The 115343-nt window shown below is 67.7% G+C and carries 97 protein-coding genes, 2 tRNA genes and 3 pseudogenes (1 of these 102 running past the window's edge); 43 read left to right on the forward strand and 59 right to left on the reverse strand.

All coding sequences use genetic code 11. The features are described 5' to 3' along the window. The 11 genes from ACZ6O0_RS38270 to ACZ6O0_RS38320 form a co-directional block, all read right to left on the reverse strand. On the reverse strand, window positions 1-567 hold the 5' end (the start) of the coding sequence (locus ACZ6O0_RS38270; protein WP_465769967.1) for a GMC family oxidoreductase. The gene continues 987 nt to the left of window position 1, outside the view; only the first 567 of its 1554 coding nucleotides appear in the window; it begins with the start codon at window positions 565-567; its stop codon lies beyond the left edge, outside the window. Window positions 568-577: 10 nt separating this feature from the next. After that, the gene (locus ACZ6O0_RS38275; RefSeq protein ID WP_465769968.1) at window positions 578-1912 is read right to left on the reverse strand and encodes an NAD(P)/FAD-dependent oxidoreductase; all 1335 of its coding nucleotides are present in this window, start codon (window positions 1910-1912) and stop codon (window positions 578-580) included. Continuing rightward, a complete protein-coding gene (locus ACZ6O0_RS38280) occupies window positions 1909-3768 on the reverse strand; it encodes a glycoside hydrolase family 15 protein (protein WP_465769969.1) in 1860 nt (619 codons plus the stop codon). The genes ACZ6O0_RS38275 and ACZ6O0_RS38280 overlap by 4 nt, the downstream gene beginning before the upstream one ends. Before the next feature lie 62 nt (window positions 3769-3830). Continuing rightward, window positions 3831-4871, reverse strand: a complete 1041-nt coding sequence (locus ACZ6O0_RS38285) for a cytochrome d ubiquinol oxidase subunit II (protein ID WP_465769970.1) — start codon at window positions 4869-4871, stop codon at window positions 3831-3833. Next, window positions 4868-6334 (reverse strand): cytochrome ubiquinol oxidase subunit I, encoded by a 1467-nt coding sequence (locus ACZ6O0_RS38290; protein WP_465769971.1) that lies wholly within the window; start codon window positions 6332-6334, stop codon window positions 4868-4870. The genes ACZ6O0_RS38285 and ACZ6O0_RS38290 overlap by 4 nt, the downstream gene beginning before the upstream one ends. Window positions 6335-6368: 34 nt before the next feature. After that, complete coding sequence (locus tag ACZ6O0_RS38295; RefSeq protein ID WP_465769972.1) at window positions 6369-8714, reverse strand: winged helix-turn-helix domain-containing protein; 2346 nt, start codon at window positions 8712-8714, stop codon at window positions 6369-6371. A 193-nt stretch (window positions 8715-8907) separates the two neighbouring features. After that, entirely contained in the window at window positions 8908-9441 is a 534-nt protein-coding gene (locus ACZ6O0_RS38300) for a hypothetical protein (RefSeq protein WP_465769973.1), read from the reverse strand. Window position 9442: 1 nt separating this feature from the next. Then, a complete protein-coding gene (locus ACZ6O0_RS38305) occupies window positions 9443-10942 on the reverse strand; it encodes an Nramp family divalent metal transporter (protein ID WP_465769974.1) in 1500 nt (499 codons plus the stop codon). A 96-nt stretch (window positions 10943-11038) separates the two neighbouring features. Next, window positions 11039-13180, reverse strand: a complete 2142-nt coding sequence (locus ACZ6O0_RS38310; protein WP_465769975.1) for an acetate--CoA ligase family protein — start codon at window positions 13178-13180, stop codon at window positions 11039-11041. A gap of 21 nt (window positions 13181-13201) precedes the next feature. After that, a complete protein-coding gene (frc, locus tag ACZ6O0_RS38315) occupies window positions 13202-14428 on the reverse strand; it encodes a formyl-CoA transferase (RefSeq protein WP_465769976.1) in 1227 nt (408 codons plus the stop codon). Between the two features lie 13 nt (window positions 14429-14441). Then, window positions 14442-16157 carry a thiamine pyrophosphate-binding protein gene (locus ACZ6O0_RS38320; protein ID WP_465769977.1) on the reverse strand — a complete coding sequence of 572 codons (1716 nt, stop codon included), beginning with the start codon at window positions 16155-16157 and terminating at the stop codon, window positions 14442-14444. A gap of 122 nt (window positions 16158-16279) precedes the next feature. On the opposite strand from ACZ6O0_RS38320, the gene ACZ6O0_RS38325 reads away from it, so the two are divergent. Then, window positions 16280-16555: a hypothetical protein gene (locus tag ACZ6O0_RS38325; RefSeq protein WP_465769978.1), complete on the forward strand. Its 276-nt coding sequence runs from the start codon at window positions 16280-16282 to the stop codon at window positions 16553-16555. Window positions 16556-16604: 49 nt separating this feature from the next. On the opposite strand, the gene ACZ6O0_RS38330 is transcribed toward ACZ6O0_RS38325, so the two are convergent. The 5 genes from ACZ6O0_RS38330 to ACZ6O0_RS38350 are packed head-to-tail and all read right to left on the reverse strand — an operon-like array spanning window position 16605 to window position 21457. Continuing rightward, entirely contained in the window at window positions 16605-17444 is an 840-nt protein-coding gene (locus ACZ6O0_RS38330) for a Gfo/Idh/MocA family oxidoreductase (RefSeq protein ID WP_465769979.1), read from the reverse strand. 1 nt (window position 17445) lies between these two features. Continuing rightward, window positions 17446-18483, reverse strand: a complete 1038-nt coding sequence (locus tag ACZ6O0_RS38335; protein WP_465769980.1) for a Gfo/Idh/MocA family protein — start codon at window positions 18481-18483, stop codon at window positions 17446-17448. After that, on the reverse strand, window positions 18480-19478 hold the full coding sequence (locus ACZ6O0_RS38340) for a Gfo/Idh/MocA family protein (RefSeq protein ID WP_465769981.1): 999 nt from the start codon (window positions 19476-19478) through the stop codon (window positions 18480-18482). Before ACZ6O0_RS38340 ends, ACZ6O0_RS38335 begins: the two co-directional genes overlap by 4 nt. A gap of 9 nt (window positions 19479-19487) precedes the next feature. After that, window positions 19488-20054 carry a hypothetical protein gene (locus ACZ6O0_RS38345; RefSeq protein WP_465769982.1) on the reverse strand — a complete coding sequence of 189 codons (567 nt, stop codon included), beginning with the start codon at window positions 20052-20054 and terminating at the stop codon, window positions 19488-19490. Beyond that, window positions 20051-21457 carry an OFA family MFS transporter gene (locus tag ACZ6O0_RS38350; RefSeq protein ID WP_465769983.1) on the reverse strand — a complete coding sequence of 469 codons (1407 nt, stop codon included), beginning with the start codon at window positions 21455-21457 and terminating at the stop codon, window positions 20051-20053. Before ACZ6O0_RS38350 ends, ACZ6O0_RS38345 begins: the two co-directional genes overlap by 4 nt. 132 nt (window positions 21458-21589) lie before the next feature. Here ACZ6O0_RS38350 and sucC point away from each other — a divergent pair, with 132 nt between their 5' ends. Both sucC and sucD read left to right on the forward strand, forming a co-directional pair. Next, complete coding sequence (gene sucC, locus ACZ6O0_RS38355) at window positions 21590-22741, forward strand: ADP-forming succinate--CoA ligase subunit beta (protein WP_465769984.1); 1152 nt, start codon at window positions 21590-21592, stop codon at window positions 22739-22741. Between the two features lie 10 nt (window positions 22742-22751). Next, window positions 22752-23645, forward strand: coding sequence for a succinate--CoA ligase subunit alpha (gene sucD, locus ACZ6O0_RS38360; protein ID WP_465769985.1), 894 nt, complete (start codon window positions 22752-22754; stop codon window positions 23643-23645). 10 nt (window positions 23646-23655) lie between these two features. On the opposite strand, the gene ACZ6O0_RS38365 is transcribed toward sucD, so the two are convergent. After that, window positions 23656-24681, reverse strand: a complete 1026-nt coding sequence (locus ACZ6O0_RS38365; RefSeq protein WP_465769986.1) for a LacI family DNA-binding transcriptional regulator — start codon at window positions 24679-24681, stop codon at window positions 23656-23658. Window positions 24682-24822: 141 nt separating this feature from the next. Here ACZ6O0_RS38365 and ACZ6O0_RS38370 point away from each other — a divergent pair, with 141 nt between their 5' ends. The 4 genes from ACZ6O0_RS38370 to ACZ6O0_RS38385 are packed head-to-tail and all read left to right on the forward strand — an operon-like array spanning window position 24823 to window position 29769. Continuing rightward, window positions 24823-25758 (forward strand): carbohydrate ABC transporter permease, encoded by a 936-nt coding sequence (locus tag ACZ6O0_RS38370; protein ID WP_465769987.1) that lies wholly within the window; start codon window positions 24823-24825, stop codon window positions 25756-25758. Further along, a complete protein-coding gene (locus ACZ6O0_RS38375; protein ID WP_465769988.1) occupies window positions 25755-26669 on the forward strand; it encodes a carbohydrate ABC transporter permease in 915 nt (304 codons plus the stop codon). The genes ACZ6O0_RS38370 and ACZ6O0_RS38375 overlap by 4 nt, the downstream gene beginning before the upstream one ends. A gap of 11 nt (window positions 26670-26680) precedes the next feature. Next, a complete protein-coding gene (locus tag ACZ6O0_RS38380) occupies window positions 26681-28033 on the forward strand; it encodes an ABC transporter substrate-binding protein (protein ID WP_465769989.1) in 1353 nt (450 codons plus the stop codon). A 2-nt stretch (window positions 28034-28035) separates the two neighbouring features. Beyond that, entirely contained in the window at window positions 28036-29769 is a 1734-nt protein-coding gene (locus ACZ6O0_RS38385; RefSeq protein ID WP_465769990.1) for a glycoside hydrolase family 35 protein, read from the forward strand. A gap of 45 nt (window positions 29770-29814) precedes the next feature. On the opposite strand, the gene ACZ6O0_RS38390 is transcribed toward ACZ6O0_RS38385, so the two are convergent. Next, window positions 29815-30900 carry a 2-dehydropantoate 2-reductase gene (locus ACZ6O0_RS38390; RefSeq protein WP_465769991.1) on the reverse strand — a complete coding sequence of 362 codons (1086 nt, stop codon included), beginning with the start codon at window positions 30898-30900 and terminating at the stop codon, window positions 29815-29817. 179 nt (window positions 30901-31079) lie between these two features. On the opposite strand from ACZ6O0_RS38390, the gene ACZ6O0_RS38395 reads away from it, so the two are divergent. Further along, window positions 31080-31652: a dihydrofolate reductase family protein gene (locus ACZ6O0_RS38395; protein WP_465769992.1), complete on the forward strand. Its 573-nt coding sequence runs from the start codon at window positions 31080-31082 to the stop codon at window positions 31650-31652. Here the strand turns inward: ACZ6O0_RS38395 and ACZ6O0_RS38400 are convergent. Next, window positions 31635-32561, reverse strand: coding sequence for a sigma-70 family RNA polymerase sigma factor (locus ACZ6O0_RS38400; protein ID WP_465769993.1), 927 nt, complete (start codon window positions 32559-32561; stop codon window positions 31635-31637). The genes ACZ6O0_RS38395 and ACZ6O0_RS38400 overlap by 18 nt on opposite strands. Before the next feature lie 467 nt (window positions 32562-33028). On the opposite strand from ACZ6O0_RS38400, the gene ACZ6O0_RS38405 reads away from it, so the two are divergent. Then, the gene (locus ACZ6O0_RS38405) at window positions 33029-33232 is read left to right on the forward strand and encodes a cold-shock protein (protein WP_132152442.1); all 204 of its coding nucleotides are present in this window, start codon (window positions 33029-33031) and stop codon (window positions 33230-33232) included. A gap of 46 nt (window positions 33233-33278) precedes the next feature. Here the strand turns inward: ACZ6O0_RS38405 and ACZ6O0_RS38410 are convergent, their stop codons facing one another. From ACZ6O0_RS38410 to ACZ6O0_RS38420, 3 genes are read right to left on the reverse strand one after another with little or no spacing between them, the layout of a single operon-like run. Further along, entirely contained in the window at window positions 33279-33755 is a 477-nt protein-coding gene (locus ACZ6O0_RS38410; RefSeq protein WP_465769994.1) for a GNAT family N-acetyltransferase, read from the reverse strand. A gap of 3 nt (window positions 33756-33758) precedes the next feature. Further along, window positions 33759-34106, reverse strand: a complete 348-nt coding sequence (locus ACZ6O0_RS38415; protein ID WP_465769995.1) for a M23 family metallopeptidase — start codon at window positions 34104-34106, stop codon at window positions 33759-33761. A 33-nt stretch (window positions 34107-34139) separates the two neighbouring features. After that, a complete protein-coding gene (locus tag ACZ6O0_RS38420; protein WP_465769996.1) occupies window positions 34140-37343 on the reverse strand; it encodes a tetratricopeptide repeat protein in 3204 nt (1067 codons plus the stop codon). A gap of 281 nt (window positions 37344-37624) precedes the next feature. On the opposite strand from ACZ6O0_RS38420, the gene ACZ6O0_RS38425 reads away from it, so the two are divergent. From ACZ6O0_RS38425 to ACZ6O0_RS38445, 5 genes are all read left to right on the forward strand, one after another. Continuing rightward, window positions 37625-38527, forward strand: coding sequence for a class I SAM-dependent methyltransferase (locus ACZ6O0_RS38425; protein WP_465769997.1), 903 nt, complete (start codon window positions 37625-37627; stop codon window positions 38525-38527). Between the two features lie 94 nt (window positions 38528-38621). Next, the gene (gene orn, locus ACZ6O0_RS38430) at window positions 38622-39233 is read left to right on the forward strand and encodes an oligoribonuclease (RefSeq protein ID WP_465769998.1); all 612 of its coding nucleotides are present in this window, start codon (window positions 38622-38624) and stop codon (window positions 39231-39233) included. 417 nt (window positions 39234-39650) lie between these two features. Beyond that, window positions 39651-39726, forward strand: a tRNA-His gene (locus ACZ6O0_RS38435). Between the two features lie 282 nt (window positions 39727-40008). Next, on the forward strand, window positions 40009-40497 hold the full coding sequence (locus tag ACZ6O0_RS38440; RefSeq protein WP_465769999.1) for a SigE family RNA polymerase sigma factor: 489 nt from the start codon (window positions 40009-40011) through the stop codon (window positions 40495-40497). Window positions 40498-40511: 14 nt separating this feature from the next. Beyond that, window positions 40512-41294, forward strand: coding sequence for a hypothetical protein (locus ACZ6O0_RS38445; protein WP_465770000.1), 783 nt, complete (start codon window positions 40512-40514; stop codon window positions 41292-41294). A 45-nt stretch (window positions 41295-41339) separates the two neighbouring features. Here ACZ6O0_RS38445 and ACZ6O0_RS38450 read toward each other — a convergent pair whose 3' ends face one another. From ACZ6O0_RS38450 to ACZ6O0_RS38490, 9 genes and pseudogenes are all read right to left on the reverse strand, one after another. Then, entirely contained in the window at window positions 41340-41960 is a 621-nt protein-coding gene (locus ACZ6O0_RS38450; RefSeq protein ID WP_465770001.1) for a golvesin C-terminal-like domain-containing protein, read from the reverse strand. 190 nt (window positions 41961-42150) lie between these two features. Further along, window positions 42151-42900: pseudogene (locus ACZ6O0_RS38455) on the reverse strand (sialidase family protein); the annotation flags it as partial. Continuing rightward, on the reverse strand, window positions 42806-43084 hold the full coding sequence (locus tag ACZ6O0_RS38460; RefSeq protein WP_465770002.1) for a sialidase family protein: 279 nt from the start codon (window positions 43082-43084) through the stop codon (window positions 42806-42808). The gene ACZ6O0_RS38460 and the pseudogene ACZ6O0_RS38455, both read right to left, overlap by 95 nt. Beyond that, complete coding sequence (locus ACZ6O0_RS38465; RefSeq protein ID WP_465770003.1) at window positions 43081-43980, reverse strand: dihydrodipicolinate synthase family protein; 900 nt, start codon at window positions 43978-43980, stop codon at window positions 43081-43083. The genes ACZ6O0_RS38460 and ACZ6O0_RS38465 overlap by 4 nt, the downstream gene beginning before the upstream one ends. After that, a complete protein-coding gene (locus ACZ6O0_RS38470) occupies window positions 43977-45755 on the reverse strand; it encodes an MGH1-like glycoside hydrolase domain-containing protein (RefSeq protein ID WP_465770004.1) in 1779 nt (592 codons plus the stop codon). Before ACZ6O0_RS38470 ends, ACZ6O0_RS38465 begins: the two co-directional genes overlap by 4 nt. Window positions 45756-45992: 237 nt before the next feature. Further along, entirely contained in the window at window positions 45993-46313 is a 321-nt protein-coding gene (locus ACZ6O0_RS38475) for a hypothetical protein (RefSeq protein ID WP_465770005.1), read from the reverse strand. Between the two features lie 638 nt (window positions 46314-46951). After that, entirely contained in the window at window positions 46952-47935 is a 984-nt protein-coding gene (locus ACZ6O0_RS38480; protein ID WP_465770006.1) for a cation diffusion facilitator family transporter, read from the reverse strand. A 48-nt stretch (window positions 47936-47983) separates the two neighbouring features. Next, window positions 47984-48604 (reverse strand): response regulator, encoded by a 621-nt coding sequence (locus ACZ6O0_RS38485; protein ID WP_465770007.1) that lies wholly within the window; start codon window positions 48602-48604, stop codon window positions 47984-47986. After that, the gene (locus ACZ6O0_RS38490; RefSeq protein WP_465770008.1) at window positions 48601-49764 is read right to left on the reverse strand and encodes a sensor histidine kinase; all 1164 of its coding nucleotides are present in this window, start codon (window positions 49762-49764) and stop codon (window positions 48601-48603) included. The genes ACZ6O0_RS38485 and ACZ6O0_RS38490 overlap by 4 nt, the downstream gene beginning before the upstream one ends. Before the next feature lie 141 nt (window positions 49765-49905). On the opposite strand from ACZ6O0_RS38490, the gene ACZ6O0_RS38495 reads away from it, so the two are divergent. Next, complete coding sequence (locus ACZ6O0_RS38495) at window positions 49906-50859, forward strand: SMP-30/gluconolactonase/LRE family protein (protein ID WP_465770009.1); 954 nt, start codon at window positions 49906-49908, stop codon at window positions 50857-50859. An 86-nt stretch (window positions 50860-50945) separates the two neighbouring features. Next, window positions 50946-52049: an ankyrin repeat domain-containing protein gene (locus tag ACZ6O0_RS38500; protein ID WP_465770010.1), complete on the forward strand. Its 1104-nt coding sequence runs from the start codon at window positions 50946-50948 to the stop codon at window positions 52047-52049. Window positions 52050-52098: 49 nt separating this feature from the next. Here the strand turns inward: ACZ6O0_RS38500 and ACZ6O0_RS38505 are convergent, their stop codons facing one another. Next, on the reverse strand, window positions 52099-52794 hold the full coding sequence (locus tag ACZ6O0_RS38505) for a DUF429 domain-containing protein (protein ID WP_465770011.1): 696 nt from the start codon (window positions 52792-52794) through the stop codon (window positions 52099-52101). Between the two features lie 35 nt (window positions 52795-52829). Between ACZ6O0_RS38505 and ACZ6O0_RS38510 the strand changes: the two genes are divergently transcribed. Further along, window positions 52830-53567, forward strand: coding sequence for a lipoate--protein ligase family protein (locus ACZ6O0_RS38510; protein ID WP_465770012.1), 738 nt, complete (start codon window positions 52830-52832; stop codon window positions 53565-53567). Here the strand turns inward: ACZ6O0_RS38510 and ACZ6O0_RS38515 are convergent. Next, complete coding sequence (locus tag ACZ6O0_RS38515; protein WP_465770013.1) at window positions 53552-55273, reverse strand: aminotransferase class V-fold PLP-dependent enzyme; 1722 nt, start codon at window positions 55271-55273, stop codon at window positions 53552-53554. The genes ACZ6O0_RS38510 and ACZ6O0_RS38515 overlap by 16 nt on opposite strands. A gap of 91 nt (window positions 55274-55364) precedes the next feature. On the opposite strand from ACZ6O0_RS38515, the gene tenA reads away from it, so the two are divergent. From tenA to ACZ6O0_RS38535, 4 genes are all read left to right on the forward strand, one after another. Then, window positions 55365-56027, forward strand: a complete 663-nt coding sequence (gene tenA / locus ACZ6O0_RS38520; RefSeq protein ID WP_465770014.1) for a thiaminase II — start codon at window positions 55365-55367, stop codon at window positions 56025-56027. After that, on the forward strand, window positions 56024-57571 hold the full coding sequence (locus tag ACZ6O0_RS38525) for a phytoene desaturase family protein (protein WP_465770098.1): 1548 nt from the start codon (window positions 56024-56026) through the stop codon (window positions 57569-57571). The genes tenA and ACZ6O0_RS38525 overlap by 4 nt, the downstream gene beginning before the upstream one ends. Window positions 57572-57630: 59 nt before the next feature. Beyond that, window positions 57631-57703: transfer RNA gene (locus tag ACZ6O0_RS38530), tRNA-Lys, on the forward strand. 168 nt (window positions 57704-57871) lie between these two features. After that, entirely contained in the window at window positions 57872-60388 is a 2517-nt protein-coding gene (locus tag ACZ6O0_RS38535) for a DEAD/DEAH box helicase (protein WP_465770015.1), read from the forward strand. Window positions 60389-60435: 47 nt separating this feature from the next. Here the strand turns inward: ACZ6O0_RS38535 and ACZ6O0_RS38540 are convergent, their stop codons facing one another. The 11 genes from ACZ6O0_RS38540 to ACZ6O0_RS38590 form a co-directional block, all read right to left on the reverse strand. Then, window positions 60436-61872 (reverse strand): helix-turn-helix domain-containing protein, encoded by a 1437-nt coding sequence (locus tag ACZ6O0_RS38540; protein WP_465770016.1) that lies wholly within the window; start codon window positions 61870-61872, stop codon window positions 60436-60438. A gap of 13 nt (window positions 61873-61885) precedes the next feature. Beyond that, window positions 61886-62161 carry a helix-turn-helix domain-containing protein gene (locus tag ACZ6O0_RS38545; protein ID WP_465770017.1) on the reverse strand — a complete coding sequence of 92 codons (276 nt, stop codon included), beginning with the start codon at window positions 62159-62161 and terminating at the stop codon, window positions 61886-61888. Between the two features lie 84 nt (window positions 62162-62245). Next, on the reverse strand, window positions 62246-63880 hold the full coding sequence (locus tag ACZ6O0_RS38550) for a YfjI family protein (protein WP_465770018.1): 1635 nt from the start codon (window positions 63878-63880) through the stop codon (window positions 62246-62248). Continuing rightward, window positions 63877-64743, reverse strand: coding sequence for a bifunctional DNA primase/polymerase (locus ACZ6O0_RS38555; RefSeq protein WP_465770019.1), 867 nt, complete (start codon window positions 64741-64743; stop codon window positions 63877-63879). The genes ACZ6O0_RS38550 and ACZ6O0_RS38555 overlap by 4 nt, the downstream gene beginning before the upstream one ends. 34 nt (window positions 64744-64777) lie before the next feature. Beyond that, a complete protein-coding gene (locus tag ACZ6O0_RS38560) occupies window positions 64778-65200 on the reverse strand; it encodes an RRQRL motif-containing zinc-binding protein (RefSeq protein WP_465770020.1) in 423 nt (140 codons plus the stop codon). Continuing rightward, the gene (locus ACZ6O0_RS38565) at window positions 65197-66198 is read right to left on the reverse strand and encodes a DNA cytosine methyltransferase (RefSeq protein WP_465770021.1); all 1002 of its coding nucleotides are present in this window, start codon (window positions 66196-66198) and stop codon (window positions 65197-65199) included. The genes ACZ6O0_RS38560 and ACZ6O0_RS38565 overlap by 4 nt, the downstream gene beginning before the upstream one ends. A gap of 15 nt (window positions 66199-66213) precedes the next feature. Beyond that, window positions 66214-66543, reverse strand: coding sequence for a hypothetical protein (locus ACZ6O0_RS38570; protein WP_465770022.1), 330 nt, complete (start codon window positions 66541-66543; stop codon window positions 66214-66216). 246 nt (window positions 66544-66789) lie between these two features. Continuing rightward, window positions 66790-69069: a cell division protein FtsK gene (locus ACZ6O0_RS38575; RefSeq protein ID WP_465770023.1), complete on the reverse strand. Its 2280-nt coding sequence runs from the start codon at window positions 69067-69069 to the stop codon at window positions 66790-66792. Window positions 69070-69089: 20 nt separating this feature from the next. Then, entirely contained in the window at window positions 69090-70046 is a 957-nt protein-coding gene (locus tag ACZ6O0_RS38580; RefSeq protein ID WP_465770024.1) for a hypothetical protein, read from the reverse strand. Further along, on the reverse strand, window positions 70043-70264 hold the full coding sequence (locus ACZ6O0_RS38585) for a hypothetical protein (RefSeq protein ID WP_465770025.1): 222 nt from the start codon (window positions 70262-70264) through the stop codon (window positions 70043-70045). Before ACZ6O0_RS38585 ends, ACZ6O0_RS38580 begins: the two co-directional genes overlap by 4 nt. Then, a complete protein-coding gene (locus ACZ6O0_RS38590) occupies window positions 70261-70509 on the reverse strand; it encodes a DUF6284 family protein (protein WP_465770026.1) in 249 nt (82 codons plus the stop codon). Before ACZ6O0_RS38590 ends, ACZ6O0_RS38585 begins: the two co-directional genes overlap by 4 nt. A 172-nt stretch (window positions 70510-70681) precedes the next feature. Here ACZ6O0_RS38590 and ACZ6O0_RS38595 point away from each other — a divergent pair, with 172 nt between their 5' ends. The 3 genes from ACZ6O0_RS38595 to ACZ6O0_RS38605 all read left to right on the forward strand — a co-directional run bounded on the left by ACZ6O0_RS38595 (window position 70682) and on the right by ACZ6O0_RS38605 (window position 72786). Beyond that, window positions 70682-70918 carry a hypothetical protein gene (locus tag ACZ6O0_RS38595; RefSeq protein WP_360537129.1) on the forward strand — a complete coding sequence of 79 codons (237 nt, stop codon included), beginning with the start codon at window positions 70682-70684 and terminating at the stop codon, window positions 70916-70918. A gap of 141 nt (window positions 70919-71059) precedes the next feature. Then, a complete protein-coding gene (locus tag ACZ6O0_RS38600) occupies window positions 71060-72253 on the forward strand; it encodes a helix-turn-helix domain-containing protein (RefSeq protein WP_465770027.1) in 1194 nt (397 codons plus the stop codon). Then, the gene (locus tag ACZ6O0_RS38605; protein ID WP_465770028.1) at window positions 72250-72786 is read left to right on the forward strand and encodes a flavoprotein; all 537 of its coding nucleotides are present in this window, start codon (window positions 72250-72252) and stop codon (window positions 72784-72786) included. The genes ACZ6O0_RS38600 and ACZ6O0_RS38605 overlap by 4 nt, the downstream gene beginning before the upstream one ends. Window positions 72787-72882: 96 nt before the next feature. Here the strand turns inward: ACZ6O0_RS38605 and ACZ6O0_RS38610 are convergent, their stop codons facing one another. The 3 genes from ACZ6O0_RS38610 to ACZ6O0_RS38620 form a co-directional block, all read right to left on the reverse strand. Then, the gene (locus ACZ6O0_RS38610; RefSeq protein WP_465770029.1) at window positions 72883-73107 is read right to left on the reverse strand and encodes a hypothetical protein; all 225 of its coding nucleotides are present in this window, start codon (window positions 73105-73107) and stop codon (window positions 72883-72885) included. A gap of 78 nt (window positions 73108-73185) precedes the next feature. Further along, window positions 73186-74922, reverse strand: a complete 1737-nt coding sequence (locus tag ACZ6O0_RS38615; protein ID WP_465770030.1) for a hypothetical protein — start codon at window positions 74920-74922, stop codon at window positions 73186-73188. 123 nt (window positions 74923-75045) lie between these two features. After that, entirely contained in the window at window positions 75046-75684 is a 639-nt protein-coding gene (locus tag ACZ6O0_RS38620; RefSeq protein WP_465770031.1) for a restriction endonuclease, read from the reverse strand. Between the two features lie 138 nt (window positions 75685-75822). On the opposite strand from ACZ6O0_RS38620, the gene ACZ6O0_RS38625 reads away from it, so the two are divergent. From ACZ6O0_RS38625 to ACZ6O0_RS38655, 7 genes are all read left to right on the forward strand, one after another. Then, the gene (locus tag ACZ6O0_RS38625; RefSeq protein ID WP_465770032.1) at window positions 75823-76260 is read left to right on the forward strand and encodes a hypothetical protein; all 438 of its coding nucleotides are present in this window, start codon (window positions 75823-75825) and stop codon (window positions 76258-76260) included. A gap of 290 nt (window positions 76261-76550) precedes the next feature. Then, window positions 76551-77507: an HNH endonuclease gene (locus tag ACZ6O0_RS38630; protein ID WP_465770033.1), complete on the forward strand. Its 957-nt coding sequence runs from the start codon at window positions 76551-76553 to the stop codon at window positions 77505-77507. Window positions 77508-77978: 471 nt separating this feature from the next. Then, window positions 77979-79979, forward strand: coding sequence for a hypothetical protein (locus tag ACZ6O0_RS38635; protein ID WP_465770034.1), 2001 nt, complete (start codon window positions 77979-77981; stop codon window positions 79977-79979). Then, window positions 79976-80353, forward strand: a complete 378-nt coding sequence (locus tag ACZ6O0_RS38640) for a hypothetical protein (RefSeq protein WP_465770035.1) — start codon at window positions 79976-79978, stop codon at window positions 80351-80353. The genes ACZ6O0_RS38635 and ACZ6O0_RS38640 overlap by 4 nt, the downstream gene beginning before the upstream one ends. A 700-nt stretch (window positions 80354-81053) precedes the next feature. Beyond that, complete coding sequence (locus ACZ6O0_RS38645; protein WP_465770036.1) at window positions 81054-81479, forward strand: tyrosine-type recombinase/integrase; 426 nt, start codon at window positions 81054-81056, stop codon at window positions 81477-81479. Between the two features lie 857 nt (window positions 81480-82336). Continuing rightward, on the forward strand, window positions 82337-84193 hold the full coding sequence (locus tag ACZ6O0_RS38650) for a sialidase family protein (protein ID WP_465770037.1): 1857 nt from the start codon (window positions 82337-82339) through the stop codon (window positions 84191-84193). Window positions 84194-84318: 125 nt separating this feature from the next. Further along, window positions 84319-84699 carry a helix-turn-helix domain-containing protein gene (locus ACZ6O0_RS38655; RefSeq protein ID WP_465770038.1) on the forward strand — a complete coding sequence of 127 codons (381 nt, stop codon included), beginning with the start codon at window positions 84319-84321 and terminating at the stop codon, window positions 84697-84699. Window positions 84700-84716: 17 nt separating this feature from the next. On the opposite strand, the gene ACZ6O0_RS38660 is transcribed toward ACZ6O0_RS38655, so the two are convergent. Continuing rightward, window positions 84717-85868, reverse strand: a complete 1152-nt coding sequence (locus tag ACZ6O0_RS38660; RefSeq protein WP_465770099.1) for an aldehyde dehydrogenase family protein — start codon at window positions 85866-85868, stop codon at window positions 84717-84719. A 112-nt stretch (window positions 85869-85980) separates the two neighbouring features. Between ACZ6O0_RS38660 and ACZ6O0_RS38665 the strand changes: the two genes are divergently transcribed. Continuing rightward, window positions 85981-86538: a COG4315 family predicted lipoprotein gene (locus ACZ6O0_RS38665; protein WP_465770039.1), complete on the forward strand. Its 558-nt coding sequence runs from the start codon at window positions 85981-85983 to the stop codon at window positions 86536-86538. Between the two features lie 17 nt (window positions 86539-86555). Here ACZ6O0_RS38665 and ACZ6O0_RS38670 read toward each other — a convergent pair whose 3' ends face one another. Further along, window positions 86556-86951 (reverse strand): hypothetical protein, encoded by a 396-nt coding sequence (locus tag ACZ6O0_RS38670; RefSeq protein ID WP_465770040.1) that lies wholly within the window; start codon window positions 86949-86951, stop codon window positions 86556-86558. A gap of 140 nt (window positions 86952-87091) precedes the next feature. Here ACZ6O0_RS38670 and ACZ6O0_RS38675 point away from each other — a divergent pair, with 140 nt between their 5' ends. After that, window positions 87092-87298: a hypothetical protein gene (locus ACZ6O0_RS38675; protein WP_465770041.1), complete on the forward strand. Its 207-nt coding sequence runs from the start codon at window positions 87092-87094 to the stop codon at window positions 87296-87298. A gap of 167 nt (window positions 87299-87465) precedes the next feature. On the opposite strand, the gene ACZ6O0_RS38680 is transcribed toward ACZ6O0_RS38675, so the two are convergent. Then, on the reverse strand, window positions 87466-88362 hold the full coding sequence (locus ACZ6O0_RS38680) for a winged helix-turn-helix domain-containing protein (protein WP_465770042.1): 897 nt from the start codon (window positions 88360-88362) through the stop codon (window positions 87466-87468). Window positions 88363-88473: 111 nt separating this feature from the next. On the opposite strand from ACZ6O0_RS38680, the pseudogene ACZ6O0_RS38685 reads away from it, so the two are divergent. From ACZ6O0_RS38685 to ACZ6O0_RS38695, 3 genes and pseudogenes are all read left to right on the forward strand, one after another. After that, window positions 88474-89278: pseudogene (locus ACZ6O0_RS38685) on the forward strand (transposase family protein). Window positions 89279-89386: 108 nt separating this feature from the next. Next, window positions 89387-89914, forward strand: coding sequence for a GNAT family N-acetyltransferase (locus ACZ6O0_RS38690; RefSeq protein WP_465770043.1), 528 nt, complete (start codon window positions 89387-89389; stop codon window positions 89912-89914). Between the two features lie 33 nt (window positions 89915-89947). Beyond that, window positions 89948-90085: a hypothetical protein gene (locus tag ACZ6O0_RS38695; RefSeq protein ID WP_465770044.1), complete on the forward strand. Its 138-nt coding sequence runs from the start codon at window positions 89948-89950 to the stop codon at window positions 90083-90085. A gap of 1662 nt (window positions 90086-91747) precedes the next feature. Here the strand turns inward: ACZ6O0_RS38695 and ACZ6O0_RS38700 are convergent. After that, complete coding sequence (locus ACZ6O0_RS38700) at window positions 91748-92797, reverse strand: aldo/keto reductase (RefSeq protein ID WP_465770045.1); 1050 nt, start codon at window positions 92795-92797, stop codon at window positions 91748-91750. Between the two features lie 77 nt (window positions 92798-92874). Here ACZ6O0_RS38700 and ACZ6O0_RS38705 point away from each other — a divergent pair, with 77 nt between their 5' ends. The 6 genes from ACZ6O0_RS38705 to ACZ6O0_RS38730 all read left to right on the forward strand — a co-directional run bounded on the left by ACZ6O0_RS38705 (window position 92875) and on the right by ACZ6O0_RS38730 (window position 101886). Then, window positions 92875-93417, forward strand: coding sequence for a TetR/AcrR family transcriptional regulator (locus tag ACZ6O0_RS38705; RefSeq protein WP_465770046.1), 543 nt, complete (start codon window positions 92875-92877; stop codon window positions 93415-93417). 874 nt (window positions 93418-94291) lie between these two features. Then, window positions 94292-95488, forward strand: a complete 1197-nt coding sequence (locus ACZ6O0_RS38710) for a tyrosine-type recombinase/integrase (RefSeq protein ID WP_465770047.1) — start codon at window positions 94292-94294, stop codon at window positions 95486-95488. A gap of 205 nt (window positions 95489-95693) precedes the next feature. After that, the gene (locus ACZ6O0_RS38715; protein WP_465770048.1) at window positions 95694-97301 is read left to right on the forward strand and encodes a hypothetical protein; all 1608 of its coding nucleotides are present in this window, start codon (window positions 95694-95696) and stop codon (window positions 97299-97301) included. Continuing rightward, complete coding sequence (locus ACZ6O0_RS38720; protein ID WP_465770049.1) at window positions 97274-98002, forward strand: site-specific integrase; 729 nt, start codon at window positions 97274-97276, stop codon at window positions 98000-98002. The genes ACZ6O0_RS38715 and ACZ6O0_RS38720 overlap by 28 nt, the downstream gene beginning before the upstream one ends. A 253-nt stretch (window positions 98003-98255) precedes the next feature. Further along, window positions 98256-100064, forward strand: coding sequence for an ATP-binding cassette domain-containing protein (locus ACZ6O0_RS38725; RefSeq protein WP_465770050.1), 1809 nt, complete (start codon window positions 98256-98258; stop codon window positions 100062-100064). Continuing rightward, window positions 100057-101886: an ABC transporter ATP-binding protein gene (locus tag ACZ6O0_RS38730; RefSeq protein WP_465770051.1), complete on the forward strand. Its 1830-nt coding sequence runs from the start codon at window positions 100057-100059 to the stop codon at window positions 101884-101886. The genes ACZ6O0_RS38725 and ACZ6O0_RS38730 overlap by 8 nt, the downstream gene beginning before the upstream one ends. A gap of 346 nt (window positions 101887-102232) precedes the next feature. Here the strand turns inward: ACZ6O0_RS38730 and ACZ6O0_RS38735 are convergent, their stop codons facing one another. From ACZ6O0_RS38735 to ACZ6O0_RS38770, 8 genes and pseudogenes are all read right to left on the reverse strand, one after another. Beyond that, window positions 102233-103138 (reverse strand): formylglycine-generating enzyme family protein, encoded by a 906-nt coding sequence (locus ACZ6O0_RS38735; protein WP_465770052.1) that lies wholly within the window; start codon window positions 103136-103138, stop codon window positions 102233-102235. A gap of 114 nt (window positions 103139-103252) precedes the next feature. Further along, window positions 103253-104767 carry an arylsulfatase gene (locus ACZ6O0_RS38740; protein WP_465770053.1) on the reverse strand — a complete coding sequence of 505 codons (1515 nt, stop codon included), beginning with the start codon at window positions 104765-104767 and terminating at the stop codon, window positions 103253-103255. Between the two features lie 400 nt (window positions 104768-105167). Continuing rightward, window positions 105168-105728 carry a cation:proton antiporter domain-containing protein gene (locus ACZ6O0_RS38745; RefSeq protein ID WP_465770100.1) on the reverse strand — a complete coding sequence of 187 codons (561 nt, stop codon included), beginning with the start codon at window positions 105726-105728 and terminating at the stop codon, window positions 105168-105170. Beyond that, window positions 105662-106150, reverse strand: a pseudogene (locus tag ACZ6O0_RS38750) (cation:proton antiporter domain-containing protein); the annotation flags it as partial. The pseudogene ACZ6O0_RS38750 and the gene ACZ6O0_RS38745, both read right to left, overlap by 67 nt. Before the next feature lie 34 nt (window positions 106151-106184). Continuing rightward, entirely contained in the window at window positions 106185-106364 is a 180-nt protein-coding gene (locus tag ACZ6O0_RS38755) for a hypothetical protein (RefSeq protein WP_465770054.1), read from the reverse strand. Between the two features lie 204 nt (window positions 106365-106568). After that, the gene (locus ACZ6O0_RS38760; protein WP_465770055.1) at window positions 106569-108863 is read right to left on the reverse strand and encodes an arylsulfatase; all 2295 of its coding nucleotides are present in this window, start codon (window positions 108861-108863) and stop codon (window positions 106569-106571) included. 349 nt (window positions 108864-109212) lie between these two features. Then, window positions 109213-109884: a DedA family protein gene (locus tag ACZ6O0_RS38765; protein ID WP_465770056.1), complete on the reverse strand. Its 672-nt coding sequence runs from the start codon at window positions 109882-109884 to the stop codon at window positions 109213-109215. A gap of 1711 nt (window positions 109885-111595) precedes the next feature. Next, window positions 111596-114058, reverse strand: coding sequence for a winged helix-turn-helix domain-containing protein (locus tag ACZ6O0_RS38770; RefSeq protein WP_465770057.1), 2463 nt, complete (start codon window positions 114056-114058; stop codon window positions 111596-111598). Window positions 114059-114460: 402 nt separating this feature from the next. Between ACZ6O0_RS38770 and ACZ6O0_RS38775 the strand changes: the two genes are divergently transcribed. Then, entirely contained in the window at window positions 114461-114760 is a 300-nt protein-coding gene (locus ACZ6O0_RS38775; protein ID WP_465770058.1) for a hypothetical protein, read from the forward strand. Window positions 114761-115343: the final 583 nt, after the last annotated feature.

Genomic DNA, 115343 nt, shown 5'->3' on the forward strand with positions numbered 1-115343 from the left:
GAACGCGGGCCGGCTCTCGTCGAGCATCACCCCGCACGGCGCGTGGAAGGGGTGCAGCCCGACCGCGGCCATGTCGTCGAACAGCTTCTGGATCCGCGGCTCGTGCGAGACCGGCGGATACGGGTACGGCGCCGACGCGGGCGGGTCGGTCGGATCCTCGCCACGGGCGCCGTGGACCTGGTAGAGCTGTTCGGCCTGGGTGTAGTAAGGCTCCATCACGTCGTACGCGATCGGCCAGGCCGGCGAGATTCCGCCGTGGTGCTTGAGCTCGGCGAAGTCGCGCTCGCGCAGCCGGTACAGCGCCGCGCCGTAGAACTTGGTCGCGCCGCCGACGAAGTAGTGCACCTGCGGCTGGAACGGCTTGCCGTCGCCGTCGTACCACTGCTCCGGCGAGACGTAACGGTTGTCGACGAACACGGCCTCGGCGTCCCAGTTCTCGGCCTCGCGCGGGAGCCAGTCGCCCCGCTCCAGCATCAGGATCCGCCGTCCCGACGGCGCGAGCCGGTGGGCGAGCGTGCCGCCACCTGCTCCCGATCCCACGATGATGACGTCGTACTGCTCGGCCATGGCTGTCTCCTCAGTTGCCGCCGGCCGATGTGGTCGAGTCGCCTCGGTCGACGATGATGTGCGGGACGTCGGCGGAGTCGTCACCCCAGGCGATCCGCTGCGGCGTGGCGGACCACTCGACGGTCGCGGCGTGGTCGCGGTCGAAGTAGTCCCAGGCCCAGGACATGAACGCGTCGGTCTTGCTGTGCGCACCGCTGAGCAGCATCGCGTGCACGCCGAGCCAGGCCGCGAAGGCGAGCGGGCCCTCCATCTGGTGCCGGTGCCGGCCGACCTCGGCGACGGCCGCGTTCCGGCCGATCATCGCCATGATGCCCTTGTCCTTGTAGTGGAACGGCTTGGCCTTGTCGCCGTGCAGCTCACGCAGGATGTTCTTTGCGGCCCACGCACCCGACTGCTGCGCGACCGAGCCGAGCTGCGGCAGGATCGTGCCGTCCTTGGCGGGGATGTTCGCGACGTCGCCGATCGCGTAGACATGCGGATGACCGTCCACAGTGAGGTCAGGCTGTACGTCGATCCGCCCGCCACGACCCGTGGTCAGGCTCGTCGCAGTCCCCACCACCGCAGCGGCCGACTCGCCGCCACCCCAGATGACCGTCCGGGTCCGGATCGCCGACCCGTCGTCGAACTCGACCCGGTCCGCGTGCACAGCGGCTACTCCCGTCCCCAGTCGCGGATCCGCGCCTTGTTCGGTGAGCCGCTTGTGCGCGTACTTGTGCGACTTGCGGGAGAACGCTGCGAGCAGGTTGTCGCCCCGGTCGACGACGGTGATCGTCCCTGACTTCGAGATCCGTTCCGTGGCCACCAGCGCGGCCATGAGTTCGGTCAGCGCTCCGGCGATCTCCACCCCGGTCGGACCGCCTCCGACCACGACGACATCGAGCGCGCCCTCGTCCGGCTCCTTGGCGCGGATCGTGGACTGCAGGTGCCGCCGCAGTCGCTCCGCGTCGGCGACGGAGTACAGCGGGAACGCGTGCTCGGCCGCACCCGGAACCCCGAAGAACGCCGGCCGCGCGCCCGCCGCGATGACCAGGTGCGAGCCCGTGATCCGATCGCCGCCGGACAGTGTCAGAGCGAGGTTCCCGGCGTCGATCCCGGCGACATCGGCGGTGCGGATCTCGACCGTCGGGTAGTCGCGGAAGATGGTCCGGTGCGGCCGGGCGATGTCCTCGGCCGGCAGCTGCGACGTGGCGACCTGGTAGAGCAACGGCTGGAACTGGTGGTAGTCGTTGCGGTCGACCAGCGTGACCCGGACCCCTTCGTCCCCGAGCGTGTGTGCGCACGCGACCCCGGCCAGCCCGCCGCCGAGGACGACGACATGCGGGCCGTCCTCCTGCTGCCCGGTCACAGCGACAGCTCCTCCCGGAAGTCGGCCAGGATGATCCGGCCGGCCGCTCCGATCAGGGCCAGGTGCGAGAACGCCTGCGGGAAGTTGCCCAGGTGCCTGGCCTTGTCCACCTCGAACTCCTCGGCGTACAGGCCGAGCTTGGACTCGATCCGCAGTAGCCGCTCCAGCTGGCTCCGGGCCCGGTCGATCTCACCGACCATCGCGAGCGCCGAGACCAGCCAGAACGAGCAGATCAGGAACGTGCCCTCCTTACCGGACAGGCCGTCGTCGGTCTCGTCGGTCTTGTAGCGCAGCACGAACCCGTTCTCGGTCAGATCCTTGTCGATCGCCTCGACCGTCGCCCGCATCCGCTCGTCGGTGGCCGGCAGGAATCCGAACAGCGGGGCCAGCAGGGTCGACGCGTCCAGGGCGTCGGTGTCGTAGTGCTGCCGCAGGACGCCGCGGTCGCTCACCCCGTGCTCGAGGATGTCGTCGCGGATCTCCTCGGCCGTCTTCGCCCACAGCTCGGCGAGGTCCTCCTCGTTGCGGATCCGGGCCAGCCTGGCCGCGCGGTCCAGGGCCACCCAGCCCATCAGCTTCGAGGAGACGTAGTGCTGAGGATTGCCGCGGGCCTCCCAGATGCCCTGGTCGGGATCGCGCCAGTGCGAGATCGCGCACTGTGCCTGCGACTGGACCAGCGGCCAGAGCCGGCGCGGCAGCCGCTTGCTCCGGACGGTGTGCAGCAGCACCGAGTCCAGCACCGCGCCGAACACGTCGTTCTGCCGTTGGTTGTAGGCGCCGTTGCCGATCCGCACCGGACTGGCGCCCTCGTAGCCGGTGAGGTCGTCGCGGGTCGACTCGGCCAGGTCCCGGCGGCCGTCGATGCCGTACATGATCTGCAGCGCGCCGTCCGAGTTCGGCTCCAGGTCGGCGACGAACTGCATGAACTCGTTGGCCTCCCAGTCCAGGTTCAGGTAGTGCAGCGCCTGCAGCGTGAACGTGCTGTCCCGGATCCAGGTGTAGCGGTAGTCCCAGTTGCGTTCGCCGCCCGGTGTCTCCGGCAGCGAGGTGGTGAGCGCGGCGATCGTCGCTCCGGTCGGCATGTACGTCAGACCCTTGATGGTCAGCGCCGAGCGTTCCAGCGGATGCCGGTACCGGTGGTCGGGGATCCGGGCCCTGGCCAGCCAGTTGCGCCAGAACCGGATCGTCGCCGCGATACGTGCCTCCGCGTCGGCCAGGTCCACCGGTGACGCCAGTCCGTCGGCCCACGAGAGCGCGCAGTACGCCTTCTCCCCCTTGGAGACGACGTGCCGGGCCCGGGCGGAGCCACCCTCGATCCCGATCAGCATGTCGGTGCTCAGCCGGAAGGTCTGGCCGGCGCCGGTCGCGTCCGCGGCGTGCGCGTCCTCGCCCACCATCGTCCACTCGGCCGGGACCCGGCCGTAGTCGAAGGCGGGCTCACAGACGAGTTCGACCTCGACCGAGCCCTCGAGGCACTCGATGGTCCGGATCAGCAGGTGGTCGGCGTCGTCGTCGGCCGGCGGGCGGGTGTGCGGAGTGACGATGTCGGGACCTTTCGACGGACCCATCGTCAGCGCGTCGTGGACGAGCAGCCAGCCGGCCGGGGTGTGCCAGGTGGTCGTCATGACGTTGGTGCCCGGCACGTACATCCGGGCGGTCGGCTGGTTGATCCCGTACGGCCCGAACCGGAACGATCCGGCACCGCGGTCCAGGAGGTTGCCGAACGCGCTCGGCGCGTCGAACGCGGGCAGACAGAGCCAGTCGACCGATCCGTCCGGGGCCACCAGCGCGCCGGTGTGGCAGTTCGACAGGAACGCGTAGTCGGCGATCGGCGGGAACGGTGAGGTCGAGGTCATGGCGGGGCTCCTTCACACTCGCGGGCCTACCTCCACCATCGGCCGGTCGAACAGAACGGCAATCACCCGCCAGTGATGATTGTGCGGTCACCCGCGTCCTCGGTCCCCTCCTCGGAGAGCAGCGCACGCTGCTCGAGCACGTAGAGCAGGACGAAACCAGGCACCACGATCACCAGTGCCAGCCCGACCGCCACGAGCAACGTCACCAAGGTGCCCTCGGCGGCGGCGGCCGCCGAGACGGTCAAGGTCTCCGGCAGGATGTACGGCCACTGGGCGATGCCCCAGCTGACGATGATCAGGGCCACCGCCAGAACGGCGAGAACCCGCGCGCCGCGAGCGGCGTACCGCATCAACAGCACCAGGGCGCCGAATCCGCAGACCACACTGAGGATCGCGGTCGGAAGTGCTCTCGACGTCAGGCCGTCGAAGACGTACGGTGCCTCGGCGTTCAGGACGAACAGGCCGACCACCGCGACCACTGCCGCGGCGACAGCGCTCGCCACCGCCCGGCGGCGGAAGTACTCGGCCATCGAGAACTGGCGGAAATGCCTCGCGTCCCAGACGAGGTACACCGCCGCCAGGTACGCCGCCGCCACGACCCCGAGCACCCCGGCCACCACCGACGTCGGGTTCAGCCAGCTGTCCACCGGGTCGCCGGCCTGGCCACCCGACGGCACGTGCCCCGACGCGATGCCACCCGCGATCGCACCCATGCAGAACGGCACGAGCACCGACGACAACGCGAACGCTCCGCCGAAGACCCGCCGGAACCGCAGCGTCACCACCGCCTTACGGAAGGCGAAACTCGCGCCGCGCAGGACGATCCCGACCGCGGCCAGGGTGAGCGGGACGAACAACGTCAGCACGATCGACTCGTAGGCCGCCGGGAAGGCGGTCCAGGTGACGACGAAGACGAAGATCAGCCAGACGTGGTTCGCCTCCCAGACCGGACCGATCGACCGCTCGATCACCGCCCGCGGTTCCGCGCCGCGCTCTGGTCCGCCCGCGGTCAGGTCCCAGAACCCGGCGCCGAAGTCCGCGCCACCGAACACGGCGTACGCCGCCAGGGCGAGCAGCAGCACGACCGCGATCGTCGTACTCACGGTGCCCGCTCCTCGACCGCCTCCTGGGCCTCCTCGACCTCGACGGCCGCAGCGTCCTCCGTGGGTCCGTACGGCGTGTCACCCTCGACGAGACCGCCCGCCCGGCGGAAGCGCCGGCTCATCCCCCGCAGCACCAGGATCGTCGTGACGCCGAGCGCGGCGTAGAGCACGAAGACGGCGATGAACGTGATCCAGACGCCGGTGTTGGCGGTGGCCGCCTCCTCCACCTTCATCCGGTTGTAGACGATCCACGGTTGCCGGCCGACCTCGGTGACGATCCAGCCCGCCTCCATCGTGATCACCGCGAGCACGCCGGAACACGCGGCGGCGCGCAGGAACCACCTGCTCCTGGGCATCCGCCGGCGGAAGAGCCACGTCGCGCCGTACCAGACCGACAGCAGGAACAGCGCGGTCCCGAGCCCGACCATCACGTCCCACGCCAGGTGGACGATGTTCGTCTCCGAGATGGTCGGCCGGTCCCCGACCGGAACGCTGTCCAGGCCCTGGACGACCGTCGCCCGGCCGGTGCTCGGATCGGACAGCCAGGAGGCCAGTCCCGGGATCGGGATCCCACCGGAGATCGTTCCGTTCGAGTTCAGCTTGCCCAGCAAGGTCTCGGGCACGTCGGCACCCGTCGCCGGCACCAGCTCGATCGCGGCGAACTTCTCCGGCTGGTTGTTGTACACCCACCGGGCCAGCGCGTCGCCGACGCCCATCTGGATCGGCGTCATGATCGCGGCGACCGTGAAGGCGATGGTGAACCCGATCCGGTGGTACCGGTCGGTCCGGCCGCGCAGCATCCCGGTCGCGTAGACCGACGCGACCAGGAACCCGCCGACCAGGTAGGCCGCGATCACCATGTGCGCGGCCTGCAACGGCATCGCGTCGTTGAAGATCACCTCGAGCGGGTCGACGTCGGTGATCTCGCCGTTCGCGTTCATCGTGAAGCCGGCCGGCGCGTTCATCCACGCGTTCGCCGCGACCACCGAGATCGAGCCGAAGATGCCGGCGATCACGATCGGGACGCCGGTCCAGAAGTGCGTCCACGGTTTCAGCCGCCGCCAGCCGAAGAGGTAGATCGCGACGAAGATCGCCTCGGTGAAGAAGAACAGTCCCTCGAACGCGAACGGGATGCCGAACGCTTCGCCGTAGACGCCCATGAACCGCGGCCAGAGCAGGCCGAACTCGAAGCTCAGCACGGTCCCGGTCACCGCACCGACGGCGAACGTCACGGCCATGTACTTCGACCACCGTTGCGCCAGCACCAGCGCGTCGCGGTCGGCGCGCTTGATCCCGCGGTAGTTGGCGATCAGCGTCATGAACGCCCACGACACCCCGAGCGGCACCAGGATGATGTGGAAGGCGAGCGTGAACGCCATCTGCGCCCGCGCCCACGGGACCGGGTTCACGGCGGCCGCGACGGCCAGGCCGGCCAGGCCGGTGACGGTCTCCCCCACGATCATCCGAGTCTCCTGCTCACCCGACGAGAGTTGTTCGTCAGACCAGGTTGAGGTCCCATGCCCGGCGGACGGCCCCGTTGCGGCTCGCCACCGAGAGTTTCCGCAAGATGTTCCGCACGTGCGTCTTCACGGTGTTGGCCGAGATGAACAGCTCGGCGGCGATCTCGCTCGTGGTGCGCAGCTGCGCGAGCAATCGCAGTACGTCGAGCTCCCGCTCCGACAGGTCCTCGACGATCGGTGCCGGGTCGTCCGCCGGGCCCGCTGCCGTGGTCTGCTCCGGGCGCAGCCAGCCGGCCAGCGAGCGCAGCGCCGCATCGTCGCGGATGATCGCCCGGAGCCGCGCGGGGGTGTGGGTGAACGGACGGCGGATCCGCTCGCCGCGAGCGAGCAACAGCGCCTTCGCGATCCCGGACCGGCCACCGCCGGCCTTCCCGTCGAGCCATTCCGCCCACGCGAGGTCCAGGAGATCCTGCACCCCCTGCGCTGCCGTCATCGGCGGGCGGTGGATCACGTCGTTCGGCCTGGCCCCGTCCAGACCGACGCCCGCCGCCTCGGCCTCGACGTACCCGCGCAGCCAGCTGTCCGGCGGTTCCAGGTTCCTCAGCGCACACCGGGCACCGACCAGATCGCCGCGGTCCCGCATCAGCCGTACGCGCAACAGCGCGAACACCGAGCTCAGCAGGCTGTCGTCCACGGTCTCGTGGAGCCGGCGAGCGCGGTCGAGGGAATGCTGGGCCCGGGCGAGCTCCTGGCGTTCAAGCGCCACCCAGGCCTGCGCCAGATGGGTTGCGGCGGGACGCTCCGCCCCGGCGCCGGACTCCTCGGCGAGTCGCTCGGCCGTGTCCGCCAGCCCTTGTCCGCGGGACAGATGCCCACGGCAGGCCTCGGCGAGTGCCAGCGTGGCAAGGCATCGCAACCGGAGATCCTCGCAGTCACCAGCGGCGGCCGCCCGGACCGCGTCGGCGAGCACAGCACACGCGACGTCGAGGCCGCCGCTGCGGAGGTACGCCGTACCCTCCGCGCTCAGCACCAGCGCCTGCAGCACCGCGGTCCCGTGCGTGGCCAGATCCTCCCGCTCCGCGCGGGCGGCGAGCAAGGTCTCGTCGATATCGCCTGACTTGGCGTGCAGCAAGGTGGTCACGACCGCGGCCGACACGGCCCAACTCCTGCTGCCAGGCGGATCTATCACGCAGTGCGCAAGGCTTTCGCCGGCCACGGCGACGTCGTCGTCGGCGACGGCGATCGCGGCCCGAACCAGCTGGACCTCAGCGGAGTCCACGTCTGGCATGGCCGACAGGTAGCGGGCCAGCTCCGAGCCCGCCCGGGTCGGCAGCAGCAGGTCGCCGATGCCCAGCCCGTTCACGACGAAGCCGGCGGCGCGTTCCCAGTCACCCCGCTCGGCGGCATGCCTGACGGCCTCCACCATTCGGCCGTTCGCGCCGTACCAGTCCGCGGCCCGCCGCTGCAGGTCGCCGATCGCATACGGCAGCGTGCGGTTCAGCTTGGCCCGGAGGAACTCACGGAAGAGCGGGTGGATCCGGTAGTGATCGGCCCGGCCGCGCACCGGCTGGACGAAGGTGTTGCCGATCGCCATCCGTTGCAGCACCTCGTCGGCGTCCGGGCGATCCGCGAGAGCGGCACCGAGCTTCGGAGTGACGTCGTCGACCAGGCTGATCCTGAGCAGGAAGTCTCGATCGTCCCCGGCGAGATCGCCGAACACCTCCGCGGCCAGGTAGTCGGTCGCGAACCCCGCCGGCAGGGTCCGGTGATCGCCGGCGCGGAGTGCGAGCGCTGCCAGCCGGACGCCGGCCGCCCAGCCGTCGGTCCGGCCGAGCACGTCCCGGGTCGCGGCCTCCGGCTCCGCGATGTCATGGGCGACGAGCAACGCCCCGACTTCCGCGCCGGTGAAGGCGAGGTCGTCGTACCGGATCTCTGCGAGCGTCCCGTCCAGTCTGTAACGGTGCAACGGCAGCGGCGGATCGGCCCGGGTCGTCATCACCACCCGGAACCTGTCCCCGGTCGTGTCGAGCAGCCGGCCCAACTGTTCCAGGACCGGCTGGCGCCGCACGCATTCGATGCCATCGAGAACGAGGACGATCGGACCGGCGTCCACGGTCGCGGCGGCGAGCGCGCAGTGCACATCCGGGATCAACGTGTCCTCGCAGCCGGCCAGTGAGAGCCAGGCCACCGGTGTCTGTCGGTGACTCCTCGCCCACGCTGCGGTGAGCACCGTCTTGCCGGACCCGGCCGGTGCACTGACCAGCGTCAGTGGAACTTCCCGGACGGCCCGCGAGATCCGGTCGAGCAACCGTGGCCGCTGGACCACGCGCAAGGGCGGCGCCGGCGGCTGGATGCGGCCGGGCGCGATGGCCGGTTCGATCACGGATCTCGGCGTGGGCGTCACCGGAGTGTGCTGTCCGATGCGCTCCGCCCGCGAATCCACCCTCATGCCCCGGCCCCCTCCGCACAGCCTGCTTCGCACCGTCCGGCCAGGCCGGACGGTGCGAACGGTCCTTCCTTCGACTGTGAGGTTCCGGTCCGGCACCCGGCATCGCCCCGATGGGGTGAAACGGGGGTCAGGCGACGCGTTTCTTGCGGCCCCGGCCGGTGGCGGCCTTGCGGGCCTCCAGGGCGGCTGCGAGGTGGGCGTACTGCTCCACCGTGCGGCGGGCGTAGATGTTGCGGTCCAGGATGCGGGGCCACCAGTGCCGGCCGAGTTGCTCATGCATCCAGAGGAAGCCGATCGCGAAGCCCATGCTGACCAGGGCCCGGAACGCGAGGAACTTCCACGGTTCCGGTGGGAGTCCCGGCGTACCGGTCACCACCCATTCGGTCACGACCGCGTGCACCAGCAGGGCGAGCGGGAAGCCGATCACCCAATAGACCGCCGCCGGCGCGAACACTCCGGCGGGGACCTTGCCCAGCGCCACCAGTGCGGCGTACCCGGCGCCGAACAGGATCAGCGGGACACCCAGGCCGAGCCCGGTGGCGACGGCCCATCCGGCGGGCTGGCCGATGAACGCGGCCAGACCACCGGCGATGACCCCGGCCGCGGCGCCGACACCGGCCGCCGGGACCGAGAACTCCGCGAGCTGCTTCAGATCGGTCATGTCAGCCCACAGCCACGCCGAAGCGGAACAGGCAGTAGAACAACATGCCCAGGTAGAACACCGCGCCGAACCCGATGATCACGTTGCGCACCGGCCCGGGGCGGATCGGTTTGGGCAGCAGCTTGTTGTTCACCAGGAGCAACACGATGCAGTACGCGCCCATCGCGAACGTGGACAGGAAGGCGAGGGTGTCCAGGATCCCGGCCGGACCGTCGGCCGGGCCGAACAGCAGGATCAGGATGCCGAAGACGATCACACCCCACAGGAACCCGGCGTACAGCCTCGACATCGAGAACCGCTTGGCTCCCGGGACGAAGTAGTAGGTCATGTCCGCCTGGCCGCGGGAGAACGAGTCGAACAGACCGAGGGTCGCGTTCAGCCCGATCAGTGCGATGAAGCCGAAGAACAGCGTGCCGAGGACCGGCGAACCGGCCGACGCGAACGCGTCCGACATCGCCTTCAGCGCGGCTTCGCGGTCACCACCCTCGATCAGCGAGGCCACGTTCGGGTTCTCCCGGGCCGCCGACATGGCCAGCACGGTGAACGAGATCGTGACCAGCATGGTGATGCCCCAGAAGAGCAGGATCGCGTCGAAGGTGACCCACTTGCGCCAGCCCTTCCACTTGGCCAGCTCGGCGGGGTCCTCGGTGTCGAACATGAAGCCCCGCGACGGCATCGACTCGGCCTCGCCGGCCGACCGCAGACCGCGGATCTTCGGGATGTGCGATCCCATCGCGGCGCCGCTGTCACGCAGTTGCAGCGTGTACCACATCTGCTGCATCCCGGACGGTCCGGCGAACGCGATCGAGCCCACCACGACCGGGAACCAGGCCGACGTCATCGCCTCGTGCGGGAAGTACCCGAACGCGAACATCCCGGACAGCGTCCGGCCCAGGTCGTCCCAGCTGCCGACGATCGCCGCGATCACCGACGTACCGACGACCAGCAGGCCGATCAGCAGCCCGAGGAGTTTCTCGAGGAAGTTGTAGATCACCGACAACAAGCTGAACAGCACACCGACGAACACCAGAGCCACGCACGCGGTGACCTGCCAGGGTATGCCGGTGATCTCCTCGAACGCGGCCGCACCGGCGGACAGATGGCCCGGCCACATGTAGATCAGGATCGCCGCGACGTAGAAGAACCACATCATCGGTTTGAAGATCCGCGCCGCCCCGAAGAAGATGCTCTCCCCGGTCGCCATCGCGTACCGGGCCATCTCCAGCAGGACGAACGCCTGCAGGGTGACGCCGACCATGAACAGCCAGCGGATGTCCGGCCCGAACACCAGGACGAGCCGGGGCCACATGTAGGACTCGCCCATGCCGACGCCCAGTGCGACCAGGAAGACGGTCGGACCGAGGATGTGCATCGAGGGCGGCGCGTCCGGAAGCTTCCGGATCGGCATCGGTTCCAGCCTGCCCGCGCGCCAGACCTTCTCGGTCACTGCCGCGGCGGCGGGCTCTTCAGGTAGTTCTGAGGTCTTGCTTGTGACGTCCAAGGCGGACTCCTTAGATCGACGCCAGCTCGCTGACTAACAACGCTCCCCGTGCATTTCCCCCCGGACCAAACGCATCACCGGCTTCCTCCAACAGGGCTATCCCAAAGGCCCGGCGTTGCGGGCCCAGCGGTATTTGGCACCGAGCACCTGGACAGGGGTCTCGGTGGTATACGGATACGCGACCACACCGTGGTCGAACAGGTACTGACTGGCTTCCTCGACCTCGACGTCACCGGACAGCGAGGCCACCACCGGCTTGTCGATGCCCTTGGCCCGGTACTCCTCGACGACCTCGGACACCAGCTTCGCGAACACCATCGGCGGCGTCACGATCGTGTGCCAGTAGCCCAGGATCAAGGCATGGATCCGCTCGTCCTCGAGCCCGAGCGCGATCGTGTTGCGGTACGTCGCCGGCGGCTCCCCGCCGGTGATGTCGACCGGGTTGCCGGCGGCACCGAACGGCGGGATGAACTTGCGGAACGCGGCGTCCAGGTCGGCCGGGATGTCCATCAGCGTCAGCCCGGCGTCCACACAGGCGTCCGAGAGCAGTACGCCGGAACCGCCCGCGCCGGTGATGATGACGACGTTCTCGCCCTTGGGCGTGGGCAGCAGCGGGATGCCGCGGGCGTACTGGAGCATCTCGTTCAGCCCCGGCGCCCGGACCACACCGCTCTGCTTCAGGATGTCGTCGTACACCTTGTCGTTGCCGGCCAGGGCGCCGGTGTGCGAGCTGGCGGCCCGCGCGCCCAGGTCGGTGCGGCCGGCCTTCAGCACGACGACCGGCTTCCGTTTCGACACCCGGGCCGCCGTCTCGGCGAACGCCCGGCCGTCCTTCAGGTCCTCCAGGTGCATCGCGATCAGGTTGGTGTTGTCGTCATTCTCGAAGAACGTCAGGAGGTCATCCTCGTCGATGTCGGCCTTGTTGCCTACCCCAACAATCGCCGACACACCCATCCGGCTGGACCGGCTGAACCCGAGGATCGCCATCCCGATCCCGCCGCTCTGCGACGAGAGCGCGACACTGCCGCGGACGTCGTACGGCGTGCAGAAGGTCGCGCAGAGGCTCTCCGGCAGGTAGTAGTAGCCGTAGATGTTCGGTCCCAGGATGCGGACGTTGTGTTTGCGGGCGATGGCAACGACCTCGTCCTGCAGTTCCTGCTCACCGGTCTCGGCGAACCCGGACGGGATCAGGATCGCGCCCGCGACCCCCTTCTGCCCGCACTGCTCGAGCGCCCCGCCGACGAACTTGGCCGGTACGGCGAACACCGCGACGTCGACGTCCCCCGGCACGTCGGTGATGCTGGGGAACGCCTTCAGCCCGAGGATCTCGTCGGCCTTCGGGTTGATCGGGTAGATGTCGCCGGCGTACCCGCCGTTGACCAGGTTCTTCATCACCGAGTTGCCGATCTTGCCGGTCTCGTTCGAGGCCCCGATCACGGCCACCGCGCGCGGCTTCATGATCCGGGTCATCGCGGTCAGGATCTCCTCCTGGCTGTACCGCTCGACCGGCTTGCCGGCCTCGGCGTCGACGATGATCCGGAAGTCCACCGCGGTGGCGCCGTCCGGGCCGGCCAGCACCGGGTTCAGGTCGACCTCGGCGAACTGCGGGAAGTCGGTGACCAGGTCCGAGAGCCGCTTGATCAGGTCACCGACCGCGTCCTTGTCGACCGGCTTCGCGCCGCGGACGCCCTCCAGCATCTCGTGCGCGCCGATCCCGTCGACCATCGCGCGCGCCTCGTCCGCGGTCAGCGGGGCGAGGCGGAAGGTGACGTCCTTGAGGACCTCCACAAGGACGCCACCCAGTCCGAAGGCGACCACCTTGCCGAACGTCGGGTCGGTGACCGCCCCGACGATGACCTCCTGCACGTCACCGCCGGTCACGAGCATCTTCTGCACCTGGACGCCGACGATCTCCGCGTCCGCCTTGTAGGCCTTCGCATTGTCGACAATCGTCGCGAACGCCTGCCGCGCGGCCTCTTCGGAGTCCACACCGACGACGACACCGCCGGCGTCGGTCTTGTGCAGGATGTCCGGCGAGACGATCTTCAGCACGACGGGGAATCCGATCCCGGAGGCGAGACCGGCGGCTCCCTCGGCAGTCGTGGCCAGTCCCTCGCCCGGTGTCGGGATGCCGTACGCGTCCGCGACCTGCTTGGCCTCGGGCGCGCTCAGCGAGGTGCGGCCGTCCGCCAGAGCCTGGTCGAGGATGGTCCGGACTGCTGCCTTGTCATAGGTCATGCCATAGCTCCTCATCAGATTTCAGATCACGCCGGCTGCTTTGAGTTCCTCGAGCTCGGCGGTGTCGATGCCGAGCGCGCCGTAGATGGCGGGGTTGTGCTCACCGAGACCGGGCGAGGTCTCGACCTGCACCGGGGAGTCGGACAGCTTGATCGGGCAGCCGACGGTCTTGAAGCTGCCGCGCTGGGGGTGCTTGACCTCGACCACCGCGCCGAGCTCGGCCAGCGTCTCGTCCTCGATCAGCTCCCGGGTGGACATGATCGGCCCGCACGGCACGTTCAGGGCGTTGAGCTTGTCCATCACCTCGAACTTGGTGTGCTGCTCGGTCCACTGCTCGATCAGCGCGAACATCTTGTCGAGCTTGTCGAGCCGCGCGAGCGGGGTGGACCAGTCCGGGTCGTCGGCCAGCTCCGGCTTGCCGATCAGGTTGGCGATCGGGGCCCAGCCCGGCGGCTGGACGATCACGTAGATGTAGTCGTTCGGTCCGCCCGGCGCGCACTTCAGCGCCCAGCCGGGCTGACCGCCGCCGGAGGCGTTGCCGGACCGCGGCACCTCGTCGCCGAAGTGCTCGTTCGGGTACTCCGGCAGTGGGCCGTGGGTCAACCGCTGCTGGTCGCGCAGCTTCACCCGGGTCAGGTTCAGCACCGCCTCCTGCATCGCCACGGTGACCCGCTGGCCCTGGCCGGAGTTCGTCCGCTGGTACAGGGCGGCGAGGATGCCGGCGACCAGGTGGATCCCGGTGCCGGAGTCGCCGATCTGCGCTCCGGTCGCGGTCGGCGGACCGTCCTCGAAACCGGTGGTGCTCATCGCGCCACCCATCGCCTGGGCGACCACCTCGTACGCCTTGAAGTCCTCGTACCGGCCGGGGCCGAAGCCCTTGATCGAGGCGAAGATCAGCCGCGGGTTCAGGGTCCGCAGCCGCTCCCAGGTGAAGCCCATCCGGTCGATCGCGCCGGGGGCGAAGTTCTCCACCAGGACGTCGACGCTCTGCACCAGGTCGGTGAAGATCTCCTTGCCCCGCTCGGACTTCATGTTCAGCGTGATGCTGCGCTTGTTGCAGTTCAGCATCGTGAAGTAGAGGCTGTCGACGTCCGGGAGGTCGCGCAGCTGCTGGCGGGTGATGTCTCCGGTCGGCGCTTCGAGCTTGATCACATCGGCGCCGAGCCAGGCAAGGATCTGTGTGCACGAGGGTCCGGACTGGACATGGGTCATGTCGAGAACACGGACTCCGTCGAGGGCCTTTGACATGGCGGGGTCCTCTCTACTTGTACATCGTCTGGTTCATGGTTCCGGGCGCGTACGCGTCCGGGTCGACCCACACGTTGATCAGCGACGGCAGCCCCGACTCGCGGGCCCGCTGCATGGCCGGCCCGATGTCCTTGGGGTCACGGACCTCCTCGCCGTACCCGCCGAGCATCTTGGCGAACTCGTCGTACTTGACGTCGCCGAGCGTGTTGCCGATCCGGCCGCGGGCGGCGCCGTACTTGGCCTCCTGGCCGTAGCGGATCTGGTTCATCGAGGAGTTGTTGCCGACGACACCGACGAACGGGAGGTTGAAGCGGACCAGCGTCTCGAAGTCCCAGCCGGTCAGCGAGAACGCGCCGTCGCCGAAGAGCGCGACCACTTCCTGGTCCGGTCGCGCGTACTTGGCCGCCATCACGAACGGGATGCCGACGCCGATGGTGCCGAGCGGGCCCGGGTCCATCCAGTGGCCGGGCGACTTCGGCTGGACCACGCCGCCGGAGAAGGTGACGATGTCGCCGCCGTCGCCGATGTAGATCGAGTCCTCGGTGAGGAACTCGTTGATCTCGTGCGCGAGCCGCAGCGGGTGGATCGGGTTCGCGTCGGACAGTTGCTTGGGCAGCCGCTTCTGGTACGACGCGTCCTCCTCGGCCCGCAGCTCCGCGAACCAGGCCTTGCGATCGGTCTTCTTGCTCCGGCCCGAGGCCGCCTGGGTGACCGCGGCCAGGATCGCGCCCGGGTCGCCGACCAGGCCGAGGTCGATGTCGCGGTTCTTGCCGACGGTGCGGTAGTCCATGTCGATCTGCACCACGGTCGCGCTCTTCGGCAGCCGCCGGCCGTAGCCCATCCGGAAGTCGAACGGCGTCCCGACGATCAGGATCAGGTCGGCGTTGTTGAACCCGTACCGCCGGGACAGGTGGAAGTGGTGCGGGTCGCCGGGCGGCAGCGTGCCGCGCGCGGACCCGTTCATGAACGCCGGTACGTCGTTCTGCCGGACGAACTCGATCGCCGCATCGGTGCCGCGCGAGGTCCACACCTGGGTGCCGAGCAGCACCACCGGCTTCTCGGCCCGGACCAGCAGGTCGGCCAGCGCCTCGATGCTCGCCGGGTCACCGATGCTCTTGGTGGACGCCCGGTAGCGGCCGGCCTCCGGGATGCTCGCCGACTCGACCGGCACCGAGTTGTCCAGGATGTCGCGGGGGATCTCCAGGAACGACGGGCCGGGCGCGCCGTTGTAGCACTCGCGGAACGCCATCGACACCATGTCGGCGACCCGCGCGGTGTGCGGCACGGTCGCGGCGAACTTGGTGATCGGCGTCATCATGTCGACGTGCGGCAGGTCCTGCAGGGACCCCATCTTGTGCTGGTTCAGCGCACCCTGGCCGCCGATCAGCAGCATCGGGCTCTCCGCCCGGAACGCGTTCGCGACACCGGTGACGGCGTCCGTCGTGCCCGGACCGGCGGTGACGACCGCGCAGCCGGGCTTGCCGGTCATCCGCGCGTACCCGTCGGCGGCGTGGGCGGCGACCTGCTCGTGCCGGACGTCGACCACGGCGATGCCCTCGTCGACGCAGCCGTCGTAGATGTCGATGATGTGACCGCCACAGAGCGTGAAGATCACGTCGATCCCTTCGGCCTTCAAGGCCTTCGCGACCAGATGGCCACCGGAGATCGTCGCCGGTTGCGGCTCGTGGACGTCCGCGGCTGATTGGGATTCCGACACTGTCTGCGCCATCTGCAGTCATCTCCTTGGAAGGCCGGAGGCCGACTTGAATGTAGATTGCATACCGTATGGTGTAGTCGTAGTCTTATCCCACGCCATGGTGCTTGTCCAGAGCTCGGCGCCCGGAGGGTGAGATGACGATCCACGACGAACTCGGCCGGACCCGCCAGGCGGTGCTGGCACTGGAGAAATCCCTTGTGGCGTTGAGGAATCAGCTCGGTCCGCACCTCGACGTCCTGCGGTTGCTGGACGATCTCGAGCGCTGTTCGACCGACCTGCGGCGGCTCGAGGAGCAGGTGCGCGCCCCGCGCCGGCAGGAGCTGGTGGTGATCCCTGACGACGACCGCGACCACGGACTGTGGGGCGCCGGCGACGTCGATCACGAAGGAGTCCGCGCCCCCGGCCGGTAACGAAAGCGGCCCCGCAGATTGTGTCTGCGGGGCCCGTTGACAGCTGAGGTCAGCGGATGGCCTCGACGATCCGGTCGAGGAACTGCATCGGACGGACCAGATCGTCGTACCCGATCGGCGGCCGGCGGGTCTCGGCCATCTCGAGGAAGGCGCGCAGGCCCGGTTCGACGTACGACTTGCCGAGGGTGAGCTCGCGGGCGGCGAGGCCGTGCCGGCCGACGACCATGCCGTGGAACGGAACCCGGCCGTCAGGTCCCGGCAGCACGAGCTGAACGACGACCCGGACCCCGCCGACGTCGGTCGTGGCGATGACGGTGTCGGCGACCCGGTCGACCTGCACGGGACCGATGGCGCCGGGCGCGAGTCTGAGGGCGACGTCGACCGGGTGGATGCCGTAGAAGTAGATGCCGCCGTACTCACTGTCCGGATCCGCCGGACCCGTGGTGATCACCGTCTGTGGAGCGCCGAGCGATGCGGCCTGCTCGGCGAGTATGTCCGTGTCCGGGACCCAGCGGACGGCCGAGGACGACGTCAACGGTGCGTCATGTTCGCGCGCCGCGGCAACGATCGCGCGAGCGTCCGCCTCGGTGCACGCGAGCGGCTTGTCCACGAACACCGGCAGACCTTCGGCCAGGAACGGTACGGCGTGCTCCCGGTGCAGACCGCCGTGCCGGTCGGTGATGATCACCGCGTCGACCAGGCCCAGCAGGTCCGTGGGTTCGTCGACGATCCGCTCGCGCTGGCCGGTGGCACGGAGCTTCTCGTTCCGTTCGCTCGCGCCGCCGCTGAGCGCGACGACGCGGGTCTCGCCTGCGCGGCGTTCGACGTTCAGGTACTCGATGATGTGGTCGACGTGGGAGTTCTCCGTACCGATGATGCCGATGCGCACGTCACTGTCTCCCGGTGAGCCGGACCGGGCCACCGGTCCGGGCGGACTCGTAGACGCCGAGCACGACCTCCAGCGCACGCCGTGCGTCGCGGGTGCCGATCGCCGGCGGGCGGCCGTCACGGACCGCCGCGATGAAGTCGAGGTACTGGTCGCGATGAGCGTCGGCGACCGACCGGGTCACGCCTGCCTCCCCGCCTCCGACGGACAGGGCGGCCTCCCTCGGCTGGTCCGCGGACTCACCGTCGGCGGTGTCGAAGGCGATGAGGTCGTCCTGCTCGATCACGGCACTGCCGCGATCGCCGTACACGGAGAGCCGCACCGGCCGGCCCGGGTACGCCGAGGTCGTGGCGACGATGGACCCGATCGCCCCGCTGCGGAACCGGACGGTCGCCGCCACCGTGTCCTCGACGTCGATCCGCTCGTGTGCGAGCCGATCGCTGTACGCCTGCACCTCCACCGGCTCGCCGAGCATCCACAGCAGCAGGTCGACCACGTGGATGCCCTGGTTCATCAGGGCTCCGCCGCCATCGAGCTCGACCGTGCCACGCCAGCCGCCGGAGTCGTAGTACTCCTGCGAACGCCAGAAGGGCGACTCGGCAATGCCCATGGTGATCCGGCCCAGCCGTCCATCGGTGACGGCCCGGTGCACGAAGGCGGGCGCTTCCTGGAACCGGCGCTGACTGATCACCGACACGGTCAGTCCGGTCTGCTGCTCCGCGTCGATGAGCCGGTCTGCCGCGGCCAGCGTCACATCGATCGGTTTCTCCACGATGACGTGCTTTCCGGCCTTGAGAGCAGTGATGGCCGCGTCGGCGTGCAGGCCGCTGGGGAGGCAGATGCTGACCGCGTCGATATCCGGCCGGGCACACGCCTTCTCCAGCTCGGTCATCGGCTCGCCGCCGTACTTGCCGCTCAGCGCGGTCGCCCGCTCGGCCTCCACATCGACGACCGCGACCAGCTCCGCCTCGCCGGACAGGGACGTGATCAGACGGGCGTGGGTCTCACCGATGACTCCGGCACCCACCACTGCGAACTTCATTCGGACAGTCCTCTCAGTTGCCACGGCACCACGACACCGCCTGCGTCGGCGCTCTCCTGGGCGAGTAGCGCGACTCGGGTCGCAGCGAACCCCGCCGCCGTACTGGTCTCGGGCTCGACGCCCGCCGCAAGCGCGTCGAGCGCGTCGGCCGCCGGTCGCGGGCCGGGCGGCAGCTCCACCTCCCAGGGCGGACGATCAGTCGTTGCTGCGAGCAACCTGTTCTGAGCCCAGAACAACTCTGCCGTCCCCTCGGTGCCGGTCAACCGCATCCGGTAGTCACCGTGGTACGGCGAGGCCGCGGGCGTCAGCCAGTTGACCTCGATCGTCGCGGCGACCGAACCGGCTCTGAGCAGCAGGGACCCGTAGAGCGCGAACTCGCTGCTGTCCACCAGCCCGGTGACCGTGCCTTCGGTCGCTCCCGACAGTAGCAGGACGAGGTCGATGTCGTGGACGGCGAGATCGCCGAGGATCCCGCCGTACCCCTTCCTGGTGAGGAACCAGTCCGGGCGCGTGGGGCGGTTGAGTTTGTGCGGCCCGGTGGACGCGACCTGGACCAACTCGCCGAGCGAGCCATCGACGAGCAGCGCGCGAGCGGCGAGGGTCTCGGGATAGGTCCGCTTCTCGAGCAGTAAGGACACGATGCGCCCGGTCTCCCGCTGGGCGGCCTCGATCGCGTCGAGCTCGGCGAGCGTCGTGCACAGCGGTTTGTCCGCGAGCACCTGGGCTCCGGCGCGGAGTGCGTCGACGATCGCCTCGGCCCGGTCCGCGTAGATGCCCGCGATCATCACGATGTCCGGTCGCAGCTCGTCGAGCAGCCGCCGGTGGTCGTCGTACGCCGGTACGCCGAACTCCTCGGCGTACCGCCCAGCGGTCGCCGGATCCGGATCCGCGACCGCGACTAGCTCGAGGTCCGCACGCAAGGGCACCTCGTCCAGCGCGTACCTGACATGGGAATGCGCGGCGCCGATCACGGCCAGCCGGAGGGGTGCGGGCATGGATCGAGTCTAGGGGGCACCCCCCGCGATCGAGGAGAAACCAGTGACGGCCGAGCCGGCCACGGCCAGGCACTGCTTCAGCAGGCCGCGCAGCCGGATGTCGTCCGCCGCTCGGGCGGCGACGGCCACAGCCTCGGCGGCGTGTTCGGTGGCGACGAAGGTCCGATAGAACGGTTCGCCCCAGCCGAACCGCCCGAGCGCCGGAAGCCACCAGCGCGCCGCTCCCCCGGGTTCGTCGGCCGACCCGAGGAGATGCAGCGCCGTCCGATGGGCGCGCGCCAGCCTGACCCGCTCGTCCGCGCGGATCTCGCCGCTGACCAAGGCCGTCGAGACAGACAACGCGACCAGCCGTGCCGAGCGCTCGAAGCCGACGCGCGCGGTGTCGAGGAAGTGCGGCGCCATGGGCAGCAACTCGCGGCGGCCGGCCGAACTGCTGTGGTCGTGAACCGCTCTGGCCACCGCGCCCAGGACCGGGTGTACACAGGCCGGGCGATCGGTCCACGGCTCCCGAGCCAGCTTCGACACCAGCTCCATCACGCACGGATCGGGCCGCGCCACCTTCGCGTAGCCGCTCACTCGCCCGACCCCGCGACCGGCGTACCCAGCTGTGGCCGGACCGGTAGCGCAGGTCGCCCTGGTTGTTTCAGCAGCCGCACACTCAGTGCGGTGAGTACGCCGAGCAGCCCGGCGCCGAGGAACAACGGCCGGTAGCCGATCACCGCGATCAGCGATGCGGCGACGCCGATGCCGACCAGTCCGCCGACGGCCTTGGCGGAGTACAGGATCGCCTGGTTCTGCAGCAGGCTGTTCTCGCCGAAGAACTCCAGCACGAGGTTGGCCATGATCGCGTAGAACGCACCGCCACCGAGCCCGGCGAACATCGCGCACACCACGAATGCCCACCCCGCGCCGGCCTCACCCGCGACAACCAGGCCGACGTGGGTGAACCCCTCGACCATGAGTACGGCGGCCAGCACCCGGCGCCGGCCGAACCGGTCCGACACGTGCCCGGCGAACGAGCGGCCGAGACCGTTGACTGCGGCAAGCATTCCGGCGGCGAACCCGCCCACCGCGACTCCGAGGCCCGCGCTCACCGCGTAGTTGACCACGAACGCAATGCCGAACAGGGAGAGCGCCGTACTGATCGCGAGCATCAGCCACATCAGGGGCAGCGCGCCGGTGCGCACCGCCTCCCCCGGACGGTAGTGACGAACCGCGGGGAGGTTGTGCGGGATGCTCCGGTTCAGCCTGCGGTCGATCGCCCAGGCCTGCGCGTCGATGTCCGCGGGCCACCAATGCCGCGGCGGATCCTTCAGCAGACCACCAGCCACCAGCACGATGAGGAGTGCGACCAGCGCGGTCAGATCGAAGACAATCCGCTGGCTGGATTGAAGGATTGTCAACAAAGCGATGCTCGGTACGGCGCCGACCGCGAACCCGCCCGTGACGAAACCGATCGTGGCGGTCCGCCGATCCGGGAACCACCGGGCCGACGTCGTAATGCACGCGGCATACACGAGACCGGCTCCGATCCCGCCGAGCAGCGCGTAGCCGACCACGACGGCGAGATAGCTGTCCGCGTGGGCCAGCGTCGCGAGCCCGATCGTCGCGAGCATGCCGCCCGCGACCACGAGCTGCGTCGGGGTGGCGCGCCGGACCCGTTGAGCCCAGGCGGCGGGGATCGCGACGAGTGCCTGACAGGCGACGAAGACGGCGAGCAGCCACAGGGTCTGCGTCGCACCCCAGCCGCGATCGGACTCCAGGCCGAGGGCGGCGGTGCCGAACGAGTACTGCAGCGGGCTGATCGCCAGCATGCAGGCCCAAGCGGCCCACAGTTGCCAGCGCCGCGCATGGCCGGTCAACTCCCGGGCGTCCTCGCCGATCCGGTACCGCCGGCCGTAGACGTCACGGACGTCCCGGGGCTGCGTCTGTGCCGGCTCCGGCGCACTGCCCCGGCCTGGGGGCATCACGTGATTCATGTCGCCTCCTGACTACTGCATACCGTATGAGATCTGTGGTACTCCACCGCGTCTCCGCTGTCCAGACCTCAGCCACTTCTTGTCACCACATTGCATACCGCATACAGTCGTCTGCAGACCGAGGAGGCTCATGTGGACCTGATGGAGTACCAAGCCAAAGAACTCTTCGCCCGGCACGGCGTCCCGGTGACGCTCGGCCGGGTGATCGACGCCCCGGCCGATGCCGCCGCCGCGGCCGAGCAACTCGGCGGGCGCGTGGTGGTGAAGGCGCAGGTGAAGACCGGTGGCCGCGGCAAGGCCGGCGGGGTGAAGCTGGCGGCCTCCCCCGCCGAGGCGGTGGCCCGCGCGGGCGACATCCTCGGGATGGACATCAAGGGCCACACCGTGCAGCGGGTGCTGCTCGCGCCGGCCGCGGACATCGCCGATGAGTACTACCTCTCCTTCCTGGTCGACCGGGCCAACCGCGAGTACCTGTGCATCGCGAGCACCGAGGGCGGCGTGGAGATCGAGGAGGTCGCGCACACGAATCCGGACGCGATCGCCAAGGTCGCCATCGATCCGGCCGTGGGCGTCGACGAGGCCAAGGCCGCCGAGATCGTCGCGGCCGCGGGGTTCCCGGCCGGCGCGGAAGACGTCGTTCGCAAGCTGTGGGACGTGTTCGTCGCCGAGGACGCGTCGCTGGTCGAGGTGAACCCGCTGGTGAAACTGGCCGACGGGACGCTGGAGGCCCTGGACGGCAAGGTGACGCTCGACGACAACGCGGCGTACCGGCACTCGGACCACGGGGGCTTCGACGACAAGGCCGCCGCCGACCCGCTCGAGGCGGCGGCGCACGAGAAGGGTCTGAACTACGTCAAGCTCGACGGCTCGGTCGGCATCATCGGGAACGGCGCCGGCCTGGTCATGTCGACACTCGACGTGGTCGCGTACGCGGGGACGCCGTACGGCGTGAAACCGGCCAACTTCCTGGACATCGGGGGCGGTGCGAGTGCCGAGGTGATGGCGAACGGGCTCGGCATCATCCTGTCCGACACGCAGGTGCGCAGTGTGTTCGTGAACGTGTTCGGCGGGATCACCGCCTGCGACGCGGTCTCGAACGGCATCGTCCAGGCGCTCGAACTGCTCGGCGACCAGGCCGGCAAGCCGCTGGTGGTCCGGCTGGACGGCAACAACGTCGACGAGGGCCGCCGGATCCTTGCCCGGGCCAACCATCCGCTGGTGACCGTGGTGGACACGATGGACGGCGCCGCCGCCCGTGCCGCCGAGCTCGCCGCGCAGAACTGAGAGGCGTGAGATGGCGATCTTCCTGACCGAGCACAGCCGGGTCATCGTGCAGGGCATGACCGGGTCCGAGGGACAGAAGCACACCAGCCGGATGCTTGCCGCCGGCACCAATGTGGTCGGCGGCGTGACCCCCGGCAAGGGCGGCCGGTCGGTCGACTTCGCGAAGCGCTCGATCCCGGTCTACGGCTCGTGCGCGGACGCGGTCCGGGCGACCGCTGCGGACGTGTCGGTGGTCTTCGTGCCGCCCCGCTTCGCGCTGGGTGCCGTGACCGAGGCCGTCGACGCCGGCGTACCGCTGGTCGTGGTGATCACCGAGGGCGTGCCGGTGCACGACACCGCCGCGTTCTTCGCGCACGCCCGGGCCGCGGGCACGCGCATCATCGGGCCGAACTGCCCGGGCATCATCAGCCCCGGGCGCGCCAACGCCGGGATCATTCCCGCCGACATCGCCGGTCCGGGTCGGATCGGGCTGGTGTCGAAGTCGGGCACGCTGACGTACCAGATGATGTACGAGCTGCGGGACTTCGGCTTCTCGACCGCGATCGGCATCGGCGGCGACCCGATCATCGGGACGACGCACATCGACGCGCTGGCCGCGTTCCAGAACGACCCCGACACCGACGCGATCGTGATGATCGGTGAGATCGGCGGCGACGCCGAGGAGCGGGCGGCCGCGTTCATCAAGGACAACGTGACCAAGCCCGTCGTCGGCTACGTGGCCGGCTTCACCGCTCCCGAGGGCAAGACCATGGGCCACGCCGGCGCCATCGTCTCCGGCTCGTCCGGTACGGCGGCCGCCAAGCAGGAGGCCCTCGAAGCCGCCGGCGTCCGCGTCGGCAAAACCCCGACCGAGACCGCCGGCCTGATGCGCGCGGTCCTGTCCGTCACCGAGGTCGCTGTGTGACAACTCCACCTCAGTGGCGTGGGGGCGCGGTGCTGCTGCGGATGATGAGTTCGGTGGGGACGGCGACGGGGGCGTGGTGGTGTTCGCCGGCTTGGATCTCGGCGATGAGGGCGTCGACGCTGCGGCGGCCGACCTCGGCGAAGGTTTGGCGGACGGTGGTGAGGGGCGGCCAGAAATGGGCCGCCTCTTCCATGTCGTCGAAGCCGACCACACTCACGTCGTCCGGCACCGCGCGACCGCGTTCGTACAGGGCGCGGAGGAGGCCGAGCGCCATCTGGTCGTTGGCGACGAAGACTGCGGTGACCTTGTCGTTGACCGCCAGACGGCGGCCGGCCTCGTAGCCCGAACTGGAGGTCCAGTCGCCGTCGAGGACCGGCGGCACGTCCCGGCCGTGCTCGATCAGGGTCTGCTCCCAGGACCGACGGCGCCGATCCGCCGCGAACGAGGTCGGCGGGCCCCCGAGGTGCCACACGGTCTCGTGGCCCAGCTCGAGCAGATGCTCCGTCGCCAGCCGCGCACCCTGCGCCTGGTCGGTGTCGACGATCGGGTAGTCGTAGTGCGCACTCGAGTCGACGACGACCACCGGCAGGCCGTCCGGAAGCAGTACGCCGGCCTCGTCGAGGGTGTGCGCCTCGATCAGGATGATCACGCCGTCCACGGCCTGCTCGCCGAGCCGGCTGAACGCGTTCGTGACCGCGCTCTGGGTGACGTCGAGCACCGGCAGCAGGTTGATCGCGTACCCGCTGATGGTGGCCGCGGTGGCGATCGCGTCGAGGGTGCGCGTCGTCCCGAAGCTGGACAGCTCGAAGACGATCACGCCGATACTGCGGAACTCGCCGTTGCGCAGCGCGCGGGCGGCACTGTTCGGCCGGTAGCCGAGTTGCTGCATGGCGGCCCGGACCCGGTCCCGGGTGGTCGCGTCGACGTTGTGCCGGTCGTTGGCGACCCGGGACACCGTCTGGCCGGACACGCCGGCGAGTCTGGCCACGTCGGCCATCGACGGCCGGCGCCGTACCGATGATTCGTCCGTTGACATCCGGTGCCCTCCCTCAGTTGTGCCCGCAGTGTAGACATGTTGACGTAAACACGTTACCTTCTCGGCATCGATGTTGACGTCAACATTGCGCGCGTCGCGGTGATCCTCACCGGCGCGGGATCCGAGAGGAGGTCGACGGACATGGCGGAGTCCGTGGCCCAGAACCACGTCACACCGGTGCGCGCGGCCGGCCGGCGGCGCCGGCGAGCGGCGGCCCAGGACGGCAAGGGGTGGCTGTTCGTCGGCCCGTTCCTGGCCGTCTTCGCGCTCACCTTCCTGGCCCCGATCGGGTATGCGATCTATCTCAGCCTGTTCCGCGACCAGGCGTTCTTCGGCGGCACGGTGTTCGTCGGACTGGACAACTACACCGAGGCCCTGCAGGACCCGAAGTTCTGGGAGGCGTTCGGCCGGGTCGCGGTGTTCCTGGTCGTCCAGGTGCCGGTGATGCTGGTCCTGGCCCTGCTCGCCGCGCTCGCGATCGACAGCGCCCGGCTGCACGCGTCCGGCTTCTTCCGGATCGTGATCTTCCTGCCGTACGCGGTGCCCGGCGTGGTCGCGGTGCTGATGTGGGGCTACATCTACGGCGACAACTTCGGCCTGGCCGCGAACCTCAACGACCTGTTCGGCACGACCGCGATCCAGCCGCTCAGCACCAGCTGGATGCTGCCGTCGATCGCCAACATCGTCACCTGGGAGTTCGTCGGCTACAACATGCTGATCTTCTACTCCGCGCTGCGCACAGTCCCTGGTGAGCTGTACGAGGCGGCCGCGATCGACGGGGCCGGGACGTTCCGGACCATCCGGGCGGTCAAGCTGCCGGCGCTGCGCGGCGCGATCGTGATCGCGACGATCTTCTCGATCATCGGCAGCTTCCAGCTGTTCAACGAGCCGAACATCCTGCGCACGCTCGCGCCGAACGTGATCACCACCTACTACACGCCCAACATGTACGCCTACAACCTGTCCTTCGCCGGGCAGCAGTTCAACTACTCCGCCACGATCGCGATCGTGATGGGCGTCATCACCGCGATCATCGCGTACGTCGTTCAGCTCCGCGGCTCCCGGGAGGCATTGTGACGACCACCGTGGACACACCGCGCGTCGCCCGTGCGACGCGGACCGAGAAGAAGACCAGGACGTCGCCACTGCGGCCGAAGCGGTCCCCGCTCCTCACCGGTGTGATGGTGCTGTACCTGATCTACACGCTCGTCCCGCTGGCCTGGTTGTTGATCAGCGCAACCAAGACGCAGGACGACCTGCTGTCCACGCCGGGGCTGTGGTTCGGGAAGAGCTTCGCGTTCTTCACCAACATCAAGGACACGCTGACCTACAACGACGGCATCTTCCTGCGCTGGCTCGGCAACACCCTGCTGTACGTGGTGGTCGGCGCGGGTGGCGCGACGTTGCTCGCGACCGCGGCCGGCTACGGGCTGGCGAAGTACAAGTTCGCCGGCCGGCGCGCGGTCTTCGCGATCCTGCTCGGTGCGGTCGCCGTGCCGGGGACGGCGCTCGCGGTGCCGACGTTCCTGATGTTCTCGAACCTCGGGCTGACCAACACCGTGTGGGCGATCATCATCCCGTCGCTGGTGAGTCCGTTCGGGCTGTACCTGATGTGGGTCTACGCGACCGACGCCGTGCCACCGGAGCTGCTGGAGGCGGCCCGGATCGACGGCGCCGGCGAGGTCCGGACGTTCTTCACCGTGGCGTTGCGGCTGCTGGCCCCCGGCATCGTCACGACGCTGCTGTTCGCGGTGGTGTCCACCTGGAACAACTACTTCCTCCCGCTGATCATGCTCAGCAAACCCAACCTCTACCCGCTCACGGTCGGGCTCACCCAGTGGAGCAACCAAGCGACCGGCGTCGGGGCCCGCCCCATCTACAACCTGGTGATCACGGGGTCCTTGCTGACCATCGTGCCCCTCGTGGTCGCCTTCCTCCTTCTCCAGCGGTTCTGGCAGTCGGGCCTGAGCGCAGGGAGCGTGAAGTGAAAGGAACACCGATGAAGTCACATTGGCGTCGCGTCCGGCAACTGGTGGTTGCCGGAGCCGCTCTCACGGCCCTCGCGGCCGTGGCCGCGTGCGGAGGCGGTTCGGACAACTCCGGCAGCAGTGGCAGCCAGACGACGGGGTCGCCCGACGCCGTCGACGCCGCGCTCAAGGCGGGCGGCACGATCACCTACTGGAGCTGGACGCCGTCGGCGGAGGCCCAGGTGAAGGCGTTCACGGCGCAGTACCCGAACGTCAAGGTGAACTACGTCAACGCCGGGACCGGCAACGACCACTACACCAAGCTGCAGAACGCGATCAAGGCCGGCTCCGGTGCGCCGGACGTGGCCCAGATCGAGTACCAGGCGCTCCCCCAGTTCGCGCTCCCCGGCTCCCTCGTCGACCTGAACCAGTACGGCTTCAGCCAGTACGAATCGGCGTACACGGCCTCGACCTGGGCCGCCGTCCACGCCGGCAGCGGCCTCTACGGGCTGCCGCAGGACTCCGGGCCGATGGCGCTGTTCTACAACAAGGAGGTCTTCGACAAGTACGGCATCGCCGTGCCGAAGACCTGGGACGAGTACGTCGCGGCCGGCAAGAAGCTGCACGCCGCCAACCCGAAGGCCTGGATCACCAACGACTCTGGTGACGCCGGCTTCACCACCAGCATGATCTGGCAGGCCGGCGGCCAGCCGTTCAAGACCGACGGCAAGAACGTCACCATCAACCTGCAGGACGACGGCTCCAAGAAGTGGACGGACACCTGGAACCAGCTCGTCACGGGCGGTCTGGTGTCGAACATCCCGGGCTGGACCGACGAGTGGTTCAAGGCGCTCGGCGACGGCACCATCGCCACGCTGCCGACCGGTGCGTGGATGCCCGGCGTGATGGAGGCGTCGGTCAAGGCCGGCGCCGGCAAGTGGGCGGTCGCCCCGATGCCGACGTACGACGGCCAGCCGGCGACCGCGGAGAACGGCGGCAGCACCGAGTCCGTCCTGAAGCAGAGCGCCAACCCGGCACTGGCGGCGGCGTTCGTGCGGTGGCTGAACCACGACGAGGGTGTGAAGCCGTTCCTCGCCAGCGGTGGCTTCCCGGCGACCACGGCCGACCTGAAGGACCCGGCGTTCGTCGACAAGGCGAGCGCGTACTTCGGCGGCCAGAAGATCAACCAGGTCCTGACCGGCGCGGCCGGCTCGGTCGTGAAGGGCTGGAGCTACCTGCCGTACGAGCTGTACGCGAACAGCATCTACGGCGACACGGTCGGCAAGTCGTACCAGTCGAAGTCCGACCTGAACACCGGCCTGAAGGCCTGGCAGGACGCGCTTGTTGCTTACGGCAACCAGCAGGGCTTCCAGGTGAACGGCTGACCGTGACCCACTTCGCGATCGGTGAGTCCGACTTCCTGCTCGACGGCCGGCCCTTCCGGATCCTGTCCGGGGCGCTGCACTACTTCCGGGTGCACCCGGACAGCTGGGCCGACCGGATCGAGAAGGCCCGCCTGATGGGACTCAACACCATCGAGACGTACGTACCGTGGAACGCGCACAGCCCGCGCCCGGGCACCTTCGACACCTCCGGGATGCTCGACCTCGAGCGCTTCCTGCGAGAGGTGGCCGCGGCCGGCCTGTACGCGATCGTCCGCCCCGGCCCGTACATCTGCGCGGAGTGGGACAACGGCGGGCTCCCGGCCTGGCTCTTCCGGGAGCCGGACATGGGAGTCCGCCGGTACGAACCGAAGTTCATGGCAGCGGTGCAGGAGTATCTGTTCGACGTCCTGCGAATCGTGGCGCCGCTGCAGGTCGACCAGGGCGGGCCGGTGCTGCTCGTCCAGGTCGAGAACGAGTACGGCGCGTTCGGCGACGACCAGACCTACCTGAAGTCGGTCGCCGAGATCATCCGGAACGCCGGGATCACGGTGCCGCTGGTGACCGTGGACCAACCCGTCGACGCGATGCTCGCGGCCGGCGGCCTGGACGGCGTACTGCGGACCGGGTCGTTCGGGTCACGTGCTCCGGAGCGGTTGGCGACCTTGCGCAAGCATCAGCCGACCGGGCCGTTGATGTGTATGGAGTTCTGGGACGGGTGGTTCGACCACTGGGGTGGACCGCACCACACGACCAGCGTCGCCGACGCGGCGGCCGAGTTGGACGCGCTGCTGGCGGCCGGTGCCTCGGTCAACATCTACATGCTCCACGGCGGCACGAACTTCGGGCTGACGAGTGGGGCCAACGACAAGGGTGTGTACCGGCCGACGATCACGTCGTACGACTACGACGCCCCGCTGGACGAGGCGGGGAATCCGACGGAGAAGTTCCACGCCTTCCGGAAGGTGATCTCCCGGTACGCGCCCGTCCCCGATGTTGTCCCGGCGTCGGGGGCTGGTGCGCCGGAGACCTCTGCGGCACTGGTGTCGCCGCTGCGGTTGCTGGCTGGTCCTTGGGGTGCGTGGAGCGAGCACTCGACTCTGCCGACGCTCGACGAGCTGGACGCTCGGCTGGCGCTGTTTCGGACGGACGTGCCGGGTGGGGAGCCGGTGCTGCTGAGTGTGGGCGAGGTGCGGGATCGCGCGTACGTGTTCCTGGATGGTGCGCCGGTCGGGGTGCTTGATCGGGAGCGGCATGACCGGGCGTTGATGCTGCCGCGGGGTGGGCGGCTGGAGATCGTGGTCGAGGACCAGGGACGGGTGAACTACGGGCGCCGGATCGGCGAGCCGAAGGGGTTGATCGGACCAGTCCGGATCGGTCCCGTCGAGCTCACGGACTGGTCGGCGTGTGTGATCGACCTGGACGACGTGCCCCGGCTGTGGGATTCCATGGGACCGACAGTTCCCGGCGTCGGGCCGACCGCGTGGCGGGCGTCGTTCGAGGTCGACGAGCCGGTGGACCACTTCTTGTCGACCGTTGCTTGGGGCAAGGGATTTGCCTGGGTGAACGGGTTCAGCCTCGGGCGGTACTGGCGGCGGGGGCCGCAGGAGACGCTGTACGTGCCGGGTCCGGTGCTGCGGCCGGGGCGCAACGAGCTCGCCGTCCTGGAGCTCGAGGTGCTGCTCGATCCGGTCGCCCACTTCGTCGCCGGCCCGTCGCTGGGCCCGCTCGAACTGTAGGTGGAACAGGTGGGTCCGGCGTCGCTGTAGCCGGACCCACCTGGCTCAAGACCCCGCTGCGGCCGAGCTACCGGCAGGCGCTGTGGCCGAGCTCCCAGCAGGTGCTGTGGCCGGGTTGCCGGCAGACGCTGCGGCAGAGCTGCCGGCAGGCGCTGCGGCGGGGGCGCCGACTTTGGTGGCGAGGAGGTCGGCGACGGCGTGGACGGCGCGCAAGGTCGGGGCCTTGGTGCCGGTGAGATCGGCGAGTTCGACGACCGCGGCGAGGATGACGTCGAGCTCCAGCGGCTTGTCCTTCTCGAGGTCCTGGAGCATCGAGGTCTTGTGCTCACCGACCCGTTCGGCACCGTTGATCCGCTTGTCGACCGAGATCTCCGGATGACAGCCGACCGCGGCCGCGATCTCCAGCGACTCCTCCATCATCAGCCGCACCATCGCGCGCGTGCCCTGATGCGTGGCGATCTCCACCATCGTCGCCCGCGCCAGCGCACTGATCGGGTTGAACGCAGCGTTGCCGAGCAACTTGATCCAGATGTCATTGCGGATGTCCGCCTCGACCGGGCACTTCAACCCACCCGCGATCATCGCCGCGCTGAACGCGTCACACCGCTCCGACTGCCCGCCCACAGGTTCACCGATCGAGAACCGAGTGCCCTCCAGGTGTCGTACGACGCCCGGCCCCTCGAGTTCGGTCGAGCAGTAGACGACACACCCCACGGCGCGCTCGAGCGACAGCACCTCGGTCACCGACCCACCGGGGTCGACGGACTCGATCCGGCGGCCCTCGTACGGGCCTTTCAGTCCGTGGAAGTACCACCACGGAATGCCGTTCTGCGCCGCCACGACGACGGTGCGGTCGTGCAGGAGCGGCTCGATCAACGGGCCGGCGCTCGCGTACGAGTTCGCCTTGAGCCCGAGGAAGACATAGTCGACGGGTCCGACCGCGGCCGGGTCGTCGGTGGCGGGAGTCCGGGCGTCGAAGTCGCCGCGAGGGCTGAGGACCTTCACACCGTTCGACCGGATCGCGTCCAGATGGGCGCCGCGGGCGATCAGATGCACCTCGGTCCCACCGCGGTGCAGCGCGGCGCCGACGTACGCGCCGATCGCCCCGGCGCCGAGAACAGCAACCTTCATGAATGTACCGCCTTCCAAGGAGGCTTGGTATACGGGATACAGTAGGCGGGAGCCCAAATGCGGTCAAGATCACACTCCTCGGTAAGCGCTCGCCGAAAAACTTCGCCGTCCGCCGATGAATCCGGACCGGCCCGTCGGTATGTACCGGCATGAATCACTTGACCGAAGGAGCAGGAGCAATGGGCCGCGTCATCGTCGTCTCGTTCGTCAGCCTCGACGGCGTCGTCACCGACCCGGACGGATCGGCCGGAACCCCGGCCGGCGGCTGGGCGTGGCGGTTCGGACCGGAACTCGTCGGCGGGGACAAGTTCCGGCTGGGGTCGATCCTCGACACCGGGACGATCGTCCTCGGCCGCTCGACCTGGGAGCTGCTCGGGCAGCGGATGCCGAGCCGTACGGACGATTTCTCGGTGCGGATGACCAAGATCCGCAAGCTGGTCGCCTCCCATTCGCTGACCGATGTGTCGGCGTGGGAGAACTCGACCCTGATCGAAGGTGAGGTCGCCGACGCGGTCCGCACCGAGCGCGAGTCCCGCGACGTGGTCGTGGTCGGCAGCCTGAGCGTCGTCCGGGCGCTGCAGGAGGCCGGTCTGGTCGACGAGTACCGCCTGATGACGTTCCCGTCGATCCTCGGCGCGGGCGAGCGGTTGTTCCCGGCTTCCGGTACGCCGGTCCACCTGGAGCTGATCTCGATGGACCAGGTCGGGCCGGCCGTGCTGGCGACGTACCGGGGGTCAGAGGGTCAGGGCTAAGCCGAACGCCGCGAAGATCGCGTCGTCCTGGAAGACGCGGTTGTGGCTGATGCCGGCCGCGGTGATGGTGAACACGTGCAGGGTGTGCATCCGGTACACCGCACCATCACCGCGGTAGACCGCGATCCCGGCCTGCCCGTTCGCCGCGATCGGGAACACCCGCCAGTCGGTCCCCCGGCGCGCGAACACGCCCTCCACGAACCGCAGGTGGTCCTCGCGACCGGAGTACCAGTTGTAGAACGGCGGCATCTCCAGCGTGACGTCGGCCGTGAGCAACTCGGCGAACGCGGCGACGTCCGCCTTCTCGAAGGCGACGATGTACTTGTCGACAATCGCCAGGCTGCGGGGATCATCGGGCTCGAGTACGTCGTCCTCGGCGAGGCCGGTCTCGGCCAGCTTGGCGCGAGCCCGTTGCAGCGCGCTGTTGACCGCGGCCGGAGTCATCTCGAGCTCGGCCGCGATCTCGGCGGCGGACCAGTCCAGCACCTCGCGCAGGATCAGCACGGCACGCTGTTTGGCCGGGAGGAACTGGAGTGCCGCGATCAGGGCGAGCCGGAGGCTGCCGCGCTCGCCGACGACCGCCGCGGGGTCGCTGGGGAACGGCTGCAACCACAGGACTTCCTCACCCCGGACGAGTGGCGCCAGCGGATCCTCACCGCGGGCGACCAGTCCGGACGGCAGTGGGCGGCGGCTACGGCTCTCCAGCTCGTTGAGGCAGGTGTTCGTGGCGATCCGGTAGAGCCAAGTGCGCAGGGACGCGCGGGTCTCGTCGTACCGGTCGAAAGCGCGCCACGCGCGTACCAGCGTCTCCTGGAGCAGGTCCTCGGCGTCCTGGATCGATCCGGACATCCGGTAGCAGTGCTGGAGCAACTCCTGGCGGTACGGCGCGGTCCGCGTCTCGAAGGTCACGCCCCATTGTGTTAGCACCATGGGACAAATGAGCTGGCCGGCGATGGTGTGGACCGGTGGAGCGCCCGGTCCGGGCAAGTCGACGATCGCGCGCGGCCGGCGTATGCGGCGGTGCCGGCGGCGGTGTGGTTGGTGCCGGACGCGGAGCAGACCCGGCTTGGCCGAGCTCCCGCCGGACGCGTTCGCGTGTGAATGCGGTCACTCGGGCTGCTCCGCCACCTGGCCGGGGACGCCGGACGGGTACGACGCGCGGCGTGGCGATGGGTGGTTGGCAGTTGGCTGAGCGTGCTAGGGTCGTCGGCGGTTGCAGTTTTGCAGTTCCACGTTCGTTTCGAAGCGCCCGCGGATTTGTGATCCGCCGGGCGTTTTTCTCATATCAGGACCGTTGGTCCGATCTGGGAGGGCTCGTTGCGGCAACCCGGGACCGGCGTCCGCCGGTCTCGTAGGCCCCACAGAAGGAGCAGATCATGGCCAGCGGAACAGTGAAGTGGTTCAACGGCGAAAAGGGCTTCGGCTTCATCACCCAGGACGGCGGCGGCGCCGACGTGTTCGTGCACTACTCGGCGATCGCGACGGACGGCTTCCGCTCCCTGGACGAGAACCAGAAGGTCGAGTTCGACGTCGCCCAGGGCCCGAAGGGCCTGCAGGCGGAGAACGTTCGCCCGGTCTGAACCCGTTAGACCTGACAGGCCCGGCCGTTTCGGCCGGGCCTGCTTGTCATGTGGTCCAGAGGTACTCGCCGTCGTCCACCTCGTCGGTGCGGGTGAGTCCGGCCGCCGCGGTGACCGCGGCCGAGGCGGCGTGCTCCGGATGGACGTGGGCGATGATCCGCTCGATGCCCTGGGCACCCAGCCACGTGACGAGACCCTGCGCGGCCTCTTTCGCGTAGCCGTGGCCCTGCCAGTCCGTGCCGATCACCCAGGCGATCTCCGCCGTACTGCCGGTAACGGTCGCTTGCACGTAGCCGATCAGCTCGTTGTCGTACCGGATCACCCAGTTGAGCCACTGCTCATCCGGCCGGCCCGGTCCGGCGAGCTGACGTCGGTAGCGGGCTTCCAGTGCGTCCACGGTCGGTGGCTCCCCACCGGTGAAGGTGTAGAGGTCCGGGTCGGACAGTACCTTCGCCATCTCCCCGGCGTACTCGAGCTGCAGCGGCAGCATGCTCAGCCGGTCGGTGTGGAAGGGCGTGATCACAGCTCAACGGTAGTACCGGGCATTGGTGTGCAGGTCGAACTGCGGACTGCGCTGGGCACCGGACTCGTACGGCGCCACCCGCTCCTCGTAGTGCAGATGTGCACCAGTAGCGACGCCGAGCCGGTCCCCTGTCTCCACGGTCTCCCCCTGGCTGACCGCGAGCTCGGACAGACCGCGGTACAGGTGCCAGATCGCGTTCGACTCGACGACGACCTGACCGGCCTCGATCCGAATCACGACACCGGCCAGAGTCGCCCTGACTGGTGTGCCGGGATCAGTGCGATAGTCGCGACCGGTATGCCCCGTGCCGAACTCGCGAACTACCTCTGGGTTGTGCACCGGCGCTGCCATGTTCAGATGCTGGAGCGGCGCCTTCAGACAGTCTTAAAGCCGAGCCGGGACGGCCGGATAGGGCGCCGGCTCGACCTCCAGCTCGGCCATCCGCTGCACGTACGTGCGGTACGCCCGACGGGCCTCGCCATGCGCGCCACTCGCCTGGAACGCCGTCACCAGGCCCAGATGCGCGCGTTCGTCGTACTGATCCCGCTGCAGGATCCGCAGCAGGTATCCGGCCGCCGCGTCCGGGTCACGCCGGCCGCGCTCGGCCAGTACGCGCGCCACCCGGACGTAGAGCGCCCGTGCCTCCTCGCGCATCCCGGCGGCCCAGTCGGCGTACACGTCCTCTTCCAGGAAGTCGCCGGAGTACGCCGCTTCGGCTGTGCGGAGCAAGCGGAGATCGCTGGTGTTGAGCCCCTCTCGCGCGTCGTGCAGGAACAGCTCAACGTCCACGGCGGTCTGCTCGCCGTCGAGCCAGATGGTGGCGCGGTCCGCTCCGACGAAGTGGTCCGCCGGGTACTTCTTCGTTGGATCGAGCACCGAGCGTACGGTCGACAGGGCGACCGAGAGACGTGGTGACGCGACGGACTCGTCCTGGTCCGGCCAGAGCAGGTCGAGGAGTTGCACACGGGCGACCGGCCGGCAGCGGCGGGCGACCAGGATCTTCAGCAGGTCACGGGCCTTCTTGGACGGCCACTCCCCTAGCTGGACCGCCTTGCCGTTGCGTAGTGCGCGGAAGCCGCCCAGGCATTCGATGCGGACCGGTGCAGGGCCGGTCTCGTCGGTGGCTGCGAGTGCTGCGGCGGCGTACCGGGTCGCACCGGCGGCCAGGAACTGCAGGTGTGCACGCTGGGCCAGGTCACGGCCTTCCGCACCTTCAGTGCGGCGGGCAAGCATCAGCTGGGCGCGTGCCTCGCCGAGTTGATCGCCCAGCTCTCTGCGGATGTTCAAGACCTCGTGGAGAACCTCACCACCCCCTGCGGCGGCGTACAGCTCCAGTGCATCGGCCAGGCCCGCGCGGTCGCGGCGCTTGCGGCAGAGCGCGGCGGCTTCCTCCGCTGTCGCGGCGGCTTCGGTCTTGTTGCCGGCGTGCAAGGTGACCCAGCCAAGCGCGACCAGCGCGCCTGACAGACCGAGTACGGGGCCATAGGCAACGGCTTGGCGAGCCAGCGCGGCGAGCTCGGCGGCTCGCTCCGGCTCCTCGATCGCGAGCACTCGCGCCAGTCCGGCCAGCGACGGCACCAGGGACTGCATGTCCTTGGTCTCCTCGGCCATCGCGATCGCCTCTTCGAAGCAGGCGCGCGCCATCGCACGATCACCTCGCTGCCGGTAGACCTCGCCCAGGACAGACAGCGGCTGTGCGACCCGCTTGGACTCCAGCTTCTGGTAGAGCGCTCGCGACGCTTCCAGCTCGCCGATCGCCTCGTCGAGGCGACCCAATCTGAGCAGGGCTTCGCCTCGGTTGTTCAGAGCCAGCGCCCGGAACACTGCGAAGCCGGCGCGGTCGGCCAGCTCCAGTGCAACGTCCAGCTCCTTCAGGCCGGGTGCGTAGTCGCCTTCGGCGATGTGGTGGGACGAGCGGTTCACCCGGATACGAATGGACTGCAGGAGATCGCCGCCTCGCTCGGCATGCTCCAGAGCACGCAGATAGTGCGACGAGTTGCCGGCCGGGTCGCTGTCCACCGCGGCCAGCATGGCGAGGACTGTGTGCACGATCGCCAGTGCTCTGTCGTCGCCGGAGACTTTGGCCGACTCCTCGGCTGAGGTGATCAGCGCGCGGCATTCTTCGAACTCACCGCGCAGCCAGTGCGCACCGGCCCACCACGCCTGCAACAGTGCCTCGTCCGTCGGGTGTTGGCCGTCGATCCGACCGCGCTGGTACATGGCGATCGCAATGTCCGTCTGGCCACGCAGGTGGTGGATGAGACCTAGGCGCCACGCGATCGCGACCGGTATCTCACCGTCAGGCTCGATGATCCGGTCGAAACAGTCCACCGCACCTTGCCAGTCCCCGAGCACCTGACGCGCTTCGCCTTCCAACTGATCCATGGTCGCGTCACGCAGCTCGGTGGGGAGTGCAGCGACGGCAGCGACCACGATCTCGGCCATGCCGCCGCTGACCATCGCATGTCCGCGCTCGGCGAGCATCTGGGCCGCTCTGGCCGGTTCGACGGCTTGGTAGCAGGCCAGGGCGTCTCTGTGCTCCCCGACCGACTCGAACCATTGGCCGGCTTGGACCGAGAGCTCAGCCATCTCTTGCGGGTCCACGGCCAGTCTGTCGTTGGCGAAGTTCTTCACCAGCGGGTTGAGCTCGTAGCCGTCCGCCTCGCCGGCTGAGACGACCAGTCCCCTGATCCGCAACTGCTGCAGGGTGTCTGCGCTGTCGGTGAGACCCATCGCCTGACAGATGTCGGACCCGAACCGTGGGAGGACGGCAACGGCTGCGAGCAAGCGGCGTACCGCTGGTGGCTCGGCGGCGAAGACCTCCTCGGCCAGGTAGTCGTACAGCGGGCCGTCCGATCTCAGGGCGCGCCGCAACCGGGTACCGCGCCCTTCCGGCGGTGCGGTGCGCAGTGCTTCCACCGCCAGGCGTACGGCGGCGGGCCAGCCTTGGACCGCTGACTGCAGCGGCTCGGCCAGCTCCTCGGTGCCGTCGCCCAACACCTTCTCCAGTACGGCGAGGGTCTCGGGGACGGTGAACGCCAGAGCGGTGGCGTCGATCTCCAGTACCTGACCACGGCCGCGGAGCCGGTCGATGCCGAACGGCATGGGGCTGCGGGACGCGACGACCAGGTGCAGGCTCGGCGGCGCCGTACGTACCAGGCCTTCGATCAGTCTGGTGGCGGGGGCGGCCGGGTCGAGCTCGTGCAGGTCGTCGAGGACGAGGACGAGGTCGTCGTCGAGATTGTCTGCGAGGGCGTCGGCCAGGAGAGCGGCGTACGCGAGGGCACGGGTCTGTTGCTCGGCGTCGGCATCCGGGCCGCGCGGGCTCTGCAGTTCGGCCGGGATCGTGTCGAGGGCGGGAACCTGTCTGCGCAGGGCTGTTACCAGTGCTGAGACCATGGCGGCCAGCGAGCCGTCCTCGGCCCGCACGGTGTGCCACGCGCACGGCTTCTCGGTGGCCCACGAACTGAGCAGCGTGGACTTCCCGAAGCCGGCGTCCGCCACCACCGTCAGCAGCCGCCGCTGCACACCCTCGTCCAGCAACGCCGCCAGCCGGGGCCGCCCCACCGTCCCCGCCACGGATTCCACGGCCCCCACCTCCTCCCCCAGATCCCCGAACAGAACAGCATCCGCGGCAGCCCGCCCGCAACCGTGCCGGCCCTGATCTCCCGGTTGATCTGGCAAATCTCCCGGCTCACCCGGGACTGCGTACCCAACAACGGGAGGTGGTGGGGTTTCCGGGCCGGATTTCACGGGAGCTCAGGCGGGACCGCGGCGACTACCTCCCGTTCTTCGGTACGCCGGAGTCCGGATTGCTGGTTCGGCAACAGGATGTGGGAGTTGGGTGTGGGCGGGCGGAGACTGGCGGCATGGTGGAGATCGAGTGGGCGGAAGAGGCTGGGCGGCTCCGGGCATCGGCGGAGGGCGAGGCGGACTGGAACAGGCGGGTTGCCACCAGTCTGGTCCGGGAGGACGACCGGCTGGCTGTGGATGTGGGCTGCGGTGGTGGCGGGATGGCGAAGGCGCTGTCTGAGGCGCTGACCCCCGGGGCGACCGTGGTGGCGATCGATGCGGATCCCGACGTACTGGAGCAGGCTCGGCAACACACGGGTGGTGCGGTGCGGTGTGAGCTGGCCTCCATGGACGACGGTGTGGAGCCGTTGCGCAAGGCAATCGACGGACCGGCCGATCTGATCTGGGCGTCGGCCTCGGTGCATCACGCCGGCGACCAGCAGGCCGCCGTGGACGCGTTGGCCTCGCTGCTCGCGCCGGGTGGGCGGTTGGCGTTGGCCGAGGGTGGTCTGCCGGCGCGGAGTCTGCCGTGGGATGTCGGGGTCGGCGAGCCTGGGCTGGAGCTGCGGCTGGATCTCGCGCAGGACCGGTGGTTCAAGGTGATGCGTGAGTCGCTGCCCGGTTCGGTGCCGATGGCCTACGGGTGGACTGAGGCGCTCACTCGTGCCGGTCTGACTGATGTGACGACGCGGAGCATCCTGACTGAGGTCTCACCTCCGCTTCCGGCTGAGCGCTTGGAGCACCTCATCTCGGCGTTCCGCTTCCGGGTCGAGCGTCTTACTGGCACTTCGTCCGAGGAGACGGGCCACGGACACGGGCACGGGCATCTTGTTCCGGCGGACGCTGATTGGTTGGGTGCCGATGATCTGGCTGCCTGGCAGCAGCTCCTGGACCCGGACGGTCCGGAGTACCTCGGGCGGCGTACCGATCTCGCCGTGCTGTCCGTCCGCAGCATCCACGTCGGCCACGCACCGCGCTGAACACGGTCCCGTGCGCGTGCTGAGATGAGCGCCACGCCCGGCTTGGGGCCGGTGAGCGCCCCGGTGTCGGTGCGTCGCCGTAAGGTGGGTGCCCATGAACGACCGGCTGGTGTGGATCGACTGCGAGATGACCGGCCTCGACCTGGCGGCGGACGCCTTGATCGAGGTTGCGGTTCTGGTCACCGACTATGAGCTGAACGTGCTCGGTGACGGGATCGACCTGGTGATCGCGCCACCACCGGGTGCGCTCGAGCAGATGGGCGACTTCGTCCGCGACATGCACACCGGCTCCGGTCTGCTCGCCGAGCTCGAACACGGGATCCCGCTCGCCGATGCCGAGCAGCAGGTGCTCGACTTCATCTCCGGGTATGTGAAGGAGCCGCGGAAGGCCGCGCTCGCGGGGAACTCGGTCGGCACCGACCGCACCTTCCTGGTCCGCGACATGCCGCGGGTCGAGGCGCACCTGCACTACCGCAACGTCGACGTCAGCTCGATCAAGGAGCTCGTCCGGCGGTGGTATCCGCGGGTCTACTACGCCACCCCGGCCAAGACCGGCAACCACCGGGCCCTGGCCGACATCACCGAGAGCATCGAAGAGCTCCGCTACTACCGCCAGACTGTCTTCGTCCCCCAACCCGGCCCCGACTCCGACACCGCCCGCGCCGCCGCCACCCTCATCACCACCCCCAGCCCGAACACCCCCTGACTCGGGATTTCGAGCCTCACAGACGCACCCGGCAGGCCCGATTTCTGGTCCCACCCCCATCCCTCCCAACGCCCCAACCCGGCTCCGCTCGGTGTCCACGGACGCGTGCGCGAGGCCCGATTTCTGGTCCCACCCCGACCACCCCCAACGCCCCAACCCGGCTCCGCTCGGTGTCCACGGACGCGTGCGCGAGGCCCGATTTCTGGTCCGACCCCAACCACCCCCAACGCCCCAACCCGGCTCCGCTCGGTGTCCACGGAGGCGTGCGGCAGGCCCGATTTCTGGTCCGACCCCAACCACCCCCAACGCCCCAACCCGGCTCTGCTCGGTGTCCACGGAGGCGTGTGGGAGGGCCGATTTCTGGTCCGGGAGGTTCGTCGCTATGATTGCTCAGCCGTCGCAGTCGGGGCGGCCATGGTGGGTGTAGCTCAGCTGGTAGAGCACCTGGTTGTGGTCCAGGTGGTCGCGGGTTCGAGTCCCGTCACTCACCCCACAGCGAAGGCGACCTGCGCCCGCGGAAACCCGCGGACCAGGTCGCCTTCGCCGTTCCGTGCCCCCACGGTCACCGTCCGCGTGGCCCCCCGATGGCAGGATGTGCGGGTGAGATCTTCCGGGAGCATGTGGTTCGGGTACGGCGTGGTGCTCGCCGTCACGTTCGTCGTGGGGTTTCTGGCGTTCGCCGTCTGGGTGCTCTCGAAGGTTTTCTGAGCCCGGTGTGATCTGACGCCGCGGTCAGTGCGTCTCTTGGGGCAGAGGCATCGACCGAAAGGCTGCGATGAGATCCACTGAGGACTTCGAGGAGTTTGCGCGGGCGCGGATACCGCATCTGTACCGGACCGCGTGGCTGCTGGCGGGTGATCGGCATCACGCCGAGGACCTGGTCCAGGAGACGCTGGCGAACCTGCTGCGGACCTGGCACCGGATCGACAACCCGACGGCGTACGCGCGGACCGCGCTGGTGCGGACGTTCGTCTCCCAGCGCCGGCGCAAGAGCTGGTCCGAGCGGCCGACGGCGGACCTGCCGGAGCGGGCCGAACGGGCCGGCGACCCCGAGCTACGGCTGGCTCTGCAGAGCGCTCTGGCCGAGTTGGCGCCACTGGATCGTGCCGTGCTGGTGCTGCGGTTCTTCGAAGATCGCAGCGTCGAGCAGGTCGCGCTCGATCTCGGCAAGAACGCCAGCGCGATCACCACCCGCACCGCCCGAGCCCTCGACCGCCTCCGCGCGGTCCTCGGCGACGGCGCCGCCCAGCTGATCGTGCACTGACACCGAGGAGCATCATGAACACCCAACTCACCGACCTCATGCAGCGCGCCACCGAGAACCTCGAGCCGGTCACCCCGGACCTGCTCGAGCGCAGTGTCCAGCAGGGCCTCCGGCTGCGCCGCCGCCGTACGACGGTGCTCAGCCTCACCGGAGCCGGCGCCGTACTCGCCACCGTCGGCCTGATCGCCGGTGGCGTCCAACTGCTCGGCAGCCCGTCCAACACAGCGGTCGCCGGGATGCCGGCCCCGTTGACCACACCGCCTCCGGCCAAGCCGAGCCAAGTGACGCCGCGGCAGACGCTGGAGATCCTCAAGTCCATCGTCACGGCGCCCGGTCGCACGCTGTCCAAGCCCGAGTCGTGGGGCGGGTCCGAGGACGGCTTCGCGGCAGCGGCGTACGTCGTCAACGACGGCAAGGGCGCCTCCCGGGTCGACGTACTGGTCGCCGGCGGCGGCCAACAGAGCCCGTGTGAAGAGTCGAACTGCATCACCAACCCGGACGGGTCGAAGCTGTTCACCCTGACCGAGCAGCCGGAGTACCCGGGCAACCGGAACAAGGACGGCGTCACCAGCAACTATGTCGCCCTGTACTACCCCGACGGCCGCTTCATCAGCATGACCAGCTACAACGCCCCCGCCGAGAAGGGCCAGCGCCACACCCGCCAGAAGCCCCTCTTCACCGTCGCCGAACTCACCACCATGGCCAAGAGCAAGGCCTGGAAGTTCCCCCCGTCCACCACCGCCAAGTACTCCGGCAAGGCCGTTTCCCCGTCGGCCAAGCTCAAGCCCACCAAGTGAGCCCCGGAGGCCCGGCTACCCCCACAGGTAGCCGGGCCTCTTTGATTAGCGGCGGAGGAAGCGGACCGCGTCTGCTACTACATAGCCGGTGGGGGTGTCGGTCAGTTCGACGGTGGCGGTGAGGCCGGCGGGGAAGGGGTAGGTACCGAGGGTTGTCCACTCGCCGCCGCGGACGTCGGGGGTGCTGTGGAGCGCTTGGTCGACGGGGACTGTGGTGGTGCCGTTGGCGTGGGTCACGACGTACGGCGCGGTCTTGGAGCGGTTGGAGGCGGCGGTGTAGGAGACCTGCACCTCGTAGTTGCCGGCTGCGGGGAGGCATGGTTGCCAGCGGACTCGGGAGGTCCCGTCGCCTGGTGCGTGCGAGGCGTAGTTGCCGCTGTAGTACCCGGCCACACCGGTGCCGGACGGCCAACTGCCGGAGACAACCGTGTAACCGAGCGCACCGTTGTCTACAGGGATGTCCTCGGACACATCTGGTGCGGCCGGTGCCTGCGTCAGCGTCAATTGGTCCAGCGAGATGCTTTCGCCGCCACCACGGCCCGGACCGGCCAGTGCGAATCTCACCACGTGCTTCCCGGCCCTGAGGCGCACAGTGCCCAGCAGGAGTACGTCGTACCCGTTGGCGGTCTCCGAGGTCGTGTCGATCAGGTGGTTCCGTGGTTTCACACCGTCGACCGTCACCGAGACCAGCCCGCCGTCGGAGGACCTCCCGGGTGAGCCACTCGAGGTTGAACCGGCAGACGTTGACCCGCAGCGGGAAGCTCGGGATGTCCCCGTCGCAGCCGTAGATCAAAACGATCGTCCCGTCGGACAGCCGCGCCAGGTCGGAGTAGTACGACCGGTTCGGGTTGATCACTCGGCGGTAGCGGAAGGTCTGGGCGTCGTCGTAGCTGACCGACACGGTCATGTTGTAGCGGACCGGTGCGTCCGGCCGGCTGAACAGGATGCGGCCGCGTGTGTACCCGAGCATGCCCGCGTCGACGGCGTTGAACGTCCCCGTGCCACCGTCCATCGTCGGCGCGGACCAGGTGAGCCCACTGTCCTTGCTGACCGAGGTGATCCGTTGCCTGTTCCCACCGGCGGCGTACCGTCCGTTGATCAGCACAGTGCCGTCGTCGAGCTGCACCAGCCGGGCCTCGTTGATCGGATAGTCCACCGACACCGGTACGGCGCCAGTGGTCTGCCACGTCCGTCCGTGGTCGTCGCTGCAGACGGATGCGACGCCGTACATCCGTTCTGCCACGCTGTTGCCGACGATGACCCGTCGGTGCGCGACGTTCATCAGCAGCCGTCCGTTGTCGAGCTGGATGCCGTGGCCGGGTCCGGGCGAGTGCAGCGCCCAGTCGTAGCCGAAGTGGTCGAACAGGTCGAGGACCCGCGGCTCACCCCAGGTCACACCGCCATCCGTGCTGGAGACGACGTACAGTACGCCGGTGTCGCCGGAGCAGCTCGTGTTCTCGGGCAAACGGCCGGACAGGTTGTAGAACAGGAACACCTCGCCCGTGTGCCGATCAAACACCAGCGCCGGGTTGCCGCAGCAGCAGGTCACGTGGTCCCGCATCGCACACCTCGTGACGGCCCTCGGTGAACGCCAGGATGGTGTCATCAGGCAGCACGGTCAGCCCGTGCACGTGGTAGTTGGCCAGCGATCCCGATGACGCGTCCCACAAGGTCGTCTCGTCGTACGGCGGTTGCCCGGGGCCACGACCCGCGAAGGCCGGCGTGATGCCGGTGACTGCGGCTCCTGCCGCCACACCCAGTCCAACGGTGAACGCCCGCCGGCCGATCATGAGGCACTCCCAGAGATGAGGTGATCCTCCAGCGGCGCCACGACGTCAGCGAGCTGTCGCAGCTCGTCCGGCGTACAGGGCGCGAGCGGTGGTGCGCAGTGCGGCGGGCACAGACCACGTGCGTTCAGCAGCGCCTTGACGGTCGGTACTCCGGGACGCACGGCGTGGATCCTGGTCAGGGCGGTCGAAAGCTCCTGGAGCCGGTCGAGATCGGCGCCGGGGGCAACCATCTCTAGTGCGAGTCCGGGAGCCAGGTTGGCGATGCCGGGGGTGATGCCGTGAGCTCCAGCACGCAATGCGTCGGCGAGCTGCTTCTCGTCGCCCTGGCTAACCTCGAAGCCGGGCCGTGCGATCGAGAGCAGGTAGCGCAGCATGTCCGGGTCGCCCGAGGAGTCCTTGACACCCGTCAGGTGTGGCATCGCGACGAGTGCGCCGGCAGACGCCTTGGTCAGCAGTGTGGAGCGAGGCGTGTTGTAGGCGACCGCGGGCAGCCCGTGGCGACCCAGTGCGGCGAAGTGCGCGACCACCTCGTCGTCACGGTGCTTGAAGAAGGTCGGCGGACTCGCCACGATCGCATCTGCTCCGGCCGAAGCCGCGTCGTCGGCCCGCCGTTCCGCTTCCGCCGTGCCCGGTGCGGTGACGTTGACCAGGATCGTCCCGGCCGGCACCAGCTCACGCCACCGCTTCACCACGCCGGCCACGAACTCGCCGGACACCTCGGCCGGGATCAGCGGTCCTTCCCCGTTGCTGCCGAGCAACATCAACCGCCGTACACCAACCGAAGCCATCGCCGCCAGCAACGGCTCACCGGCCTCCGCCGACGGCACACCAGGCGCCGACATCGGAGTCACCAACGGCACGACCACACCACTCAACAGATCGCCACCACCGGTCATGGGCGCCACCTCTTGTCGTCGAACAGGGTCACTTCGCCGTGCTCCATCAGGACGATCAGACTCAGCAACGCACCCCAGGTCTGGAACGGCTCGCTGTTCGGCTTGTCGCAGGCGCCGCCGTGCACACTCGAGTAGTTCTCGTGGACGTGCCGGTGCTGGTTCCACTCCTTCAGCACCAGCCGCGAACTCCCCTCCGCCAGCCACGCCGCCGTCTCCTTCTCACCGGCGCGCAGCAACCCCAGGTAGACCAGGAAGTTCACCGGCGGCCAGGCCCGGCCCTCCCAGTAGCTGGTCTCCTTCAACTCGATCGGCTCGTGCCTCGGCGACGTCGGCAGGATCCACTCACCGCCGAACCCGTCGTCGCTGACCAGGTGCTCGGCCACCATCCGCGCCGTACGCTCGCCGTCCCCCACGCCGGCCAGCAACGGGTAGAAGCTCATTGTCGACAATCGTTCTGTCGGCAATCCGGTGTCGGTCCGCCGGCTGCGATAGATCCCGCTCGGCTCGTCCCACAACGTCTCCAGCGCGCGGACGACGGTCTGGTGCCGGTCGCGCAGTTCCGTCACCGCATCCGCGTGGCCGAGGATCTCGGCGATCTCGGCCAGCGCCTCGCAATCGGCGGCGTACAGGCTGTTCAGGCCGACGTCGTGCGCGGCGAGCAGACTCTTCGTTTGGTCGAACGGCACATCGTCGAACACCGGATGCCCGTCCCAGCCGCTCTCACAGGTCGCACCGAAGTGCTGATGGATCCGCGGGATGTCCTGCGGCGACGGGAACTCCGGATCGAAGTACGTCGACCCCGCGCAGAGCAGCTCGCCGTCCCGGCGGACGCGCCACCACCAGCGGTTCCAGGACAGTAGGGCGTCGAAGGTCTCCTCGAGGAACCAGTGCTCACCGAACCGGCGGTACAACTCGAGGATTGTCAACGATCCGATCGGCGGCTGCGATCCGTCGTACGTCTTCCGGCCGGTGCCCTGCTCGACGTTCGGTACGAAGCCGTCGGGGGTGATCGCGCGGAGCATCTCGACCGCGTTGAGGTACGCGACCTCCTTGCTCTTCGGGGCGGCGATCAGGGCGTTGAAGAACGCGTCCCAGCAGAACAGCGCGTATCCGCCGCGCTTGCCGACATTCCACAATCGGCTGACGCCGGTGATCACGCGTGACTTGGACGGTTCGTAGATGGTGTTCCAGGAGATCGCGTCCCGGACGATCTCGTGGTGCTGCGCGATGGGATCGGATCCGGCCACGCCGATGTCGGTCGATGCGGCGGCGACGATCTCCGCGATCTCGGTCAGAGTGCGCGCTTGTCCGGTGCTGAGCCCCACGGCACCGATGAGCTCGAGGGCGAGGTACGGCCCGTCGATGTCGACGTACGGATCGTCGATGTGTGGGGCGGTGGCGAAGATGTCGACCGTTGTCCCGCCGGGATGTGTGGCGCGGAGGTGGTCGCGCTCGCGGCTGACGATCCCCGGGCGGTTCCACAGGTAGCTGACGGCGATTGTCAACAATCCGCTCTTCTGCTGGTTGGCCGATGGCGTCACCAGCGCCACCAGGTCGTCACCGGCGTGGGCGGTCTGCACCCGGATCGTGATGCCGGCCCAGCTGACCGTGGTCTCCGTGTAGCTGCCGTCGTACGCGTGCCGCCCGAGCGTCACGCTCTCCGCGCCCTCGATCCGCCGGCCGATCTGCGCCGTCCGCAACGACGTACCGCGGTAGTACTCCTTCAGTCCGAAGGACAACCCCAGCCCTTCCGGCAACAACACCTGCGTCAGCACACTGCGCGTGTCCCACGTATTCCACCCGCGCCCCACCCGCTCCTGAATCTGTCCGTAAGCCGCTTCACTCTCGTCAGTCATCGTTCCCTCGAAGACTCGGGTCCGTTCCGGTGAACAAAGCCTCGCATCAGATTCCTCGGTAATACGAATTATCCGGGTGTCGCAGCACCACGTCGTCGGCACCACTCGCTCGAGCCACGGCCGGGGCCGGGGTCGCCGGGCTTGTTGCGCTGTTGTTTACCGGTTGGCGTGGCGGGGGTGGTTAGGCGGGTGGTGCTTGCGGAGGCGGGTGTAGGCGATCCAGCTGAGGCCGACGAAGATCGTGGTGGTGCCGCCGACGGACACCATGGCGGCGACGACGGACGGGGTCCCGGAGTCGAAGGCGAACTCCTCGGCGTCCACCAGGGCGATGACCTCGGACGGGTCGTCGGGCTTGTAGAGGATGCGGAGCGGGGCGGCGTACCGCGTTCCGGCCGCCAGTGGGTGGCGGCCGTCGGCGTTGCCCTCGGGGTCGCCCAGGATGTTCGACAGCATCGCCTGACGGCGTTCGGCCGCCACGGGTACGTCACGTCGACCTCGTCGATGTAGCTGCCGCCGCGCCCGAACCGGACCCGGACCTCGACCTGATCGGCCACAGCCTGGACCCCGGTATCGAGATAGTCCTGCCCGACGGCTCGCTGATGCCGGATGTCCAGCAACGCCACGAGACCGAGCAACGCGGCGACCAGCGCGAACGCACCGAGCACTGAGGACCAGCGTTGGAAGGAGAGCATGGGCGGCCTTTCGGGCGTGCGGAATCTGCTGCCGACCAGGCTTCCCGGCGCACCAGGCCAGTCCTGCCGGAGCAGGACGGGCTCACTCGTTGTATCCGCGAACCCGGCCTCTGTGTTACGTGGACTCGCCGGGTGCAGAGTGGTGGTGAGTCAGGGGGTCGGGATGGGTGAAGGGGGTTGGGATGGGTGAGACGGCGGGTTCGACTGCCCCGGATGCGCCTGGCCGGACGCCAACGACGGGCTCAGGCTGGACCTCTGTGAGAACGGCATCAAACACGTCGTCTGGGAGATGACCCCGAAACGGGCCGGCCGCCAGCTCTTCGCCGAGCACACCGTCACCGAGCTGGAGGGCTGGACCGATTTCGCGCTGGAGAACGCCGGCCGGCTGACCGAGCCGATGGCGTACGACGCCGACGCCGACCGCTACGTGCCGACGTACCAGGCAGGAAGTTCGGCGGGGTGCAGGCTGGTGGTGTCGCCGGGGCGGCTGAGGGTCAGCACCGCTTGGACGATCTCGGGGCGGGCGTTGAGGGCGTCTTCCAGGCCGTTGAGGCGGGCGGCGACCTCGGACTCCGGGGCGTTGCCGGCGAGGTCGACGGCGGCGACCAGGAAGATCTTGTCGGCGCCGACCCACTCCATGTGCAGGAAGCTGACCCGTTCGATGTCCCGGTGATCGAGCAGCGCCCGGAGCGCGCGGTTGCGGGCCAGCGGGGTGACCGCCTCACCGGTCAGGAAGTCCATGTTCCGGCTGATCAGGAACAGCGCGACGCAGCCGAGCAGCACACCGACCACGATCGACCCGATCGCGTCCCAGACCGCGTTGCCGGTCAGCTGATGCAGCAGGATCGCCAGCGCCGCGATCACGATCCCGATCAACGCCGACAGGTCCTCGACGAACACCGCCCGCAGGACCGGGTTCGACGTGAGCCGCACGTAACGCCACGGCCGCAGCATCCGTTCCAGCGCGCCGGCCTTCGTCTGCCGCAACGCCTGCGCGAACGAGATCCCCTCGAGGACGAACGAGATCCCGAGTACGGCGTACGCCCAGGAGTAGGACGCGGTCTCGGCCTCCCCGCGCTGCAGCGACTGGATCCCGTGCCAGACCGACACCGCCGCGCCGACCGTGAACAGGCCGAACGCGGCGAACATCGACCAGATGTAGCCGACCCGCCCGTACCCGAGCGGGTGGGTCTGGTCGGCCGGCTTCCGGGCCCGGCGCTCGCCGACGAGCAGGAAGATCTCGTTGCCGGTGTCGGCCCAGGAGTGCGCGGACTCCGCCGCCATCGAGGCCGAGCCGGTGATCACCGCGACCACCGTCTTCGCCACCGCGATCAACAGGTTGGCGGTGAGCGCGACGAGCACGGTGAAAAAGCTCTCGCCTCCCGCCGGTTCGTCCGAGGTGCTCACAAGCCGACCCTAAGCCCCGGCCCCCGCCGCTCCCGGCAACCCGAGCGTTCAGCCGGGTGGGCGGATGATCCGTTGCTCGATGGCCCGGGCGACCGCCGCGGCACGGGTGTCGACTTCGAGCTTGGTGTAGATGTGTGAGAGATGCGACTTGACCGTCGCCTCGCTGACGAACAGTCGGCGCGCCATCTCCCGGTTCGACTGACCGGTCGCGAGCAGGCCGAGGATCTCGACCTCGCGCTCGGTCAGCAGCGGACCGGATCGCCGTACCAGCCGGGCCGCGACGGCCGGCGCCAGGACGGTCTCACCGCGCGCGGTGCCCCGGATCGCCCGGAACAGATCCTCCGGCGGCGCGTCCTTCAGCAAGTACCCGGAGGCGCCGGCGTCGATCGCGCTCATGATGTCCGCCTCGGTGTCGTACGTCGTCAGCACCAAGACCTGAGGTGGTTCCGGCAACGCCCGCAGCCGCGCGGTCACCTCGGCGCCGCCCGGGCCCGCGCCGAGGTTGAGATCCATCAGCACGACATCAGGCCGGACCGCGGCGACGAGCTGCTCGGCGCTGTGGGCGGCGGACGCCTCGCCCACCACGGACAGGTCGTCCTGCCCCTCGACCAGGGCACGCATCCCGGCCCGCACCACCGGATGGTCGTCGACCAGGGCGACCCGGATCATGAGCGTTCCAACGGGATTGATGCGGCCAACGCCGTCCCCTCCCCTGGTTCACTTTCGAGCACCAGAGTCCCGCCGAGCTGCGCCAGGCGATCGCGAATACCGGCCAATCCCCGGCCACGGTCCGGGTCAGTGGGTTGCTGGAGCAGGCCGCGGCCGTCGTCGCGGACGTCGAGGACGACTGCGTCCGGCTGGTAGGTCAACGTGACCACAGCGGTGGTGGCATCGGCGTGTTCGAGCACATTGGCCAGTGCACCACGGGCAGTGCGCAGCAAAGCGGTCTCCACCTCGGTGCCGAGCGACACCGGCGTACCCTCCACCTGGACCCGGACCTCCACGCTGCTGTGCGCGGCAAGTCGCTCACAGGCTTGCCGGAGCGCGTCCGGCAGTGCACCGGAGACCGCCAGCTCCGCGGGTGCCAGGTCGCGGACCACCCGCCGTACCTCATCCAGCCCGTCCCGGGCGGTCGCCGCCGCCTGGGCCGCGTGCTCGCGTGCCGCGGCCGGGCGGTCGTCCCACTCCCGTTCGGCCGCTTGGAGCAGCAGATTGATGCTGGAGAGTCCCTGGGCCACGCTGTCGTGGATCTCGCGCGACAACCGCGCCCGCTCGGCCAGTGCGCCGGCCTGGTGCTGCGCGTCGGCCAGATCACCCTGAGCCGCGTGCAGGTCGTCCAGCAGCGCCTGCCGCGCCAGGGCGTCCCGCTCCAACGCCCGATAGGCCCCAACCGCGAGTACGGCGATGCACACCGGCCCCAGCACGATCGTGGGGTCCAGTCGGTCAGCCATCCGGGTCCACTGCACCACTGTGACGACCACCATGCCCGCAACGACCACACAGGCCGGCCAGAACGCCAGCACCCGCAGGGCCACGAACGACAGCGGTACGGCGCACCATGCGAACGAAGGCGCCACCAGAACCAGTCCGAACCACACCACCACCAGCAACGCGAGCCACACGCGACTGGGCAGGGCTTTGTGCGCGGCGTACGTCGCCAGCAGCACCGCAGCGCCTGCCAGCACCCAGGGCGCCCGGCCATCGAACCCGTGCCCGGTCAGGTACCGGACCGCGGAGGCGAGCACCAGCACGACGAACGCCGCGTGCAGCGCCGTCACGAGCCCGTTGGCATGGCCGAGGACGGCGGCCGGTGTGCGTGAAGTGGTCATGTCCTGCCGATGGTAGGCCCCGCGGACCGCCTTCCGAATCATCCGTTCGGCTATCGCAAGGTGGCCGAACACCCGTCGTGCGAGCGGCCGCGGCGGACCAGTCTGGAGGCAGTCCACCCGTTCGAGTGATGAGAGGTCCTCATGTCCGTCCGCTCCCTGTCCGCGACTCTGGCGCTGTCCGCCGCCCTGGTGGGCGTCGGCGTACCCACGGCGTCCGCCCGGCCCAGTTCTTACGAGCTTCCCGGTGACACCGGTGGGTCGAAGTTCGAGGGCATCGGGTACGACGCTCGCACGCAGCGGTACTACGTCTCGGAGACCACCGGCGGCGAGATCCATCGCGGGCAGCTGCGCTCCTCGGCCGCGACCGAGTGGCTGCCGGGCGACGGGACCGACGGGCGCTGGACCGCGCGCGGCGTCACCGTCGACGCGCGGGGCCGGGTGTACGTCGCAGGTGGTCCGAACGGCATCGATCACTCCGGTGCGCCGGACCTGTGGGTCTACGACCGTGACGGGCGGCTGCTCGCGGCGCTGCGGACCGGCGTACCGAACGCGTTCCTGAACGACCTGGTGATCGGGCCGGACGGAGCGGCGTACGTGACCAACTCGAACGCGCCGCAGGTGTTCCGGGTCGCCGAGCAGCACGGCCGGTGGACCATCCGGACATGGGCGGACGCCACTGCGACGATCCCGACGCAGAGTGGCTTCAACCTTGGCGGCATCGTGCTGTCCCCGGACCGGCGTTCGCTGGTCGTGGCCCAGGGCAACGTCGGCAAGCTCTGGCGGTTCTCGCTGCGCACCGGCGCGGTTTCGGCGATCGACACCGGTACGGCGGACCTGGTCAACGCTGACGGTCTCGTTCAGGAGGGGCGGCTGCTCTGGGTGGTGCGGAACTTCTCGCGGGTGCTGACCACGCTGGAGCTGTCGGGCGACGCTCGTACGGCGCGACTCGTGTCGGCGACGCCCACGGACCCGGACCGGGTGCTCACCACGGCGAAGCTCGCGCAGGGCAGACTGCTGCTGGTCGACAGCAAGTTCGACGAGCCGACCGCGCTGCCGCCGTACCAGGTCATCACGCTGACCCCGCCGCGCGGATGAACAGGCTGCTGACCGCGGCTGCCGTCGTACTGCTGACGGCAGCCTGCACGACCGCTGAGAGCACACCACCGCAGAGGACTACCACCGTGTCGACAGTCAGCACGCTCGATCAGCAACTGATCGCCGCTGCCTGGAAGAACGACGTCGCCGAGGCCCGCCGGCTGATCACCGCCGGCGCGGACGTCAACGCAACCGACGACACCGTGCAGAGCGCGTTCCTGATCGCCGCCAGCGAGGGCTACCTCGACCTGCTCGACCTCACGTTGCAGCACGGCGCCGACATCCGAAGCCTCGACAGCTACCACGGTACGGCGCTGATCCGGGCTGCTGAGCGTGGTCACGCGGCCGTGGTCGGCCGACTCCTCCAGGCCGGTGTGGCTGTCGACCACGTCAACAACCTGGGCTGGACTGCTCTGCACGAGGCGGTTCTGCTCGGCAAGGGCACACCGCAGTACGTCGACACCGTCCGGCTGCTGATCGCCGCCGGAGCCGACCGCGACAAGCCCGCGGAGCGCGACGGCACCACGCCGGTGCAGGGTGCTCAGAAGCTCGGCCAGACTGCGGTGAGCGCCGTACTCGCCACCAAACGCCCGAGCTCCCCTGCCGCCGCACTGCTCGCGGCCGCCAGCTCCGGCGACGCGAACCAGGCTGCCGCCGCGCTGGCCGCCGGTGCGCCGATCGAGTCGCGCGACGGCAACCGCCGTACCGCGTTGCTGCTCGCGTCGTTGAACGACCGCGTTGACGTCGCCCGCCTGCTGGTGGGGCTCGGGGCGGATCCGGATGCTCAGGACGACCGGCAGGACTCGGCCTGGCTCGTCACCGGCGTCACCGGTAGCGTCGCGATGCTGGAGACCCTCCTGCCGGCCAAGCCGGACCTGGCCCTGCGCAACCGATTCGGCGGAATCTCGGTGATCCCGGCCAGCGAACGCGGCCACGTCGACTACGTCCGCCGCGTCGTCCGGACCGGTATCGATGTCAACCACGTCAACAACCTCGGCTGGACCGCCCTCCTCGAAGCCGTCATCCTCGGCCGCGGGACCGAGCCGTGGCAGCAGATCGTCCAGATCCTCCTCGCGGCCGGCGCCAACCCCTCCCTCGCCGACCACGACGGCGTCACTCCCCTCCAACACGCCGAGCACCGCGGCTACGCCGAGATCGCCAAGATCCTCCGATCCGCCGGCGCGCGTTAGGCGCAGACGGCAGCCGGCGCCCGTTAGACCCAGACGGCGGCGGCGCGCGTTAGGCCCAGATCGCGGCGGGTGGGCCGTCGCCGAGGGCTTCGGGAGGGTCGGGGTAGGCGACGGCCCGGCCCTCGGCGTACCGTCTGGCGGTCCACGCGACCGCGGCCGCGTCGAGCACATCGTCAACGCCCGCGAACTCGCCCGCCGGCCCGATGTCGCCAGCGATGCCCAGCCCAACGCCCGCGAGCAGCCGCCGGCGCTCCTCCCCACCGGCCCACGTCGACTTCGGATGGCTCAACGCCCGCCCGGCCATCGTCGCGAAACAGACCTCCGGGTGCACCTCGATGACCGCGCACCCAGCACTCGGCAGCCAAGCGTCGACCTCGAGGATCTTCCTGCGCAACGCGAACGCCTGCTGACTGAGTCCCTTCCCCGTCGCCCGCACGTTCACCGCCGACGCCTCCGCATGCGTGGCCGCCAGCAGCGCCGCCCTGACCGGCGTCGCGAACACCGACGACGCCCGCCGCCCCACCACGCGTCGCGCCAGCACATCCGCCTGCCGCACCCCCGACAACGGCAGCCCGATCGGAATGTCCACCCCAACCACCACCGGCGCCCCGTCCACCCCGACCGCAGCCACCAACTCCCCGATGGTCGCCCCGAAGTACGCCTTCAGGTCATCGGAGATCCCCACCCACCCCTTCGGACAAGCGTCAACCCCCACCACCCGCCCACCCACCGACCCGTCCCGCATCCGTTCCTCCGCACCTCTGGTGACACGATTGTCGGGTGCGGTTGTTCTCGGGTGGTGTGGACGGTGGGGACGAGGCCGTCGAGTTGGCGGTTGGGCATGCTTTGGCGCGGCGGGTGTCGGGCGGTGAGGTCGAGGAGGCGCTGCGGGTCTATCGCCCGACCACGCCGGTGGTGGTGTTCGGTCGGCGGGATACGCGGCTTCCGGGGTTTGACGCCGCGGTGCGTGCGGCCAGGGCAGCCGGGTTCGAGGCGCTGGTGCGGGCAGTGGGTGGGCGCCCGGTCGCGTACACGACCGAGGCGTTGGTGGTGGACCACGTCAGGCACGAGCGGCTGGCACCGGACGGCATGGAGACCCGGTTCAAGCAGTACGGGACGCTGTACGCCGATGTGCTGCACGGACTCGGCATCGACGCGCGGGTGGGAGCAGTCCCCGGCGAGTACTGTCCGGGTGCCTACAGCGTCAACGCGCGCGGCGTGGTGAAGCTGGTCGGAACAGGGCAACGCGTCGTACCCAACGGATGGCTGTTCAGCGCACTGATCGTCGTGGGCGACGACGCACGCCTCCGTCCTCTCCTGGCCGACATCTACCGGCACCTCGAGTTGCCGTTCGACCCGGTGTCCGTCGGCTCGCTCTCGACCGAGGCGCCGGGGCTGACCGTGGAAACCGTCGAGCAGCAGGTCATCAACGCGTACGGCGCGACAGACCCCCAGCCACTGGACTCAGCAACCCTCGCAGTGGCGCAGTCGCTCGCCGGAGATCACAGAGTCGTTTGAGGCGACAGACATCGAGAGGGCAGGTCGAACCAGCGGAGGTGGTCGAAGTCCGCGTTCACTCGCCCTTCCGCGTCCGGTCCGGTCTCCTGGCACGTCGACAGCAGCTCCCGCGCCTCAGCCAAGTAGTCCTGCAGGGCTGACTCCGGCGCGGTGTGGTCGTGGCGCGGATACCGCAGCGTGCCGTCGGCGTCGTACCCGACCTGCGACAGGCGCATCGGCGGCTCGACCGGACCACGGTGGTGGCGCCACAGTCCGGTCGCCGGGTCGAAGCGATAGTCGCCGAGCAGCCGCCACCCGTCCCGGGCGACCAGCTTCACCGCCTCGACGACGTACTCGAAGACGGCCTCCGAGATGAAGTAGTTGAAGTTCACCCGGACCCACCCGGGCTTGATCCCCTCGCAGCCGTGCAGGATCTCCTCGGCGAACTCGTGCGACCGCTCCAGGTCGATCCCGAGCAGCGTGTGCCCGTACGGACCCGCGCACGAGCACCCGCCGCGCGACTGGATCCCGAACAGGTCGTTCAGCACCGCGACGACGAAGTTGTGATGCAGATACCGCCCGGACGGCGCCTTCACCACGAACGACACGATCGACAGCCGCTCGGAGTCCAGGTTGCCGAGGATCTGCAGGTGCGGCTCGTCCTTCCACGCCTCGACCGCGCGCCGCAGGTACGCGTCCTCGTGCGCGCGGATCACGTCGATCCCGACCGCCTGCTTGAGCTGGAACGCCAGTCCGGCCCGGATCGACCCGATGATCGCCGGCGTACCGCCCTCCTCCCGGTGCACCGGGTCGTCGAGGTAGCGGTGCTCCAGCGGGTTCACGTACGCGACCGTCCCACCACCCGGTACGTCGGGCACCCGGTTGCGGAGCAGTTCACGCCTGGCCACCAGGACGCCCGGAGTCCCCGGTCCGCCGATCAGCTTGTGTGGACTGAGGAAGATCGCGTCCTTGTACGACAGGGGGTCCGTCTCGCGGCCGCCGTACATCTCGATCTCGACGTACGGCGCTGCGGCGGCGCAGTCCCAGAACGACAGCGCGCCGTGCCGGTGCAGGAGCGCTGACACCCGCTGCGTGTTGCTGACGATCCCCGTGACGTTGCTGGCGGCCGAGAACGAGCCGATCTTCAGTGGGCGATCGGCGTACTCGATCAGGCGTTGCTCGAGCTGCGGGATGTCGATGTGGCCGTCATGGTCCTGGCTGATCACGACGACGTCGGCGATGGACTCGCGCCACGGGAGCTCGTTGGAGTGGTGCTCGTACGGCCCGATGAACACGACCGGGCGCTGGTCCGGAGGGATCTGGTCGGTGAGGTGGTAGGTGTCATCCAGCTCGGCGGGAATGCGCAGACCGAGGATGCCGATCAGTTTGTCGATCGCACCGGTCGCACCGGACCCGCAGAAGATCACCGCGGTCTCGTCGTCGCCGCCGACGCTCTGGTGGATGATCCGGCGGGCGTCCTCGCGCAGGCGGGTGGTCTGCAGACCGGTGCCGCTGGACTCGGTGTGGGTGTTCGCGTACCGCGGCAGGACTTCCTCGCGGATGAAGTCCTCCAGGAAGGTGAGCGCGCGTCCGGACGCGGTGTAGTCCGCGTACGTGACCCGGCGCGGCCCGTACGGCCCGGGCATCACCTGGTCGTCACCGATCACCGACGCGCGGATCCGCCGCAGCAGCGGCGTATCCGGCGGCATCTCCCCCTGGATACTCATGCCCCAGAGTAGAGCGGACGAGTGACGTTCGTCTCGTGCCGTCGCGGCGTGCTGTGGATAAGGTCGTCCCAGTCGACGGCGAGGAGTGGGGATGACGTTTTCCGGCGAGCTGTGGGACCGCGGTGGAGCCTCCGTGTACGACGAGATCGTCCGGCACCCGTTCATCACCGGGCTGACCGACGGGACCCTCGACCACGATGCGTTCCGTTACTTCATCGTCCAGGACAGTCACTACCTGCGGGCGTACTCACGGGCGCTCACCCTGGTCGCCGCCCGCGCGGTCGACGAGGACGCGGTTCGCATGTTCGCCCTGCACGCCGCCAACGCCATCGAGGTCGAGCGGTCGCTGCACACGTCGCTGCTGGGCTCTTTGGGCCTGACGCCGGCCGATGTGGACGCAGCCGGGTCCGGGCCGACGACAACGGCGTACATGTCCTACCTGACCGCGGTCTGCGCCACGGGCACGTACGCCGAGGCTGTCGCCGCCGTACTGCCCTGCTACTGGATCTACCGCGACGTGGGCCGCGAACTGCTGAAGCGGTCGTCGCCGGACCCGCTCTACCGCGAGTGGATCGAGACCTACGGCTCGGACGAGTTCGACGCGGTGGTGGAGTCGGTGCTCGCGGTCACGGACGGACTGGACGTGAGCGCGTCGGAGCGGGAACGTTGTCATCAGCACTTCGCTACGACGTGCCGCTACGAATGGATGTTCTGGGACGCCGCGTACCGCAAGCTCGATTGGCCGGTGGGATGAAGGACTTCTACGACGTCGTGATCGTCGGCGGCGGGCACAACGGCCTCGTCGCCGCCACCTATCTGGCCCAGTCCGGGCTGTCCACGCTCGTGCTGGAGCAACAGGCCCGCACCGGCGGCGCAGCGGTCAGCGAGCAGGTGTTCCGGGGTGTGGACGCGCGCCTGTCCCGCTACTCGTATCTGGTCAGCCTGCTGCCCGACAAGATCGTCGCGGACCTCGGGCTGTCGCTGGAGCTCCGCTCGCGCGCAGTCGCGTCGTACACGCCGGTACGCCGCTCTGGACGCGACGTCGGCCTGATGGTCGAGCGGCCGGAGGGCGCGGCCACCCGTGCGTCGTTCGAGGCACTCACTGGAGGCAGTGCCGACTATGCGGCGTGGACCTCCTTCTACGGCGACGTCGGCGCGCTTGCCGCCGCCATCGCGCCCACCCTGCTCGAACCTCTGCAGTCGGCCGCCGCACTGCGCTCGTCGGTCGACCCGGCGCTGTGGGACGAGCTCATCGAACGACCTCTCGGCGAAACCATCGAACGGCGCTTCACCGACGACACCGTGCGCGGCGTGGTCGCAACCGACTCCGTCATCGGGACCTTCGCGTCCCTCCACGACGAGTCACTGATCCAGAACCGCTGCTTCCTGTACCACCTGATCGGCAACGGCACTGGTGAGTGGCGGGTTCCTGTCGGCGGCATGGGCGCGGTCACGGACTCCCTGGCCGCGGCAGCCCGCCGGGCCGGCGCCGCACTGGTCACCAACGCGTCAGTGACGTCTGTAGAAGCGGATGGGGTGCGTGGGTCGGTCACCTGGATGGGCGGGGACGGTGAGCGGTCCGTTGACTGCTCCTACATCCTCTCCAACGTCGCTCCGGCCACACTGGATGCTCTGCGTGGCCGTCCGGCCGAGACGCGGCCCGAGGGGTCGCAACTGAAGATCAACCTGCTGCTGCGCCGGCTGCCCGCGCTGAAGTCCGGTGACGATCCGGCGCGCGCGTTCGCCGGCACCTTCCACATCGACGAGGACTACAGCCAGCTCGAATCGGCGTACTCCGAGGCGGCCGCCGGCGTGCTGCCCGTCGTACCGCCCTCCGAGGTCTACTGCCACTCCCTCACCGACCCGTCGATCCTGTCGCCGGCATTGGTTGCCTCCGGCCACCACACGCTGACCGTCTTCGGCGTCCACTTCCCCGCCCGCCTGTTTGCCTCCGACAACGACGCCGTCCGCGCCGAGGCGACCCGCCGGGTGCTGGCCGGCCTGGAGTCCTACCTGGCCGAACCGCTCGAGGACTGCATCGCCCGCGACGCCGACGGGAACCTCTGCGTCGAGGCCAAGACGCCGTACGACATCGAGCAATCCGTCGGCATGCCCGGCGGCCACATCTTCCACGGCGACCTCCAGTGGCCCTGGGCCGGCGACGACGCCGACGTCGGCCGCTGGGGCACCGAGACCGACGTCGCCAACCTGCTGATCTGCGGCTCCGGCGCCCGCCGCGGCGGCGCCGTCTCCGGCCTCGGCGGCCACAACGCCGCCATGACCATCCTGACCGCCTAACCGATTTCGCATCTCCCCGATCCCCCTGCTACGATCCTCATCGTTCGAAAGCACGACAAGCGCCGCTAGCTCAATTGGCAGAGCAGCTGACTCTTAATCAGCGGGTTCGGGGTTCGAGTCCCTGGCGGCGCACAAAAGCCCAGGTCACAGCAGTGGCTTGGGCTTTCGTCTGTCCTGAGGCCATGGTTTATCCCATGCTTTTGCTCCCGACCAGCTGCGAAGCTGGGGCCGGTGGGGCTGGCGGACGGGGCCAGAAGCGACACCGGGGGCGGCGCCGCTTGTTACGAAGGAGGCGTCGATATGCCACTGGACCTCAGCCGCGTCGGGACGGGCGCCGGCGACCCTCTGTTGCGGCCCCGTGACATCTACGCAGCCCTCCCCAAGCGGCCGTGGCCGTACCTCCGTCACGAACAGGGTGAAGTCCTGGACAAGTGGTTCGAACGGCGGACCGATCGTGATCTTGTGATCAAGCAGAACACCGGCGGAGGTAAGACCGTCGCCGGTCTGCTCATGGCACAGAGCACCCTGAACGAAGGCATCGGCAAGGCCGTCTACTTGGCACCGGACACCTATCTCGCCGCGCAGGTACGGAAGGAGGCCGATCGGCTGGGGCTGGCAACTACGGACAACCCGAGAGATCCGGCGTTCCTAGCCCAAGAGTCGATCCTGGTCGCGACCTTCCAGAAGCTGGTGAACGGGATCTCTGTCTTCGGTGTCGCCGGCGATGGCAAGGAGCCCGTGGACCTCGGCATCGTGATCATCGACGACGCCCACGCAGCGTTGGCCACGACCGAAGGGCAGTTCAGGCTGACGATCCCCTCGACGCACGCCGCGTACGCGAAGCTCAGCCAGCTGTTCGCCGGCGACATCAGGCATCAGTCGATGAAGGTGTGGTCGGACATTCAGTCCGGCGACTACACGGCGACGGCGCGCATTCCGTTCTGGGCCTGGGCGGATCGAAGCGCCGAGGTGATGGCAATCCTGCATCCCCACCGTTCGGAACGCGAGTTCATGTTCGAGTGGCCACTGGTGGCGGACGTCCTGCAGCTCTGTACCGCCACCATTAGCAGCCGGGCCATCGAGGTGCGCCCCCCGTGCCCGCCAATCTCGATGATCCCGTCGTTCGTCCGGGCCAAGCGCCGGGTATACCTGACTGCCACGCTGGCTGACGACAGTGTGTTGGTGACCGACCTGGATGCAGATCCCAACCTCGTCAGCCGGCCAGTGACGCCCGGCAGCGCCGCTGACCTTGGCAACCGCATGATTCTGGCCCCGGTGTCGCTCAACCCCAACCTGAGCGATGAGGCCATCCGGGTTTTGGCCAAGCAGTTCTCCTTAGGCGACCGTGACGGCGACAACGTCCGCGACTCGCGTCCGGTGAACGTCGTGGTGCTCGTTCCGAGTACCAGAGCAGCCGGACGGTGGCACGGATATGCGGACCAGACCTACACCGTGGGGGACCTTGAGGTCGGCGTAGCGGCTCTACGCGCTGGCCATGTCGGGCTCGTCGTCATGGTCAACAAGTACGACGGGGTTGACCTGCCTGGCACAGCCTGTGAGCTGCTCGTCCTCGACGGCGTACCGCAGCCACTAGACGGGTGGGAGCGTCGTGAAGCGGCAGCGCTTGAGGACAGCCAAGGCCGAAAGGCTCGCGAGGTCCAGCGGATCGAACAGGGCATGGGCCGCGGTGTCCGACATTCCGAAGACCACTGTGCCGTTCTCCTGCTCGGCGCGCAGCTCGCACAGGCTACCTACGACAAGCAATACCTGGATCTGTTCTCCCCAGCCACGAGGGCCCAGCTCGCACTCAGCCGGGAGGTCGCATCGCAGATTCGCGGCGAAGGTCTCGACGGGATCCGCGCTGCGCTCCATGAGTGCCTCGAGCAGTCGGACGACTGGGTCACCGCCAGTCGGCGCGCCTTGGCCGATGTCCGCTACGCCGAGGTCGGCATCGTGCGGCCCGAGGCCGTCGCCGGCCGACAGGCGTTCGAACTCGCTGCCTCTAACCAGACCCGCGCCGCCGCTGAGGTTCTTCAGGCGGCCGTCAACCGGATCAACGAGTCCTCCCTCAGGGGCTGGCTGCTAGAGCAGGCGGCCACCTACATCCACTTCACCGACCCAGGCGCGGCGCAGGGGGCCCTCGCCGACGCGGTCAAGCAGAACAAGTTTGTCCTTCGACCCGTGGCTGGCATCAAGCCGGCCCGAGTCCGCCCTCTGGCCACACAGGGCAAGGCCGCGGCGGAGTACCTCTCCACGGAGTACGCCGACGGCATGGCACTGGTCCTGGGAGTGAAAGCACTACTCGGCGACATCGACTGGGACAACGACCGGGTAAAGCAGGCGGAGGCTGCGTGGCGGCGCCTGGGGTCGCACCTGGGATTCGCAAGTACGCGACCGGAGGCCGAAGAGGGTGCAGGACCGGACAATCTGTGGGCGATGTCGGGTGACATCTTGGTGCCGACAGAGCTCAAGACTGGTGCAGTGGCCGCAACGATTTCCAAGGGGTACGTTGATCAGCTCGGCGGGAGTGCGCGCTGGGCCGCCGACGAGTTCCCGGGAGCCCAGATTATTCCGGTGATGGTTCACCCAAGCTCGACGGTCGAGAAGGACGGAACGCCGCCGCCGGGGATGCGGATCGTGACCAAGACAGGGCTGGAGTCGCTGAAAGACGCCGTCACCAAGTACGCCATCGCACTTGCGGACGGCCAAGGACGTTGGGGCGATGACCAAGCCGTCGCCGCCCAATTGAACGCCTTCAAACTGACCGCTGGGCAAATCTTTCAGACCTACGGCGTATCACCACTGTCAGCGAGGTGACCTCGCTGCGCGACGCAATCGTGCACCGCGAGGTCACCTCGTACCTATCAAGTAGCGGATCGAATACCTGAATTCAACGCGGCCTCCAGGGCTGCTGCCGCCGCGGGATTCTTTGCCCTGCGTCCCATGTACACGTCCTGGGTCAGCGACGGCCGGGCGTGACCAAGCTGGTCAGCGATCTGACGGGCGCTCTGTCCGGCGTCGTCCAGGATGGTCGCGGTCGTCTTCCGGAACGAGTGCGACGTGATCCAGGCGAGAGCGTCGGCTTGGCTCCCCTCAGCAGCCTCGGTCGAGAGTGCCAGCAGTTCGATCCGGTCGCTACCTCGCACTCGATACAGATCGAGCAGCTTCTCAGCGTCGGCCACCTCCAGCCGCACTCGTGCCGTCTCGACCAGGCTGACGCGCGACCGCGGCCATTTGAGCTTCGCCGCCACGTCCTCCTGGGTCAGGCCAGCCGCCCGTCGAGCCGTCCGGAGCTGAATCCCGAGATCCCGCCGCGTCTCGCTGCCGATCGGTGACCGCGCCTCTCGCAGGTCCCGCCGTACGTTCGTCGGGTCCCGGTAGTCACCGTCACGATTAGCGAAGATCGGCTGATCCAACCGACCGCCGTCCATCAGGCGCCGGCGGAGCATCGCGAGCCCCCACGGCGGCATCTTGAGCACCCGCTCCCCCGCCCTGGACTTCGTCCTGATCCGCACGAGCCCTTCGCCCTTCACTCGGATGATCTGGTGCGTGATCTCCACCTCGCTCGCGGCAAAGTTGACCTGATGTCCGTGCACAGCCAAGGACTCCCCGATCCGTACGCCGGTCGCGAGCATGAAGGTCGAGAGATCAGGTAGGTCGGCCGCGACCGCTCCACGGTCAGCGCGAAGTTGCTCGAACCACGCGTCACGTTCATCGTCCGTCAGGGCACGCGCCTTGCGCTTCGACTCGCTCTCGATCGTGTCCACGTCCCGGATGGGGTTGAAGTCGAGTGCGCCGTATCGGGCCGCCAACCCGAGCGTGCCCGAGACGACGCTTCGGCATGTCTTCGCTGTTGGCGGCCCGATCTCGGACTTGATCTTGCCGATCACCTTGTCCAGCAGAGGTGTCGTCAGCTCCCCCAGACGTACCTCCCCCAGCGCCGGAATTACGTGATTGTCGAGCTGACGTCTGTAGGTGTCCACGGTGCCAGGCGACCTCTTGCCGTCCCGCACCTTGTCCTCCAACTTCTCGAACCACATCTCAGCAGCCTTCGAGAACCGGTCCATCGCATCGAGCCCGATGCCCTGGCTCGCCCGTCGGCGATTTTTCAGCTTCTCCAGCAGGTTGTCTTCGGCCAGCGTCTTCGTGCGGCCGTTCGCCTCAACTTGCCGTACCTTTCCATCGAAGTCGCGGTAGTTGGCGACCGACCGGTACGACGTCACCTTGCCTTTCTCGTTGGTCGCGGCAACGTAGGTGCGGATCTTCCCCCAGCCACCCAACGGGAGCGGTTTGCGTGCCATGTCTGGATTCCTCTCAGGCTGCATTCTTCTGGGACTCGAACCAGGCCACGACGTCGGCCGGGTCGTAGCGCAGGTGCTTGCCGATCCGCGCGCCAACTGGCCCGTCGCCGGTCAGCCGCCACTTGTAGACGGTCTTGACCGAGACCCGCAGGAACTCGGCTACATCGTTCACAGTCCAGCGGGCGACATGCTCGCCGATCTGTGGCAGGTCGAGTTCGGCGATGCCTTCGGACATGTGTGATGCCTCCCTGTTCAGGTGCAGGTGGAGTGTCGTACTAGCCGTGCTCATGCAGGCGTCTCCTTGGGGTGGATGACCCCTGACAAAACTGACAAAACTGACAGAACTAGGTGCTTGTCGGTTTTGTCGGTTTTGTCATGGGGTTCGCAGGGTGTCCGGGTGGACTTCGTACGCGGTCGAGGGACGGCCACCCTTGCTCGACTTCTCGGAGGTCTTGGGTCGGATGTGGCCGTGGTCGGTGAGCAGGGTGAGCGCGGGGTCGAGGTCAGCTGCGGTGCTGAATCGGGTGCGGCCTTGGAGGGCGCGGAGGGCGTCTCGTCGGGTGAAGGTGGGGTGGCCTCGTTTGGTGATCCAGGCGAGGACCTCCCGGGCGTCGTCCAGGTCGGGGTCAGATCGGCCCATGAGGTCGTAGACGGCAAGGGCGTGGTCGAGGTAGTAGCGGCCGACGTTCTCGGCGGCGCGCATGGTGTCGGCGGCGATGGGCCGGGCGTAGCCGTGGTGGAAGTTGTGGGCGATGTGGATCAGGGCGGCAAGCCGGACGACGGCACCGGCGAGCTTGGATGCCCAGTCGGTGATGCCGGCGAGCTGTCCGGTCTGCGGGTGCAGTCGTGGTTCCAACCAGTTCTGGAAGTCCAGCAGCACCTGTCCGGCTTCGGGTTCGAGGTCGAGCTGATGCGGCTGGTCGTGGTCAGCCAGGACGAGCACGAGGGTTTTGAGCGCGTCGCGGTATGTCGTTTCGATCTGCTCCGGGACCGGCTCGGCTTCGTTGTTGCGGCTGCCCACGGTGTTGGGCGGAACGCTGTAGAGAATCCGCGCCAGCACACCGCGGTCCCGGAAGCCCGGCTGTGCCGCCAGCCCTGCGAGGGTTCCTGGCTGGGTGGTGACCCCGAGCGTGAGTGCCGGTCGTTCGACCGTCTCTGACTCGCGGCCCTTGCGGTCAACTTGGAGCTTGTCGCCGGCGTGACCCTTAAGGAACACACCCAGGTTGGGCTGTGCGGAGTAGCGGGTGCCGGTGAGGGTGGCGAACACGTCACCTTCGGCGGACAGGACGGCCATGCGGCCGCCGTGGGTAGCGAGTAGCGAGATGCAGGATTCGGGCGTCACGTCGTCGGTCATCAGCCGGGGCAGCTCGGGTACGACGATGCCCGCGGCTTCCTTCGCGGCGGCGGTTGCGTCGGCCAGCGCCTCCCGTGGGTTGGCGGTGGCACGTTCGGCCTTCTTCGCAAGGTCTTCGGCGCGTGCGAACGCGATGCGGGCAGCCAGCTCGGCTTCCACCCGCCGTTCTGCGGCGATCTCCCGCAGCGCCTCCTCAGCATCGGACAGGGGCGCGGTCATGGCCCGGAACACCGGTGACTTCCGGGAGCCGGGCGGGAGCGCGGTGACGGTGTAGAGGTTGACCTGTTCGACCCACGACCGCGTGACCCGAACGAGCACCTTGCCGCCGGCTGCCGTGGACAGGCACGCCAATGCCACCGATCCCGCCAGGTCGACCGGCGTCTGCGTGGCTTCCGCGACCGCGCCAACCTGATCGGCCAGCCAGCCGGGGAACACCTCTACAGGGAAGGGGCGTACGAGCCGCTTAGTCCTCAGCGGCACCGGTGGTCCGTCCCATCCCTGCACGACGGGTGCAAGATCGCGGCGCGGCGCGGGAGGGCGGCTTTCGGTGAGCGCCGGGCGGATCGGCGTTGGAGGCACCGGGTCCCACGGGTCGTCGGGTGGCTCGGTGAGTGGTGGCAGGGGTGGCAGCCAGTCGGGCAGCTCGGCAGTCACGCGGCGATCCCTTCGGCACGGAATCCGCCAGTGATGGCGGCTCGGATTTCGCGGGCGGTCTGTTCGGCTTGCTGTCCCACGTCGGTCAGCGCGGCAACGGCGTCGGTGTGGCTGATCGCACCGGCCGCGACCATCCGTGCAACGCCCCTCGCAGCGCCGTAGAGCGTCGTTCGGCGCTTTCCCTCGGGTGCGTGCCGCACGGCGTCCAAGTGCGCGTCCAGCAGCCGTTCAGGGTGCGAGATGCCCCCGGCTTCGGTGGTCCGGATCGGGCCGCACGGCTGAGATGTCGCTGGCGCGACGGGCAGGCACGCATGGATCAGCGGGGGGGGCATCTCGACCGGCTCGCTCAGTCCCGCGGCCCACCGGTACGGCCGACGAGTGCGGTGGTGGATCGAGGGCGGGAGCACGACGTACCCGCCGTCAGCCTTCACATCGATCCCGGCCCTGTTCGGCATCGGCCGCGAGCCGATCTCCCATCCGGGGTGGCGGTAGTACAGGTGCACCCCTCCCGTGCCGGTGCGGACCCACAGCGTGCGGGGCACCAGCTTGTGGGCCACAAGCTCAGCCAGGCTGTCACTCCCGCCGTGGGCGGGGTCCACGTCGATCACCACGAGCCCGGACACGGCACCGGTCCGCACCGCGAGCTGTCCAACCGGTATGGCGGCCACGATCGCGGCCACGCGCTCGGGGTCGGTGGTGGCGGCGTAGAACCCATGGCAGGTCAGGTGCCCGCAGGTCGCCGGGTCGTGCGGGTTGTCGCGGCAGTCGTTGCAGTTAGCAACGGGCCGCTTGGAGCGACCGAGCATGAACACCGGCCAGCCGCGCTCGGTCGCGGCGACGGCGGCGGTCAGCAGGTCGTTCATCGGAGATCTCCTCTCGAGTAAGGGCAGTCGGCGGTCAGGCAGCAGCCGGGTAGTTGGCGGCGTCGATGCAGTCGATGCATCGACCGTCAGAGCTCGGGATGCAGTAGCTCGTGACGACCCCGCAGAGTCCGCACGTCCGGCGGGCCTGCATCGCCTTGTCCAGCGCGTTCAATTGCGCCGGCGACGGCACACGGGACGGCTTGGCGAGATCGAGCCGGTACAACCATGCCCACCGCTTCCCGTTGCGCCACACGAGCAGCGCGTACGGCTCCTGCCCGCCCGGACACATCCGCATCGCCCGCAACTGGCGGCGTGTGGCTAGTCCTGCGGGCGCCCACCGGAACCGGAACACCGGCGTTCCGTGGTGGTCCCAACCGAGGGCCTGCTGTCCGTTCCACAGCTCGATCCAGCGCGACGCCGCCGGGCGCAACGTGGCGCGGTCCAGCGCCGTGCTCATGCCGCCTCCCCGAGCGTTACCGTGCTCGCGATGTCGGCAGCGGCGACGCGGCGGGCGACCCATTCGAAGACGGGGACGGCGACGCTGTTGCCGAGCTGCCGGAACCGGTGCGAGTCGGCCTGTCGACGGCCGTTGCTGGTCAGGGTCCAGCCGTCCGGCAGCCCTTGCAGCCGTTCGCATTCCAGCGGGGACAGGCGGCGTACGGTGCCGTCGCTGTAGGCGATGAGCTGCCCGCCCGCGGCCATTTCGGCGTCCAGCCGGTCACCGCGCCCGTCACCCGCTGCCTGCAGCGTTGAGGCATGGTGCGCGACGTAGGTCAGTCCGCTGTGCTCGCGAGCGCCCGAAGTGCGGCGTCCAGTGGTACTGGCAGAGTCCGCCGTCTCCGGGCGGCTCTGCGCAGAATCCCCGAGGCGGCTTGCGGGCTCAAGCAGTACTTGTGCAGGTGCTCCCCGCAGTTCTCCAAGATGTCCAGCAAGGATGAGCCGGCGCCGTCGCTGGGGGACTCCGAAGTGGGAAGCGTCCAGTACCCGCCAGCAGAATTCCATCCCGAGGCTGGCCAGGTCCCCGGCGATGACGGCGAAGTCACGTCCAGCGTTGACGGAGAGAAGCCCAGGGACGTTTTCGCCAACAAACCAACGGGGACGTAGCTCAGCCAGCAGTCGCGCGACGTGCACCCACAGGCCCGACTGTGCATCACCCAGGCCGCCACGACGACCCGCCACAGAGTTGCCCTTGCACGGCCACCCGGCGGTGAGGACGGTGCGGCCTGGAACAACTCCAACTGCGATGAGGTCATCAGCGGTCACCTTCGTGAGGTCTTCGAACAGGGCAGGACGAGGGAACCGATCGGCCAGCACACCGCGGGCGTACGGGTCGATCTCGACAGCGGCCAGGGGCGGGATGCCGACGCGGTGGAACGCGAGGTCGATGCCGCCGATCCCGGCGCACAGCGACACGACATGCAGACCCTCGGTGGGGCGCTCGATGGATCCAGGCACGGCGCTCTCCTCTCGTCAGCGGTTCTTGTTGGTGTGGTTGAGCACGCGGCGGCCGAGGCGTTCGCGGCGACCGGTGCCCTTGCAGCGCGAGCAGTTGCGGAACTTCTTGCCAGACGGGGACCGGGACTTGCCGGACCCGTCGCAGCGGTCGCAGTTGGCGTACGGCCAGACCGCGCAGGCGAGCAGGTAGAGCCCGGTCAGCAGCAGGGCACTCATGACCAGGACGGCGATCCGTTCGGGGCGGCTGAGTGCGTCGGCCTTGCCGGCGGCGTCGGCGATCGTGGCGGTCGCGGTGAGGATCAGCCCGGACCCACCGACGAGTACGGCGTGGACAGGATCAGACATCGTCATCACTTTCTGTAGTCGAGTCAGGGTGTGGCGAGCCGAGGCAGCGCCCTGATGTGGCCCGCCTAGTTGAGTGAGGTTGGATGGTTAGGTGGCGGTGATCGGGTTAGGTTCCTAACTCCGACCGTCCGGCGGGGCTAATGTGGGCGTGACCTGCGGAAAGTTAGCGAGTGAGCCGAGTTAGCCGGGGGCCGGAAACCGCTGGTCAGAGCCGTTTCGGGGCGGTTTCCGACCCCCGAGCGTGGGCTAACTCGCCAGGTCGCCGGCGTCGGCTCCGCTCTCGTCCGCGTCGTCGGCGTCCTGCTCGCGCCGCACGATCGCGTCACGGACGGTGACCGGATCGAGGGGGTAGCGGTTCCCGGTCGAGGGGACCTTGATGCCGTGCTCGCGCTCCAGCTGCTCCCGCAGTGCCTTGCCGGTCAGGCCCTGGTACGGCGTCCAGGTCGGCGCGTGCCGCTTGAGCAGGGCCGGCACGTCCGCGATCGGGCGCGGGTCGTCTCCGAGGACTTCGTCCAGGTCGGCGAGCAGATCGCGGGTCTCGATCGGCACCGGCTTGCTGTCCGGGATCGTCTTGCCGAGCTTGGCGATCGCGTCCAGCGAGCGCTGGATCAGCGGGGTGACCTGGTCGTGGCCCTTGGCGACGTCGAGGTAGTACCACTGAAGCATCTCCGACCGTTCGCCGGTGAAGCCCTTGACGACGGCGGTGCCCTTGTCGGTGCCGGGGATCAGCTCGGTCGCCCGGTGGCCGGCGCTGTAGGCGCCCTGCCCGAGTAGGGCGTCGTTGGCGACGTGGTCACCGACCGCGAACGCGATCCCGTTGGAACAGTTGCGGGTCACATCACGCGGCATGGAGTCCTTCGTGGGCGCCTGCGTCGAGACGATCATGTGGATACCGCGCTTGCGTCCGAGCTTCACGATGTCCACCAGCAGTTGCGCGATCTCCTTGCCGTAGGTGCCGTGCTGGATCGCCACGTGCGCCTCCTCCAGCAGACACACCAGCGGGTGCAGACCGACACCAGCCGAGGCGAGTTCACGAGTGACCGAGGGCACCTCGTAGCGAAGCAGGAGTTCGCCGCGCCGCTGGACCTCTTCATGAACGTTCACGAGCTGGTCGCGGATCGCTTTCATGGAATCGTCGTCGGCGCCCATGATGTAGCTCGCGCAACGCGGCTTGAACACCTCGAAGTCGTAGTTCACGTCCGGCACCCAGATCCGCAGCTCGGCAGTCGGGTCCAGCGCGCAGCCGACCATGATCGCCCGCGCCGCCGACGACTTGCCCTGACCCGGCATCCCGCCGGCGATCGTGTTGCGTTCCATGACCGGCGCGGTCAGAGCGTCACCGCGCAGCGTCTTGCCCGCCGGGACGCCCTTGAACACGTCCACTAGCCCGCCGCCGATCAGCGGGTACTCGCCCGCACCCTCAGCCAGCGCGCCCTTGTCCGCGATCCACAGATCCATGATCCCGGCCTCGGTGCCGGTGGTCGGCCAGACCTCCTTCGCCGCCCGGTGCAGACCGGTCGCCAAGTCACCACGGCGCCGCGCGATCTTGTCCGCCGTCACACCGGCAGGCAGCCTCACGACCGCGTGCGTGCCGCGACCGTCCACGCGGGCCGGGGTGATGAACTGGAGCTTCAGACCGGCTTTCAGGTACTGCGTGATCGCCGGGATCCGCAGCGCCTCCAGCGCTCGCGCGATCGTGGTTTCATCGATCGCCGCGTCCCACTCCGGGTCAGCCGTGGTGACCAGCCACGCCGGCGGTTCCGCGCGGCGCTTGCCCTCGCGCCACGCGGCCAGCACGATCAGGAACGGAGCCGCGATCGACACCCCGGACCAGATCAGGGCGCCGGCCGCGATCAGAAACCCGATCAGGGCGAAGAACCCGAGCCACACGCCGGTGAACGAGCCGTGCCCAGTCGCCTTGGTCAGGATCGCGATCAGCAGCACCAGGAACGGCACCCCGACAGTCATCGCCACAGTCACCTTGAGGAGACCCCAGGCGAGCTTCGGGAGATCCATCAGGCGCCGGTGGCGGCGGTCGGTCGCGGACTCCTTGCGGTCGGTCCACTGCTTCAGTTCCTCGCGGTCCCCGACCGCCTCAGCCGCCTTGATCTGGCGCCGGTAGACACCCATCGTGGACGCGTCCCACGCCCGCTTCGCCCACGACTCAAGGCCCTGCACGACCGTGAACGACTCCCGCAGCACCACCTTGCCCACGGTCTTGGTCTTGTCGTGCGTCGCAACCGTCCTCGATGCCCGCGCCACGACCTGCGTGGTCGTCACCGCACGCCGGACCAGCGCGCCACGGTTCTCCAGGCGCCGGTCCAGCTCTGCCGACTCCTCATCGGACAGGATCACGGCCTCGGAGTCGTCATCGGTCGAGGTGATGTCGGCAACGCCGTCAGCGTCGACCCGTTCTGCGGGCACGTGGATGATGCCCTGCGCAACGTCCTGCACGTCGTCCTGTACCGAGTCCTGCGGGCGGCTGCTGTCGTCGTTGCCGGGGTGAAGCTTGTGCACGTTGTCCATGCCGTCTCGCTCCTATCGGGTCAGGCCGCGACCGGGGCGATCTCGTCCGCCGCGTCCGTGTCGTTCGTGCTCGTCTGAGAGGTCTTCTGCGGGGAGGTCAGCTCGTCGCGAACAGCAGCCGCGACCTTCGCCGACAGGCCGGTAGAGCAACCGGTCGTGTGCCGCGCCCACGCCGGCGTGATCTCGGCAGCCGCCGTGCCTGGCCCGATCGCCGCGAGAGCTTCGGTGATGTAGTCGGCCAGCAGCTTCCGGCCGGTCTTGGCGGGCTTCCTGCGGGTCTGGGAGGGCTTGCGGTTGGGTATGGGAGCCGGGGCGGCCTCGGTCGCCTCAGCGGGCTTCTCCGGGCTCTTGGCCGGGTTGGCCTGCTCAGGTTTTGCCGGAGCGGTGTCGAGGCGGTGGGATGCCCCCGCAGGGTCTGCGAGGGCCGCCGCGCGCTCAGCTCGCAGCACGGCCTCAGTCAGCCGATCCCGCAGCACCGGTGCGGTCTCGGCAGCGCAGAACACCAGTAGCGGCGGCACCGAGTGCAGCACGATCCCAGCCACGTCACCGTGCCGGAATGACGCCCACGTATTCATCGCGTATGTCGCGGCGAACGCGAACCGCTTCGTCCGGCCGATCCACCTCGTGTGGTCGCTCACCTGATACCGGGCGGTGATCTGCTCGGCACGTAGGACCGCAATCAGCACCAGCGACACCATCGGGTCCAGCAGCCACGCCGCGAACCACGGCAACGACCACAACACCGCACCCTGCGCCGCGAACGCCTGAACGTTGACCATCGTGAACGCCAGCCCAAGCACAATCCCGACCCACATGCACCGGTCCACCTGCGTACGTACCGACTCCACCCGCAACGCCACCACGTCCGGGTGAGTGGACAGCGCACGCACGTGCGACGCCTCGGACGCCGACGCCCGAAGCTTGTCCACCCCGCTCGCTTTGTCGTTGCCAGCCGCAACCATCTCGTTCGCGGTCATCGCGTCTCACCTCCGGTGAGGTGGTTGGCAACCCAGCCGCCCGCGTGAGGCAGAGTGTCGGTGGTGTGCAAGACGTGGTCGCCACGCCAGACGATCCACGCCGTCCCCAGCGCCGTACGGGGCGACACCACCTGCACCAGGTCGTAGCCGGCGCACTTCCACCAACCCAGATCGACCCGGACGAGATCCAGCGGGGGCATCTCAGCAACCGTGCTCACGCCGCACCCTCCGTCTCCGGCTCGCGATCAGCCAGCTCCCGGCCGATCTCCAGCACGTGACGCTCGGCGCGGCGGATGCGGCGCGTCTCCAGCGCCGACGCGTACGGCCCGGCGTTGATCAACGCGATCTGCGCGTCCAACAGGTCGAGCTCAGCCGCGATCAGCGGCCACTCCCGCTCGATACCGGCCAGGTCTGCCGCCGATGGCTCCTGGCTAGCGACGGTCGACAGGTGGATGATGCTCATTGGGTTGTGCTCCTGTTCGTGAAGGGACTGGACCGGCCCTGACGCCTCGGCGGTTGCACCCGCCGGGGCGTCGCTCTGTCGGGCCTGACCAGAACATGAAGCGAAACTAAGGTGCGCACCACGGTATCGCTTCGTCGATAGTTGCGCAAGCGAGGTGCGATACCCTGGATTGGTGACTGACCTACGCGACGAGTTGAAGTCGGCGACACTGCGGTATCGCGAGACCGAGGCTGCGCACGAGCAATCCCGGACCGAGATGCTCGCGGCCGTCCTGGCGGCGCTCCGTGGTGGCGTGCCGCCTACTGAGGTCGAGCGGCTGTCGCCGTTCACGGCGGCGTACATCCGCAGAGTTGCCCGTGCAGAAGGCGTCCCGCCAGCGACACCTGGGCCGAAGCGGGTGAGCTCCTGAGTGGTCGGCTCGTTCATGCGTCCAGCGTCGAGGCGAAACGATCGATTGATGTGCACTCAGCAGCCTGCGCACTTTTGTGCGCATTGTTCGGGCCGGGAGCGGGTTCACTAGAAGGACCAGATCAACCGAGGGGAAGTGCAGATGCACGTAGGTGAGCGCATCGGGGCGTACCGGAAGCGGCGCGGACTGTCGCAGGACGCCCTGGCGGGCCTCATCGGAATGTCGCGCTCGTGGCTGTCTCAGGTCGAGCGCGGTATTCGTGGTGTCGATCGGCTGTCCACCCTGAACGACCTAGCAACCGCTCTACGAATCGACGTGGCCGACCTGATCGGCCGCGACTGGATCCTTGCTCCTGACGCTCCCGAGCACGTGACGGCGGTTGATTCCGTACGAAGCCAGTTCGCCAGCTATCACCATCTCTTGGGAGAGCGGACGACCCCCTGGCCGCTACCGCAGCTGCGTAACGGCGCTGTCCAGGTCAACCAGGCTTACCAAGCGGCGAAGTACAAGCAGGCGACCGCGATGCTCCCAGACCTGATCCAAGCCGCCGACGCGTACGACGGCTATCAGGGGCGCGACGGCCGCGAGACACACTTGGCGCGATGCTCGGTCTACACAGCTGCCGCCAAGCTCCTCACCAAGGTTGGTGAGCACCAGCTCGGTTGGCTTGCTGCCGATCGCGCGACTCACGCCGCCTTAGCCGCTGAGTCTCCAACGGCACAGGGCATGGCCGCCTATCACGTGGTGATCGCACTGCTCCGCAGCCAGCAAACGGACGATGCCGAACACGTCGCCGTCCGTTCAGCAGAAGGCCTGATGTCGCTCGCGAGTTCAGACGCTCCAGACGCCGTATCTCTAGCCGGCGCACTCTGGCTCATCTCGTCGGTCATCGCCGCTCGGCGCTCTGACCGCTCAGCGTCCACAGAACGGCTAGCCACCGCGACGCGGCTCGGAGATCTCCTCGCCCACGACGGCAACCACTGGTGGACAGCCTTCGGTCCGACCAACGTCCTGATCCATCGAGCCTCGGTCGCAGCCGAGTTCGGAGACCCGTCCGGGGTGTTGCGCGTGGCAACCGAAATCGACACCGAAGCTATGCCGGCGGGACTCCGAGGCCGACGCTCACGCCTGCATCTCGACCTGTCATGGGCACAGGCACAGGCCAAGAACGACATGGAAGCGATCCTTCACCTGCAGCAAGCCGAACGAGTCGCCCCTGAGTCCATCCGGTACCACACGATCGCCCGCGAACTGGTCCGCGAACTCCTCAAGCGCAGCCGCAAACCCACCCCAGCCCTGACCGCAATCGCAACCCGCGCAGGAGTCCTCGCGTGACCGACCGCACCCTGTACATCGTCACCTGTGGCGCACCACTGGCCTCCCGAGTCAGCGACGGCGTACGCGCCGCCCGAGAGCGCGGCTGGACGCCGTACGTGATCCCCACAGACGCAGCCCTCCCCTGGATCGAAGGCCAAGACCTATCTGACGCCCTCGTCCTGACCGGCAATCGCAAACCTGGCGAACCGAAACGCACTCCGAAGGCCGACGCAGTTGCCGTGGTGCCCACCACCTTCAACACCCTCAACGCCTGGGCCAATGGCAATGCACACACGTATCCACTGACGACTCTCTGCGCGGCCCTTGGCTCACGGACTCCGACAGTCGCCGTGCCATTCGCCAAGCACGACTTGGCGGGACACCCCGCCTGGCTGGCATCACTCGCGGTCCTTCGGTATGCGGGCGTGCAGATCATCAACCCTCACGACGGATCATCAGCCGTGGTGGAGCCAATCGAATCAGGTATGGGCGAACTTGTGACAGCGCAATTCGACTGGGAATGGGTCTTTAAGGGCATCGACATCGACTAGCCCTCGGCGAACGGTCCTCGGCAGCCATCGGAGCCAGTGGACAACACATCGGCAGGCTCGGGCCGCGAGGGGTGCTGCAGCCCTCGCGGCCCGAGCTCATTCCCTGAAGCCCCAGACCTCCGAGGCGGGAGCGTCCGGCTCGACCTTGAGAAGCATTGTCATCGGCTCACCAATTCCGTCATAGCCAACACTCACAATCTCTGCCCCCGAGGCGTTTACTGCCTCATTGAGGATATCTATCCAGAGCATCCCTTCCTTTCCAGGGTTGTTTTCCTTAAATTGCTGGACAAACTCCTTACTCCGTACGAAACGGTATTTCATTAGCCTCCTCGTCTAACCCAATGAGACCTGCGGGAACGTTCCGCATCCGCCGCCGGTCCCGCCGAATCTTGCTCACGATCACGAATTACTAGCGTCGCCAGCTTGCTTTGATTCGCTGGCCGCTGCCTTCATCAGATCCGTAACTGTGGTGAGGCACCGAGTGAGCCTCGTGACTACCGACTCGAAAGCCTCCAAAGGAGACATTCCCGAGATTCCGAGCGCCGCTGCAGCCTTATCCTTTTGAGACCCTGCTAGATGCGCTACGCCACCCTTCGAACGAAACCCCTGCAGCTCACGCAGAATCTCGGCCGAATCCTCCGTATCACCGAGCTGTTGCAGGTAGCGCTGCAGCAACTTGATCGATTGCTCACCTTTCTCATAGCTCGCCAGATTCGATTTCAGGGCTGCGGAATCAATGCCGTCAACGAATGCCTTCGTGAGAAGGAGCAGTGGCCCACCGAGTGCGGCGGCGTCGCTTGCAATTGGACCGATAAGCGACTCGAACTCCACTCCGGTTTCTTCACCAAGCGACTTCCACAGCGGTTGTCCAAGTAAGTTCGTCGAGGCATCGATAGCCGCCTGCCGCGCGCGGCGAAGGTCTCCCACGACATCCTTCGAGCTCGCCCATTGATTCAGGAAATCCCGCCTGAACCTGCCCTCATCCATAATCCCCTCGGGCGGGACGTTATAAGAGCGCCAATGCCCCCATTCGTCTGATGGAAGGTCACGCCCTAGATCACCTAGATAGACTTCCACAAGCCCAGCGCTATTGAATGAGATGTCAATCCCCCAAAGATCCAGGCAGGTCAGGCGAGTGGATGACAGGTGGTATCTGCCCGGCTCGGCAGCATACGGCTGCAGCACCTCACGCTTAAAGTAAATAGGGGTGAGGTAGTGCAGGCGCGTGCCATCCTTATCGAAATATGTTCCGAGCTGGTCTGGATCACATCCATGGGTCAGGGGCTCACCGGTGTCCGGATTGAGACCGTAGATGAATGGGGGATAATCCCTCTCCCGCTCCCTTTCCTCGAAGCGCGGGACACGAGAGTTCCGTAGGCCTGTGAGCAAGTATTGCCCGAGAAGACGTGAGAACGCCGGCCGGTCGCCCATCGAACTTTCATGCAGGACATGGAAGTCGAAGTGCGACCAGGTAGTCTCATGATCGTCGTCCACGCGCGGAAAGGGTGGGTGCTCCAACTTGTGCACGTAGTCGATCTGGATGATCGCACTCTGATCACAAGCAGCCAAGAATTGACGGAATTCGAGGGCGCGCACTTCGATCCGCCAACTATCCTTCGTCCGCTCCCAGCGGATCAGATCTTGCTCGCGGCCAGCTCGATTGAGATATCGCCACCCACCCGCAAATGGAAAGGCGTCCCAGTACCACAGGAATGGGTAGGTGACCTCAATGACCGGCAGCGACGCTCCACTTGGGCGGCGCCCTTGCGCAAAGAACTGAAGGTGGACGTCTCGATCGACTCCCCGGAGGCCGTCCTCGAATCTGGGTTCGTCCCAGTTGGGCCCACTCGTCCAAATCCCCACCTTGCCGAGATCGTGGCCAATCCACGTCGTATCGTTCAGCGCATCGGACGATTGGTCAGGGCGAACAAGCACGCAGCCTGTTCCACCATGCTTTGCGTCCGTGAAGAAGTGCTCCTCTACCAGCAGCCAACCCGTCGGATTGCTTGAGATGGCCCTCAGATCGTCGATTGGCCAGAGCCCGTCTGGAAAGTCTCCCGCCGGTCTTGACCAGAGGTCGGCAAGGTTGGTACTCGTGGGCTTGGCCGTGTAGCCCGGAATTTCTGGCGTGCTCATTCGCGAAAGCTTAAGGCTGACAGAAGTTGCCCGCCATATCTCATGCCCGCAGGTTCGGCGACCGGGTGGCCCATCCCACCCCGCAAGGTCGGCACCCAAAGGGCGTCCGTGCCGGTGGCCACGCTACTCGCTGCGAGCCGATTCGTTGTCCACGTCCGTCTCGGTCTGATCGGCCGGCATCGCCAACAGCAGCTTGGCGACGTACTCGGGATACTCCGGCGACATCACCGTCACTGCCACGCCGCCACCATCGGCCGGACTGTAGCAGTGGCCTACGAACGCAGGGACCCCGAACTCCTCAGCCTGCTCTCGGGTGGGGGCGGGCACCTCGTCCCGGGACTTGTATTCGACGGTAAAGCGGCCTTCTGTGACGGTAACGAGGGCTATGCCGTGAGTCAGTGCGAACTTCACGGCACCCGACTGGTAGGGAGCGGTCGAGATCATCACGGACTTATGGGCGCCGACGCTCTGCTGCTTGGAGTACAGGTCCCGGACGGCGCTGGCCTTGATCGGATTCTTGTGTTTCCGTGCCTCAACGAGGACGAGGAACGCCAGGCCCGCAATCTCGTAGCGGACGGTCGCGTCGAAGTCGAACTCGCCGTCGGAACCTTCGATCTTCTCGTGTAGCTGAACGTTCAGTCCCGGTACTTGGTCGGCAGCACTGTCGAATAATGACGTCGCGAAGACCTCGAAGTCTGCTGGAGTCATGTCGGGCATGGGGTACTGGGCGGTGGCGCGGCTGACCACCTCATCTTCAGACATTGCACTCTCCGACTGCTGCGAGGTCCGATCTTCGGATCAGACGAGCATCGCACGTGGCTCGGTCTGGCCGTGTCTACCTTCGCCCGTGGGCGTGGCGAGCTAGGTGCAGTTGTCCAGTGCGGCACTTACTCTGCTCCCATGGAGATCGCTGGACTGGCACTCGCTGTAGTCGTCGCTGCGGGAGGCTTCCTCGCGTATCGGTGGAGGCGCCGGGCGCATGGCGCATTGGAAGCTCGCCAAGCCCTGATCCAGCTTCGAGCGACGACCAGCGACAGCGAGACCGTATTCGTCCGCGGCCATGGTGTTCTTGGAAGTGATGGTCAAGCCGCGATGCGCAGCCTGCAGAGCGCCCGAGTGTCGGTAATCGACAGGAAGCTCATCGAACTCATGGGCGATATAGAGGAGATGTACCGCAAGGCTCAAGCCGATGCGGTGCCGCCTGGACAGACGAGCCCCTGGGAGTACGCCGCCCGCCACTTTCAGGAGGATTTGCCCGCAAGGGAGCTCAGGCTGCGGATCGCCGAGGCGATCACGAGAGCTACCAAGCTCGACCGCCGGCGAGCTGGATCGTACTAAGTGGTAGCTGAAGTTCCGGTGACCGGTGCGCTGGCCGCCGTACATCTGGACAAGGTGTCTCGGACGACACCCGCAAGGTAGACGACCGATGCGCTGACGAAACGTCCCTCTCAACGCGAACTGCGGCGTGCGACCACAAGTCTGGAGCATGATTGCGGGCGACCGAGCCGTCCCGCGTAGGGCCAACCCGACGGATTACAGACTCCATCGCAGCGAAGTGCCGCGCCATTACCAGGATAGACTTCGCACGCCTGCGCGTGACAGATTCTTGGCTTAACGAGAGAGATGATATGGCGACCTTCCTGAATTCCGCCGCCCTAACCGAAGATCACCTCTTCAGACTCCAATGGTTCCAGGAGAAGATGGGAAGCCTAACTGGATTTCCTGCACCCTTGAGAGATGGTCTATTGCTCACAAGTGCGCCGAAAGGCATCTATAAACCCAGGGATTTGAAGTACGCGCTGAGCATCCGGATCAACTTGGTTAGCAAATACCAAGATGGAGTGATCGCGGAGCGAGAGGACGGGAGCTGGTCGTTCGCTTACCATCAAGAGAACCCCGATCCCAATCTCCGCGACATGCAGTACACAAATATCGGCCTGATGGAATGCATCGAAGATCAAATACCTGTTGGAGTCCTGCAGGAGGTGGAATCTCCCGGTCGCGCTAGCGCATACAAAGTCGTCGGCCTCGCTGTTCCTGTCAAGTGGGTCGACGGCTACTTTTACTTCGAAGGGTTGAGCCCAGATGGCCACAGAACGAAGTGGGATACCTTCAATGACGTCATCCTCGCAGCGGCTCAACTTGATCCTCAAGCGCCCGCCCCAGCCAGCGACTATGACGCCAGAGTACGGATCGCACGTCAGATCGTAGCGCGAAGAGGGCAAAAGAAATTCCGGGCCAAGCTATTGAGGGAGTACGGCGATGCTTGCACCTTCACCGGAACGACAGCCGAGGCGGTACTTGAGGCAGCGCATATTCGCCCATACCGAGGCGATGAGTCAAATATTGTCACCAACGGCCTCCTGCTCCGCGCTGATATCCACACTCTGTTCGACCTATACCTGATCGCAATCGAGCCTTCCGAGAGGAAGATCGTAGTCGCCGATGTTCTCGCCAATACCGAATACGCGAACCTTCACAGCAGGCCGCTTCGCGAACCACGCTCACCGGCAGCTCGACCGGATGAAAACGCACTCGCCGCCGCATGGCAGGAGTTCACAGTCGCAGAGGACCTCAGACGCTAGCAACAGATACCAGGTCACGCAGATACTGCCGGCTCCCGTGACCGCGCGCACATCGTGGAGAACGCGAGGCGTGAGTATCTGGCGGCGCCTGAACGCGACGGCTCGGAGCCACTTGACCCGCGGCCCAGGGACGGGGAGCCGCATGCACGGGCGGGACGGTCTCCCAGGGCTTCGTGCGAGTGAGTGGAGCTAGAACTGTCGGAGACCTGTTGTAGGCTGCGTTCGACGACACAAGGTGGCGTCGTAGTGATGGCCAGGCTTGGGGCACCGACCCCAACAGAGGCCAGAAGGTCCGTCAAGCGATCCCCCCTCGCCGAGACCCGACACTGCGGCTTAGACCTTGCGCCGCCTGCACTGAACCTGGGCCCAGATCCAGGGGATGGTGAGGCGTGGACCAGTCGGTGCCTGGTTCCCGCGTGATACTCCGCGGGAAGAGCTCGCGCGGAGGTCCGTGTTCGAGGAGTTCCACCAGTGACCACATCTCCAACGCTTGATCCCAAGAGCGGTCTGCTGACTGTGCCGCGTGCCCTGGCTGCGATCCCGCCGGTTCCTTCGCGTCAGGACCAGAGGGACCTGAAGGCCGCAGCGAAGGCGCAGCTGGGTATGACCGACGCCAGCGCCACGCAGTTCTCTTATACCTGGGTCGATCCGGTCGACATTAAGAATCAGCTCGGTCGCCCGCGGAAGATGCGCATTCCCGGCGGGACCCTGCTGGTAGTCGAGGGCGAGGCCTGGGTGTCTGCCGTCTGTCCGGACTTTGACAACCCGCGAGTCGGGGCGACTGTCGCCTACCCGCTCGCGGTTCAGAGCGCCGGCAAGAAGATGCCCTTCCAGCGGGCGTCCACCCCGCGTGCTGCGTCGAGCAGTGAACTGACCGTCGATGCAGTCTCGATGAAGGACCTGATTGAGCAGGTCTCTGCAGCTACAGGCCTGACCCGGGATGCGAATCCGCTGCATCCCTCGGTGACCGAGCAGGGCATCATGGATCCGCCGCTCGCGGTCATGACGAGGGTGGTGTTCGAGGACTCTTCCAAGAGCATTTCGATCGCCCTGATCCGTGAGGGCACGAGCCGTGTGAGCCACGCGCAAAAGGCTCTGAACCTGAGCGCCCGCGATGTCCTGCAGACCTTTCCCGCTTCGTCTTCGCCCGTCACCAAGCTGATTCACGAACTGAATGTGCTTGTATCGAAGCCGCTCAGCGATCTGACCGCCGCCGACATGGCCAAGATCCGCTGCATGGTGATCCCGCTTGTCATGATCGTCGGTTTCGAGAGTGATGCCGGCAGCGGCGAAGACCTCGCCGAGGCGGTTGAGGTCAAAATTGGGCAGGAGCACATCAACCCCAAAGCGCCGTGGACCGACTCCGCCCGCTGGGGCAAGCTCGGTACGGCCTGCCTGACTGCGGCCATGGAGGCTGGGGTGTTCCAGGTCAACTCGGAGGCCAAGCGCGAGTGGCTGAGTGGCGAGCTGTCTCAGCCGGACGCCAAGGCTGCCGGCGTCAAGCGGCTCAACCCTGATACCCGCTTCATCGACCTGGTCTACCTGTTCGGCACGGCGAAGCCCAAGGTGCACCAGGCGATCCGTAAGGCTATTGCCCTCGCCGTAGAGCGGCCGGGCAAGTCCTCCAAGAACATCACCCGGAACACCAAGATCCCGCTGGCCGTCGAACTCGCCGTCCGGGCTCTCCGGCTGGGCGAGGGTCAAGGCGGTCCGAGTCCCCGCGCGCTGGAGCAGATCACCACCGTTCTCACCGCAGGAGCTGATCGCTCACTGGGTAGCTGGGTTCCGACTGGGAAGACGATCAAGCAGCTTGAGGTGGATGCGCTCGCCGAACTCGCCGATGGAGGCGCGCCCGGATCAGCTGCGTTCGAGCTGTCGATGCGCGGGCTCTACTACCTCGGCCAGTACGACGCGATCCGTGGCCCCCGCAACGATGAGGGCAAGGGCGCAGATCGCCGGACGATCGGAGATCTGCTCGACACCATGATTAAGAGCGAACATGGTGTCAAGGTCCTGGCCCAGGCCGTCATTGACGGCCGCGATGGCAAGGCGCCGACCATGGTCGACGCGGCCGGCAACACTGTAATGGCAGGACACGGCGGCCCGGCGCTCGTCGACAACGAAGGCCTGCGCAAGACGTTCCTGAAGGTCAAGCCGCTGACGAAGGACCCCGTCCAGATCGGCCTCGACAAGCTTGGCGACGCACTCGACACCGTGCGTACTTGCCTGGAAGACCTGCAGAAGCCGGGCTCAAGCGGCGGAGTGCCCGAAATCGACATCCAGGGCGTCGAACCGACCCGTGCCGGCACTCTCCTCGCGATCCTGAAGGAAGGGACCGATGCGCTGACCAACTGGCAACTCGCGTACTACAAGAAGCAGCTCCACAATCCTCAGCCGGATGACTCAGCGCAGGACAACACCGAGCCGGATGAGAGCGACACCGACGACAGCGACGTCGAGGACGACGAGTGACGGCGGGCGTCGATGCGCTCGAGACCGGCGTACTGCGGTTGCTCGGCGAATGGGCCACCGGCCGGGTCGAGCGCCGGATCATCGGAAACTCGGAAGTCGCGCCACTGGTTGACTCGGCGATCTACGTCGTCGAAGACACTTCAAAGCGAGTCGACTACGTCGGACAGATCCACCGACCAGGCGACGAGCGGGCCATGACCGACCGATTGCGGAGTCATTTCCTGGCCTACGAGCGGCGGACGCTCTGGTCGGTGCTGTACGTGTTCGAGCTGAAGCCAGGCATCGAGCAGGTCAAGGTGTCCGACCTGGAGGGCGAGGTCATCCGGGCACTGCTGCCGAGGAGCAACAAGGCCGTGCCTCGCCGTCGCCGCTAGGGCAGGTTCTGACACGCCAAGTCTGGGGCTGGCCCACCATCGTCCGAGTGGGCCAGCCCGAGGTCCACAACCGAGGCTCACCTGGGAATCGACCTGGTTTCTCTTGCGCACGCGTTGCGCACGCCCTCGACCGACACCCACGCCTCACCCCACACAATTGGACGGGCAGCAACGAGCATCAAGCGACACGATGCTGCACGATGCACAGTGCATCCTCGCAGGCCAAGCGCCTGATAGGGGTAGTGACGAGCACTATCTGCCCATCCTGATAGAGAATCAGCGGGTTCGGGGTTCGAGTCCCTGGCGGCGCACAACAGCCCAGGTCAGAGCGTTGGCCTGGGCTTCTTCGTGTCCGCAGGTCACCTCTTACTCGCCTCTTTGCCATGGTCGCCACTGTGGCAGCCCTCGGCGGCCACCAATCATCTGACTCCCACAGCCCTCAGCTGATCGTGACTGTGCGTCACATCACATCAGTTCGCATCGTCGCCGACTTGCTCGGTTCTCCGCCGCCGCCAGCGTTGAGCAGCCAACCACCACACAGGTTGGAGGCTTGACATGCCGAGGCCACCACTGCCCATCGGAACCTGGGGAAGCATCTCCACCAAAGTCGTCAAGACCGACAAGAACGGCAAGCCCCTCAAGCACCAATCGCAGGCGAAGTTCCGCGACCACGACGGGCACGTCCGCACCGTAACCGCGGTTGGCGCGACCAAGACACGCGGCCGAGCGCGCCCTGCAGATCAAGCTCCAGGACCGCGCCAAGACCAACCGGTCCGGCGAGCTGACCGCGATGCATAAGATCAACCATCTGCTCGACCTTTGGGAGCAGCGTTTCGAGCGGCTGGTTGCCGACGGGAAACGCTCCCCCACCTCCCTCGACACCTACCGGCGGGCGATCAAGAACCACGTCCGCCCCGCCCTCGGCGAATACCGCATCGGCGAAGCCACCACACCCCGCATCGACACCGTCATCACCAAGATCAAAACCACCACTGGATGGCTATTGACGGCTACTAAGGGGCGTTCGGGGGCCTCTCAGGGGCCCGGGTCGGTACATGTAAGTAGCACTCAGGATCGCCTATGGGCGGGCGCGGTGGCATCGTCCGGCTTCGTCGAAGTCCGATAGCATCGACAGAGGGAGAGGGGCGAGCGACTGTGGCATACAACTTGGAGATGGCGGCTGCACTCGGGTGCGACGGTCAGTCAGCTCGCCTATTGGCGCAAAGCCACAGAGAACGGCAAGCCAGTGCTCGTGCCTGAGGTCTCGTCTGCGCGACCGATCCTCTATTCGTTCCGTGATGTCGTTGCTCTCCGCACCTGCGCCTACCTCCGCAATCGGCTGTCGCTGCAGAAGGTCAGACTGGCGCTCGGCACGCTCAAGGACCTTGGTGGGACCGGCCACCTCTCTCAGTATCGGCTCGTGGCCGAAGGACCAAGCGTTGTGCTCGTCTGAAGTAAGAACGACGCGGTTGACCTTGTCCACCGTCCGGGTCAGCAGGTGACCGTCGTGATGGCTGACGTGCTGCGCCCGTTCGCAGTCGGCTCGATCACAGTGCCAGACCTGCGGCTTCCTTCGGCGGACGTCTCAACACGGGTGAACTGAGCGACGACAGGCGACTCCCCGCCGGCCGCGGTCGGCCGCACGATCGCCTTGACCGACTGGAGCCACTACGCACTGCAGTTCAAAGGCCGGCGAATTGGGAGCAGATGCAGAATCATGCGGCAGGCAGAAGGCAGCATGGTCCCGGCGCAAAGCAGCCAATGACACAGCACAATCGGACCGATCGTCTACGCTCGGTGATGCCAGCGTGGAGCGCGCACAGGATAGTCGCAGATTTGCGTGCCGAGGTCTTGTCAACCAGCGCGGAGCGGAATTGCGTGCCGGGTGTAGCCGTAGCTCGGGGGAACTGCGACCACCCGGACAGTGCTCACCGGCATCCCGGGCGCGCCGCGCAGAAGCGATCCATCTACCCGAGGAGCGTCATGCGCAGGATCAACGTCGCCGCGACAGTCGCCGCGGCCTTCGCAGCACTACTTCTCCCCACGCTGGCCCAGGCCGCGCCAATCACACCCGGCGGGTCGACCGAGGTCACCGTCGGCAGCAATGACCAGCTGTTCTCGCAGAACAAGCAGAACGAGCCCGGTCTGGCCGTGAACCCGGTCAACCCCGCGATCCTCGCGGCGGGAGCCAACGACAACATCGACCTGGAGGCGTGCAACGCCGGCGACGACCGCACCTGCCCGTTCACCCCGGGCGTGGGCGTGTCCGGCATCCAGTTCTCGACCGACTCCGGCCGCACCTGGACACAACCGACGTACACCGGCTTCTCGGCGCGCGTCACACCGTCCTGCCTCGGAGCACCCGACGTCGCGCCTGGCCAACCCCCGGCCGGCGACACCGGCTGTGTGCCCGATCCCAACGGCCCGATCGGCACACTGCCCAACTACGACGTCAACGGCATGGTCTCCAACGGCGACCCGGAGCTGGTCTTCGGTCCCGTTCCCGACGCCACAGGGAACTTCTCCTGGGACAACGGGCAGCGGCTGTACTACGCGAACATCGCCACCAACTTCCCGGGCAATCCCGGATTTGCCGGCGATGCAGCCATCGCGGTGTCCCGCACCGATGACCTGGCAGGCGCTATCGCCGGTGACAACGACGCCTGGATGGACCCGGTGGTCGTGACCAAGCAGAACCAGGCCCTCTTCAGCGACAAGGAACAGATCTGGGCCGACAACGCCGAGAGCAGCCCCCACTTCGGCAACGCCTACGTCTGCAACGTCGGTTTCCGCGGGACCGCCGGATCCGAACCGGTGCTGTTCGCGCGTTCCACCGACGGCGGCGACACCTGGACCACGCGCCAACTGTCCGCGGCGACCAACAACAACCAGACCGGCGGACGGCAGGGCTGTGCCATCCGAACCGACAGCCAAGGCGTGGTCTACGTCGTGTGGATCGGCACCGACATCCGAACGCGCCAGGGCGTCTTCTTCCAGGCCCGGTCCTTCAACGGTGGCCAGACCTTCGAGCGACCCAGGGCCGTGGTCTCGGGGCTTGGCGGAATCGGGCAGTTCGACCCCGCGCAGGGCCGGTTCACCATCGACGGCATCGCCGGCGCCCGGACCAACACCTTCCCATCGTTCGACATCGCCAACGGTGCGCCGACCGGTGCGGACGCCACCGACCAGATCCTGCTCACCTGGTCCGACGACAGTCAGGGAACCAACCTCGAGAAGGCCTTCCTCGTGAGCTCGACCAACGGGGGCGGCACCTACTCGGCCAAGGCGGTCGTCAGCCAGGGCAGCGACCGAGCCAACTTCCCGGCGGTGGCGATCTCGCCCGACGGCACCGACGCGTGGCTGGTCTACAACGCCTGGCTCGACCCGTGGCGCAACGACACGACCTCCGCACGCCGAGTGCTGGGCGTGGTCCGGCACGCCGACATCGCGGGCACGGCCCACACCGTCGGCGCGTTCACCACAGTGTTGCGCGGCGCAGTAGGCGACGGGCGCGCGTCCAGCGCCAACGGCCTGACCTCGGAGTTCCTCGGCGACTACAACTACGCCGTCGCCACGCGGGACTACGGCTCCGGCGTCTGGAACGACATGCGCAACGCAGCCGTGTGCCCCGCCATCAACACCTACCGTCAGGCGTTCGTCGACGACGTCCTGGCCGGCACCACTGAACCCATTGTGGGAGACGAGAAGGAGGACCAGGACGCGGCAGCCGAACTGCCCGCCACGCACTCCACGGACCTGCGCCCAGGACCCAACAACGACTGCCCGGCAACCTTCGGCAATTCCGACATCTTCGGCGGAACCTTCAGCGACGACTCCTGAGCCCGTCCGAGCCGCGGCCACAGCGAGCCCGACGGCCGCCCACCTAGGCGGCCGTCGGTAGCGGCGCGGTGATCCATGTGACCTCGGACGGAGTGGCGGACGCGCGCGCAGGAGCTCCCCTCACCATGTCGGACGCGACGCCGGGAGAGGCCTGCACGGGTCCGGCTCAGCGCTGCCCTGGAAACCTTCGAGCGGACCGGCGCCGAAGGCTTCGCACAGCGGGTCCGCGGGGAACTCCGCGCGGCCGGCGTCGCGTACGGCGTCCAGCCCGCCACCCGGCCGCCCTGACGGAACAGGAACGGCAGATCGCCGATCTGGCCGCCACCGGGCTCACCAACAAACAAATCGCCGAACGCCTGTTCCTGTCCCACCGCACCGTCGGATCCCACCTGCACCGGCTCTACCCCAAGCTCGGCGTCACCTCACACACGGCCCTGCGCGCCGCCCTGGACGCGATCGCCCGCGACGGGAACGTTCCACAGCCGGCGCACTCTGTCGAGGACTGACGTCGGTCGCCGCGGTGTCACGCGACGCCGTACGTCTTGATATTTGCGAACTGGTCCATGCCGGACTTGCCGAACTCGCGACCGAATCCGGATGCTTTGGTGCCGCCGAAAGGGATCTCGACCGGGCCGCCGAGGAAGCCGTTGATGCCGACGCTGCCGACATCGAGCCGGCGCGCGACCGCTCGCGCCCGCTCGGACGCTCCGAAGACTGTTGCCGCGAGCCCGTACTTGGTGTCGTTCGCCAGTGCCACCGCTTCGTCGGCGTTCGCGACCCGGTAGATCATCGCCAGTGGCCCGAACGCCTCCTCGTTGTAGACACGCATCGCAGGCGTTATGTCGGTGATCACGGCCGGCTGGATGAAGAAGCCCGGCCGGTCGAGGCGGCCTCCAGGCAGCAGGACGGTGGCTCCCTTCGCGAGAGCATCGTCGTACTGCTCCTGGAGCATGTCCAGGGCCGCAGCACTGGACAGCGGACCAACGGTCGTCTCCCGGGCGAAGCCGTCCCCGACGCGCTGGTTCCCGAACGCTTCCAGAAATTCGGCGACGAACCGGTCGGCGATGCCAGGCGTCATGATGATGGGCTTCGGCGAGTTGCACATCTGTCCGCCGATGAGCCGGCGGCACATGACCGCGTACGAAGCCGCCGTACTGACGTCCGCGGAGTCCAGCACGACGTACGCGTCCGATCCGCCCAGCTCGAGCACGACCGGCTTGAGATGCCGCCCGGCCTGCGCACCGACCGCGGAGCCGGCCCGGTCGGAACCCGTCAGGGTCAGCGCGCTCAGGCGCGGGTCGGCGATGTACGACGAGACCTGGTCGGTGGACACCAACGCCGTCTGGTAGACGTACGACGGGAATCCACCCTCGGCGAAGACCTGGTCGAACAGCTCGGTCGATCCCGCGGCCAGCTCTGACGGCTTGAGGAGAACCGTGTTCCCGAGCATCAGGTTCGGCACGGTCGCCCGCATCGCCTGGAACAGCGGCCCGTTCCACGGTTCGATGCCGAGCACCACGCCCACCGGCTCGCGCCGGGTGAAGGCCTGGCTGAACCCGGGCACCTCGACCGGCTCGTCGGCCAGCAGGTCCTCAGCGTTCGACGCGTAGTACGAGAAGATCTGCGTCACGATGCCCGCCTCGAGCTGCGACTGCCCGATCGGCGAGCAGCTCAGGGCGTGCGGTCATGCCGCGCGAGCCTCCATGCCGCGCAAGCCTTACGAACCGATGACGGAATCGGCCTGGTGAGTGCTTTCGGAATTAACGTCAGGATCGGGATGCTCGAGGTTGGAGTTGGTTCTGATGCGCGCGGTCGTCGCAGTCGCTGCCCGCGGACTGGTGCTGCTGGTCGGCTGCGGCAGTGACTCCGGGGCCGGGTCGCCACCCGCGCCGGCTCAGTCAGCGGTCACGGCGCCGTCGTCACCTCAGCCGTCACCGAGCGCCGGTTCGATCTCGCCCGGCAGCCAATCCACGTCGCCGCTGCCCACCGGGACCGGCGTCAAGACTGCTGCCAGCGACTTCGGCGTGATCCTGTTCGACGGAACGGGCCAGGCGATCTACCTGTTCGACAAAGAAGAATCGGCGACCGCGGCGTGCTACGGCGCCTGCGCCGAGGCCTGGCCCCCGGTGCTGACCAAGGGTCCGCCGAAGGCGCTCGGCGCGGTGAAGCAGTCCCTGCTGGGTACGACGAAGCGTACTGACGGCACCGCGCAGGTTACGTACGGCAGGCATCCGCTGTACTTCTACGCCCACGAAGGCAAGCACGAGGTGAGGTGTCACAACATCGAGGGTTTCGGGGGGCTGTGGTTCGCCGTCACCGCGGCCGGCGAAGCAGCTCCCGCGTGACGGGCCGCCGAGGTCAGTCAGCCGTCGCGTGCGCTATGCGACATTCCTGGCCAGTACCCCGAACAGCCCGCGCCTACCCCGGCGGTCACCAGCAGGTCGACCAAGCTGCCCACGACGAGCTCGGCGACCGATCCACGATCGGCGATCGTGTCTGTGTACCGGGTCACGAGTCCTCGTCTGCGGCTGGGTGACATATCTCTTATCGGCACCCGTGGCTGGGCGAACCCTGTGCACGGTGCGATCGCCCCTTCGCCACCGGCCCGGCGCGGCGGACTCGTACTCTCGCGGCAGAAGATGCAGCGGAACAGGTCGGTGGCCGGCTCGTACTCGAACTTGTGACCGCGGACACCGTCGTCGGGCGGACCGCTCACGACCGCGACCGGTGCCAGCTCGGCCAGGTCGTTGTCCGGCACGTGGGACTCGATGCACCGCCGGCGGCTACGTCGCGGACATCGCTGTGAATGCTTAAGGGAGCTACGTTCGACTGCGGGTACCTCCGTCCGCGCCCGCCGATACCGCCTGACTGGAACGGTAGAAGAGGCGACAGCAGCTGATGGGCGAGCGCATGCTGGTGGCTGTGACCGGCGACTGGTCGTGTGGGAAGTGCTTGGGAGCTGATGTCCCGGAGCACCACCGGTTCTGCCCCAAGTGCGATCAGCGGCTGCAGGTCGACCGCGTGGTGATCGTGGTCTGGCCGCCGTTCGGCCGGCGCCGCGCACGCCCGAAGAGCCGTGGTGACCCCGGCGGGACGAGGTACTGACGCCGCGGTCCGGATCCCGACCGGTCTGACCGGACCGGTCGACCTCGTCCGGGCCTGCGCGGTCGAGGAGATCCCCGGCCCGCATGACGTGGCCGGAGGCTCCAGATCTCAGCCGCCGGCGGCCAACCGACCGACGGGAGACCGGTATGTTGGGCGACGGACGCCGCCTACGACGCCCAGTCGTGGGCACGACGGAGCTGACCTTGGTGCGATTCGATCAGGGCCAGGTAGCCGAGGCACGACACTGTCAACGCATCGCATCCCGGTGCCTGCACGCGGGCCGCTGACGCGAGGGCTCGACGCGCGGCGGCGATCGCGCCGCCGCGCAGCAGTGCTGTTCCCTTGCTGGCCTGGACGAGCGCGGTCAGTTCAGCGTGTGCGACGACCTTCCCGCTCCAGCTTGCTGAGCTCGTGTTGGGCCAGGTCCGCGTGGGCGACCACTGAGCGGCCTTCTTGTGCAGGCGTACCTGGCCGGTGCGTGATCGGTGGACCAGCTCTGCGCGCAGGAGATCACGCAGGAGCGGATGGTAGCGGTACCAGCCACGGTGATCCGCCAGCGCCTCGACAAGAATGTTGCCTCGTGCCAGCGAAGCGAGCGTGCGTGCTGCTGACCGTCCGGCGAGCTCCTCTGTCAACCCAGGCTGAAGAACGTCGACGATGCTGGTGCGCAGCAGTAATGCCCGCACCTGCGCGGGTTGTGTCTGCAGGATCTCGACGATGAGGTATTGAGCGACGCTTCCCGTGTCGCCGGCGAGCTGGTCGGCGGCCTCGTCCGCATTACCGCTCCTGTTGAGGAACATGCTCGCGAAGCGAAGACCTGCGGCCCAGCCATTGGTGCGATAGGCAAGTGCACTGATCGAGGTCGTGCTCAGGTTGATCCCCGACTGCCGCACCAGCTGTGACGTCTCCAGCTCGGTGAATGCGAGATCCGCGATCAGTATTTCGGTCATCATCTCGGCCAACCGGTAGCGGTGCAGTGGGAGCATCGGGTCGACACGTGTCAGGAGCACGACGCGCAGGCCTTGATCACTGAGGTTTCTCAACGAAATGATCTTTGCAATCACCGTGCAGTTCGACACGGGCGGCCACGCAGGTTGCCATCACAGACAGGCGTGAAGCCCCTGGTAGGACAGGTCTCTTGTACAAAGATCGTCCGCTGAACCAGAGGCTTCACGTTGATCCCCTATGCTGCCACCCTCGACGTCCCGCGCCACGTCGAGTTCCTCGCCCGCAGGCTCGCTGCTCACCGCCGCCGGATCGGCACCCCGAAGGGCTCCCGCGCACTCGGACCGTTCCGGCAGGCAGTGCTGGTGCTGCGCTGGTTCTGCGACCGCGGCTGCGTGCACTGTCTGGCTCGCGACGCCGGCGTCTCCCAGGCCACCGGCTACCGCTACCTGCACGAGGGCATCGATGTCCTCGCCGACTGTGCCCCCGACCTCCACGAGGTCCTGAACCGCTGCCGCCGCGAAGGCATGACTCACGTGATCCTGGACGGCACATTGATCGCGTCGGACCGGCTCGCCGGCGCCCGCGGGAATGGCAACGACCTGTGGTTCAGCCAGAAACACAAAGCGTTCGGCGGCAACATCCAGTTCCTCTCCGCCCCGGACGGCACCCCGTTGTGGGTCTCCGATGTCGAGCCCGGTTCCACCCCGACATCACCGCCGCCCGCATCCACGCTCTGCCCGCCCTGTACAAGGTGGCGGCCGACGGCCTGCCGACCCTGGCGGACAAGGGCTACATCGGCGCGCGCATTGGCATCGTCGCACCCGTCCGATGCCCAAAGGGAAAGTCCGAACAGGCACTTCACGTCGACACGCGCATGTTCAACACCTGGTGCGACACGTGCGAGCCCTCAGCGAGCGCACCGCCGCCGAACTCAAGCAGCGATGGCGCACCCTGCAATACGTCACACTCAGCCCCAGCCGGATCGGCGATATAGTCCGCGCAGCCCTCGTCCTCAACGGGAACTGGACATGAGCTGTGCCGTCTCAGAGCATCTGGTCCGCCGTCAGGGCCGTGACCTGTGGCGACGCGATTCCAAAAATCACGTGAGGCACTCGGCGTGCTTGGTTGAGGATGGTCACCATGACCCACGTGATCGATTCTCCTCGTGCTGACGACGCTGCGTCTCTGGGCCCGCTGCAGTTGAGGGTCTGGCTGGAGACGTATCCCTGCGCAGACGCAGGGATCGACGAGACCTGGATCCGTGAGCATCGTGGCTCCTCTGCCACCACAGAGGGAATCGCCCAGTGGCGAGAGTTCATCGAGGCGGCAGGGAGGCAGCCTAACCTGCTGTTCTGCCGTGTCGTCCGCTCCGGGACGGAGATCGTCGGCTTCCTGTGCGGCCGCCGGGACGAGGTGGTCACCCTCGGGCCCATGTACCTGCTGGACGAAGCCCAGGGCCGAGGCATCGGAGGCCGATTGATGGGTGAGTTCCTCACCTGGGCGGGGAGTGCACCTATGCGCCTGTGGGTCACCGACTACAACGAGCGCGCGATCCGCTTCTACCAACGCTACGGATTCAAGGCCACCGGCGAGCGAGAGCTTTGGCGAGGGAAACTGCCGAACATGCGCATGATCCGCGACGCCACATCGAGCGGCAATCTCAGCTGAGCAGGCATGGGACCGGGTCACCTGGGATGAGGCATGATCTTCGTCGCCGTCGAGTACCAGGGTCAGCGGATGCGTCTGCCCGGCGAGCGCATCGGCGAGTCTGGTGAGCATCCGGGAGTGCGCGGGGGGGGTAGGCGCGACCGGCAGGACCACGCCGAGCTGGCGGAGTGACTCGTGAACGTGCGGCCAGAACGCCGTGGCCGGCGCATCCCACTCCTCGAAGGTGATCCAGGCCGTGCCGCCGAGCGCTTGGCACGCAAGAGCACCACCTGCTGCGCTACGAGCGTCGGTGCCCGACGTACTTCTTGGAGCTCCTCGGCATGAACGCTGACTCTCGTGCGCGGCCCGCGCGCCGCAGGCTTGTGTGCGGCGCCGCTCCGCGATCAGCCCTAGCGAGCCGGCGCACGCACCTGTGGTTCGTGTTGTCCAAGCCCTCGCTCAAAGCTCCATGCATGACGGACGGCGGAGCGGTTGTCCAGTATGGCGGTGAGTAGTTATCGGCTGGCCGGTAGTCCTGGAGGTTCGGTTCGCGAACAGCTCGTCGGTTAGCCGCTCGCGACCATGCGGCCTGTCGGCATGGCAATGACAATGTGGGCGATGATCCGCACCGATGGCCAGGTCATGGCTCATGAACAGATAGCTGCGGCCGAGCTCTCGCGGCCGATCCGCAAGCAGTTCGAGGATCTGGGCTTGGACAAGCACGGTCACATGACCGGCGTCAGGCTGGGCGCCGCGCTGCGCGGCCGCTGGGCGTACTCGTGCTGCGGCGTGGTGACGACCTCGGCGGCCGAGATGTCCGCGGACTCGTTGCTCCCGACATCCATCGGATGCTCCTCCTGACGACCGAATGGTCGCGCTTGAACCGGTCTCCGGTCGTCGTGGCCCCAGAACTGTCGTTCAAGCAGTCTCGTGTGCTTTGCGCGCCTCTGACGCGGGCGTCGTGCCCGTGGTCGACGGCGGGGTGCCGCTCGGCGTGATCACCGAGTACGACGTACTGGTGAAACTCGAGTTTCACGGTGGTGTCGATCCGGCCCCGCTGATTCTCGGTAGCGCCGGCCGCCGGCGGCGCCGCAAGGCCCGGGCCGCGACAGCTGCTGAGCTGATGAGTTCGCCGGCGCCGACTATTTCCTGCTCGGCGGGCCTGGGTGAGGCAGTCCACAGACTCGTCCTTCCGGGCTTTCCGGCGCTGTGTGTGGAACGGCATCGACCAGGACCGGGCGTTCGCCGTACTGAAGCGCTACACCCCAACACACCAACACCAAACTTCGCCGCGTCATCCAACGGCTCATCGACACCCGGCACCTGCCAACGTGAGGTCACGCCTGAGCAGACCGAGTCACCTCCAGGGGCGTCACGTCTGGGTTGTCCGGACGCGTCGCTGAGGCGGATTCGCAGTTCGCGATCGTGGTTGTAGGGATCGCTCTCTCTCTGGTTCTGAACGCGATCAGGCCGTTGTCGACGTTCTCGTTCGACCCCTGGAACAGCCCGACGAGTGAGACCCCGACTCCGGCGAGAACCGCGAGTACGACGACGGCCATCGGGCGGGCACCGTTGCGGACGTCGAGCAGAGGACCGTGCCCACGATCAGCAGGACCCCGTAGATCACCCAGCCTGTGTCCATGACCGCGCCGAGCGGAGAGTTCCCGACCTGCCCGACGCGGTCTGGGCCGGTCCGGTCAGGCCGAGGTGGCTGACCCAGTTTGTACGGCGGCGAGTACGGCGGGTCCTGCCAGGCTGCCGCGGTGATGAACTCGGCGGCCCAGGACACGAGGGGACCGAGCATGACCAGGAGCGCGCCGGTGGGAGCGGTCGCGCCGGCGCGCACGATGCGGTTCACGACAGTGCCATTCCGGGGACCCGCCGGCGGATGGCCTCCAATTCGGCCTCGTCGGACATGCCCTGCCAGTCGTAGCGCGGCGAGTAGGGAACCTCCAAGGCGCGTACGTCGTCGTCGCTCAGCTCGACTTCCAGGGACGCCACAGCCTCGTCGATCTGCTGGATCGAGCCGGCCCCGACCAACGGCGCGGTGACAACCGGCTGACGGCGCAACCAGGCGAGTGCGACCTGTGCCCGACTGACGCCGTGGCCTTGGGCGACCTGTCCGACCGCGTCGATGATCGCGCGGTTCGACGCCTCCTGCTCAGGCGAATAGAGCATGTCCGCAAAGGCGCCGTCGGTCTCGGATCGCGCGGTCGACCTGGCGTCATCCCACCCGCGAGCAAGGCGGCCGCGGGCCAGCGGGGACCAGATGATCGTGCCGACGCCCTCGTCCAGACATAGCGGGATCATCTCCCGCTCCTCCTCACGCGCGAGCAGGTTGTAGTGGTCCTGCATCGAGACGAACCGCGCCCACCCGTTCTGCTTCTGCAAATGCAACGCCTTCGCGAACTCCCAGGCGTGCATCGACGACGCACCGAGGTACCGCACCTTGCCGGCCTTCACGAGATCGCTGAGCGCCTCGAGAGTCTCCTCCCACGGGGTCGAGTGGTCGTTGCGGTGAATCTGGTACAGGTCGATGTACTCCGTCCCGAGCCGCCGCAACGAGTGGTCGACCTCGGTCATGACCGCCTTCCGCGACAGACCGCGGCCATTGGGACCGGTGCGCATCGGGTGCCGCAGCTTGGTCGCGATCACCACGCTGTCGCGGTCCGCGAAGTCCTTGAGAGCGCGGCCGAGGATCTCCTCGCTGGAACCGTTGGAGTACATGTTCGCGGTGTCGAAGAAGTTGATGCCCGCCTCCAGCGCGTGCTGGATCAGCGGCCGCGCCTCCGCTTCGCCCTTCGACCACACCGGATGCCCACGGTCGGGCTCCCCGTAGGTCATCGCACCGATCGCGATCGGTGACACGTCCAGGCCGGTGGTGCCGAGCTTGATGTACTGCATGATGCTCCTCTAAGCTATGTGGAGAGTTCTCCATTTACCGTAGTGGAGAGCTCTCCACTTAGCAAGGTGAGGTTCCAGTGGTTCGTTCGGACGCCCGCGAGAACCGGGCCCGCATCCTCGCGGCTGCGCGCGAGGTCTTCGCCGAGGACGGCGCGACCTCCATGAACCAGGTCGCTCAGCGCGCGAGCGTCGGCGCAGGCACGCTGTATCGCAACTTCCCCACCCGAGAGGCGCTGGTTCTCGCCGTCTACCAGGAAGAGGTCGAGCGGATCACCGGCGCCGTGCCCGGGTTGCTGGCCGAGCTGCCGCCACTTGAAGCGCTTCGGCACTGGACGACCGACCTCGTCGAAGCGATGCGCAGAAAGCACGGCCTCGGTGATGCCCTCAGCCCCACCGCACATCAGGCGATCACCGAGCAGACCTACGGGCCTGTTGTCGCAGCGATCACCGAACTCCTTGACGCAGGCAAGAAGGACGGCTGTATCCGAACGGATGCCGACGCCGGCGACTTCCTCCAGCTCACCGGCGCACTCTGGCGCACTCCATCCGGTCCTGAAGACCGGTCACCCCGCATGCTCGCCCTCATCCTCGACGCGCTCCGCCCACAACCCCACCAGTAGAGATCGGCATGTCCGCCGACTCAGCTGATCGCTAGACAGGTTCAGTGAAGGCAACCGTCGTATTTAGGCTCGTATCGCTCATGCCCGCGTGAGCACAGAACGCTACGACCAGCGTGCCAGTCGCGAACACCTCAGAGCAGCACTCCGTTCGTACGACGTGAGCGTTGACCCGGTGATTCAGGCATCGCCGGCCATCGTGCAGGCCCGCCTGCTTCGCGCCCGCGGGGAAGTCGACCAGGCGATTGCTCTCCTCGAGACGATCGGCCCTCGATCCCAAGGCAAGGCGGACTGGCCGGCCGAGCTGCTCCTGCTCGAACTGGCGATGCTGAAGGTCGTGCAAGGCGAACCCGAGGTCGCGGTACGCATGATCGACCAGCCCAGTGACCGGGATGAGGCCACCAGGTCGCTGATTCTCGGGTACGCACAGTGGAACTGGAAGACTGGATCGGCGTCGAGAAGTCGATGTCGGCGATCCAGGACCACAGCTCGGAGTCGCCTACGAGCTGCACCGGCGACAGCCAGGACGGGCGAGGGTCGCGCTCAACCGCTCCCGGCCGTTCCGTGAGGCTCCTATGGCCGTCCGGCGATTCCTGAAAGCCGACAATACGTCCCATGGGAACGCATTGATCGGATCCGTTGTCGACTCCGATCCCAAGGCCATCACCCAGCGAAGCGTGAAGGCGGGAGGTAGCACCAACGAGGTGCACCTCGAACCCCATCTCCAGCCACTCACAGCGAGGGAGCTGGAAGTGCTCGGGTCACCTGTCCGAGTTGCTGACCACCGAGGAGATCACGACGGCGATGTTCATCCGAGTTGACTGCACCAAGTCTCTATCCTCGGGCGAGTCGCCTGGTGACGAGGAGGTCTTGGTTCGTGGACGAGCTCCGACAAGATTTGCTGCACGGCCGGATCGATGTGCCGCGGGTTGGCGAGGTCCTCGCGGTCCAGGGACGGTTCCCGCCGTTCGTCGTGGTTGATGCCGACGGCGCCGAGGTTGCGGCAGCGGTTCAGTATCTGCGGGATCTGGCGCTTGGTGATGTGAGTCCGTTGACGTGCCGCAGCTACGGATTCGATCTGCTGCGTTGGTTCCGGCTGTTGTGGCTTCTGGGGGTGGACTGGGATCGGGCGACCTCGTCGGAGGTTGCGGTGCTGGTCGGCTGGATGAAATCGGCGCGGAACCCGCAGCGAACGCGGCGGGTGGGGCTGGCTGCGGCGGGGATGGTGAATCCGAGGACTGGTAAGCGAGCGCTGGCGGCGGGTTATGCGCCGCGGACGATCAACCACGCACTGACGGTGGTCTATCGGTTTTACGAGTTCCATGCCCACCACAGCGCGGGCCCTGTGCTCAATCCGGTACCGGTGTCGCGTGAGCAGCGAGCGACACTGTCTCACCGCAGTCCGCTTGAGCCGTTGCCCGCGGTGCGGCGGTCTCGGCTGCGTCAGCGGGTGCCGAAGCAGTTGCCACGGGCAATGTCAGATCGGCTGTGGGAAGGGTTGTTCGCGGCGATGGGGTGCGATCGAGACCGCGCGCTGCTGTCGATGTATGTGTCCAGCGGCGCTCGTGCATCGGAGCTGCTCGGGATCGGATTGGCCGATGTCGATTGGGGTCGGCAGCTCATCCATGTGGTGTCGAAGGGCACCAGGCTGAGGCAGGCGGTGCCTGTCTCACCGGAGAGCATGCGGTACCTCGCGCTCTACCTGGCTGAGGCCGACGTGCCGGGCGAGGGAGAGCCGTTATGGCGGACTCGGCGGGGCGAGCCACGGCAACTGTCGTACTGGGCGATGCGGCGCACCCTGCAACGGGCGAACGAGCGGCTGGGGACGGACTGGACGCTGCACGATCTGCGACACACGGCCGCGACCAGGCTGGCGAACGACCCGGGTCTGACGCTGACTGAGGTGCGCGCGATCTTGCGCCATGCCGACATCAACACCACCGGGATCTACACCGCGGTCCGGGTCGAGGACCTGTTCGACAAGCTGCAGGAGCACTACATCAGGCCACGGCCATCGCGCCGCCTACCCGCCGGCTACGACCCCGACGACGTGAAGGTTGTGTTCGGTGGCTAGGCCGGACGGTCGCGCCGACCAAGGCCAGGCCACGCGGACCGTCGGTCACCTGATGGAGGCCTTAGCCGATCAGCGGGTTGTCCGGGAACTGGATCCGCGGATCGTGCGATCCGGCCTCCGCCCCGCGCCGGCCGCTCGTCCCTCGGCGAGACCAGGTCGGTTCGGAGATCTGTCCGCCGCGTCAATTGAGGATGCGACCGACGCGGTGACCCGCGCGTGGGGCGGCGGCAAGGCGGCCGGACCGCCGCGGCGCGGCGCCAGGGCGGTGCTAAGTCATCTTGCCGGGTTCCCCGGCCAGACCTGGCAGGAGCGGTGGGAAGCCAGCGGACTCAACGCACTCGGTCGACGCGTCGGCGACATCGCCGGTCCACCGATCGGTCGGGCCGGTCGACGGGAGGTGATGACCGCTGGGCTGCGCGCGCTGCTCTGCGTCAGGGCCTTCCGACCCGCGCTCGCAGCGCTGCGATCGAACCGGATCCTGCGCCTGGCGGAGACATTCAGACTGGTCGAGGGCGACGAGCTACTCGACCGGTTCTTCGAGGAGGTGGCGAGCTCTGGGCGCAGTGCAACGGTCCGGACAGCCGCGGTTCTCGATGTCACCTACGCCTTGCTGAGCCAGGGCATCGGGCTTCGGGACCTGACACCGGAGGCGTTGCTGCATTACGCGATCGAGTCCGCACGGCTGCGTGTGACCCCGAGAGCGGTCGGTAACGCGAACCGGCTTGCTGGCGGCGCAGCATGGGACGCGCTGCACCGCATGGGCCACTTCGGGCCGGGCGCTCCGCACGCGCTCAAGGTCTGCCTCAACAGTGGACAACGGTCAGCGGCCGAGCTGGTCGACCGCCACGATGTCAGCAATGCCGACGTCCGCGAGGTGTTGATCGAGTACCTGGAGCGCCGGCGGCCGGAGTGCGACTACAGCACGTGGGCCGGGCTGTCGCTGCGTTTGGTCGGCCAGTTCTGGAAGCAGATCGAGCTGATCGATCCGCATCAGAAGGGCCTGCGCCTGCCGAGAAGCACCTACGAGCAGTGGGCGGCCGGACTGAGGGTCCGCGCCGACGGTCGCGCCCGGCTCCGACCGGAATCGATCGTGGCGACGGTCCGCAGCTTCTACCTGGATCTGCAGAGCTGGGCGATCGAGGAGCCAGACCGGTGGGCGCGGTGGGCGGCTCCATGCCCGGTCCCACCAGGTGCTGGCCGCAGCAGTCGCGCCAGTCAGCGACGGGTGACGGAGCGGATCGCGGATCGCATCAGACAGCGGCAGCCGTGGCTTCCCACCCTCGTTGAGCACGTCGAACGCCAGCACGCCAGGCTGCGCGAGTTCCTTGGCACGGCCGGCGAGATACCGGCCGGTGCCGAGTTCACCTACGCCGGCCGACTCTATCAGCGCACCGATACCGAGCACGACCGGCAGATGGTGACCCGCGGACAGACCCACATCCGCGTAAGGGACATGGTCTCCGGCGAGCTGACGAACCTGACGCTTGCCGAGGACGCCGCGTTCTGGACCTCGGCCTGCGTCGAAACCCTGCGGCACACCGGACTTCGGATTGAGGAGCTCCTTGAGCTCAGTCAGCTGAGCATCCGCCAATACGAACGGCCAAACGGCGAGCTCATCGGTCTGCTGGTCGTCGCTCCCTCGAAGACCGACCGGGAGCGGGTGATTCCGATGTCGGCGGAGCTACTCCACACGATCGCCGCAGTCATCCGGCGGACACCGCCACCGGACAGTCGATCCGGGTCGTACGGCGCTGGGACCCGCACGAGCGGGTCTGGTCCGCCCCGATGCCGTTCCTGTTCCAGCGGCCTCTGATCAGCGCCGGAGCCATGAGCTTTCAGAGCGTACGGGAGGCGATCACCCGTCAGTGCGAGCAGATCGCCGCGACGAACACGGCGTTCACCGGTGTGAGGTTCACCCCGCACGACTTCCGGCGTCTGTTCGCGACTGAGCTGGTCAACAACGGCTTGCCGATCCATATCGGCGCCAAGCTCCTCGGGCACCTCGACCTGGCCACGACCCAGGGCTACGTCGCGGTGTTCGAGGAGGACACCGTGCGGCACTACCAGGATTTTCTCGCCCGCCGCCGTGCCCTGCGCCCGGCTGACGAATACGGCCCAGTCGACGCCGAGCAATGGTCGGAGTTCGAAGAGCACTTCGACAAACGCAAGGTCGAACTCGGCAACTGCGACCGACCCTACGGCAGCCCGTGCCAGCATGAGCATGCCTGCATCCGCTGCCCGATGCTCCGCATCAACCCCGCAATGCTGCCGAGACTGGCCGAGCTCGAGACGGACCTCCAGGCACGCCGAGGCCGAGCATCAGCCGAGGGCTGGCTCGGAGAGATCGAGGGCATCGACCTCACCCTGCGGCTACTCCGCGAGAAGCAGGCCACCGCCGAACGCATTAGTGCAAACAGCGCCACGAGCGGTGTGGTCGACCTCGGCATGCCCGGCATCGCTGCAAGCACCGCGCCGATGGGATCGTCGAGTCTGCCATCCACCCTCGCGACCTAGCGCTCAGTATCGCGTTCAAACTTGGCCGAGATTCAGCCCCATAGGGTCACTCGTTTAGGGCTACACCGTGATGCGCGTCACCCGCCGCTACGGCCACTTCGCAGAGATGACCTCGAGCGCACCGTCGCCGCGTGGCTGGACCAGGCGCCTCTGTGCTTCGCCGGAGGGTTTGACACGGCGGGAAGGACCTGTCACCTTGCTGCGGTGCGGGAAGGGTAACTATTCAGGGCATTGGCTGTTCCGTTCGCCGCGGGTGCTCGCGGTCGTCGAGCTGGCTCGGGCGTTTCCAGGCTGGACTGTCTTGCTGGTCGGGTGCGTTGTCCTGACCGCCATCTGGCCGGCGATGTTCGCGGCGTTGGTCGCGCACCTGATAGCAATCCTTCCGGCTGCGGCCAGTACGGGGCCGGACTCAGCTGCAGGAGCCGACGTCGTTTCGGTGCTGGCCGGGATCGCGTTTGTGCTGGCAGCGCAGGAGGTGACGCGTGCCGCCTATGAGGTGGCGCGTTGGGCCCTGTATCGGCGGTACGAGGAACACTTGATCGGTCGGGTGATCCGAGCCGCACTGGGCGCGAGCACCTTGGATGTCTTCGAGCGGCCGGACCTGGCTGCGAAGACCGACCGTGCCGTGCGCGTCGCGGGTCTCGAGCCCGGGGATCTGGTCGATGGCTTGAGTATGAAGTTGTCCCTGCAGGCTCAGGGTGTCGCGGCGGCCGTGTTGGTGGCCACCGTCTCCTTCCCGGCCGCCGCAATCCTGGTCCTGGTCTGGGTCCTGGTCGGCAACAGGCTGCACGCGAACATGCGCCGCGCCGATCAGTTCACATGGGAAGACGCCGTACATGCCGCGAGCTACACGCACCGGATCGGATTGCGCCCGGAGTGGGCGAAGGAGGTCCGCATCTTCGGTCTCGTCGGCTGGTTGGCGGATCGCTATGGTCGCCAGACGGTTCGCATACTCGCGGAGCTGGCCAGTGCCCGTAAGGTCGGACAGCGCCCGCTGGCCATCCTTCTCGCTGTGGTTGTTGTGGCCAATGCCGCCGTCGTTGCGCTGGCCGTACGGGCGGCTCTGAGTGGAGACCTCGGCGTCGGCGCTGTCGTCTTGCTGCTTCAGGGCTTGCTAGGCATGAGCCTTCTTGCCGATCAGACCGGTGACGATCTGATCGAGTACGGCGCTAGTCGTGTCCCCGTTGTACTCGAGATGGAACACCTCGTTGCCCACCACTCGTCCACCACACCGACTGGCACCGCCGGTGCGTCAGGACGTCCGGCAGAGTCGATCGTGTTCGAGGATGTGACCTTCGGGTATCCCGGGGCAGGCAAGGTGATCTTCGATCGGTTGAACCTCGAGATCCGGGCGGGAACGTCACTCGGCATCGTCGGCCTGAACGGGGCCGGCAAGACAACGCTGATCAAGCTACTCACCGGGCTCGAAGTTCCCCAGAGTGGCCGGATCCTCGTCGACGGAGCCGATCTTCGCGAGATCGATCAGGAATCGTGGCGGAAGACCGTGGCGGCGATCTTCCAGGACTTCGTGCACTACGAGATGTCCGCGCGGGACAACATCGGTCTCGGAGCAGTTGAGCAGTTGGCACAGCCAGGTATCGACCGGGAAATCGAGCGCGCTGCCGGCCGAGCCGGCGCAGACGCCATCCTGAGTGGGCTTACGCGTCGTCTTGACACGACGCTCTCCTCCCGATTGGAGGGTGGCGTCGACCTGTCTGGTGGACAGTGGCAGCGGGTGGCCCTCGCCAGATCACTCATGGCTGTTCAAGGCGGCGCGCGCGTTCTGGTTCTCGACGAACCAACCGCACAGCTTGACGTGCGCGCCGAGGCAGACATCTACAACAAGTTCCTCGATCTCACGGCCGGCTTGACCAGCGTCGTGATCAGCCACCGGTTCTCCACAATCCGTCGCTCCAGCCGGATCATCGTGCTCGACGGTGGACAAGTCATCGAAGACGGCAGCCATGAACAGCTGCTCGTGGCCGAGGGGGTCTACGCCCGCATGTTCCGCAAGCAGGCGATGCGGTTCAGCTCCGACGCCGAGGAGGACATCGATGGCTGAGAACACCGGCAGCACCAGCCGCAGTACTAGCCGCCTGCGCGTCATCACGACGTTGCTGCACCTGGCCTGGCAGGCAGATCGCGTAGCGGCGGTGCTCGCGTTCGTATTGACCGGACTGCAGGCGATCACCCAGGCGTTCTACGGTCTGTGGCTGATGTTCATCGTTGATGGCATCCGCACTGGCAGTTCAGTCCGCCTGGTGGTCGGTGTTGTCGGAGGGGTCACCTCGATTGCAGCCACTGTCAGCCTCGCGTATGGCGGACAACGCGCCCAGTCTCGGCTCCGCGATCGCACCCGGTACATGATGAACGCGCAGATTCTCAACCTGGTCAGCGCGGCACCAACCCTCGAATTGCACGAGAGCCCACAGCATTTGAATCAGCTATATGCGTTCCAACGAGAGGGACATCAGCTGAGTCAGGTCCTGCCGAGGATGGTCGAGCTCTGCGGCGTCACCGCGCAGATCATCACGACCGCGGTCCTCATGGTTCTTGTCAATCCTCTCCTCCTTGCGCTGCCGTTGTTCGCGGTGCCGTCGCTGCTCGTCAGCTTCAAGACAAGCCGAATCATCCGCGATAGTGGCCAGCGCGCGGCCGAACCGGCCCGACTTGCTGAGCATCTCGTGGAGGTGACGGCCACCCCGGGCGGCGCGAAGGAGGTCCGCCTCTTCAGGTTGCAGGCGGAGATGCGGTCCAGGTTTCAGCAGGCGCACCGGCAGATCCGACGCTTCAACGGACGAGCCCAGATGCAGGCCGCCGCCTGGAGTCTTGCCGGACGACTGGTGTTCATCGCCGGATACGTCGCTTCGATCGCAATTGTTGTCCGGCAAGTCACCATCGGCGAGGCAACCATCGGCGAGGCCGCATTGATCGCGGTCCTCGCCGGTCAAGTGCTCGGCCTGGTCAGCGGTTCCAGTGAGGTCCTACAGCTCACGATCCGCAGCCTGGTCGCGGCCGACCGTTTCGTCAGCCTGCAGGACCTCTTCGGCCGCGCGGTTCAACGCGGCCGCAGCGTGCGTCCTGTTCCCGAGCGGCTCAGTCACGGTATCTCGCTGCGCAACGTTTCCTACCAGTACGACGGCGCAGCGCAGCCTGCCCTTGAAAAGATCCACTTGGACCTGCCCGCCGGCTCGACGGTCGCCGTCGTTGGCGAGAACGGCGCCGGCAAGTCGACCCTGGTCAAACTCCTGGCCGGCCTCTACCGCCCGACCAGCGGCACCATCACCGTTGACGGGGAAGATCTAGCCTCGGTCGACCTCACCCGGTGGCAGGACAGGGTTTCTGCCGCGTTCCAAGATCACGCCCGGTTCGAACTCCTGGTACGCGAAACCGTGGCGCTCGGAGACGTCGAAACATTGTCCGACGAAGCCGCTGTCGATCTAAAAGTACTTGGCGCGCTCGAGCGCGCCGCCGCCACCGACGTTCTGTCCGCTCTGCCGCGCGGGCTGGATACGCAGCTCGGCGCAAGCTGGCCGGCCGGAGTCGACCTGTCCGGAGGGCAGTGGCAGAAGCTCGCGATCTCCAGAGCAATGATGCGTCCCGCTCCTGCCTTACTCCTACTAGACGAACCCTCAGCAGCATTGGACCCTGAAACTGAGCATCGACTGTTCGAGGCCTGGACAGAGGTCGCGCATGATCTGCGGCAGCGCGTCGGCTCCATCACCGTCCTCGTCTCGCACAGATTCTCCACGGTGCGCATGGCGGACAGCATCATCGTGCTACAGCACGGAACGATCGCAGAACACGGCTCACACGAAGAACTGGTCCACAAGAACGGCCTGTACGCCGAGCTGTTCGATCTCCAAGCCTCTGGCTACCGATGACACAGTCACAGACAGCAGTAGAAGAAGGATCAGTATTCGGCCGTAGATCGACCCTGCTCAGATGGGTGCGTCACCATCCGCGCCGCCGGCGCAGAACCGTGTTGCGCCTGACGTTTGACTCCGACTGACTCCCGACGACCATCACGAGACTTGACTAGTGCAGAGAATCTCGGTGAACACCGTCCGATCGCACGTCCGCAGCATCCTTCGGAAACTCGCGGTCTCACGCCGGAACGAGTTCATGCGACGCGCCCGACATCTCAGCCTGATCCCCGGCTGACGTCTGGAGAACCCGTCAGCGGCCTGCGGGAAGGTTCCGTCTGCGTCGAATCCAACGGCTGCCCGGCTAGCCGCGGATGATGCAGCGGAATCCGAGGTGGGACGTTGCGGTGTCGATCGCCTGCGGCATCCGTGCCGCCGGGCGGTAACGGCGGCAGTAGTTGGGCGCGCACAGGTGCGAGCCGCCCTTCATCACCTTCCGCGGGATGCGGATGCCGGGCAGTTGCGAGTCGTAGCTCCGCTCCCGATCGCCACCGCGAGGGCTCTCGACCGTGCAGCAGGCATGCGAGGTCTCGGCGTGTGCCTGGTACCAGTCGGTGGTCCACTCCCAGACGTTGCCGATCATGTCCGCCAGGCCGTAGCCGTTGCGTGGGAACGACCCGACCGGCGCGGTGCCCACATAGCCGTCCTGCTTGAGGTTCTGGATCGGGAACTGGCCCTGCCAGGTGTTCGCCATCCACCTGTCTCCTGGGGTGAACTCGTCGCCCCACGCGAACTCGGCGCCCTCGAGGCCACCGCGGGCGGCGAACTCCCACTCGGCCTCGGTCGGCAGCTCCTTGCCCGCCCATTCTGTGTACGCGACGACGTCGTCCCAGGCAACGTGCACCACGGGATGGTCCGGTCGCTTCTTGATGGAGGTGCCCGGCCCCTGGGGATGGCGCCAGCTCGCGCCGGGCACATAGAACCACCAGTTGTAGTGATTGCGCAGGTCCACGGGGTGGTCGGGGGACTGGAAGACCGTGGACGCCGGTACGAGCATCTCGGCTTTGGCGTTGGGATAGTCGCTGGGTTCCGCGGCACGCTCGGCCAGCGTCACGTAGCCGGTCTTGGCGACGAAGCGTCCGAACTGGCGGTAGGTGACGGTGTGACGGTCCATCCAGAAGCCGTCGACCGTCACTCGGTGCGCGGGCGCCTCTTCGGGATAGTGGTGATCGGAACCCATCAGAAACGTCCCGCCGGGGATCCAGACCAAATCAGCACCTGCCCGGCTGTCCGCTCCGCGCGGCGGGACTGCAGAAACCGTCTGCCCTGGGGCGTCGATCTCGCGCGCCACGTTCACCTGCCCCTCGTGACTCGGATGCCTCTCCTAGTTTCCCTGGCGTTGCGCGGCGGACTGCATCACCGCTTCGACCATGCCTTGAGGATTGAAATCAGGTGGCGCCTGCCGGGGCGGGAACTCCAGGAACGTGTTCGCGTGCTGCTGGATGAGGGCACCCGCGGGCAGCACAGTCCACAGCTTCTCGCCGGCATAGAGCGGGTAGGCCGGCGCGTCCATGTGTTGCTCGAAGGGGTCCACCCTCAAGTTCACCGGTCGCGGGATCGTCGGCCTGAGCAACGCGCCGGCGAACCAATCGTCCTTGACCTGGAAATGGACCTTCCAGTTGTTGTACCGGAGCGCGAACAGGTCGTGCTCGCCGTAGTAGAAGAACTCATGGCGAGGCGACTCGTCGGTCTCGCCGGTCAGGTACGGCAGCTGGTTGTAACCGTCGAGGTGGACATGGAAGGTCTTGTCGCCGGCCTGGTAGCCCTCCAGCAACCGCTCCTTGACGTCCGGAACACCTGCGGCCGCCATCACGGTCGGCACAATGTCCTCGAGTGACACGATTCCGTTGAGTACCTGGCCAGGCGGGATCCTGCCGGGCCAGCGCAGCACCAACGGTGCCCGGAAGCCACCCTCCCAGCCCAGGCCCTTCTCACCCCGGAACGGCGAGGTGCCGCCGTCGGGCCAGGTGAACTTCTCGGCACCGTTGTCGGTGGCGAACACTACGATGGTGTTGTCGGCGATGCCCAACGCGTCCAGCTTGCCGAGCAGCTCGCCGACCACCCAGTCCAGCTCCTGCATGCCGTCGGCGTACACGCCAAGCCCGGTCTTGTCCCGCCACCGATCCGACAGGTGTGTCCACACGTGCATACGCGTCGTGTTGTGCCACAACAAGAACGGCTTCCCAGCCTGGTCGGCACGCTCCATCACGTCGAACGACCGGGCCAGCAGGTCGTCCTCGATCGTCTCCATCCGTTTGCGCGTCAGCGGACCCGTGTCGACGATGCTCTGTTTGCCGACGCGCCCGAACCGCTCGTCCTCGGACGGATCGTCCACGTCAGTGGCTCGGCAGTCGAGCACCCCGCGCGGGAAGAAGTAGCGCTGGACGAGCGGGTTGTCCTTGGGGTAGTCGGGCTGCTCAGGCTCTTCCTCGGCGTTCAGGTGATAAAGGTTTCCGAAGAACTCGTCGAAACCGTGCACGGTCGGGAGGAACTCGTTGCGGTCGCCCAAGTGGTTCTTGCCAACCTGGGCAGTCAGGTAGCCCTGCGGTTTGAGCAACTCCGCCAGCGTCGGGTCCTCGGGCTGGATGCCCTTCTCCGCGCCCGGCATACCCACCGTCGTCAGGCCGGTCCGCATCGGCAGCTGCCCGGTGATGAACGCCGCCCGCCCCGCCGTGCAGCTGGCCTGCGCGTAGTTGTCGGTCAGCATGACACCCTCGGCGGCGATCCTGTCGATGTTCGGCGTCCGGGTCCCCATGATCCCGCGGTGGTAGCAACCCACATCGAACCAGCCAATATCGTCGGCCAGAATCAGCAGGACATTCGGTTTCTCGGTTGCCATCAGTTGCCCCCTCAGGCCCTCGTCTGCCGTTGACCATCGACCTCACACCGCGTGCCCGGCACGCTCGGTGACCGGTCCGGCAGAGGTGACCCGCCGGACCACGCTGTGCTCTGCCCTGCTGAGGCGGGCATCACCCACCCGGGATGAACGCGCCGCCAACCAGCGAAGCCTTCGTGGCCGGTCCAAGTCCGGCGTGGCGGGCGCCAGAGCGACCGACTCTGCTCAGTCGACGGACCGGTGCAGACCTCGCACGCGCTCAGCAGTTCAGCGTGGGAAACACTGCGGAACAAGGGGGCGCTGATTCGAGTCGACTGGAGTCAAGATCGGCCGAACTGGTGTTGCCTGGTTACGCCGGGAGAGGCGTATGTAGGCGTGGTGCGGTTTCCTAAGCTGCGCGTCTTCATCCGGACAGCGTGACATCGCGGGCGGTTGGCGGTGCTGCGTACCTTCTCGCGAGTGGCCCGGCACTGAAGCCATGCACGACGACGCTGAGTACGACGGTGAGTCCGATGACCGCGACGACGTCGTTGCCTGCGTCGTGTAGATCTTCCAGGGCGAGCAGCGCGAAGATGACGGAGGCGAGCCCGCGGGGGCCGAACCACCCGATGATTGCGACGCTGAATCGGTCGAAGCCGGCGCCGAGGAGTGCCAGCGCCACTGGCAGCATCCGCACGATGGTGAGGCTCAGACCGGCGTAGACCAGCACGCTCCAGCTCAGGCGATCGCCGATCACGGGCACCGCCAGCGCGCCGAAGACGAGCCAGCTGATCATTGAGGCCAACGCGCCGGACTGGTCGACGAAGTAGACCTCTTTCTCGCCGCCGCGTCCCGCGAATCCGCCGAAGACGAGGCCGCCGACGAAGGCGGGACGAAACCGTTGCCATCCACCGCCACCGCTGCGGTGTAGGCAAGCAGGGCAAGGGCCAGGACGGCGGGGCCGGAGAGTTCCTCGGACAGCCAGCCTCGCCGCCGGGCGAGCCGGGTGGCGGTGCCGCCGAGCCCGCCGGCCGCGGCCCCGGCCAGCGCACACACCAGTAGCGCGAGGCCTGCTCGGCCGGGGCTGTCGAGCCCCGCGATTCCTTCGTTCGCGGCGACGCCGGCTATGGCCACGAGCACGATCGGCGTGGCGATGCCGTCGTTGAGTCCGCTTTCGACGTTGAGTGCGCGGCGCACCTTGTCGGGTACTCGGGGGTTCGACATCACGGTGGCCCCGAGCGCGGCGTCCGTGGGCGCGAGCGCGGCACCGAGCAGCAGCGCTGCCCACAGGTCGAAATCCAGTACTAGAACCGCGGCAGCGGTTCCCAGCGCAATGGTCAACGGGAGCCCCACTCCGAGCAATCGCCCATAGATGCCCAGATCTCGCCGGAACTGCCTGAGCTGCACGCGCGATGCGTCGGCAACAGCACCCAGACCAGCGTCACCTCGGCGATGACTTCACCAGCTCAGGTTCGGCCTCGAGTTCCAGGTCTCCCAACACTTCGGCGAACACGAAGCCGGCGACGACGAACACCATCGGAGCGGTCAGCCCTGCTCGTTCCAGCCGTCTGGCGAGGAGGCACCAGCCGAACATCGTGGCAAGGACCGCTGTCAGCGTCACGACTCCCATCGGACATCTCTCCGATCACTACTCAACCAATCCGTGGATCCAGATCCACGTCGCTCCTCATCCGGTGAGGCCGCGCCCGTGGGCGGCCAGCACATCGGCACTTCTCAACGCTGGCGAGCGCTGCCGCGATCCGCGTGGCCGCGCCGTCCGGGCCGCCGGGGGTGCGTGGCTTGGGTGGGTTGGATGGTCGGGGGACTAGTGAGGGTCGGCGTCGATCGTGACGGTTTTGAGGGTGCCGGTGAATCGGAATGGTGGTTTGTAGGCCGGCGAGATGGGTGTGCCCCAGTCCTCACCGACGTCGAAGGTGTCGTCGGTGGAGAAATAGACCGGGACCGTCTTGTCGATCCGGCCGTTGCCGACGGCCTGGCCGTCGAGGCGTAGCGTGCCGGTGCCGCCCTTGCCCGGGCCGCCGCCGTCGTAGGCGAAGTCGAAGCGGATGGTTGACGGTCCCTTGGGCAACACCTGCGACGACGTGATCGTGTAGTGCTCCTTCCCGAGCCAGTTGTATTGGAAGGTCGCTATGCCTTCCAGCACGTAGAAGGCGAATCCACCGGTCTCGCCGCCCAGGGTGACGAGCATGCCCTCGGCGTCGCCGTCGGGGTTGTCCACGTCGGCGATGACCGAGAAGGACCGGTTCTTGATGTCGATCACCCCGTCCTCGGGGAGCCGGATCGTGCCGGCGCTGTAGCTGGCCCGGTTGCCGGACACGAGCCGCGGCCGCTTGGCGGTCAGTAGGTCGAAGGCGTTGTTGACCATCGGGTAGACGTTGTAGGTGCGCGCCTCGTGGTCGAAGAGCGCCTGGAGTTCCGCGAGCCGGTCGGGGTGCTGTACTGCCAGGTTGGTGGCGTGGCCGAAGTCGTTGCGCAGGTCGTAGAGCTCCCACGCGTCCTCGTCGAACGGCACTACCTGCTTGGCGGCGGCTGTCACGCCGTCGAGTCCGTGGCGGGTGCCGGCCCACCAGCCGTCCTGGTAGATGGCGCGGCTGCCGGTCAGTTCGAAGTACTGCGTCGTGTGCCGGTCCGGCGCGGTCGCGTCGTCGAAGGTGTAGGCCATGCTCACACCGTGCATCGGCATCTGATCGATGCCGTTCACCTGCGTCGGCTCCGGCACGCCCACGAGTTCGAGGATGGTCGGCGTGACGTCGATGAGGTGATGGAACTGCCGCCGGAAGCCGCCTCGGTCGGTGATGCGCGCCGGCCAGGACATGACCACTGCCGTGCTGCACCCGCCGCCCGACGTCACCATCTTGCCGTAGGTGTACGGCGTCGACGTGGCGTAGGCCCAGGCGGCCGGATAGCAGCCGTGCGAGGTCGGGCCGCCGAACTCGTCCAGGCGCTCCACCAGGTCGTCCAGCGACTCCGTGAGCCCGTTGTAGTAGGTCAGCTTGTTCATCGCGCCGTGCAGGCCGCCCTCGGGCGTCGGGCCGTTGTCGCCGGCGATGAAGATGACCAGGGTGTTGTCGAGTTCGCCCAGCTGCTCGACCGCCTCGACGATTCGGCCGACCTGGTAGTCGGTGTGCTCGACGGCGCCGCAGAAGACTTCCATCCAGCGCGCGCCGACCAAGCGGTCGTTGTCGGTCAACTCATCCCACGACGGCAGCGCCTCGGGCCACGGCGACAGTTCGGTGTCGGCAGACACGATTCCCAGCTCCTTCTGCCGCGCGATGATGCGATCCCGCAGCACGTCGTAGCCGTCGTCGAACTCGCCGCGGTACTTCTCGATCCACTCTTTCGGGACGCCCACCGGCGGCTTATGCCCGTTCGGGGCGTAGTAGGCGATCCACGGCTTGTCGGGCTGGATCGACTTCTGACGCCGGATCCAGCCGATGGTCCGATCGGCCATGTCGGCCTCGAGGTGATAGCCCTCCTCGGGCGTCCTCGGCGGTTCCAACGGCGTGCCGTTCTCCCACAGCGGCGGATGCCACTGGCTCACCCCGGGACCGAAGAACCCATAGAAGTACTCCGCACCCATGCCCATCGGCCACCGATCGAACGGCCCCGCGGCAGTGATCTCGTGCATCGGGGTGAGGTGGGTCTTGCCGACCCACGCCGTGGCGTACCCGTTCAGCCGCAGGATCTCCAGCACCGTCGCGGCGCTGCGCGGAACCGAGGCGTTGTACCCCGGGAACCCGGCCGACGCCTCCGGCACGCAGCCCATCCCCACGGCATGGGAGTTGCGCCCGGTCAGCAACGCGGCACGCGACGCCGCACACACGGGCGTGGTGTGGAAATTGGTGTAGCTCAGGCCGTGCCGCGCCAACCGATCGAACACCGGCGTACGCGCGGGCCCGCCGAACGCGCTCATGTGCCCGAACCCGATGTCGTCACCCATCACCAGCAACACATTCGGGGCGCCCGCCGGCGGCTTCAACGGCACCGGAAAATCGGGCGACGAGTCCCCAAACGCCTCTCGGATCTCACCATGGAACGACGGATCAGGTGGCGGCAGCACCCGCCGGTCAGTCGACGTCGCGTCGGGTACCTCAGCCATCGTCCCTGCCCTCCCATCTCCGCGCGAGATTCAACCCACGCACCCACCCCCAGGTGACTCGGAACCTACGCAAGGCCGGTCCACGCCCACATCACACACAAGGGATGATTCGGCTGAGGCCCATTGATCAGCAGCCGGCCGAGCCAGGACGTCGTCCCCGAGGCGCCTGCGACGAGGCGGATTCGGACCCTTCTCGCGGATCCCGGACCCGTTCATCCACGCATTGCCGTCGTCTTCCCGATCCGCCGCAACCACCGCAACCGCCCCAATCCGGCGAGGGGACGGCGCCCAGCGCCGGCCGGGCGCCGGCGCCCCGCCGCGACACAGGCGACCGGGCGCTAACGTCGACTCATGCCGGTGGGAGGTCGGCGGGTGCTTCGTCGGTTCTGCGGCGTCGGCGAGCGGTCAGGAAGACGGCGCCGATCGCGACAGCGGTGATGAGCCCGGAGATGATCACCGAGGCGAGCGGGAAGCCTGCCAAAGCAGTGCCGACCAGATAGGCGAGGCCACAGGTGTAGACCGACCACAACGTTCCACCGATAGCCGACCACAACAAGAATTTCCGGTACGGGTAGGCCGCCACGCCGAGAGTGGCGTTGACGACGAGCCGCAGTCCCGGAACATAGCGCCCGAGGACCAGCAGCATGGCCGCGCTCGAGCCGATGAAGCCCAGCGCCGCCGCGACCCTCTCGTTCTTCATCGCCGCGTCCATCCGCGGCTGGACTCTGTCCCTGTTGCGACGAGCGATCCAGTACAGCGTCGAGTCACCACGCACAGCTCCAGCCGCGCCCGCCAGCATGACCAGCCCGAGGTCCAGCTCCCCCTGGGCTGCCAGCGTCGACGTGGCATTAAGGGTCGTCTCACCCGGAAACAATGCCAACAGGGCATCACCAACACCAGCAAGAAAATGGTCAAGTACGCCCAGTCCCCCACTGGCCTCGTCGATCGTCGAGAAGCCGTTGCCACCGGCCAGGACCTGCAGCACCACGACAAGCAAGACCGCAGCCAGCACGATCGTCACCACCACGACCGGGTGCCGAAGCCGACGACCCCGCCGTGGCTCCCCCTCCCGCGCATCCGCCGCCGGCCCGCTCACAGTCGCATGATCGCGACAATCCCCCGCACAGCGCCAGCCCACGCTCCGCGCCGACCCCTGCCGACGTGGTCCGAACCCGGTGCGGTGACCGTGTCCCGGATCGGGACGTCCTGTCCGGCTTGCGTCGCCTCGACCAGCGGCCCGTACCCTGCCGCCATGGCGTGATGGAAGACGTCGCAGACCAGCGGGTCGGTTGCCGCCGGCACCTCCGCCCGCCCGCGACTGTAGAGGGCTACGCCGGCATGGGAAGAGTCCAGGGCCTGGAGCGCGAAACTGCACGACCGCCCCGACCGTCTCATCGAGTCCGCCCGCGCCATGCAACTCGACCGCCAAACGGGCGAACGCCTCGGCGGCGCCTGCGCCGGCAGGGTTACTGGTCGCCATCTCGGTCTCCTGGGTTCACCCGAGGCGGCCCACAGATTCATGTTGGGCAGCGGTCGGTGCGTGCGCCCCGCGTGGCGCTAGTCTCTGCCAATGGCCAACGAAAGCGTGCCTGATCTGCACGTGACCGGGTTTGACGTCCAGGCTGGAGTCCGCCACGCAGGGCTGGGCAGCAATGTTAGCCCCGCCGTTCCTCTAGTGGCTCTTGAGATCGAGGGCCGGCCAACCCCGGACGCTGCCGACGTGTCGCTTTGGCTCCGCCTCCCGGTCACGGTGGCCAGGGCACTCGCCGTCGAACTCATCGAGCAGGCGGACCGCGCAGAGCAGCTGGCACGACGGTCAGACGAGCCTCGCGGAACTAGCACACCGGGGTCAGACGACCCTGCGGACAGCGCGTAGGGCCCGAGGGCTCTACTTGAGCGCAGATGCGCAGCCGTGCTGTAGCTCCATGGCAAAGACCTCGGCAAATCCCACGGCCCATCTAGTTGCTCTGGGCAACAGAGACGTCGGCAGAGCAAGTCACACTCGGGAGCTCGGTGACCACCGCGCGCCCGACAGAATCGACCTTCACCCAGTCGGGCGAACGGGCTGGTACCCGGTCGAGGGGGGCCGTTGACAAACAAACCCCTTGGACACAGCTGGACCTGAACGCTCGAGCCACACTCAGGTCTCATCGGTGTCAGCCGTCAGGCGGAACACTCGCGGGTCGCGCCCCGGCCAGAGACGCCACTTTCCGCATCCCTGCAGCCTGATGTTGACCAGTGTGGCAAGTGACGTGGCTCTCAGAATCCCTGCCTCTGGGCTCGAGTCCCGCCTACCAACACCGAAGTCCTGACCGGGCTCACGGACCGTTGCCGTCTGCGGTACTGCGTCCCGCCACCGCGATGGCCAAAGCGAGCGTTAGGGCTATCACCCCACGCTGCGGCTGCTGGTGTTACCTGACGACGGCGAGCGCGAGTTCGAGTACACGCCTGGCGCAGAGCAAGCCCTCGAGCGAGCCCCAGAGGCCGACTGGATCGTCGTAAGCATGAGGAACGACTGGGCCACGGTCTTCTAGGGTCGGCTGAAACAAGCGTGTTGTCCGGGGGTCCGCTGTTTGGGTCGGGACAACTGTGCTGCCGGGTCCGCGCGGTGGGCGCCGCTCAGCCTCATCTCAGTCGTTCAGAACGGCATGTGATCTGGGCCCCGACCTTCCGCGGTCGTGAGGTGCGGCCCAGGGGCGGCATCGGAGGCCTTCCGTAGCAAGGCTCGCGGGTCAGCCCTCCGGGCGTGCGGGCAGCAGTCCCAGCTCCCACGCCCGCCGTACGGCCTCGTTGCGGCGGGACGCGCTCAGCTTGCGAAGAATGCTGCGCACATGGCTGCGAACCGTGTTGACCGAGACGTACATGGTGCTCGCGATCTCCTCGGTGGTCAGCAGTTCGGCGAGGTACTCCAAGACCTCGTGCTCCTTGCTGGTCAACGAGGCAGTGACGACTAACTCGGTCCGCGGCATCGCCCAGCGATCGGGGGCACGGCCGCGAGGCTGCCGACTCGGTGCGCGCAGCCACGGGTGATGTCTCATCAGCTCACCGGTCGGGTGCAGCATCTTGCGCAGCGACGGCGGCGCCTCCGCGAACGGCCGGCGGAGCTGCTCGGGAGCGGCCAGCCTGAGGGCACGTTCCAGAGACAGCCCGCTGCGGCCAGTGTCCCCGGTCCGGATCGACTCGGCGGCTTGGACCAACCAGCTCTCCACCTGGGTTTCGAGCGGGACGGCCCGATCCCTGACCGGGGGTGGCGGAGCGGGCGGACGCTCGCCGGCCTCGGCAGCCGCGTGCTGCAGCACCAACAGCGATCCGACCTGGTCGCGCCCCGGGGACTGCTCGATCACCGTGATGGCCTTCTGCGGCTGGTTCTGTGCGACGAGCATCTTGGCCTCGTCGACGACCAGGGCCTGGTCCAGCCAGCCGCCTTGTGCGCCGTACCGCTTGCTCGCCGCCCGCAGCTCGGCCGCGGCCAGATCGATGTCGCCGCCGGCCCGCAGCAGCCTGGCCCGAACCAGCGCGAGTACGGCGGCGAGGACCCGCCAGTCGTAGGTGGGAGCGGCCTCCGCGGCGCGCTGCACCAGCTCTTCGGCGCTGGGCAGATCCCCCTGGTCGGTATGCACCCAGGCCCCGGCGACAATCGCGGACTGAGACAGCTCCGGCCCAGACTCCGCCAGTGCCGTCGCCTGCGCGACGACCTCGCCGGCCCGCCGCAGATGCCCCCAGACCGCCTCCACCAGCGCCACCATGCCGAGGAAGTCAGCCAGGGTCTCGTGCGCACCAGCCTCTTCCGCGATCGCGATCCCCTCGCTGAAGGCTGCCAGCGCCGCCGGAAAGTTTCCGCGCTGCAGCAGCACCCGACCCCTACAACCGGCGAGCAGCAGCCTCGGTTCCGGACGCGCGATGACTGCTTCCCGCGAGGTCGCTCGCAAGTCGGCCTCCGCAGTCAGGACCGCGCTCAGCGCGGCCCCGGCGTTCTCCTGGAGACTCGCGCAGACCGCATGCAGGACGCTGATAGCCGGCCCTGCCGCCTGGCTTCGAGCCAACACCTCCTGGTCCACCAGGTGCCGGGCCTTGCCGAGCTCCGACCTGCAGAGGTCGACATCAAACGCGGCCAGCGCCCGGCCGGCTCTGACAATCGCGACCCCGGAATCGTTCAGATCGTCGGGAAGGCCCTCGAACAGGGTTATCAGCTGCCGACGCCGGCGCCCAACCAGCAGGCCGGCGACATCGAGATCCTCCACCAGGTACCGTGCCGCGCGCCGCCAGTCACCGGCCGCGACGGCATGGTGGATCGCCTCCAGCGGCTGATCGTTCTGGGCGAACCAGGCGGCGGCGGCACGATGCAGCGCGGGAACGGTGGCCGGCCGCTCATACAGCAACTGGGCACGAAGGAACTCACGGAACAGCGGCTGATAGCCATAACTGTCCACAGTGTCCGGAACCGGCCGGATGAACGAGTTGCCGTGGGCCAGGAACTCCAGCGACCGAAGGCCGCACGCAGGCCCCGCCAGCGCTCTGGCAAGCCCCGGGCGGACCTCGTCCACAACGCTGGTCCGGAGCAGGAACTCGCGCAACTCGGAGGGTTGCGCGTCCAGTACCTCGGTCATCAGGTACGCAGCCACGTTCCCGGCGTCCCCACGGAACTCCCGGATGACCTGCTTCGCGTCGGACTTGCCGGCCAGATTCATGGCTGCGAACATCAAACCGGCCGGCCAGCCCTCGGTCCGGGCCTGGAGTTCGGCGACCTCGGACGCCGTCAGCTCGAGGTTGTGCCCGCGCGTCAGCGCCGTGGCCTCGTCCGTCGTGAAAGCCAGCTCGTCGGCCCGGATCTCCGCGATGGTGCCTGCCAACCGGTAGAGGTGCAGAGGGAGCGGCGGGTCGGTCCGCGTCGCCAGGACGACCCGGACGCGTCCGGCGTTGCCGCGGATGAGGTGATGGAGGCTCTGCCCGAACTCCTGCGTCATCGTCACATCGCCGCAGTCCACGACAAGCACCAGTATGTCGTGATCGCGGTTGTCCACACCGTCGCGGACGGACTGCAATAGGGTCGCGGTTTCATCGCTGCCATCCAAGGCGATGCGCCGGACCACGGCCGGCCCCTCATAGCGTGCGACCCACGCATTCAGCACCATCGTCTTGCCAAAGCCCGCGGGCGCACTCACCAGCGTGAGCGGCCGGTGGATCCCGAGGCTCACGCGATCGACAAGTCGCGGCCGCGACACCGTTCCAGGTGGAATCCGGATCCTGGCCGTGGACCGGGCGTGATCTTCGAATGGTGCACCCGGTGAAGTACTGCGCCCGTTGTCCGCCTCCGCGTGCTGATCGGTCGGCATTGCCCCTCCTAGCGACGTGCAGGATCACTGATCGCTGGGGAGGCGGTGCGCGGCGAGCCGCACTCCTCGACGAAATCACGGAAACGCCGGTAAAACCAGCATCACCCGTCCGATTGTCGGACATTTCGAGACGAGGTCGTCTTAATTTGAGAACTCGAGAAACACGCACAACGCCTAGCGCGGGCAGCTCACCGCGCAGGGGTCATGCCGCGAACCCCGACCCTTTGCAAGCGTCGAACGCGCACTGTGGAGCGGAGTGGGTCGATGGCCGACGCGACGTACAAGATCCACGTGGCCGACGCCGTACCCGAGCACCTTCGAGACATGGGCGGGGTGACACTAGCTGTCGATCAGGTGAACACCGTTGTCTACAGCATCGCTGATCAATCGGCGCTGTACGGTCTGCTCTCCAGACTGCGGGCCCTGGGCATCGAGGTCGTCGAGGTCCGCCGGATCCTGAAACCCGGGTCATCGTCGGAGCGGATCGACATCGATCCGGACAGGGAGATGATGAACCCACATGAGCGCCGGGGCGTCGTACCAGGTGGCCGTTCAGGGGACTGAGGCCGATGTGGGCACGTTTGCGCAGCTTGGCTCAGCGTGACCCGCAGCGGCTCTGTGGAACGGTTTGTGGAACGAACCGGCGAATAACAGCGCTGCTGGAGTCAATGAGATTCGAACTCACGTCGGCCTCTGAGGATCAAGACAACCCGCTGGCGAAGCGGTCCGGCGGCCTTCTGAACAAGGCGTCCCTGCCTGATCTGTCGAAGATCCAATGTGGTTGGACCGGGCTGATCCCTGCAGGCTGCCGCCAGACCTCCAAGGCTCCAGCTGCGCAAGCTGGGCCAACGCTCACCAGTTCAGCATGGGAAGGCCTGGGCACCAAGAGACCAAGAGACGTCGATTCACGTCATCTGGAGTCGAAACGGACCCAACTGGTGATAGCTGGTTACGCCTGCAGAGGCGTATGTCGGTGGGGTGCGTCGGTTTCCTAAACCGAACGTCAGGCCCGAGCCGGCCTGGCGGAGCCCTGTTGCCGTGTGCAAGATCCGATACCTGCGGCCCGCTGATGTCGGCGCCGCGGTGGACTACATGCGTATGTCCGTGTCGGATCGCCAGGTCACTCGCCTCGACAGCGGTAGCTCGT

The organism is Kribbella sp. NPDC048837 (genome assembly GCF_055586945.1).

Excerpts from the sequence above, each read along its gene's own strand:
- ACZ6O0_RS38280 (WP_465769969.1), bottom strand. The coding sequence starts at position 3,768 with ATGACCTCGACCTCACCGTTCCCGCCGATCGCCGACTACGCGTTCCTG.
- ACZ6O0_RS38290 (WP_465769971.1), bottom strand. The coding sequence starts at position 6,334 with ATGATCGTGGGGGAGACCGTCACCGGCCTGGCCGGCCTGGCCGTCGCG.
- ACZ6O0_RS38300 (WP_465769973.1), bottom strand. The coding sequence starts at position 9,441 with ATGACCGATCTGAAGCAGCTCGCGGAGTTCTCGGTCCCGGCGGCCGGT.
- ACZ6O0_RS38310 (WP_465769975.1), bottom strand. The coding sequence starts at position 13,180 with ATGACCTATGACAAGGCAGCAGTCCGGACCATCCTCGACCAGGCTCTG.
- frc (WP_465769976.1), bottom strand. The coding sequence starts at position 14,428 with ATGTCAAAGGCCCTCGACGGAGTCCGTGTTCTCGACATGACCCATGTC.
- ACZ6O0_RS38320 (WP_465769977.1), bottom strand. The coding sequence starts at position 16,157 with ATGGCGCAGACAGTGTCGGAATCCCAATCAGCCGCGGACGTCCACGAG.
- ACZ6O0_RS38325 (WP_465769978.1), top strand. The coding sequence starts at position 16,280 with ATGACGATCCACGACGAACTCGGCCGGACCCGCCAGGCGGTGCTGGCA.
- ACZ6O0_RS38335 (WP_465769980.1), bottom strand. The coding sequence starts at position 18,483 with ATGAAGTTCGCAGTGGTGGGTGCCGGAGTCATCGGTGAGACCCACGCC.
- ACZ6O0_RS38340 (WP_465769981.1), bottom strand. The coding sequence starts at position 19,478 with ATGCCCGCACCCCTCCGGCTGGCCGTGATCGGCGCCGCGCATTCCCAT.
- ACZ6O0_RS38350 (WP_465769983.1), bottom strand. The coding sequence starts at position 21,457 with ATGAATCACGTGATGCCCCCAGGCCGGGGCAGTGCGCCGGAGCCGGCA.
- sucD (WP_465769985.1), top strand. The coding sequence starts at position 22,752 with ATGGCGATCTTCCTGACCGAGCACAGCCGGGTCATCGTGCAGGGCATG.
- ACZ6O0_RS38365 (WP_465769986.1), bottom strand. The coding sequence starts at position 24,681 with ATGTCAACGGACGAATCATCGGTACGGCGCCGGCCGTCGATGGCCGAC.
- ACZ6O0_RS38370 (WP_465769987.1), top strand. The coding sequence starts at position 24,823 with ATGGCGGAGTCCGTGGCCCAGAACCACGTCACACCGGTGCGCGCGGCC.
- ACZ6O0_RS38380 (WP_465769989.1), top strand. The coding sequence starts at position 26,681 with ATGAAGTCACATTGGCGTCGCGTCCGGCAACTGGTGGTTGCCGGAGCC.
- ACZ6O0_RS38390 (WP_465769991.1), bottom strand. The coding sequence starts at position 30,900 with ATGAAGGTTGCTGTTCTCGGCGCCGGGGCGATCGGCGCGTACGTCGGC.
- ACZ6O0_RS38395 (WP_465769992.1), top strand. The coding sequence starts at position 31,080 with ATGGGCCGCGTCATCGTCGTCTCGTTCGTCAGCCTCGACGGCGTCGTC.
- ACZ6O0_RS38405 (WP_132152442.1), top strand. The coding sequence starts at position 33,029 with ATGGCCAGCGGAACAGTGAAGTGGTTCAACGGCGAAAAGGGCTTCGGC.
- ACZ6O0_RS38415 (WP_465769995.1), bottom strand. The coding sequence starts at position 34,106 with ATGGCAGCGCCGGTGCACAACCCAGAGGTAGTTCGCGAGTTCGGCACG.
- ACZ6O0_RS38425 (WP_465769997.1), top strand. The coding sequence starts at position 37,625 with ATGGTGGAGATCGAGTGGGCGGAAGAGGCTGGGCGGCTCCGGGCATCG.
- orn (WP_465769998.1), top strand. The coding sequence starts at position 38,622 with ATGAACGACCGGCTGGTGTGGATCGACTGCGAGATGACCGGCCTCGAC.
- ACZ6O0_RS38440 (WP_465769999.1), top strand. The coding sequence starts at position 40,009 with ATGAGATCCACTGAGGACTTCGAGGAGTTTGCGCGGGCGCGGATACCG.
- ACZ6O0_RS38445 (WP_465770000.1), top strand. The coding sequence starts at position 40,512 with ATGAACACCCAACTCACCGACCTCATGCAGCGCGCCACCGAGAACCTC.
- ACZ6O0_RS38460 (WP_465770002.1), bottom strand. The coding sequence starts at position 43,084 with ATGATCGGCCGGCGGGCGTTCACCGTTGGACTGGGTGTGGCGGCAGGA.
- ACZ6O0_RS38465 (WP_465770003.1), bottom strand. The coding sequence starts at position 43,980 with ATGACCGGTGGTGGCGATCTGTTGAGTGGTGTGGTCGTGCCGTTGGTG.
- ACZ6O0_RS38485 (WP_465770007.1), bottom strand. The coding sequence starts at position 48,604 with ATGATCCGGGTCGCCCTGGTCGACGACCATCCGGTGGTGCGGGCCGGG.
- ACZ6O0_RS38490 (WP_465770008.1), bottom strand. The coding sequence starts at position 49,764 with ATGACCACTTCACGCACACCGGCCGCCGTCCTCGGCCATGCCAACGGG.
- ACZ6O0_RS38495 (WP_465770009.1), top strand. The coding sequence starts at position 49,906 with ATGTCCGTCCGCTCCCTGTCCGCGACTCTGGCGCTGTCCGCCGCCCTG.
- ACZ6O0_RS38505 (WP_465770011.1), bottom strand. The coding sequence starts at position 52,794 with ATGCGGGACGGGTCGGTGGGTGGGCGGGTGGTGGGGGTTGACGCTTGT.
- ACZ6O0_RS38515 (WP_465770013.1), bottom strand. The coding sequence starts at position 55,273 with ATGAGTATCCAGGGGGAGATGCCGCCGGATACGCCGCTGCTGCGGCGG.
- tenA (WP_465770014.1), top strand. The coding sequence starts at position 55,365 with ATGACGTTTTCCGGCGAGCTGTGGGACCGCGGTGGAGCCTCCGTGTAC.
- ACZ6O0_RS38525 (WP_465770098.1), top strand. The coding sequence starts at position 56,024 with ATGAAGGACTTCTACGACGTCGTGATCGTCGGCGGCGGGCACAACGGC.
- ACZ6O0_RS38535 (WP_465770015.1), top strand. The coding sequence starts at position 57,872 with ATGCCACTGGACCTCAGCCGCGTCGGGACGGGCGCCGGCGACCCTCTG.
- ACZ6O0_RS38540 (WP_465770016.1), bottom strand. The coding sequence starts at position 61,872 with ATGGCACGCAAACCGCTCCCGTTGGGTGGCTGGGGGAAGATCCGCACC.
- ACZ6O0_RS38545 (WP_465770017.1), bottom strand. The coding sequence starts at position 62,161 with ATGAGCACGGCTAGTACGACACTCCACCTGCACCTGAACAGGGAGGCA.
- ACZ6O0_RS38555 (WP_465770019.1), bottom strand. The coding sequence starts at position 64,743 with ATGAACGACCTGCTGACCGCCGCCGTCGCCGCGACCGAGCGCGGCTGG.
- ACZ6O0_RS38560 (WP_465770020.1), bottom strand. The coding sequence starts at position 65,200 with ATGAGCACGGCGCTGGACCGCGCCACGTTGCGCCCGGCGGCGTCGCGC.
- ACZ6O0_RS38570 (WP_465770022.1), bottom strand. The coding sequence starts at position 66,543 with ATGTCTGATCCTGTCCACGCCGTACTCGTCGGTGGGTCCGGGCTGATC.
- ACZ6O0_RS38575 (WP_465770023.1), bottom strand. The coding sequence starts at position 69,069 with ATGGACAACGTGCACAAGCTTCACCCCGGCAACGACGACAGCAGCCGC.
- ACZ6O0_RS38580 (WP_465770024.1), bottom strand. The coding sequence starts at position 70,046 with ATGACCGCGAACGAGATGGTTGCGGCTGGCAACGACAAAGCGAGCGGG.
- ACZ6O0_RS38590 (WP_465770026.1), bottom strand. The coding sequence starts at position 70,509 with ATGAGCATCATCCACCTGTCGACCGTCGCTAGCCAGGAGCCATCGGCG.
- ACZ6O0_RS38600 (WP_465770027.1), top strand. The coding sequence starts at position 71,060 with ATGCACGTAGGTGAGCGCATCGGGGCGTACCGGAAGCGGCGCGGACTG.
- ACZ6O0_RS38610 (WP_465770029.1), bottom strand. The coding sequence starts at position 73,107 with ATGAAATACCGTTTCGTACGGAGTAAGGAGTTTGTCCAGCAATTTAAG.
- ACZ6O0_RS38615 (WP_465770030.1), bottom strand. The coding sequence starts at position 74,922 with ATGAGCACGCCAGAAATTCCGGGCTACACGGCCAAGCCCACGAGTACC.
- ACZ6O0_RS38620 (WP_465770031.1), bottom strand. The coding sequence starts at position 75,684 with ATGTCTGAAGATGAGGTGGTCAGCCGCGCCACCGCCCAGTACCCCATG.
- ACZ6O0_RS38625 (WP_465770032.1), top strand. The coding sequence starts at position 75,823 with ATGGAGATCGCTGGACTGGCACTCGCTGTAGTCGTCGCTGCGGGAGGC.
- ACZ6O0_RS38630 (WP_465770033.1), top strand. The coding sequence starts at position 76,551 with ATGGCGACCTTCCTGAATTCCGCCGCCCTAACCGAAGATCACCTCTTC.
- ACZ6O0_RS38650 (WP_465770037.1), top strand. The coding sequence starts at position 82,337 with ATGCGCAGGATCAACGTCGCCGCGACAGTCGCCGCGGCCTTCGCAGCA.
- ACZ6O0_RS38655 (WP_465770038.1), top strand. The coding sequence starts at position 84,319 with ATGTCGGACGCGACGCCGGGAGAGGCCTGCACGGGTCCGGCTCAGCGC.
- ACZ6O0_RS38675 (WP_465770041.1), top strand. The coding sequence starts at position 87,092 with ATGGGCGAGCGCATGCTGGTGGCTGTGACCGGCGACTGGTCGTGTGGG.
- ACZ6O0_RS38690 (WP_465770043.1), top strand. The coding sequence starts at position 89,387 with ATGACCCACGTGATCGATTCTCCTCGTGCTGACGACGCTGCGTCTCTG.
- ACZ6O0_RS38695 (WP_465770044.1), top strand. The coding sequence starts at position 89,948 with ATGATCTTCGTCGCCGTCGAGTACCAGGGTCAGCGGATGCGTCTGCCC.
- ACZ6O0_RS38700 (WP_465770045.1), bottom strand. The coding sequence starts at position 92,797 with ATGCAGTACATCAAGCTCGGCACCACCGGCCTGGACGTGTCACCGATC.
- ACZ6O0_RS38720 (WP_465770049.1), top strand. The coding sequence starts at position 97,274 with ATGCCGTTCCTGTTCCAGCGGCCTCTGATCAGCGCCGGAGCCATGAGC.
- ACZ6O0_RS38730 (WP_465770051.1), top strand. The coding sequence starts at position 100,057 with ATGGCTGAGAACACCGGCAGCACCAGCCGCAGTACTAGCCGCCTGCGC.
- ACZ6O0_RS38740 (WP_465770053.1), bottom strand. The coding sequence starts at position 104,767 with ATGGCAACCGAGAAACCGAATGTCCTGCTGATTCTGGCCGACGATATT.
- ACZ6O0_RS38760 (WP_465770055.1), bottom strand. The coding sequence starts at position 108,863 with ATGGCTGAGGTACCCGACGCGACGTCGACTGACCGGCGGGTGCTGCCG.
- ACZ6O0_RS38775 (WP_465770058.1), top strand. The coding sequence starts at position 114,461 with ATGGCCGACGCGACGTACAAGATCCACGTGGCCGACGCCGTACCCGAG.